We start from the raw sequence: 115,343 nt of genomic DNA on the forward strand, positions 1-115,343 counted from the left end.
GCCAATTATGAGATTGTACAGGCCCTGGCAGAAAGCGCCGGGAGACAGAATCAGAGATACCACGTGGGAGTGGTACAGAGCAAAGATTCCTTCTACGGGCAGCACAGCCCGGAGAAAAGTCCGGTAAGCTACGAACTGATCAATAAGTGGGAAGCCTGGAAACGTCTGGGCTGCCTGGCTTCGGAGATGGAATCGGCGGCGCTGTTCACCGTGGCGGCTTCTCTGGGAGTGCGCTGCGGCGCCATCTTTCTGACGGTGGCCAATCAGGAACGGGAAAAAGAAGGGCTGAACAATCCGGTGGTACACGATACGGATATGGCAATCAAAATCGCGGTGGGAGCCATTGAAGGTCTGATCGAAAAGGAGGAACGCCATGGATGAGAAAAAAGTTCTGTTAGAAAAGGCCAAAGAAGCCATGGGAAACGCCTATGCTCCCTATTCCAATTATCATGTGGGAGCCTGTGTGGCCCTGACAGACGGGACCTATATACCCGGTGCAAATATTGAGAATGCAGCCTACGGTTCCTGCATGTGCGGAGAGAGAAACGCTGTATATGGAGCTTATTCCCGGGGATACCGGAAGGAACAGATTCAGGCGCTGGCCATTGTCAGCGACGGGAAAAAGCTGGTAACCCCCTGCGGAGCCTGCAGGCAGGTGCTGGCGGAACTGTTAAATCCGGATACGCCTATTTATCTGGAGAGCCTGGAAGAGGGAATGGATACAACCATTCGGGAACTTCTTCCCTTTGCATTCGATACAGAAAGTCTGGAAAAAGAATAGAGAATTTTATACACCGGCTGAAGGGAAGACCTCCAGCCGGTTTTATGTAATAGGAAATCCAGGTTTTTGGGAAGATGTGAAAATTGTGTTAAAGGTCTGACAGCCCGAAAGTTTTTTAAAGTTCATTTAAGGTTAAAACTCTATAATAAATGGAAAAAACAGAAAGGACTTTGAAAAATGAAACAAAAATGGGCAGGAATCTTACTGGGAATGGCTATGAGCGCTTCTGTACTGGCCGGATGTTCCCAGAGCGACACTTCAGATAAAAATACAGAAACCAGTGAAGACACCATTTATGGAGAGATTACAGATATCAGCGAAGGCAGGATAACCATTGACGTGGGAACACGAAAAGAAATGGAGCAAAAAGAGGAAACAGAAGAAGGAGAAAGCAAAAATCCTCCGTCTATGCTGGAACTGACCGGAGAAACCATGGAAATTACAGTGACTGAAGAAACAGAATATAAAAAGCAGTCCATGGGCGGCGGTCCTCAGGGAATGGGCGGGACCCAGAAACCAGAAGGGGAAAAAGTGTCCGAAATGCCGGAGGGTGAGGAAGCCCCTGAAATGCCGGAGGGTGAGGAAGCCCCTGAAATGCCGGAAGATGGAGAAGCCCCTGAAATGCCGGAGGGTGAGGAAGCTCCTGAAATGCCAAAAAACGGAGAAATGCCGGAGGAGGAAGAAATCGCCCTGGAAGATCTGCAGGAGGGGGATACCATTGCAGTTACTTTAAATGAAGACAAAGAAGCAGAAGAGATTCAGATAATTTCCATGGGAATGGGCGGAGGCGGTCAGATGCCGGGAGGCGGCCAGGCCCAGGAGCCGGAGGAGTATGAAGCAGTTGACGAATATACAGAAGATACGGAAATAACAGGAGAAACGGCTGCGTCCACAGGAACTGATGAAAACGCCATTCACGTTTTGAATGGTGCAAAAACAACTTTTACCAATATGAAAATCACCAGAAATTCCCAGGACAGCCAGGGAGGGGATTCTTCCAGTTTCTATGGAGTAGGAGCAGCTTTACTGGTATCGGACGGAACTGCCTGTGTAAAAGACAGTACGGTGGATACAGACGCAGCCGGAGGCGCCGGGCTTTTCGCCTATAACAGCGGCTCTTTATATGTTTCAGATACCCAGATTACCACCTCCCAGGATACTTCCGGAGGCATTCATGCAGCCGGAGGCGGAAAGGTTTACGCCTGGGATCTGGACGTAGAAACAAACGGGGAATCCTCTGCCGCCATTCGCAGCGACCGGGGAGGAGGAACCATGGTAGTTGACGGCGGTTCCTATACCACCAATGGAACCGGTTCTCCTGCAGTTTACTGCACCGCAGATATTTCTGTCCATAATGGAGAGCTGACGGCAAACGGATCCGAAGCAGTTTGCCTGGAAGGACTGAATTCCCTGCGTCTGTTTGACTGCGATGTGACAGGAAATATGGCGGATTACGAAGGAAACGGCTGTACCTGGAATGTGATCTTATATCAGAGCATGTCCGGAGATTCCCAGGAGGGGAACGGCACCTTCCAGATGACAGGCGGCACCCTGACAGGAGAAAACGGAGGAATGTTCTATACCACCAATACAGAAAGCACCTTTGTTCTGAATGGAGTTTCTATCACCTATCCGGAAGAAAATGAGTTCTTCCTGCGCTGTACGGGAAACAGCAATGAACGGGGCTGGGGAGAGGCCGGAAATAATGGGGCGGACTGTCATTTTACCGGTATCGCCCAGGAAATGGAAGGAGATGTTATCTGGGATCAGATCAGTAAACTGGATTTTTATCTCACAGAAGGCAGCAGCTTAAAAGGGGCTGTGATTCAGGATAATACGGACGCCCCTGAAGCAGGAGAAGGGTATGCGAATCTGTATGTGGACAGCAGTTCCCAATGGGTGGTTACCGGTGACAGTACGGTCAGCAGTCTGCAAAATGCAGGAGAAATTGTGGATGAAAGCGGCAAACCAGTAACCATTATGGGGACAGATGGAACGGTCTACGTGGAAGGAACCAGCCAGTATACGGTTACAACAGACAGCTATGAAGGAAGCGTAGATTTGACGGAAGTTCAAAGTGCGGCCCAATGGGAGGAGTATCAGGCAGAGGAACCTTCTGAATTGGCATAGAGAGGAAGAGACAGGGTATGAAGAAGGGAAAAAGAGGATTCCGTTTAAGATGGAAGGGACTTACAGGGAAGAAGAAAGCGTTTCTTATTCTGCTGTTAGCGGCAGTGGCAGGAGCAGCAGGATTCGGAGGATGGATGCTGAAAAAAGGCAGACAGACGCTGCCCCGGATGGAAATGTCCGCCACTCAGGTGCAGGCAAAGAGAGAAACACTTTCCAACAGCATTGTGGGAACCGGAAATCTGGAGACAGATACGGGAGAATCAGTAAAGATTCCATCGGGAATTGTGATTGATGAAATTCAGGTGGAGGCAGGAGACTCTGTGAAAAAAGGCACCGTACTTGCAACGGTGGATCAGGCTTCTCTTTTGGGGACCATAGAAGAAATACAGACAGAGATCCAGTCTCTGGACAGCCAGATTCAGGAAAGTAAAGAAGAAACAGAAACAGAATCCGTTTCTGCCGAAGTAGGGGGAAGAATCAAGCGGATTTACATGGAAGAGGGAAGCGATTTAAAAGAGGTTATGATTGCCAATGGCGCAGTCATGCTCCTTTCCTGTGACGGGAAAATGGGGGTTACTCTGGAAACAGACGTCGCTATAGAAAAAGGAGATACAGTAACCGTAACCCTTTCCGGAGGAAATTCTGTAACCGGAACCATTGAGAGTGTAACCGGCACAAAGGTAACAGTCACCTGTACAGACAGCGGAGTAGGGATGGATGATACTGCCGCCGTGACGGCATCTGACGGAACCGTCCTTGGAACAGGCGCCACCTATATTCATCAGTCTCTTGCCCTTACAGCCACAGGAGGGACGGTGGAAGAGATCGCAGTATCGGAAGATCAGGCGGTGGAGGCGGGGGATACCCTGTATACACTGACCAGTGATTCGTTATCGGCTCAATACCAGGAGCAGATAGAACAGAGGGAAGCCCTGGCCCAGACCCTTCAGAAGCTGTTGGAAATCTCCGAAACAGGGACTATTACGTCTGAACAGGAAGGTACCATAGAAGAAATTTATATCTCTGATTCCCAGGAGGAAAGCACAGGGGGAAGCAGCAGTTCCGCCGCAGGAGGGACTGCCCAGGCCGCCGCCATGTCATATAAGCAAAACAATGTCTCCGGCAGTGGAAGTTCTTTGATGTTGTGCAGCGTTTCGAATATTACCGAAGACGGGGAGACAGAGGATTCAGAAGAAGAGATTACGGATACAAAGGAAGAAGAGACGAAACTGCAGTTCTCCCTTGTAAGCAGCGGTTTCAGCCAGGCGAATCAGGCTGTGCTGGAGACGCCGGCAACGGGAGGAACGCCCCAGACAACCGTAAATGCACAGGACGGAAGTTATACGGGAAAGGCAGAATGGGATCCCAAAGACAGCGTCTTTCAGGAAGATACTATCTATCAGGCTTCGGTAACTTTGTATGCAGGAGAGGGATTCTGCTTTGGAAGCGACAGCATTCAGGGAATTTCAACAGGGATTCTCTCAGGAATCTCTGTATCTGAAGATCGTCATACCCTGTATTTCCAGGTGACATATCCGGCAACAGATAAGGAAGAACAGAAAGAAACTCAAATGGAAAGCCAGGAAAAAGAGCAGGAAGAGGAAGAACAGGGTAACAGCAATCAGCCGGAAGAACAGAGTACGGATAATTTACAGAATACAGATACCGGACAGGAACAGCAGGCGGCGGAGACAGGGACACAAAATCAGGAAAGCCAGACGGTGCAGGATACCCAGGAGACAGAAAACAAAGCAGAGAGTACTTCCGGAGAGTATGATAATACAGAGATTACAGCGTTTACGATTGCTTCAGAAGAAACCATGATTTTATCTGTCAACGTAGATGAACTGGACATTAATTCCGTGGAGACAGGACAGAAGGCAGAGGTTACCATGGACGCCATTGAGGACGAAACCTTTGAGGGAACTGTGACTAAAGTGGGAAACACAGCCAGCGCCAGTTCCGGAGTGGCCAAATATACGGTGGAAATCCGCATCTCGAAGGAAGAGCAGATGAAGGCGGGGATGAATGCCTCTGCCACCATCGTGGTAGAGGAAAAAGAAAATGTGGTGACGATTCCTGTGGACGCCCTGCAGGAAAGAGGCAATGAAACCTTTGTCTATACCAAACAGGATGAAGAGGGAAATCTCACAGGAGAGCAAATGGTGACCACAGGTCTTTCAGACGGAGAAACTGTGGAGATTACGGAGGGACTGTCAGAAGGAGATACCGTTTATTATCAGAAACAGGGTCAGGATTTGGGAACCGACGGAGAAGAGATGCAGTTCCCACAGGATATGGGAGGAGAATTTCCTTCTATGGATGATATGCCCCAGGGAGGACCTCAGGGAGGCGGCGCCATGGGAGGCGGAAGCAGCCAGATGCCGGGCGGCTCAGGCCAGAGATAAAAGGCGGGAGGATACAGAATGTTTTTTCAATCATGCAAAATGGCCTGGTCGGCAATCGGGGCCAATAAAATGCGTACCTTTCTTACCATGCTGGGAATTATCATCGGTGTAGCCTCCTTGATTGTGCTGGTTTCCATCACGGAAGGAGCTACGACTTCTGTTTCAGAACAGATTTCAGACATTGGATCCAATTATTTAACGGTATCCGTCAGTGATGATAAAGAGAATCCCCTGCGGCTCAGTGAATTTACAAGTATGCTTCAGGATGATGCCTTTTCGGCATCCTCTCCTGCCGCCATGACAAGCGTAACGGCAAAAAGCGGCTATACAGACGAAACCATGAGGCTGACCGGGGTAACCGGAGGGTACTTTCAGATTATGGATTCTCAATTGGCGTACGGACGTTTTCTGAAACAGACAGATGTGGAGAATCATTCGTATGTGGTTGTGATAACTGCAGATACTGCCACGGAATTCTTCGGACATGAAAATGCGGCAGGAGAGACACTGACTCTGGACGGAAGAAAATTTCTGGTGGCAGGGGTGCTTTCCGGGGAAGATTCGGATACCCTTTCCTCCATGGGAGGAAGTCAGGGAGACAGCACAGAAAATACATCCGTTACCTTAGAAGGGTACATTCCCTATTCTACCATGACCAGAATTGCAGATAATGTGCTGGATATAACCCAGTTCTATGTTTCTTCCGCCGATGAGAATTCCATGGAAAAGGCAGAGCAGACTCTGGAAACCATACTTTTAGAGCGGTTTGAAAACGAGGAAGATGCGTTTTCCATTGTGGATCAGTCTCAGGTGATGGAGGCCATGGAGAATGTGGATCATACCATGTCCCTGATGCTGGGCGGAATTGCGGCTATCTCTCTGCTGGTGGGCGGAATCGGCATTATGAATATTATGATGGTATCCGTTACCGAGAGAACCCGGGAGATAGGAATACGAAAAGCCATTGGGGCAAAGCGGGGAAGTATTTTATCCCAGTTTCTCATTGAAGCGTTTCTGGTAAGTATCCTGGGATGCGCGGCAGGAATCGGAATCTCCTGGGTCATATTAAAGGCGGCGGAATTTTTTATGGACGGTTCCATGGAATTTCAGATGTCCATGGAGGTGGTGGGGATTGCCGTGGCTTTCTCCAGTGTAACCGGGATTTTATTTGGTTTATACCCTGCCAGCCTGGCAGCCGGAAAACGGCCCATAGATGCCCTGCGCCATACTACCTGATTTTATGTTATAATTAAGAAACAGTAAAAGAAGGAGGGAAGAGAAATGCGGCTTCTGCTGGCAGAAGATGAAAAGGAAATGGCCGATGCCCTGGAGGCAGTTTTAAAACATAACCGCTATTTAGTGGATACGGTTTCTAATGGAACCGACGCCTATGACTGGATAAGAAATACGGATTATGACGGAGTGATTCTGGATATTATGATGCCGCAGATGAGCGGACTGGAAGTACTGGAGCGCATCCGCAGGGAAGGGAATCCCGTTCCGGTGCTGCTTCTTACGGCGAAATCGGAGGTAGACGATAAGGTACAGGGACTGGATCTGGGAGCCGATGATTATCTGACAAAACCCTTTGCTATGAAGGAACTTCTGGCCAGAATCCGTGCCATGACCAGAAGAAAACCACAGATAACGGCTAATTTGCTGCAGATTGGAGAGCTTGTTTTAAACAGGGAGACCTTTCAGTTAGAGTATAAAAACAAATCCCTCTATCTGGGAAAGAAAGAATATCAGATGATGGAACTGTTTATGGAAAATCCGGGAATGTTCATTTCTCAGGAACAGATTTTCTCCAGGATCTGGGGATATAATTCGGAGACCAACAGTCAGGTGGTCTGGGTCAATATTTCTTATCTGCGAAAAAAGATTGCGGATCTGCAGGCGCCCTTTGTTATCAAAGCGCTGAGAGGAACCGGATACCGTCTGGAGGAACAGGAATATGGGACATAAACTGCAGAAACGGTTTATTTTTATAACTATGCTCTCTCTTCTGGCGGTACTGATACTGGTAGAGGGAACCATTAACGGAATGAATATCTATCAGAATATCCAGAAATCTGAGACATTGCTGAAGATGCTCTCAGATAACGAAGGAAAATTCCCGGAAGAAACGGGAAGGCCAAAGCAGGATGAGGAAAAGATGCAAAGAGAGGCAAGGGAGGAAGGGATGCCTCTGTTTCGTTTTTCTCCCTCCAGGGAGACTCCTTTTGAAACCAGATATTTTTCTGTGAAAGTGTCCCAGGAGGAATATCAGGCAGACGTAAGTCATATTGCTTCCGTTTCAGAAGAGGAAGCTGTAACCTACGTAAAAGAGTTGTTGGAGAAGGGAAAGACCACAGGGTATTATAAGACATACCGTTACCGGATAACAGAGACAGAAGAGGGATGTCTGGCCGTCTTTGTGGACTGTCGCAATGATTTGAATATGATTCGGAATTTTGCCTTTACATCAATTTTAGTGGGGATTCTGTGTATCCTTCTGGTGCTGGTTCTGGTTACAGCTCTTTCCGGAAAAGCGATTTATCCGGTGCTGGAAAGTATAGAGAAACAAAAGCAGTTTATAACAGATGCGGGACATGAGCTGAAGACTCCCCTGGCTATTATTTCGGCAGATGTGGAAGTGATAGAGATGAACGGAGGAGAGAATCAGTGGACGAAAAGTATTCATAATCAGACTGACAGGATGGGAAATCTGATAAAAAATCTGCTGACTCTCTCCAAATTGGAAGAAATGCAGGATGCAGCCGTGACGGAAGAATTTAACTATGGGCAGAAAGTTCTTCAGCTTATTCAGAACTTTGAGATTCTGATGGAAGGGAAAGAAATCCGGCTTCATACGATGATTGAAGATGAGCTGAAAGTAAAAGGAAACCCGGAAGAACTATGTCAGGCAGTATCCATTTTACTGGATAATGCAGTTAAGTATACGCCCCATTCAGGGGAAATTTATATTTCCCTGGGAAGAACAGGAAAGTATGCTTCTTTTCAGATTTATAATACCTGCGACAGGATTCCGGAAGGAGATCTGGACTGCCTGTTTGACCGTTTCTACCGGGGAGATTCTTCCCGTTCCAGGAAGACAGGGGGGTACGGAATCGGCTTATCTGTAGCCAGGGCGATTGTAAAAAAACATCATGGAACGATTGGCGCCAGTCGGGAAGAAGGCGGAATTCAGTTTCAGATGCAGATTCCGGCAAAACGGTAAAAGGAAGGGAAAATACGACCAATGAATAACACATTGGCCGTATTTTTTTGCGCAATTGGAAAAAAATGAAAGTATATGAAATTGTTATATAGTTATCAATTCTTACGAAGTGGTTTCGGAGAACGGGAATCTCGAAAGAATCTGGAACTATTTGAAACTGAAATTTTGGTGAATTGTATAAAATACACATTATAATCCTAGATATAACCATGAAAAATAGTCAATATGCACAACAAATATTGAAAACAGAGATTTTCAAAGATTATAATGGTAGTAGAAAGACGAAGGGGATCAAAGATGTTACTGGAAGATAGGAAAGAATACACACTTAAGTTACTGCAGAAAAAGTCTTCAGTTACAGTGTCTGAATTAAGTAAAATTTTTCAGGTGTCTGAGGTAAGTGTCCGTAAGATGCTGATGAAGATGGAGGAAGACGGCCAGGTGAAACGAACCTGGGGCGGAGCCGTAAGCGTAGACAGTTCTCTTCGGGAGTATTCTCATTCAGAGAAAATTCCCAAATATCTGAAAGAAAAAATATCCATTGCAAAAGCGGCCTACGAATGTATTAATGACGGAGACGCCATCATTTTAGACTCCGGAACTACCACATTACAGTTGGCAAGATTAATAAAAAAAGGACATAAAAGGAAAATTATGGTGACCACAAACGCTGTCAATATTGCCATGGAACTGGCAGATGCGCCGGACATATCCGTGGTTCTGATTGGAGGAGAATTCCGTCATAAAATCCTTTCCTGCGTAGGGAATTTTGCAGAAGATATGGTGAATCAAATGTTCTATGACAAAGGCTTTGTAAGCGGAAATCATCTGTCCATTGAGCATGGATTCACCACTCCCAATATGGGAGAAGCCAATTTAAAACGAAGGATTATGCAATCCTCCAAAGAGTCTTTTATTGTTATGGATCATTCCAAATTCGGCGATGATTCTCTGTGCCTGATTAGTCCCATTAAGGAAATTCAGGCCGTGATTACTGACTGGAGAGCGCCCCAGGGATTTCTGGAACAGCTCCGTATGCGGGATATAAGAGTTATCAGCGGGAATGAACCGTTAAATTACTGGAAGGAGACAATTTAAACAGGAATAGGATGAAAGTACCGGACATCTGAGAAGTTTTTACGCGCGCGGTTTTCAGACAGACGGTACTGCAGATAAAGCTAACAAAAAGTGAAGGAGGTATTCCATATGTTAAAGAAAAGAACGAAAAAGGCGATTGCCTGTATTATGGCGGTTTTGACAGTTGGTTCACTGGCAGGCTGCGGGCAGGGGGAGGAAAGTACGCAGAGTACATCAGATGCATCTGCAGATACAGGAGAATTCGACTGGAAGATGTGCGACGGACAGACCATTAATATTCTGTTTAACGAGCATCAGTATGTGACTCCCATTATTGAGAAACTGGGCGAATTTGAAGATCTGACAGGAATTAAAGTCAATCATACCACCATTCCGGAGTCTAATTATTTTGATAAGGTTTCCACCCTTCTGAATGCCAAATCCGATGAACTGGATATTTTTATGACCGGGCCGTATCAGATCTGGGAATACGCCAAGGCAGGATATATGGAGGACTTACAGCCTTATATTGATAATGCATCCAAGACATCGGAAGACTTTGATGTGGAAGATTTTTACCCTTCGATTTTAAACTCCGCCCGGTGGGACGGCGTAGAGGGACATGAGATGGGAGAAGGTTCCCTCTGGGGACTGCCCATGGGATTTGAATCTACCATTCTGGTGTACAATAAGCGGATTTTTGAAGAACATGGAATTGAAGAGCCTAAAACCCTGGAAGACGTATACGAAGCAGCAAAAGCGCTGCAGGGTCACAGCGGCGAGAACACCTATGGAATGGCTCTTCGGGGAGAACTGGGATGGGGAACCATCATTACTTCCTATGAGACTATCTATTCCATGTGGGGAGCAAAGGATTTTGAGATTCAGGACGGAAAGCTGGTTTCCTGCGTGAACAGTCCGGAAGCAGTGGAAATGACAGACTGGTATGTGAAACTGATTCAGGATGGAGGAAGTCCCACCTGGGCCAGCGCCACCTGGTCCTCCTGCGGAGGAGAGCTGGGAGCGGGAACAGCGGCAATGATGATTGACGCCACCAATAATGTATTCTCTCAGACCATTCCGGAAAATGCAGCCGAGGCGGAGAATCTGGTGACCATTCCCATTCCTCTTCCGGAAGGAAAAACAGAAGACGACAGGGTAGCGCAGCTTTACACCTGGTCCCTGGCTATGAACAGTGCATCTTCCCATAAGGATGCCGCCTGGCTGTTCCTTCAGTACTTCTCCGGAAAAGAGTACCAGAACGAGGCTTCCGTCAGCGCCAAGATTGTAAACACACCGAGACAGTCCAGCTTCGAACAGGATTCCTATCAGGAACTTCTGAAGAATTCTGTGGGATTTGTGGATACCTTTGAAGCGACTGTAGATACCACGAAAATGTTATACATACCGGAGAGCTATTTCTTTGAAGTATCCCAGACCTGGTGCCAGACGCTGCAGGATCTGGTAGAAGGTAAGTACAGTTCCACCCAGGAAGGCATGGATGATTTAAAAGAAAAGCTGGACGAAATTGTATCTCATGTAGACGTGTCATAAAGAAAGGACAAAAAGAATGGAGAGGGTAGTATGGAGAAACAGCAGAAAAAACCTTTATACCTGAAGCTTCGGCCCTGGCTGATTTTAGCTCCTACACTGATTGTGACATTAGGGATTTTATATCCCTTTTGTCAGGCAATCTTCTATTCCTTTACGAATTTTTCCCTGAAAAGCAGCGTATGGGAATTTGTGGGAATAAAAAACTGGGTGGAGATGCTAAAAAGCACAGATTTCTGGCATTCCCTCTGGGTGACGGTGAAATACACAGTGGCCACCGTGGGACTGGAGATGTTACTGGGACTTTTACTGGCGTTGGCATTAAACAGGAAAGACAATCTTTTCAGCAGGATATTGAAGGTGGTATTAATCTTTCCCCTGATGGTTTCGCCGGTAATCGCCACTTTATTGTTTAAACTGATGACCAATTCTTCTGTGGGAATCATTGAAAAATTTCTGAACTTATTTGGGGTGTATGCGTTTCCGTGGACGGCAGATTCCTCCACAGCCCTTTTTTCCGTAGTGCTGATTGACCTGTGGGTAAACACCCCCTTTGTGCTTCTTCTGGTGCTGGCAGGACTGCAGGGACTGCCAAAATCCCCCTATGAGTCGGCCATGATTGACGGGGGAACGGCCTGGTTTACCTTCAAAACCTTAACCCTGCCCCTGTTAAAACCAGTGCTGCTGATTGCACTGATCTTTCGCTTCTGTGCGGCAGTCCAGGAATTTTCCATTATTTATTCCACCACCAAAGGCGGCCCGGGAGATACCCTGATGAATCTGTCCCTGAGCGCGTACCAGGAGGCGTTTACCTATTCCAGCATCGGCACGGCAGTTCCGCGGATTCTGGTGCTGTGGCTGATTATTAACTTTGTCAGTAAGAAACTGGTATCCGCCTGGCTGAAGTCAAAATCCGCCAATGCCGGATAGAAAGGAGGGAGAATATGTATCAAAGAAAATCAAAATTTGAACGGACAGCAGGGATTGCAGGAACCATTCTTCTGGTGGTATATATGATTTTTTCCCTTTTTCCTCTGGTATGGATGGTAATCACTTCTTTTAAAAGTGATGTGGATATGTATAAGACCCTGTTTATTTTCAAACCTACCCTGGAAAACTTTAAAAACGTGCTCACCACGGGAAATTACGTAAAGGCCTTTACGGATAACTTCATTATCTGTGCCGGAGCAGTGCTGATTTCTGTGATTGTGGGAGTGCCGGCGGCGTACGCCCTGGCACGGTATCAGTTTAAGAAGAAGGAAAGCGTCGCTTTCACCATTTTGTCTTTTAAATTTGCGCCGGAAATATTAATTATCATTCCGTTATTTGCCATTTTCCAGACCCTGCATCTGTACGATACCTATCTGGGAATGATCTGGATTTATCAGTTTATCGGGCTGCCCCTTTTAATCTGGGTGCTGAGGGGATATTTTGAAGATATTCCGGTGGAAATGGAACGGGCGGCGGAACTGGACGGTTATAGCTGGTGGTCGGTGTTCTTTAAAATGCTGATCCCCCTGATTCGGCCGGGACTTGTGGCGGCGGCTCTGTTATCCTTTATCTTCTGCTGGAATAACTTTACCTTCGGACTGATGTTATGCGGATTCCATATCCAGACCATCACAGTATCGGCCCTCACCTATATTGCTACGGATACGGTTCATTATGGACAGATGGCCGTCGCTTCCCTGATTGCCATAGCGCCGGAAATCATTCTCTGTCTCTGTATTCAGAAGCATCTGGTGCGCGGCTTAAGCTTCGGCGCGGTGAAAGGATAGGTGAAGATATGGCAGGAATCAGATTAAAAGAGATTACGAAAACATACGGCAGTGTAAAAGCGCTGGATCAAATTTCCCTGGATATAAAAAACAATGAATTCTTCGTTATTTTCGGTCCCGCCGGCGCCGGGAAAACCTCTATTCTGAATGTAATTGCCGGAATTACGGATCCGGATGAAGGGGACGTTTATTTTGACGAAAAAAACATGAATTATGTGGAGCCGAAAGACAGGGATGTGGCTATGGTTTTCGAAAACTATGCCCTCTATCCTCATAAGACGGTCTATGAAAATATCGCCTCCAGTATGCGGACAAAAATGCACCGGCAGCCACAGGAAATCATCGATCAGAAGGTAAAAGAAGTGGCAGAACTTTTAAATATTACAGAGCTTCTGGAGAGACAGCCGGCTCAGGCCAGCAACGGGCAGCGGCAGAGAATCGCTCTGGGAAGAGCCCTCGTGCGAAATCCCAATGTATTTCTGATGGACGAGCCTCTGGCCCATCTGGATGCAAAACTCAGAAATTTTATGCGAAAAGAATTAAAAAGTATTCAGGAGAGACTGCATTCCACCACGGTTTATGTAACCCATGATTATACAGAGGCCATGAGTCTGGGCGACCGGATAGCCGTTGTAAATGAAGGGAAAATTGTACAGACCGGAACAGCGGGTGAGGTTTATGAATTTCCGGGAACGGAGTTTGTGGCAAAGCTGTTCGGAGACTGTGAGATTAACTTAATTCCCGGCCAGGTTGTACAGGAACAGGGGAAACTGTATCTGAAACTTCCCTGGGAAAACCACAGATGTCTTCTTCCGGAAGATGTGGCCCGGGTACTCAGAGAGAAAGAAGTAACCACAGTTGATCTGGGAGCCAGAAGTGCGGCCATTGAGTATTTCAGAACGCCCGAAGAGGGCTGTATACAGGGACAGATTTATACCAACGAACCACTGGGAAATAAGGTGGAACTGGTGGTTAAGGCAGAACAGGCGATGATTCGTTTTACAGTAAAAGTAGATGAAAAATTTCAGATTGATGAGAAAATATACCTTCGTTTTGATATGGAAAAATGCCTGTTTTTCCACAGTGATACGAAAGAATTTCTGACAAGACATCAGAGGCAAACGGTAAGAGGAGGAAGGGGAAATGGCAGAGCTTAGACTGAATCATGTTTATAAAATGTATGAAAATACAGCGAAAAAGAAGCGAAAAGCCGCTTCCTTAAAGCAGGGTAATTATGCGGTAAAGGATTTAAGTCTGGTGATTCCGGACGGGGAATTTATCGGCATCCTAGGTCCTTCCGGATGTGGGAAATCTACCACATTACGAATGATTGCAGGGCTGGAAGAGATTACAAAAGGAGAAATCCAAATCGGAGATCAGGACATCAGCAGACTGCATCCGAAGGACCGGGGAATCGGTCTGGCTTTTGAAGACTACGCCTTATATCCTCCCTTAAGTGTTTATGACAACATTGCATTCTGCCTGAAGGCCCATAAACTCCCCAAAGAAGAAGTAAGAAAGAGAGTTCTGGAAATCGCCGGGATTATGAAAGTAGAAACCCTCCTGGAAGAAAAGGTAAGCGCTTTAAGCGGCGGCCAGAAACAGAGAGTGAATATTGCCAGAGCCCTGGTCAGAAATCCGGATATTCTCCTGCTGGATGAACCCTTATCCCATCTGGACGGGAAGATGCGGCAGATCCTGCGGGGAGAGATTAAACGTCTTCACAAAATGATAGGATGTACCACCATTCTGGTTACCCACGATCAGATGGAAGCCATGTCCCTGGCAGATCGAATCGCCATAATGAAACTGGGTGTTTTACAACAGTACGGAACGCCGGAGGAAATCTATAATGATCCGGTAAACCTTTTCGTGGCAGACTTCATCGGTGAACCGCCTATGAATTTATTAACTGTGAGAGTCGGGAGAAAAGGGGAAACTCCGGTATTTGTACTGAAAAACCAGGAGACCATAAAGGTGCCCCGGAAGTTTTATCCGGTAATAAAAGACGGGGAAGAATATATCATAGGAATCCGTCCTACCAATATTGAAATTGTAAACGGGGAGACTTATGACGCCCTTCTGGAAGTGGATGTCTTTGAGAATCTGGGAGAAGAGAAAATTATCAGTATCCGGATTGAGGATACCTTTTTAACCATCGTTGCAGAAGATACAGAAGTGCTGGAAAAAGGGGATAAAATCCGGATTAAAATGAAAGAGGATCGGTTTTATCTGTTTGATAAAACCACAGGAATGCGTATCCGGGAACCGGAAAGGAGATAGAAAATGGGAAAAGTATATTCGAGAAGGGAAAGGGTGGAGACGGCTTTAAACCATAAAGAGCCGGATCGGTGTCCCTGTGATTTGACAATCTCGCCGCCGGCGTATCAGGAACTGTGCGACTATCTGGGAACGAAATTTGAGCCTTATTGGTGGGATGACTGCAACCATGCATTTCCCAGTGTGGAGGTTCTGGAAAAACTGAATGTGGATGTGATGCATTTTTCGGCGAACGCCTTTGTGCCTAAAAATTTTACCATTGACCAGGATGAATTCCGGGATCAGTGGGGTGTACAGAGAATTAAGATCTGGGATACCAGTACGGATTTCATGTACATTAACGGAAAGCCGCCCCTGGAAGGAATTGAGGATGTGGCAGATGTATACGCCTATGACTGGCCTGATCCGGAAGAGCTTTACGATCCGGAAATAGCCGTTCCCATGGTAAAAAGTCTGTATGAGGAAACGGACTTTGCCCTGACTTGTCAGTTCGGAGGTCATTTGTTTGAAATGGGCCAGTTTTTGCTGGGTTTTGAAGATTATCTGGCGTACCTGCATATGGAGCCGGAAATCGTGGAAGCCATTATGGATAAAACAAGGGAGATACAGATGCAGGTGGAAACCATGGTCATGCAGACCATCGGAAAATATCTGACCTACGTACGCCTTTGCGGAGAAGATGTGGGCACTCAGAACGGCCCGCTGATTCATCCGGACTATTATGCAAGAGTGGTAAAACCCCGCCATGCAGTGGAATGGAACCATGTAAAAAACGAATTTCATAAGGTAAATCCTCAGGGCAAATTATCCATCCATACCTGCGGCGGGGTCTACCCCTTTATCTCTCATTTTATTGAAGCGGGAGCTGATATGTTAAATCCCATTCAGCCTTCGGCGGCAGGGATGGATACAGAGAAAATGGGACGGGAATTCGGAGACAGACTCTGTTTTCACGGAGGGGTGGACAGTGTCCGGGTACTGGCCCAGGGAACACAGGAAGACGTGGAAAAAGAAGTGCAGAAAAGGATTCGGGATTTAGGACAGGGCGGAGGCTATATCTGTGCTCCCTCCCATAATATACAGGGCGGCGTTCCCATGGAAAACGTGCAGGCTATGTATGAGGCAGTGGCCAGATATGGCAAATATCCGCTTCTGTAAAGAAAGAAGGACAGCAGATGAAAGACAAAATTGTAATGGGATTTGATTTCGGAACCAATGGGGTAAAGGCTTTGGTATATAGCCGGAAAGAGAAAAAACTGCTGGTTTCCGCCTATAAAAGTTATCCGGTGCTGACGCCAGAGAAAAACTTTATGGAACAGGATCCCCGGAAATGGTGGGAAGCCTTTCGCTGGTGCGTGCGCGTCCTCTTACAGCAGGGAGGCTTTTCTAAAGAAGAGGTAAAAGTCATTTCCATAAGCAGCCACACACCTACGCTGACGCCTTTGGATGAAAAGGGAGTTCCTCTGTGCAACGGAGCCATCTGGTCAGACGGAAGGGCAGGGGAAGTCTGCCGGCGGTTACAAAAGGAGTACGCCCGGGAGATTCAAAAAAGGAATCCGGCCTGTATAAGACCTTATCATATTCTGCCCAAACTTCTTTGGTTCCGGGAGAACCGGCCCGAACTCTATAAAAAGACAAAAATGTTTGTGGACTGCAACAATTATATCAATTACCGTCTGACAGGAGTCTTTGCCCTGGATCGTTCCATGGCCGTAAATTACCATTTCTACAATGTACATACCAAAGAATGGGATGAGAAGCTGGCAGAAGAACTGGGGATAAATCTGGAACAGTTTCCCGCTCTTGTGGACTGCGGACAGGTAATCGGTCATCTGAGCAAAGAAGCGGCAGAAGAACTTTCCTTAGATGAAAAGACTGAGGTACTGGGCGGAGCCTCGGACACAGCAATGGCTATGGCGGGAATGGGAATCTTTACCCAGGATCGTCTGGCTTACTCCTGCGGAACAGGAAGCACGGTGATTATGCTGGCCAAAAATACAAAAGAGAACTGGTATGAAGCGGATCCTGCACTGCTGAGTCTGGGCTTTGTAAATAAGGATTATCTGATGAATATCGGAGTGATGTCCAATACGGGAGGAGCCTTTCAGTGGATGAAAGAAGCCGTCTGTGAGATGGACAGTCTGTGGGCAAAGACGTTAAAGAAAGATGTGTTTTCAATCATGAGTGATCATGTGACCGCGGCGCCTCTGGGAGCAGGCGGAATCGTTTTTCTTCCTTATCTGGCAGGGGAACTCTCCCCTCTTTATGAGCCGGACGCAAGGGGCGTCTTTTTCGGCCTGAATACAAAAACCACCAAACAGGAAATGCTGCGGGCAGTGATGGAGGGAACCTGTTATGCAGTGCTGCAGAATGTGGAGATTGTCTTAAAGGCAATGGGAAAGAAGAAGGAAGAGATGAAAGAGATTGTGGCTACAGGAGGGCCCTGTCACAGCAGTGCCTGGATGCAGATGTTAAGCGATATTCTGGGAATCCGTGTGCAGACCCAGGAGAAAGCGGAAGGAGCTGCCATCGGAGATGTGATCCTGGCTGCAGTTTCCGCAGGAATTTTCGAGAACATGGAAGAGGCGGCCCGGGAAATTATCGTACCGGGAGCATGCTATGAACCGGATGAAGAGAGGGGAAAGAAATACCGGATAAATTATCAGACCTATGTGGAACTGCAGAAGGTATTGCTTCCCTGTTTTAAAGAACATCAGCGGCGGTGGAGAGAAAACGATATGTAAGGGGAAGGAAAGGAGAAGGATATGAAAATAGTATGTATTGGCGATATATTGCTTCCTCCGGAAATGATGAAGGAAGGCATAAAAGGGTTTTCCAGATATACCCGGCAGAAATTCTTTTATTTCGGGCCTACCACAAAAGAGGATATGAGAATCTATATTAAAAATATGGAACTGACCGGCTCCAGGTGCGTCCCGGTTCCGCAGGAAATTATGGAGGAAATCAAAGATGCAGATGTGATACAGACCCATCAGTGTCCGATACCTTCAGAAGTTTTCCGGGAAGCAAAAAATCTGAAACTGCTCTTAACCAACCGGGGCGGAATTGAGAACATTGACTTGGAGGCCGCCACAGAGGCGGGAATTCCTGTGGTGGCCAATCCGGCTCACAATGCCAACGCAGTGGCGGAAATGACCATAGGACTGATGATTGCCGAGATGAGAAATATCGGACGCTGCCATGCAGCCATGACCAAGGAGAAGAAATGGAGAGAGAAATTCCCCAACAGCGGCAGCATTCATGAAATCAAGGGCAGAACCGTAGGTCTGATCGGATTTGGGACCATCGGTCATCTGGTGGCGGATCTTCTGCAGGCCTTCCATGTGAAGCTTCTGATTTATGATCCTTATGCAAGGGAAGAAGAAATACGGGAAAAACAGGGAACGCCGGTTTCTCTGGAAGAACTGCTTGGGGAGAGCGATATAGTCTCCATGCATGCCAGAGTTTCTGACACTTCCAGAGGTATGATGGGAGAAGAACAGTTTCGTATGATGAAGAAAACAGCTGTGTTTATCAATACGGCCCGTTCTCCGCTGATTGATATGAAAGCCCTGTACCGGGCATTAAAGGAAGGATGGATTATGGGGGCGGCCATTGATAATTATGATGTGGAACCGATTGAAGAAGATAATCCTCTTCTGACCCTGGATAATCTCACTTTTAGCTGTCACAAAAGCGGGGACACGGTAGAAGCTTTCGCAGACAGCCCGGCCATGGTTCTGGCTGAGGCAGAGAAATTCTTTCACGGAGAGAGACCGCGGTTCTTGATGAATCCGCAGGTTCTGGGAAAATAAGGGGGGAATGGAAGATGTTGCTGATGGGGCTGGATATAGGGACTCAGGGAGTTCGAGCAGTAGTTACTACAGAAAACGGGGATATTCTGGCCGCCCATTCTGTAGGATTTGAAATACTAAACTGCAGTCTGCGGGAAGGAGGATACGAACAGGAACCGGAGGTATGGTGGAGAGCAGCCTGTCGGGTTTTAAAAAGCTGTCAGCAGGAACTGGAAAAGAAACCGGGCACCGATACCAGGATTGCAGCCTTAAGTATTGACGGAACCTCTGCCACCGTACTGCCTCTGGATCATAAGAATCAGCCGCTTTCTCCGGCTCTTATGTATAACGACACCCGGGCAAAAGAAGAAGCAGAAAGAATCCGGCGGGCAGGAGCCGGTCTGGAGAAAAAGATGGGCTATCAGTTTCATCCCTCCTTTGCCCTTCCGAAAATCTTATGGATGAAAGAGCACCGTCCCCGGATTCATGAAAAAACGGCCCGGTACGTCCATCAGGCCGACTATCTCGTGGGAAAACTCTGCGGAATTTATCACGTGACCGATTATTCCAATGCATTAAAAACAGGATATGATCTGGTAGAAGAAAAATGGCCGGATTTTTTTACAGAACTGGGACTGGATACGGCGCTGTTTCCGGAAGTGCTTCCTCCGGGAAGGATTATAAAGAAAATAAGTCCGCAGACTGCAGAGGAGCTGGGACTGAATCCGGAAATGCTGATTGTCTCAGGGGCCACAGACGGATATACATCCGCTCTGGCCGCAGGAGCAGTAAAACCGGGAGACTGGGCTTCTATTATAGGAACCACGATGGTTTTAAAAGGAGTAACCCAAAAGCTGTTTCTTCCGCCCGGAGCAGGGACCTATTCCCATAAACTGCCTTCCGGCGCCTGGATGCTGGGCGGAGCGGCAAATATAGGCGGACGCTGTCTCAACGATGCTTTTCCCAAAGAGGAATTTGAAGAGAGAAATACCCATGTGAAAGAAGTCATTCCCACGGGAGTCATCAGTTATCCTCTCCATGGAAAGGGAGAACGGTTTCCCTTTGCTGACGATCAGGCAGAAGGTTTCCTTATGGGCGACATCCGGGATGAAAATGTGCATTATGCGGCTTTAATGGAAGGAGTGGCTTATGCGGAGCGTTTTGCCTTTGAACAGATGGAGGCTCTGGGGGCTGAGGTGGGAGGTACGGTCTATACCACAGGGGGAGTCTGCCGCAGTCAGGAGTGGCTGCAGATACGGGCCAGTGTTCTGAACCGGAATTTAAGAGTTCCAAGGATCGTAGACGCTGCCATGGGATGTGCCATGCTGGCGGCGGCGGGAACCTGTTACGATACTCTGGAAGAAGCTTCGGAACATATGATTCAGATTCGGCAGGAAGTGCCCCCGGTTCCCGGATTGATCCGAAAGTATGAAGAACTTTATCAGAAAGCAAAAGAGGAATACCAGAAGCGATTCCGGACAGGAGGGGGATTATGAGCATTTATAAAGAATGTGACATCCGGGGAATTTATCCGGAAGAAATCAGCGCCGAAGAGACCTATCACATCGGGCGGGCGCTGGGAACCAGATATGAAAATGCAGCCCTCTGTGTGGCCGGGGATGTGCGTATTTCCACAGAAGAATTAAAAGAGAGCCTGATTCAGGGCCTGCTGGACTCCGGAATTACTGTGATCGATGTGGGGATGATTGCCACGCCTATGTTTTACTTTGCCATTGAAGAGCTGGAAGTGGCAGGGGGAATCATGGTCACTGCCTCTCATAACCCTGCTCAGTACAACGGGCTGAAAATGATGTTTGGAAATATGCCGATTACCGACAGAGAGATTCAGGAAATCCAGAGACTGGTAAAGAGAAAGAAATTTGCAACAGGAAAGGGAGAGCGCATACGAAGAGAGATTAAAGAAAGCTATCGCCGCTTCCTGGAAGAAAGCTGCCCCAGAGGAAACTTAAAAATTGTTATGGACTGCTGTAATGGGGTGACCGGCCTGTATTATCCTCAAATTGCCAGACAGTTGGGATACCAGGTGGTAACTCTTTATCAGGAGCCCGACGGACGTTTCCCCAACCGGAATCCCAATCCCGCTCTTTATACCTGTCTGGGGGATCTCTGTGAGAAGGTCAGAGAAGAACATGCGGATCTGGGAGCCGCCTACGACGGGGACGGCGATCGGGTGGTCTTTGTGGACAATCAGGGAAGGGTTCTTCTAAGTGAAGAAAGCTTTGTCTTATACATTGAAGATGCCCTGAGCCGGCAGACGGGTTCTGTTGTTTACGATCAGAAAAGTATGAGTATTGTTCCCAGGACCGTGGAACGATGCAAAGGCAGAGCGATTATGGAAAAAAGCGGATACGGATTTATTAAAAAACGTTTTCTGGAGAATCATTCCCTTCTGGCAGGGGAAATCAGCGGGCACTTCTTCTTCGGGGAAATCGGACGGGATGACGGACTGTACGCAACCCTGAAAATGTGTGAGCTGCTTACACGAAAGAGGAAATCCCTGGCTCAGATGGCAGATGCCCTGCCTAAGTCCTGCGTATCTCCGGAAATCCGCATGTTTTGTCTCTATGAAACCCAGGATGCGCTCCTTAAAAAAGCCAGAAAATTTTCTGTGAAATATCCCATCGAAGAACTGGACGGGATTCGGGTAACCTTCCCCCACGGCTGGTTTTTAATCCGCAAGTCTGTGACAGAACAGGGGATTACCGTACGGATGGAAGGGGAAACCAGACAGGATCTGGAAACCATGAAACAGGAAATTCTGGAAGTGATTCCGGAACTGGGAGGACATGAATATTTCAAAAAAGGACAGAGAGAAGGCTGAGGAATTCATGAATGAAAAAAGAGCAGTAGAAGAACTGATTGCCATGTCAGTAAGGGTAGGAAACCGACCGGACTATGTACAGGCAGGGGGAGGCAACACCTCGGTAAAGACAGACGGAGGGTGGATGGCAGTAAAGGCGTCCGGATGCCGGCTGAAAGACATGTCAGAAAATTACGGCTATGTGGCGGTAAACGCAGAGAAAATAAAAGAGTACTGTCTGCAGGAACATGAGGGAGAAGACTGCAGTAAAAGGTGCATTGAAATTGCTTCGGAAACCAGAAGACAGATTTATGAAGAACCAAAGGCAAGGGCCTCTATTGAAGTGGGCTTTCATTCGGTTCTGGATACCTATGTCCTGCATCTTCATCCGGTCTATGTCAATGTTTTCCTGTGCGCCAGAGACGGAATGGAGAAAGTCCTGGATTTTGCCAGAGAAAAGAAGATTCCGGCGGCAGGGGTGAAGTATGTCATCCCCGGCTATGAGCTGACCAGAGAAATCCTGAAAGCCGGACAGGAGTATGCCCGGCAAAACGGCAGATTTCCTCAGGTGTATTTTTTGAAGAACCATGGAATTATCACAACCGCTGCTTCCAGAGAAGAGACGGAAGTCCTGATGGATCAGGTCAATGAAGGACTAAAAAGCGCTTTCGGACTGGAAGAGATGGCAATTCCTTCTGTCATCAAAGGGGAGAAGGGATATAAAAGCAGTCAGGACTGGCTGCTGAAACAGCTAAGGGACAGGGAACTGGTAAACCGGGTACGGTATCAGCCTATTTACCCGGATCAACTGGTTTATACAGAGAATGAACTTTCTCTGGATCCCAGTATGCCCGGCAAAATTACGATCACAGAAGAGGGCATATCTTACTGTGCCGGTGAAAAAGAAGCCATGGCTCTGGAAGAAACCATGACCGCCCTGTTTTATATCCACGATTCCATACGAAAACAGAATATGGAGCCGGATCTTCTGTCAGAAGAAGAATGCGCCCGGATTCTGGGATGGGAAAGTGAGAAGTACAGAAAAAAACTGATGAAGAATGGATAAAAGGCAGATATTGAGAATCTTCTTTCGCCGTGTTATACTGTGCCAAAAGAGGGAAGACAGGTAAGGGAGGACCTTTTTATGCACGGCAACTGGAAAAGGGAGAAGAAAGAAGAACTGGTATTTAACCGTCAGCAGGAAATTATACAGGCCTGTGAAAGATTGTATGCTGCTATGGAGTATGAGGAAATCAATATTAAAGAGATAGCAAAATCTACTTCCATATGCCGTTCCAGTATCTACAATTATTATAAAACAAAGGATGAAATCTTCCTGGATATACTGAGAAAAGAATATTTCTGCTGGCTGGAGGATTTAAAAGAGGAGATGAAAAGAGACAAAGAAGGCTCCAGAGAATCGTACTGCCGGATACTGGCGGAATCTGCAGCCCGCCATCCCCGGCTTTTGGAACTGATTTCTTTTCATTATGTAACCATAGAAAAAAACTGTTCTCTGGAAAAACTGACAGATTTTAAGAAAGGGATGCTGCCTTTCTGGAATGGAATCAGAGAGAGCCTCCGGGAATATTTTCCGGAGGCCCCTCAGGAGAAGAAAGAGCATTTTCTTTTGGTATTTCTTTCCCTGCTGCAGGGAATTTATACGATGACAAACCTGTCAGAAAAGCAGCTTGCCGCCATGAAGCAGGCAGACGGGGACTATGAGAACCCCCGGTTTGTCCCCAGTTTGCAGCAGGCTCTCTATACCTTAAGCAAAGAGCTGCTGTAAAAGGGGATTGGATTACAGTAATCGGCCAAGAACGTCGGTTACTTTTTTTACGGGAATGATTTCCAGTTTATCCTTTACTTCATCGGCCACATCTTCCAAATCTTCTGTGTTTTCATAAGGAATGAATACTCTGGAAATACCGGCTCTCTGGGCTGCCATCAATTTTTCCGGAAGGCCGCCGATGGGCATAACGTTTCCTCTCAGGGAAACTTCTCCGGTCATGGCGCAGTCCGGATCTGCCGGTTTATCAGTAAGCAGGGATGCCAGAGCCGTGACCAGGGTAATCCCGGCAGAGGGTCCGTCCTTGGGAACGGCTCCCGCCGGCACATGGATGTGGAGATCCTGGTTTTCCAGTTTCCGGGCTTCTTCCGGATAGAGAGATTTTACCAGGCTTAAGGCAATCTGAACCGATTCCTTCATAACGTCTCCTAATTGTCCTGTGATTAACAGGTTTCCTTTTCCTTTTGTCAGTTTGCTTTCAATAAACAGAATCTCTCCGCCGCCTCGGGTCCAGGCAAGGCCGGTAACCACTCCGGGCTGAGGATCCTGAAGTTTGTGTTCATGATTCATCTGTTTCCTTCCCAGATATTCGGAAAGGTTGTTTTCCGTAACGGTTAAGTCCCCATCTTCTTTTTTAACCAGTTTTACTGCGGCTGTCCGGCAAAGGGTATCCAGAAGCTTCTTCAGACTCCGGACGCCGGCTTCCATGGTATACTCGTCAATAATCTTATAGAGAGCCTCGTCTGTGAGAGCAAGCTTCTCTTTGGGAATTCCCATGGCAGTCAGGGCTTTGGGAAACAGATGCTTTCTGGCAATCTGGAATTTTTCCACAGCCGTGTAACCGGGGAAGGAAATGACTTCCATACGGTTTAACAGGGGCTCCGGTATGGTATCGGTGGTGTTGGCAGTACAGACAAACAGCACATTGGATAAATCATAGGGCACATTCATATAGTGGTCGGTAAAGGTATTGTTCTGTTCCGGGTCAAGAACTTCCAGCAGGGCGCTGGCCGGATCGCCGCCGTAGTCTTTCACCAGTTTATCCACTTCATCCAGCACCATTACCGGGTTAGAGACGCCGGAGCGTTTCATGCCTTCCATGATCCTTCCCGGCATGGCCCCTATGTAAGTTCTCCTGTGGCCGCGGATTTCCGCCTCGTCCCGGATGCCGCCCAGACTGATGCGGACATATTTTCGGCCCAGAGCTTTGGCGATGCTCTGTCCGATACTGGTTTTTCCCGTTCCGGGAGCACCCACAAACAGGAGAATGGAACCGTACTGTTTCTTATTCAGAGCCATAACTGCAAGCTGCTGGATGATTCGTTCTTTTACCTTTTTTAATCCATAGTGTTCCTCATCCAGGATGGCCTCTGCCTTTTCCAAATCAATGGGAGATACCCGGGGCGTCTTCCAGGAAAGGCTGGTTACAAAATCCAGATAATCGTAAAGAAGACCGTATTCATGGCTTTCTTTTCCTTCCTGGCGCATCCGGTTCAGAACTTTCTGGGCTTCCTTTTTCGCCTCTTTGTTCATTCCTGCTTTGGCTATTTTATTTTCGAACTTTCTGACGTCTGAGACGTTTTCCGGATGCATATCGTCCAGTTCTTTCTGCAGGTAGTCGATCTGTTTTTTCAGCGCTGCTTCCCGGTAGAGCTGCTCCTGATCATCCTTCTGGGCGCTTCTGGCCTCCTCGGAAACCTTGGCCACTTCAATAAATTCACTGATGGCTTCCCGGATCAGCTCATATCGTTTCTTCTTAGAATCTTCCGCTAAAATGGCATATTTGTCTTCGGCCATCAGGTTCAGGTAATCCGAAAGGGCACAGACTGTTTCGTTTATGTTTTTTCTCTGTAAAATGAAATTTCGTACCCAGAGGCCAAGCTGATAGGTCTGCACAAATTTCAGCAGAGCGTTTCGTATCTGACGGAATAACTCTTTCTCTTCTTCTTCCGTAAGATCTTTGATCTCAGGACGGATAGCGGCAGAGGCCAGGATCTGCCCGTCACTGATTTCTATATCTGAAATATCCACCCGGTCACAGGTGCGAATCTGCAGAGTCTCCCCATCGCTGCTGCCCTCAATTCTGGCAGAGACGCCGATGGGATGAAAATCTTCAATAGAAAGAGGTTCTTCCTTCTCCTGCTTTAGAAGCAGAAATAAAATATCTGTTCCTGTTTCCAGAGGTTCCGATTCATAACCCTGAAAAAAATCTTTTTTAAAGTAATAGGATACCTCTGGAAGCAACAGTAAATCGTATACTGGTCTAATAATCATAAAAATCCCTCCGTTATCAGCAGTCTATTCAGGTGAGTGCTAACTGCTGGTGAAAAAGATAGCGAATAAAAATAACTTTTTATTCGCCTTACTTGCTGTTAAGACACAGTATCAGTTTGGCACTGACACTGTGTCATTGAAAGAAATTTACCATAGAAAACGAAATCTGTCAATAGGTAAGAGAAAATTTACTTTTTATATAAAATCCGAATGGAATTTAATACACAGATCATGGCAACTCCTGTGTCTGCAAAGACAGCCATCCACATGGAAGCAAAGCCTGCAAGGCCAAGGAGCATTACCAGCCCTTTAACGACAAGGGCAAACACCACATTCTGCCAGGAAATCCGGCTGGTAGAGCGGGCGATAGAAAGAGACTGAGGAATAGCCTCCATGCTGGAAGTCATAAATACCACGTCGGCAGCTTCGATGGCTGCGTCCGCACCGCTTCCCATGGCAGCTCCCACATCCGCGCCGGCTAAAACAGGGGCGTCATTGATTCCGTCTCCCACAAACATAACAGGGCCGTGCTGACTGCGGATTTTTCTTAATTCCTCCAGTTTTTCTTCAGGCAGAAGTTTTGCGTGTACCTGGTCGATTCCGATGGACTGCGCTACGGCGTTGGCGCTGTTTGGGGCGTCGCCTGTAAGCATGGCGGTGACAATTCCCAGTTCTTTTATTTTCTCAATGGCGGAAGGAGCTTCTTTCTTTATGGTATCAGAAATGACCAGGTATCCCAGGAATCTGCCGTTTAAAGAGGCCAGGACTTCCGTGCCGTATTTTCCGCTTTGGTATCCGGCCAGGTCGATCTGATACTTATCCATTAGTTTCTGGTTTCCGCAGAGAAATTCTCCTTCCTGAACTTTTGCGCGGATGCCGTGACCGGCGATTTCCTCTATCCATTCCGGGTGGGGAACTTCCAGTTTTTTCTCTTTTGCGGCAGTTACAATGCTGCCGGCAATGGGATGTGTGGAATTCTGTTCACAGCCTGCACAAAGAGCCAGCAGAGAATCTTCGGAAACGTTCTTTTCTGCATGAACGCTCTGAAGCACAAAGTTTCCCTGAGTGATGGTTCCGGTTTTATCCATTACAACGGCAGACACGTTTCTCATAGCCTCCAGAGAAACTCCGCCTTTAAAAAGGATGCCCTTTTTGGAACCGGCTCCGATTCCCGAGAAGAAGGCCAGAGGAACGCTTAAAACCAGGGCGCAGGGACAACTGATAACCAGGAAGGTTAAAGCGGTATAAACCCATTTGGACCAGTCCCCGGTTATCAGGGAAGGAATCACTGCTGTGGCCACTGCCAGAATTACTACGAAGGGGGTATAAATCCGGGCAAATCTTGTAATAAAGCGGTCAATTTTCGGTTTGCTGGCGGCTGCGTTTTCTACAGAATCCAGAATTCGGGTTACCATGGATTCTTCCAGAACTTTTTCTACGCGGATTTTTATCAGTCCGGAGACATTGACGCAGCCGGAGATGACTTCGTCTTTGCAGCCGGCTTTTACCGGTACAGGTTCTCCCGTTACCGGAGAAGTATCGATCTGGGTTTCTCCCTGGGTGATGACACCGTCCAGAGGAATCCGGTCGCCGGGACGAACGATCAGAATATCTCCCTTACGGGCTTCCTGTGCAGGAATGGTTTTCGTCTGGTCGCCCACAGAAATCTGAACCACTTCCGGCCGCAGATCCACAGCGGCCATAATCTGGGAGCGGCTTTTCTCCACCGCCACATGTTCAAAGTATTCCCCGATGCGGTAAAACAGCATAACACCCACGGCTTCCGGATATTCTCTAATCGCAAATGCACCTAAGGTAGCAAGGCTCATCAGAAAGTTCTCATCGAATACCTGGCCGTTTTTCAGGTTCTTTAAAGCAGTCAGCAGGATGCGGCCGCCCAGGAGGAGATAACCGGCAATAAAAACCAGGAGAGCTGTCAGTTCCATATTCTGGTGGGAGAGGATTTCTCCGGTCAGGAATAAGACTGCTCCCATACCAAGTTCTAACAGGGATATGGTATTTTCTGAAAGTCTGTGGAAGTTGGAACCGGTTTTCATTTTCTTCTCTGCAGAATGTTCGTGTTCATGGGAATGCCCGCAGCCGCAGTTATGGTCATGGGAATGATGGACATGTTCGTGCTCGTGGACGTGCCCGCAGCCGCAGTCATGGTCATGGGAATGATGGACATGTTCGTGTTCAGGGGTGTGTCCGCAGCCACAGGACTCCCCGTGGGAATGGTGTTCCTGACCGTGCCCGTGAGAATGGCTGTGCGGGCGGGAATCCCGTTCCCGGATGATAATATCCGGTTCCAGTTCATGGGCAATTGCTGTAATCTGTGTAAGAAGCTGCTCCGGCTCTTTGGCTTTCAGCCGGAGCTGTTTGGTGGCAAAGGTAATGGTTGCTTCCTCAACGCCGGGGAGCTTTGCAATTTTGCTTTCTATTTTAGAAGCGCAGTTTGCACAACCCAGATTTTCAAGAATATAAACTTTTCTTTTCATATAAAGATACTCCTTTCATCGGAATATGGTACAGTTTTAATATGAACATATGAATGATTGTTCATATGTTTATGTTAGTATACTTTCGGAGGAATGTCAAGAGAAAATGAAAAAAGAGGAGGAGTTTTTCCGGTTGATTGACAAGTGGAAAAGGGGGCAGTATAATGTGAGCCAATAGTCAAGGAAAAAGAGGCGGACAGATGAAAAAGATACGGATTAAAAAGGAGAAAACCAGATTTCTTATCTGGTATTCCTGTATTTTTCTGGCAATTTGTGTTTTGGTCTTTTACTATTTTGCGATTAATGGAAAATCATTTGTGTGGAGTCATGACGGAGTTCCCCAGCATGTAAACTCCCTGGCCTATTACGGTCATTATTTACGGACTCTTCTGAAAAATCTGATATTTGAACACCGCGTTTCTCTGCCAATGTGGGATATGAACATCGGTTACGGCTCGGATATTTTAACAACCCTTCATTATTATGTAATCGGAGATCCCCTGGCGCTGCTGTCGGTTTTTGTACCGGTCAGCCAGACAGAACTGTTATATGAGCTGCTGATTGTGCTGCGCATTTATCTGGCAGGACTGGCTTTTGCCAGATTCTGTTCCTACCATAAGAATCAGGGAGCTGCCATATTATATGGTACGCTGATCTATGTATTTGCCGGGTGGACGATTTACGCGGTGGTGAAACATCCCTATTTTGCCAACCCCATGATTTATCTGCCCCTGCTTCTGATGGGGATTGATAAAGTTTACAAAAAAGAAAAGCCTCATTTATTTATAGGAATGGTTGCGGTTTCTGCTCTCAGCAATTTCTATTTCTTTTATATGCTGTGTATTTTTATGTTTCTGTATGCGGCTTTTCGTTACTTTATGCTAACAGGGCATTTTCGCATAAAGGAAATCGGTCTTTGGTTTCTTAAGTTTCTGGGATATTTTGTCATCGGATTATCCATTGCGGCGGTGATTTTTCTTCCGGTAGTTCTCTCCATGCTGGGAACCGATCGGTTCCAGGCGGAAAACTATGTGCCCCTTTTTTACGATCGGATTTATTACGAGAAGTATCTGGGATGTCTCATTGGGGAGAACATGATGCACTGGGGTGTGGCAGGATATTCGGCTGTTTCCATGGCAGGTGTTTTTGTATTATTTGCCAGGAAGAACCGGGATTCTTATTTGAAGGGCGGTTTTCTCCTTTTGAATCTGTTTTTGCTGATTCCTTTCGCAGGTCATATGTTAAACGGCTTTTCCTACGTGTCCAACCGGTGGATCTGGGCCTATGGGATGCTGATTTCCTATATTTTTGTGAAGATGTATCCGGAATTTTATAAGCTGACCATCAGAGAGAAGAAGAAAATTTTCCTGATGCTTGTCTGCTACTGCGTTCTGGCTCTTTTTGCTGAGTCGGCCAGAACCCAGAGGAATTTATGCGCCGTTTTGATTTTAGTTCTGTCCACCATGCTGATACTGTCTTTTGGACAAGTATTTACGAAAAAAGAATATCTGTGGGGTGCACTGGGGGTCTGTCTGCTGGCCGGTATCTATCTAAACGCCCACGATCAGTATTCTTATGAAAGAGAGTATCTGGAAGAATTCTCTGCCAGCGGAAAGAATCTGGAGAAACTGGCTTCCGGTGCGGATGAAGCAGTGCGTCTGACCCAAAATGCGGATACCTGTCGCTATGATCAGTTTGGGGCACTTCCTTACGCCAATACATCCATGCAGACGAAGACCAACAGTACGACTTATTACTTCAGTCTGTCCAATGGAAATATCAGTGAGTATTTCAATTCCCTTTATTTAAACACCCCCTGGGAATACCACTATGAAAATCTGGATGGAAGAACGATCCTGGATCGTCTGGCGGCGGTGAGATACTTCGTAGTAAAAGAGGGAGATGAGGCTTATCTTCCCTACGGGTACCGAAAAAAGAGCAGTACGGCCCAGAAAGGAAATCAGGTGTACAGTGCCTATGAGTGTCAGAATGCGCTTCCTCTGGGCTATACGTATGAAACTTCTGTTGAGCCAGAGAAATATGAGAAAATGGCGGCGCCGGAGAAGCAACAGGCTCTTTTGCAGTCAGTAGTGATGGAAGACAGCAGCCTTCCGGAAGGAAAACCTTCCTTTAACCATGAGGAAATTCCCTGGAAGGCCGTAAAAAGCCAGGGATGCTCCATTGAGGACAAAAAGATCCGGGTGGAGGAAGAAAATGCGGTTCTGGAAATTGTTTTTCAGGGGAAGGAAGACAGCGAAACATATCTGATGCTGGAAGACTGGGATTACGAGGCCCTTTCTCCCAGAGAACTGTACGATGATGAAGAATGGGAGAAACTCACCCGGTATGAACAGCAGAAAGTTCTCCATGAGACCAGCCTGTGGAGAGACTGGAAAGAGGGACAGAAGGCGGTAATGTCTGTACAGGCGGGAGAAATTCAGAAAGAAATCAGTGTTTTTACGGATTATTATAACGGATACAGCGGAAAACATAACTTCCTCTGTAACCTGGGGTATCAGGATGAGGGACTGACACGAATGACACTGACCTTTGAAAATACAGGAGTTTACAGTTTCCGCAAGTTGGAAGTCGTCTGTCAGCCCATGGAACAGGTGGATGCTTATACAGACGCATTAAAAAAAGATACCCTTCAGGAAATTCAGATAGGAACCAACGAAATAAAAGGAACGATTTCCCTGAATAAGAGGAAGGCTCTTCTGCTTGCCATCCCTTACAGCAGAGGCTGGACTGCTTACGTGGACGGAAAAGAAACCGAACTGAAAAAGGCCAACGGAATGTTCCTGGCTCTGGAGCTGGAGCCGGGAAAACACGAAATACATTTCACATACAGAACCCCGTATCTTTTGGCAGGAGCCTGCCTGAGCGCAGCCGGACTGGCAGCCTGGCTGTTCCTGATATTCTACAGGAAAGTCTATTGGACTGTTCTGACTAAGAAAAAAAGAGCAGGGGAAACAGCAGGAGGAAGAAAATGAAGTTATTGTCGGTGGTTCTGCCCGCCTATAATGAAGAACAAATGATTGAGGAGACCTGGAAGACACTGGAGAGGATTTTAAAGAAGGCAGAAATTCCCTTTGAACTGGTGTTTGTTAACGACGGGTCCTCTGACCATACCTGGGAGAAAATTGAGACAATAAGCAGAAGGGACAGCCAGGTGACGGGGGTTTGCTTCTCCCGCAATTTCGGCAAAGAGGCGGCGATTGTTGCCGGACTGGCCCATGCAAAAGGAGAGGCTGTGGCGGTAATGGACTGCGATCTGCAGCATCCGCCGGAGACTTTGATCCGGATGTATCAGTTGTGGATGCAGGGATACGAGGTAGTCGAAGGAGTAAAGAAAGACAGGGGAAAAGAAAGCTTTTTCCATAAGGAATGTGCCGGCTTTTTTTATCGGATTATGTCAAAAGCGGCCAAAGTAGATATGCGAAATGCCTCGGACTTTAAACTGCTGGATCAAAAAGCGGTGGAGAGTATTCTTCAGATGCCGGAGAAGAACCTGTTCTTTCGGGCGGCTTCTTCCTGGATTGGATACAAAACCATATCTGTGGAGTTTCAGGTGGAAGAAAGAAGGGCCGGAGAGTCCAAATGGTCTGCCAAATCACTGGTGGAATATGCCTTTACCAATATTGTGTCATTTACAACAGCTCCCATGCAGTTTGTAACAGTAACCGGACTTCTCTGTTTCTTCTTCTCCCTGATTTTAGGCGTCTATTCGCTGATTCAGTATTTCGGCGGGCATGCCGTGGCCGGGTATACCACCCTGTTGATTGTGCTGCTGCTGATTGGAAGCGCCATTATGATGAGCCTTGGCATTATCGGATATTATATTGCAAAAATTTACGAAGAGGTAAAGCAGCGGCCCAGATACATTGTATCGAAAATTATAAGAAAGAAAAAGGAGGATTCCGATGAAGGGAAAAATCAGAGATCTGTATGAGAATTCGATTATCCGTTATATTTTCTTCGGCGGCTGCACCACCCTTGTAAACGTACTGAGTTTTTACGTGCTGAGAACCTTTTTGCATCTGAGCTTAAATCCGGCAAATGTCACTTCCATTATTCTGGCTATTTTATTTGCCTATGTTGTAAATTCCCGTTATGTATTTCAGGATCCCTGCCAGAGTCTGCGGGACCATATCCTGCCCTTTGGCAAATTTATCAGTGCCAGATTACTGACGATGGTAATTGAGGTGGGAGGCGTATGGTTTTTGGTGGGAGTTTTACACTGGAAGGATATGATCGGTAAAATCGCAACCCAGATTCTTGTTATGGTATTAAACTATGTGTTCAGTAAAGTATTTGTCTTTACAACAGGAAAAAAGGGGCAGAAGTCCAATCCGTAAGAGCTGCTGACTTGCCCATCGTATTCTTTTTATGGTAAGATGTAGAAAGTATATATGAGCAGAAAAACAATAAGAAAGGCGGGGACTTTAAATGAAGCTTCAGGAAACACTGGATAAAATACAAAAACTGGATGAAAAGGCCATGCAGGCGGCTCAGAAACGCTGGGACAGCATTGCCAAACCCCTGCACAGTCTGGGAAAATTAGAAGAAATTCTCATACAGATTGCGGGGATAACAGGGAATCAGGAAATTGATATTCACAAAAAAGCTCTGGTTACCATGTGCGCGGATAATGGAGTTGTGGAGGAAGGCGTAACCCAGACCGGACAGGAAGTAACAGCCATTGTGGCGGAGAATTTCCTTTCCGGAGATGCGACTGCAGCGTTTTTATGCAGGAAATGTAAGGCGGATATTTATCCTTTTGATATTGGAATGGCAGTGGATACGAAAGTATGCAGAGACTATAAAATAGCCTACGGTACGAAAAATATGGCGAAAGAACCGGCCATGACTTATTCGGAAGCAGTGGCAGGTCTGGAGGCAGGAATTTCCATTGCAGAAAGAATGAAAGAACAGGGATATAAAATGTTAGCCATCGGAGAGATGGGAATTGGAAATACCACCACCAGCAGTGCAGTGGCCAGCGTATTGCTTTCCCGGCCTGTGGAACAGATGACGGGAAGAGGAGCCGGACTTAGCACAGCCGGACTTCAGAAAAAGATAGAAACCATTCAAAAGGCCATAGAGCTTCACCGGCCGGATCCCAAAGATGCCATAGATGTGCTGGCGAAAGTGGGCGGATTTGACATCTGTGCCATGGCAGGCGTCTGTCTGGGAGGCGCGGCGCTTAAGCTTCCGGTGGTAATGGACGGATTCATTTCCTGCGTGGCGGGACTCGCAGCAGTACATATGAAAGAAGAAGTCAGAGACTATCTGATTGCATCCCATGTCTCTAAAGAACCTGCCGCACATTTTATTCTGGAAAGTATGAAGAAAGATGCGTTCCTGCATGCAGATATGTGCCTGGGAGAAGGAACCGGAGCAGTTGCCGTATTTCCTGTTTTAGATTTGGCAGCCGGCGTTTATGCAGAGATGAGCACTTTCCAGGATATTTCTGTGGAACAGTATCAGGAATTAAAGTAGACGCCAGGAGATAAAAGAATGCTGATAGTAGTAACAGGAGGAAGCGGAAGCGGGAAATCCGCCTATGCAGAAGAACGAATCTGCCGGCTTTTTAAGGAGACAGAGAAACGGGGAGAACTGCTCTATATCGCCACCATGTTTCCCTATGATCAGGAGAGTTTTGCCCGGATCGAACGACATCAGAAAATGAGGGCGGGGAAAGGATTCCGTACAGTGGAATGTTACCGGGATCTGGCTTCTCTGGAAATACCTGAGGGAAGCTGTATCCTGCTGGAATGTATGTCCAACCTGGTGGCAAATGAGATGTTTCAGGAAAACGGAGCCAAAGAAAATACCGTATCCCAGGTGATAACCGGAGTGGAACACCTTCTGGAGCGGGCGGCTCATGTGTGCATTGTGACCAACGAGATCTTTTCCGAGGAGCTCCCCTACGCAGGGGATACCAGAAGGTATCAGGAATATCTGGGAGGGGTTAACTGCGCCCTTGGAAAAAGAGCAGATCAGGTAGTGGAAGTGGTATATGGGATCGGGATTTTCCAGAAAGGAGAACAGGATGAAGATTTTGTGGAACAGTTTTAAGATAGCTTTTTCCATGTATTCCAAAATTCCCATGCCCTATAGCGACTGGAAAAAGGAAAATATGCGGTATGCCATGGGATTTTTCCCTTTGATTGGGATTGTTACGGGAATAGGCGTGTATCTTTTGTCCTTTCTTTTCGAGAGAGTTTCAATTGCGCAGGGAAGTCTGTTTCGGGCCGCGGCCCTGACCGTACTGCCCATTCTCATTACAGGAGGAATTCATATGGATGGATTCCTGGACGTTTCAGACGCTATGAGCTCTTACCAGGAGAGAGAACGCCGGCTGGAGATTCTGAAGGATTCCCATGCGGGGGCGTTTGCCATTATCTGCGGTTTATGTTATTTGATTCTCTATTTCGGAGCTGTCAGTGTCATTACAACAGAGATGTTTCCGGTTGTGGGAATCGGTTTTGTTCTTGTACGGGCAAACAGCGGTTTATCCATTGTGACTTTTAAAATGGCGAAAAATACGGGGCTTGCCGCCTCTTTTTCCGACGCCGCGCAGAAACGGGTGATTCGGATCTGGATGCATGTTTACCAGATTATATGTGTGGCTTTCATGCTGTGGTACGACTGGATACCGGGGATTTGCTGCGCGGGAGCAGCGTTTCTGGTGTTCTTTTATTACCGGAGGCTGGCCTATAAAAATTTCGGAGGAATTAACGGCGATCTGGCCGGATGGTATGTGCAGATGAGCGAGCTGTGGATGATGCTGGCGGCAGCGATTTTAACGATTGTACGATAAGGAGAGAAAGACAGATGGAAATGATAATAGGCGGCGCTTTTCAGGGAAAGCTGGAATATGCCAGAAGGCAGTATCCCGGAAGGGAGTTTCTGGACGGAAAAGAGTGTTCCCTGGAAATGATCAAAGAGGCAGACGGGGTTTATGATTTCCAGGAGTGGATTCGAAAAGAAATGAAAGAGGAACTGGAAACAGGGAAATCTTTAAGAGAAAGCAAAGAACAGGTGCAGAAGAAGGCGCAGGAACTAATCCGGGAGAATCCGGATTTGATTATCATATCCAATGAAATCGGTTATGGGATTGTACCGCTGGATGCCTTTGACCGGGAGTTCCGGGAAGCCACAGGGAGAATCTGTACCTGTCTGGCAGAAAACGCTTCCAGGGTAATCCGTGTAATCATGGGAATCGGGACGGTGATAAAAGGTGATTAAGCTTTGGCTCATCCGGCATTCCATGACGGAAGGAAATAAGAAGAAACGGTATATCGGAACTACGGACGAACCCCTGTGCCGGGAGGGAAAAGAACTTCTGAAAGAAGGAATTTATCCCAGGCCGGATCTGATTTTTACCAGTCCCATGATTCGGTGTGTGCAGACGGCGGGAATCCTCTTTCCTAAATACGGTCTGCATATTATCGAGGAGCTGGCAGAATGCGATTTCGGCGAGTTTGAAAATAAAAATTATCTGGAACTGGAGGGAAATACCAATTATCAGAAATGGATAGACTCCGGAGGGCTTCTTCCTTTCCCCGGCGGGGAAAGCCGTGAGGAATTTAAAAGAAGAACCCTGTGGGGATTTCGAAAGGCTCTGAGTCTGTGTATGTTAGAGAAAGCGGCGTCTGCCGCCCTTGTTATCCACGGGGGCAGTATTATGAACATTATGGAGGCTTTCGGAACTCCTTCACGGGATTTTTACCAGTGGCATGTGAAAAACGGGTGTGGGTACGAAGTTCAGGTGGACGAAGCCCGCTGGCAGCAGGGAAAAGAAATCCTGACGGTTCTGGGTGAAATTCCAAAGAAAGCGGGGGATGGTTCATGAAAGTCCACCAGACAGATTTTTCCAGAGGCAGCGTATACAGAAATATTATGGAAGTGGCAGTTCCCATGATGATGGCCCAGATTCTGAATCTGCTGTATAATGTGGTGGATCGGATGTATATCGGCCGGATTCCGGGAACGGGCATGGTAGCTCTGACCGGGGTCGGCCTTTGTTTTCCCATTATTACTCTGATTACTGCCTTTTCCTATTTGTTTGGAAACGGAGGAGGACCTTTGTGCGCAATCGAGAGAGGCAAAGGGGATCAGAAAGAAGCGCAGATGCTTATGGGAAATACCTTTTTCATGCTGATTATAACAGGAATCTGCCTGACGGTTCTGGGTCTGGCTTTTTACCGGCCGGTTTTATATGCTTTCGGAGCCAGTGATCTGACCTTTCCCTATGCCCGGGGCTATATTCAGATCTATCTTCTGGGGACGGTTTTCGTAATGATTTCCCTGGGAATGAATCCTTTCATAAACAATCAGGGATTTGGGAATATAGGAATGCTGACAGTTCTGATCGGAGCTGTTTTGAATATTATATTAGACCCGATTTTTATTTTCGGTCTTTCTATGGGTGTTCAGGGGGCGGCTCTGGGAACTGTAATCTCCCAGATGTGTTCTGCTGTCTGGGTGCTGAAATTTCTTACGGGAAAGAAAGTCCCTCTGAAACTTACGGTTAAATCCATGAAAGTATCCCTGAGACGGGTGAAAAACATTGTCTCTCTGGGTTTTTCCGGCTTTATTATGGCATTTACCAACAGTCTGGTGCAGATTGTGTGCAACGCCACGTTGTCGGTATACGGGGGAGACTTATATGTGGGTGTTATGACGGTACTGAATTCTGTAAGGGAAATCTTTACCATGCCTGTTATGGGTCTGACCAACGGCGCGTCTCCGGTACTGAGCTTTAATTACGGGGAAGGCGCTTATAAAAGAGTGGAAAAAGGCATTGTATTTACTGCCGGGATCTGTTTTGTTTACACCCTTGCGGCCTGGGCTTTAATCGAAGTCTGCCCGGAATTTTTTATTCACATTTTCAACAGTGATCCCAGCCTGATTGAGGCCAGTGTTCCGGCTCTTCATATTTACTTTTTTGGTTTTTGTTTCATGGCTCTTCAGTTTTCCGGACAATGTGTATTTGTGGCTTTGGGAAAGGCCAGAAAAGCCACCTTTTTCTCCCTGTTCCGGAAGGTTGTGATTGTGGTGCCGCTGACCCTTTTCCTTCCGAAAATCGGAGGGCTTAAGATAGACGGGGTATTCTGGGCAGAGCCTGTCTCCAACCTGGTGGGCGGGGCTGCCTGTTTTCTGACCATGTTATTTACCGTATTGCCGGAATTAAGAAAGAAAAAATAGAGTTTACAGGAGGAGATTATGGCAACATTAAGAACTTTTCGGGCCCTGCGTCCGGCAAAGGAATATGCGCATCAGGTGGCTGCTCTGCCTTATGATGTACTAAGCAGTCAGGAAGCCAGAGAGGAGGCAAAGGGGAACCCTTTTTCCTTTCTCCATGTGGATAAGGCAGAGATTGATCTGGAGCCGTCTGTGGATTTGTACGATCCTGCCGTTTATGAAAAAGCAGCCGAAAATCTGAAAGAGATGGAAGAAAAAGGAATCCTGAAACAGGAGGAAAAACCTGCGTATTATCTCTATCAGTTAGAAAGAAAGGGCAGAATTCAGACAGGGATCGTAGGATGCGCCTCCATTGATGATTACAAAAACGGGATTGTAAAGAAACATGAGCTGACCCGGGTAGAAAAAGAGGAAGACCGGATTCGCCATGTGGATGCCTGCGACGCAAATACAGGCCCCATTTACCTGACCTGTCCGTACAGCGAGGAGCTTTTGCATCTGATGGAACAGTGGATGGGGGAGAATGCAGCAGAATACGATTTTACTGCACAGGACGGAGTGGCTCATCGGGTATGGGTCATTGACGATCCATCTGTCTGCCGGAAGATAGCAGAGGAATTTGCACAGATTCCGGCGCTGTATATCGCGGACGGCCATCACCGGGCGGCTTCTGCCGTAAAAGTGGGAGAAAAAAGAAGACAGGAAAATCCGGGATACACAGGAGAAGAAGAATTCAATTACTTTCTTTCTGTGGTATTTCCCTGTGAACAGCTTACCGTTCTTCCCTATAACCGTGTGGTAAAAGATTTAAACGGTCTGGAGGAAAAAGCCTTTCTGGGCAGTCTGAAATTTAATTTTGAGCTGATGTTTTTTCCGGGAATGGCCTGCAAGCCGGTGGAAAAACACTGCTTCGGCGTGTATACCAGGGGCCAGTGGTATCATCTGAAAGCCTATGAGGATGTTTATGAGAAAGAAGATCTGATTGGAAAGCTGGATGTGTCCATTTTGCAGAAGAAAGTGCTGGATCCCATACTGGGGATCAAAAATCCCAGAGAAGACAAACGGATATTATATGTAGGCGGAAACCAGTCCATGAAGGAACTGGAGAAACTGGCTGACGAGCAGGGGGGAGCGGCTTTTGTCTTATATCCCACCAGTGTGGAAGAGATTATGGAAGTCGCGGATGCAGGAAGGATTATGCCGCCTAAATCCACCTGGTTTGAACCGAAACTGCGAAGCGGCCTGTTTATTCACAAGCTTCAGGAACAGTAAAAAGTCGATAGAAAGCAGGAGAACGTATGGATGCCGAATTTTTGTTTACACAGTTTTTAGGGTTGTTAGGCGCAGCGCTGTATTTTCTTTCCTACCAGTGCAGAGATAACCGGAAACTTTATGTGATGCAGTTTTTTTCTTATATCTTTTATACCACGCACTTTTTAATATTGGGAGCAATGACAGGGGGGATCAGCTATTTGCTGAATCTGGCCAGATCTCTTTTTCTTGCCAGTAAATGGAAATTTGCACGAAGTAATAAAATGTGCATCATTCTCTGTTTTCTTCAGATAGTTGTTGCGGCTGTAACCTGGGCCGGCTGGATTTCCCTTCTTCCGATATGCGCAAATTTAGCGACGACAATTGGAGGATATACCCATAATGCACAGAAGATCAGAATTGCGACCATGTTTGTGAATTCTCCGTTGTGGATTGTCTATAATATCATCATTGGATCCTGGGCCGGGGTTCTGGATGAAGTGGCCAGTGAGATTTCGGCTATGATTTCCATTTACCGGTATGGCTGGAAAAATTTAGGCGAGATTCAGGATTAATTTATGATTTTTGTATGGAAAGAACACAAAATGTCCACATTTTATGGATAAAATAGGGAGAAAGGTAAAAAGGAAAAGAGGGGAAGACGGAGGTAATTATGACAAACGAGCAGTATTATGAGTTAATCCGGCCCTATCAGAATGCCAATCAGATTATGCTGACCAAGCTGGAAGTATTAAACGAAAATCTGTATCATAAGTCAGATAACGGGCCGATACATAATGTGCAGGATCGAATTAAAGATAAGAAGAGTATTGAGGGGAAACTGGCAAGGATTGGAAAGTCTGACAGCGTACAAAACGCGAAAGATTATCTGAAGGACATTGCAGGAATCCGGGTGATTTGTTATTTCCTGGATGATATTTATAATCTGGTGGATGCCCTGAAGCGTCATACGGATTTGATTTTAATTACAGAGAAAAATTATATTGAAAATCCCAAGCCTAACGGATACCGGAGTTATCACATGATTCTGGCGGTTCCGGTTTATTATCTGGATACCATGGAATATTTTCCGGTGGAGATTCAGCTTCGGACCATGGCCATGGATTTCTGGGCCAGCATGGAGCACCGGATCTGTTATAAAAAGACGCCGGAACACAGAGCCAAACTGGCCAGCGCCTTCTGTCAGTATGCAAAATTACTGGGAGATATTGAGAGCCAGTTTGAGGCCTACAATGAGACGGGGAAACTCCTCCAGGAAGTACATGATAAGGAACAGAAAGAATAGAATGGAAAAATTTGTCTGATTTGTCAGGGAAAGAAGATTTATTTAGATAAAAGATTGTAATAATTCACAAAATATTATATAATACTAAGGAATCCGAGTCCTGTAAAGAGGAATCAGGACCAGCCGATGACAGATCGGCGAGGGTATTGACCGCTTGAATCAATGCCTCCCGTGTTTGGAAAGGATGTCTGCAAAAATTAAGAGCGGAATGATTATTCAGGGAACTTTCTGTATCTTTTTGGAGGGTTTCAGCGGGTTTTTGCGCTTAAAAAGGACTTGGAGTCAAAACTTTATTCTACAATAGAGATTGGAAGCTCTTCATTATTGGCATTGGCCGGATAGTGAGGAACTTTATAAAGGTTGGCTCTGGTCGTTTAGTAAATTTTCCTGTTTAGGAAATCGTGTGATCATTCTGCCTGAGGGTTATCAGGGAACAGGATAGCAGGAGAGAAAGGAGTCGCCGGGAAGGCGGCTCTTTTTATGTAATAGGAAATTCTATCGGATTTCCTATTACATAAAAATATCATAGCGCTCCGCCAAGGAGGCACATGCTGCAATGTTAGGAGAAGAGAAAATGAGTGGAGAGTTTACGCATTTTAATAAAGACGGAAATGCAGTTATGGTAGATGTAACGGATAAAAGCAGGACAGTCCGGGTGGCCGTGGCAAGAGGGGAAATTTGTGTGGGTAAGGAAATTCTCGGGGCAGTGAAAGCACATCGTATAAAGAAAGGCGATGTGCTGGGGGTTGCGACTGTTGCAGGAATTATGGGAGCGAAACAGACTGCCTCGCTGATCCCCATGTGCCACCCGTTAAATATACAGAACTGCACCCTGGATTTTACAGTTAATGAAGAAAAAAGCTGTATTGAAGCAGTGTGTACAGCGAAAATAGAAGAAAAGACAGGAGTGGAAATGGAGGCTCTTACGGGAGTATCCGTGGCTCTTCTTACCATCTATGATATGTGTAAAGCCATAGATAAAAGAATGGAAATAAGAAATATCCATCTTGTGGAAAAGTCTGGTGGGAAAAGCGGGGACTTTAAATATGATTGACAGATATGGAAGAGAAATTGACTACATCCGGATTTCTGTTACGGATCGGTGTAATTTGCGATGTGTGTACTGTATGCCGGAAGAGGGAATATTACTTACCAGTCACCAGGAGATTCTCAGATTCCATGAAATTGTACATCTGGCCGGGATTTTCGCATCTGCAGGAATCCGGAAAATCAAACTGACCGGCGGAGAACCTCTGGTAAGACTGCAGATTGAGCAGTTGGTTAAGGAACTGAAAGGGACAGAGGGAATCGAACAGGTAACTCTGACCACTAATGGCACACTTCTGAGAGAAAAGGCCGAAGCACTGGTACAGGCAGGGATTGACGGAGTTAATATCAGTCTGAACAGTCTGGATCCGGAAGAGTACAGGCAGATAACGAGAAAAGAAGAACTGGACAAAGTATGGGAAGGATTTCAGGAGATGAGAAAATACCCGGAGGTACCGGTTAAAATCAATTGTGTCTCCATGGAGCAGTCTCCCTCCGGTATATGCCGGACAGCGGCCATAGCCCGTGATTATCCGGTACATGTTCGTTTTATAGAAATGATGCCCATAGGGCTGGGGGAAAGCTGCAAAGGACGTTCCGAAGAAGAGCTTCTGCAGATTCTGGAGAAAGAGTTCGGATCAGGAACGCCGATTACAGAAAAACTGGGAAACGGCCCCTGCCATTATGTACAGTTTGAAGGATTTCAGGGGAAAATCGGATTTATCAGCGCCATGAGCCATAAATTCTGTGACAGATGCAATCGGATACGTCTGACATCTCAGGGGTATCTGAAGACTTGTCTGCAGTATGACAGAGGGGTGGATTTAAGAGAACCTTTGCGGACAGGAGCCTCAGACCATATGCTGAGAGAGCTGATTTTACAGGCAGTTTCCCATAAGCCGGCAAGTCACGCTTTTACAGAGAAAGTTTCCAGGGAACGGGAAGAGAAATTTATGTCTCAGATCGGAGGATAAAATGAAAAGAAAAAAGGTAAGTATTATTGTTTCCAGCGACAGCGGATACCGGGGAGAGAGAGAAGATTTAAGCGGCCCGGTAATCCGGGAGATTATGGAAAAGGAAGGCTACGAAGTGGGGGATATTGAGATTTGCCCCGATGATTTGGATATACTGAAAGAAAGGCTCTGTGCCATTGCAGACAGGAAAGAAGCAGAACTGATACTGACAACAGGGGGGACGGGATTTTCGCCCAGAGACTGCATGCCGGAAGCCACAAAGGCGGTCTGTGAAAGAGAAGTACCGGGAATACCGGAAGCTATGCGGGCGTACAGCATGCAGTTTACGAAACGTGCCATGCTTTCCAGAGCCGCGGCAGGAATCAGAGGCACAACGCTGATTATTAACCTTCCGGGAAGTCCCAGGGCGGTTCGTGAATGTCTGGAGTATGTGGCGCCTTATCTGGAACATGGAATAGAAATTTTAACAGGGGAGGCTCAAAATTGCGCGAGATGACAGAGGAGAAAGTTGGAATTGTAAAAGCTGTCTGTATCAGTGACAGAAAGGGAGTTCAGAAGAAAAACGTGGGAAAGGCCAGGTTTCTGGAGAATTTCGGACTTGAAAACGACGCCCACGGAGGGAGCTGGCACCGTCAGGTGAGCCTGCTGTCTTACGAGGTGATAGAGGATTTCAAGGAAAAAGGAGCGCCCGTAGAAGATGGAGCTTTTGGAGAAAACCTGATTGTCACAGGATTTGACTTTAAAAACTGTCCCATAGGTACGAAGTTTTCCTGTAATTCCGTGATTTTAGAAATGACACAAATCGGGAAGACTTGCCATAAAGGATGTGAAATCCAGAAGATTATGGGAGACTGTATTATGCCCAGGGAAGGAGTCTTTGCACGGGTTCTGCAGGGCGGAGAGATTTCCGTGGGAGATAAGATGCGGATGATAGAGTAATCCGCTTTTCAAAATGAATTTCAGAACATAGTTCTGGGAGATAGAAGAAAGATTTAAGGGAGGAAGCGAAATGAAAAAACGAGTATTAGGAATCTTATTGGGAACTGTTCTGGCTTTCGGAATGCTGTCCGGCTGTGGAGGCAGCAATGAAACAGAGGAGCAGCCGGCTGCAGAGGAAACAGCAGAAGAGGCGACAGAGGAAGCAGCAGACACTGAGGAAGCAGAGGACACCCAACAGACAGAGACGACGGAGGAAGGGGAAGAAAAAGGCCAGTTAATGATGGCTACGACTACAAGTACTGCAGATACGGGCCTTTTAGATTATCTGGCTCCTATTTTCCTGGAAGATACAGGCTATGAGCTTTTATGGGATGCAGTGGGTACCGGCGAAGCTTTGAAGATGGGTGAAAACGGAGATGTGGACGTTGTTCTGGTTCATGCAAAAGCAAGCGAAGAAGAATTTGTGGCAAACGGCTACGGCGTGGAGCGTTTCCCTGTAATGTACAATGATTTTATTGTGGTTGGCCCCAGTGAACCCATTGCGGCAACGGAAGATATACAGGCTGTATTCAGCCAGATTCTGGAGGAACAGCTTCCCTTTGTATCCAGAGGAGATGATTCCGGTACAGATAAAAAGGAAAAACAGATTTGGGAAGCTCTAAGCCTGGATCCTACGGGCAACCCCAATTATCTGGAGTCAGGACAGGGAATGGGGGCTACTTTGACAATGTCTGATGAAAAACAGGCATATTGCCTTACAGACAGAGGAACTTATCTGAAAATGAAGAAGGATGCAGATGTAGCCTTAAATCTGGATATTGTATGTGAGGGCGATTCCAACTTACTGAACCAGTACGGAGTCATTGCAGTAAATCCGGAAAAATATCCGGAGGTAGATAATGAAGCGGCAAATGCGTTTATTGAATGGATCTGTTCAGACGAAATTCAGAAGCTGATTGGTGAATATGGAGTAGAAGAATATGGAGAAGCATTGTTTGTTCCCAATGCCGGAACGGATGCATAAATTTTAATTGGTACGATTCAATGCTGAAAACAATTATCAACGAAATTTTTTCAGATGTAGGAGTTTACGACGCCATTCGGGTTACTTTCCAAATGGCGTTAACTTCTACCTTTATTTCTACCGTTCTGGGAATTATTTCCGGACTTGCTCTGGAGAGATTTTCTTTTCCGGGTAAGAGACTGGTGATTCGTATTAACAGAACTTTAATGGGAGTCCCTCCGGTGGTTGTAGGGCTGATTGTCTACATGCTTACAATGCGGAGGGGGCCTTTGGGGAGTTTGGAGCTTCTGTTTACAGTGAAAGGGATGATACTGGCCCAGACAATCATTATCACACCTATTATATGCGGAATGGTTTATACTTATGGAAATAAAACAGCGCCTGAGGTTCGGACATTCGCAAAGACGATGGGAGCCGGCAGACTTCAGACAAATCTTCTTATTCTGAAAGAAATGAAACATGAAATTTATTTTGCCATTGTCAGCGGATTCGGCCGTTCCATCAGTGAGGTTGGAGCGGTTATGCTGGTTGGCGGGAATATTAAAGGGCATACCAGAACCATGACGACAGCAATTTCTCTGCTGAAAAGTCAGGGGATTTTTACGGAAGGTCTGACTTTGGGCGTGCTCCTGCTGATAATGGCGTTTCTTCTCCAGTGTCTGGCTGATTTTTTTCGGAAGGAATCAAAGGAATATGAAAATTATTGATTTAAAAAAAGAGATTGGGCAATTTCACTTACAGGTGGACTATTTAGAACTGGAAGAAGGATGCATCCACGGCTTTATCGGAGGAAACGGAAGCGGAAAAACAACCCTTCTGAAATTAATCATGGGGATCCTGTCTCCGGACAGCGGTTCTATTGATTATAACGGTCTGAATATGAAAGAAATTACCATGACCAGTCAGAGACCTTATCTGCTTCACGATTCCGTTTATGAAAACATTATCTATCCTTTGAAAATACGGGGAATTCGCCCGGAACCCGGGGAAATCGCAGAGTATCTGGAAAACTGCGGAATGGAAGGAAAAGAACGTCAGGCAGCCAGAAGCCTTTCCAGCGGAGAACAGCAAAAGGTGTCAATGATACGCGCCCTTTGTTTTCATCCGCGGCTGATTATGATTGATGAAACATTGTCCAACCTGGATCCGGACAGTGTGGATTTTTTTGAAAAGCAGATTCTAAAGATTCAGGAAAGGGAGAAAAACACCTGGATCCTAATCAGCCACAGACTGAGCGAGATTGCCAGGATCTGTGATCGGGTCCATGTTTTTCATAAAGGGAAAGTTGTAGAGAGCGGGCCGGCCGGAGAGGTATTGTTCCACTCGGAGGTTCCTGAGGTACAACGGTTTCTGAAAGGAGAACTGCTGATAGAAAAGGAAGTTGACAGGAGGAGAATCAGATGAAACTTCTGAAAGTAGACAGCCTGGAACAGGCAAGAAAAAAATTACTGCAGAACATCACCTGGGATATTAAAAAAACAGAAGTTATACCGGTAGAAAAGAGTTTTGGAAGGGTGCTCTCCGGCGATGTAAAGGCAGAAGCGCCGCTTCCCTCCTTTTTTCGTTCTACGGTTGACGGGTATGCAGTGAAGGCAGCAGATACACAGGGAGCGGGCGACGGGCTGCCGGTATTTCTGGATATTATTGAGGAGATCGAGATTGGAAAACCGGCAGAAAAACAAGTTGTCAGCGGAACCTGTTCCTATGTTCCTACCGGCGGAATGCTTCCGGCGGGAGCAGACGCAGTGGTGATGACAGAGTTCTGTGAACTTTTTGACCAGTCCTGTACGGCTGTTTATCAGGCAGTACCCTCCGGGAAAAATGTAGTGCAGATTGGCGAGGATGTTGAAAAGGGTGAAACTATTCTGCCCGCAGGAACCAGACTGGCATCTGCTCAGATAGGAGCTCTGGCGGGGAATGGAAAATGCAGCGCAGAAGTCTATAAACCTCTGAAAGTAACCATTCTTTCTACCGGAGATGAGCTGGTGGCTGCCGGGGAGAACCTGGAACAGGCAAAAGTATATGACATTAATACCCCGGCTCTGCAGCAGCTGGCTGTGGAAATTGGATTTGAAGTGGTAAGAACACAGGTGATTCCGGATCAGGAAGAGCTGTTGGAGAAAGCCATACGTACTGGTATGAGAGACAGTGATTTAGTTGCAGTTTCAGGAGGCAGTTCCCAGGGAAAAAAAGATATTACGGCAGAACTGATGGATCGTCTGGCAAGTCCGGGCGTATTTACACATGGACTTGCTCTGAAGCCCGGAAAGCCTACCATTTTAGCGGTGGATCAGCCGTCTGAGACAATTTTGATGGGACTGCCCGGGCACCCTGCAGCTGCGCTTATGGTGTTCCGGCTTCTGGCCAAATGGATGGAACACTGGAGAACGGGGATGGCAGACAGCTTTAAAATTCCGGCATTTATGAAATGTAATGTTCCGGCAGCGCCGGGGAAGGATACCTGTGTTATGGTGGAACTGAACCAGAGTGAAGACGGACAATATACAGCAAAGCCAGTTCTCGGAAAATCCGGACTGATGCGTACCCTTACCGGATCAGACGGTTACGTGAGGATTCCCATGGGAAAAGAAGGATTAAAAACCGGCGAACTGGTCTGGGTAGAACTTTTTTAAACGATGAGGTAGAGATGAAAAAACGAAATTTATATTTGAAAACTGTATCAGTGGAGGAAGCGCTGGAAAAATACAGGAAGGTTCTGGAGAAAACAGCAGAGAGGAAACGGGAGCGGATTCCGGTAACAGAAAGTCTGGGCAGGATAACGTATTCTGCTGTATATGCAAAGTACTGTTCGCCGTTGTTTAATTCTGCTGCTATGGATGGGATTGCAGTAATTACGGAAAGGACCAAAGGCGCTTCTGAAGTCAGGCCCATTGAGCTGACGGAGGGGGAGGATTATCAGGTTGTAGATACCGGAGATCCGGTGCATCCCCCCTACGATGGTGTTATTATGGCAGAAGATCTTCTGGAGACCGGGCGGGAAGACCGGGTCCGGATTGTAGAAGCGGTTTCTCCATGGCAGCATATCCGTCCCATTGGAGAAGACATTGTTGCCGGGGAGATGATACTGCCCGGTCATCATAAAATACGGGCCATTGACGTAGGCGTTCTGCTCTCTGCCGGGATTACGGAGATAGAAGTTGCCGCCCGTCCTTCTGTTGCGGTTTTTCCCACGGGAACAGAGATTATTGAGCCGGGAGAGACGCCCACAGAGGGGAGCATTATTGAATCAAACTCCCGTATGTTTGAAAATCTGGCGAAAGAACAGGGAGCCAGGGCAGAGCGTTTTCCGGTAATTCCCGATGATTATGAGAAAATTCGCCAAGCAGTGAAAGACGCGGTAAAAAAATACGATATGGTGATTATTAATGCCGGTTCCAGTGCAGGAACAGAAGATTACACGGTTCATGTACTCAGAGAACTGGGAGAAGTGGTGGTTCACGGAGTTGCAATAAAACCGGGAAAACCGGTGATTCTGGCAGTTGTAGAGAATTGTCCGGTCATCGGCCTGCCGGGTTATCCGGTGAGCGCATATATTGGATTTGAAAATTTTGTGACGCCGGTTCTTGCAATGATGGGGGATTATACCTGCAGAAAGAATCCGGTTATAGACGCTGTAATTTCCAAAAGGCTCGTCTCCAGTCTGAAACACAGAGAATATATTCGTGTAAAGGTAGGAAAGGTAGGAGATAAACTTGTGGCAGCGCCCCTGGCAAGAGGCGCAGGTGCCGCTATGTCTATGGTTCGTGCAGACGGCTTTTGTGTGATTCCTCAGAACAGTGAAGGAGTAGAGGCCGGAGAGACGGTGAAGGTGGAACTTTACCGGGAGCGTGAGGAAATTGAAAATACTCTGGTGGTAATCGGAAGCCATGATCTGATTTTAGATATGATAGCAGATTTCATGCCACAGACTCAAAGAGGCATGCATCTGTCAAGTACGCATGTGGGAAGTATGGGTGGTCTGATGGCCCTTAAGAGAAGAGAAGCCCATATCGCACCGATCCATCTTCTGGATGAAAATACCGGCATTTATAATCAGAGCTATCTGCAGAGAATATTCAAGGAACCTATGGTTTTAATCCGGGGAGTAGGACGTGTTCAGGGGCTGATGGTGAAGAAAGGGAATCCTGCAGGAGTCCGTCAGATTGAAGACTTAAAAAGATGTCGTTATGTGAATCGGCAAAGAGGAGCAGGGACAAGAATTCTGCTGGATTATTTATTAAAAAAAGAACAGATTTCTCCGGATGAGATTTCAGGCTACGAGTGTGAGGCCACAACACATATGGCGGTGGCAGCTCAGGTTGCAGGAGAGGGAGCCGATGCAGGAATGGGCGTTTTTTCGGCGGCAAAGGCAATGAATCTGGACTTTTTGCCAGTGGGAAAGGAATCTTATGATTTTGCAGTTTATGAAAAAGATCTGGAGCTCCCGCTGGTACAGTGTTTTATTAAGATACTGAAATCTGAAAAATTTCATGAGAAATTAAAGGAAATGGGAGGATACTCCTGGGAGGAAGCCGGTCAGATTGTAAGAATAGGCAATCATGTGTCCGAGTAAAGGAGGCTGCTGTGAAACAGGAGAAGAAAGAGGGAAAAATATCCGGAATACTGATTTATAAGAAAAAGGGAGAAACACCGGTTCCCTGTACGGTATGTGAATTATCCCGGAAAAAGGGAATTGACGGCGACTGGCACGGGAGCGACCCCGTCAGACAGATTTCAATTCTTCCCGCAGAAGTCAGAGAATCTCAAAAAGAAGGGTTCTGTCTGAAAAAATTCAAGGAAAATCTGCAGATAGAAGGACTGGATTTTTCACAGATTTCTCCGGGAACTTTATTAAAAGCGAAGGAAACCATACTGGAAGTTACCGGGGTTTTTAAGAAGTGTTATCCGGATCTCTGTGAACTGGCCAAAACAGGAGAAAATTGTCTTCTGCGGGAACAGGCAGTATTTGCTAAAGTTATAAAAGAAGGAAAACTCTATAAAGGAGAGATTATAAAAACTGATGTATTCCGGGAGTAAGTGGTAACATACAAATTATTGACAAAAAAATTGAAAAGTGGTATGCTAAACTGACAAAAACATGGATGATAACAAACAGTATGATGTGCAAAATTACATGTCTGCTTCTGTGGCATACCAGCCATTTGGGCAACGTTTACTTAAAAAGGTGAATGTTGCCTTTTTTAGCATCAAATAGAGGAGAGGGCAATGGACACAGGGAAATCGTATTCGCTGTTACTTCTTGCAGGCGGAAAAAGCCGGCGAATGGGGACGGATAAAGCAAGTCTTTTATATGGCGGGAAAACTTTTGCGGAACTGATTATTGAAAAAGCAGAAAGAATCGGGATCAGCCGGATTTTTATATCCGGATTTGATTTTGAAGGAAACAAAGGAAAAGTTGTATGGGATCAGTTTCCTGACCGGGGTCCTTTAGGAGGGATTCATGCCTGCATGAAAGAAATGGATACTCCCTTTTGTTTAATTCTTCCGGTTGATGTACCGGAACTTCCGGTGAATATTCTGGAGGGTCTTATGGACTATCACGAAAATCACAGAAGCGGACTGACGGCGAAACGGGAAATACCGTTATTATGGCAGCATGGTGACCGCAGAGAACCGCTGATTGGTATTTATCCGGTGATTATGGTAAAGAAGATAGAAGAAATGATTAAAGAAAGTGCACTTCCTGTATTCCGCGTTCTGGATCGGTGGGGGTATGAGTGCTATTTTCAGGACGTTTCAGAAGAGAGCATTATTAATGTAAACACACCGGAGCTGTATGAAAAACTGTTAAAGAAGAAATAGAACGGCGGTTTTAAAGAAATAAGGAATAAGGACAGGATATGGAAAAAGAAAAAATTCAGATATTAAGAATTGCAGGGAATGATATTCAGAGAAAAGAAGATGAGGTGGCTCTGGAGTACAGATATAACATTGAATTAAAAAACAACAGAAAAATTTCAGTAGCCTGTACCCCCACATATATGGAAGAGCTGGCTTTAGGACGAAGATTTTTACTTGGTGACCTGGAAATCGGGCATGAGGATGAGAAGGCAGAACCGGTAAAAAGCATTCAGTTAAAAGATATTTTCCGAATTGCCGGAGAGATGTTTGAGAGACCCGGCACACTTTTTCGGGATACGGGGTGTGCGCACAGTTGTGTACTTATTATGGAGGGGAATGTTCTTTGTTCTATGGAAGATATTGGAAGACATAATGCCCTGGACAAGGCTGTTGGCTATGCACTGAAGCATCAGATTCCCATACCGAAATGTGCAGTTTTCAGCAGTGGAAGAATATCGGAAGATTATCTGGAAAAAGTGGTTCAGGCAGGTTTCCCGGTGGTGCTGTCCAGAGCGGCTGTAACTGGCAGTGCAGTGGCTCTTGCCAAAGAAAAAGGGATAACAATGATAGGATTTATACGAAAAGGAACAGGAAATATCTATCATGTGGGAAGAGTGAAAATAGAGGAAAATAGTCTGGAGATTTAGATAATATAACGAAACAGATATAAATTGATTTTCAAATGGAAATATTATATGATATGTTTAAATACAGACGGGTTTTTAAAAAATGAAAAAGCAAACATATTCTGTTGGTGTGTTTGGTTTTAATAAGGAGGAGAGGTATGATAACACTAAAAATTAACAACCGGGTTGTCAGAGTCGAAGAGGGAAGCACAATCCTGCAGGCGGCAAAACAGGCAGGGATTTTCATCCCTACGTTTTGCTTTGACGAGCTGGAACGGATGCCGGCAAAGCATTGCAGCAATTGTACAGAGTACGGAGACTGCAAAATCTGTTCCTGTGAGGTGGAAGGGGAGGTTAGTCTTCTGACCGCCTGCAATACTCAGGCCCGGGACGGTATGGTAGTGTGGACAGAATCGGAAGAGGTTATAAAGGCCAGAACCCGGATATTAAACAGGATGATAGCCACACATCCCCTGGATTGTATGAACTGTAAAAAGCTGGGCGCCTGCAAACTGCAGAAATACTGTGAAATCTATGGTATAAAGGAAGCCCAGTATGAAATTCCCTATGAGCAGCGGGAAAAGGATATGTCCAATCGTTTCTATTATCAGGAACTGGATAAATGTATCCGCTGTGGAAAATGTGTGAGAACCTGCCGGGAGCTGGTGGGAGTTAACGCACTTGCAATGGCACAGAAAGGCGATATAGCCTATGTGGTTCCAAACGGCGGAAATACAATGGCGGAAACCGCCTGCGTATCCTGCGGAAACTGCGTATCTGTCTGTCCGGTGGGAGCCTTGATGCCTAAATCACTCCATGACTTCCGGGAGTGGGAAACCCATAAAGTACGGACAACATGTGCATACTGCGGTGTCGGATGTCAGATTGACTTTTCTGTTAAGGACGGCGTAATTGTGGATGCACAGCCGGCCAATGGTCCTTCGAACCAGGGACTGCTCTGTGTAAAAGGAAAGTTTGCCTATGAATTTATTAATCATGAAGATCGTCTGAAATATCCCATGATTCGTAAAAACGGAAAACTGGAAAGAGCTTCCTGGGAGGAAGCGCTGGATTTGGTGGCCGGCAAGATTCTGGAAGTAAAGGAGAATTACGGTCCCGACGCAATCGCCGGATTTTCTTCAGCGAGAACTGTAAATGAGGACAGTTATTTGTTCCAGAAATTTATCCGCGCTGCAGTGGGAACCAATAATGTGGATCACTGCGCGCGTCTCTGCCACAGCTCCACAGTTGCCGGACTGGCGGCAACTCTGGGGAGCGGGGCAATGACGAACTGTATTACAGAAATAAAAGAGGCGGATGTGATTTTTATTACTGGTTCTAATACCACAGAGACCCATCCGGTTATGGGAATGTATGTGCGCCAGGCTCATCGTATGGGCAAAAAAATAATTGTGGCAGATCCGGTGCGTATCCCACTGGCCGAGATCGCCGATATTTATCTGCAGATTAACCCGGGAACCAGCGTAGCTTTAAGTAACGGAATGCTGCATGTGATTTTCGAAGAAGGGCTGGAAGATAAAGAATATATTGAAAAATACACAGAAGGAATTGAAGAATTAAGAGAAATCGTAAAATCATATACTCCTGAAAAAACAGCGGAAATCTGTGGAGTTGACAAGGAGCTGATTATTCAGGCCGCAAGACTGTATGCAGGCACACACAAATCCTATATCGCTTATGCCATGGGAATTACGCAGCATGTGAATGGAACCGACAATGTATCCAGTCTGAGCAATCTGGCCCTTGTGACAGGAAATATTGGTAAAAAAGCCAGCGGTGTGAATCCGCTGCGCGGACAGAACAACGTACAGGGAGCCTGTGACATGGGAGCGCTGCCCACGGATTATCCGGCCTATCAGAAGGTATTTAATCCGGAAGTACAGGAAAAATTTGAAAAAGCCTGGGGCGTAAAACTCAGCCCGGTGAAAGGCTATACAGTTACAGAGACAATTCCGGCAATACTCGAAGATAAAGTAAAACTGCTGTACATAATGGGAGAAAACCCAATGGTTTCCGATCCGGATTCCAATCATGTAAAACATGCCCTTGAGAAAGCATTCGTTGTAGTACAGGATATTTTTCCAAATGAAACGACAGAGTATGCAGATGTAGTATTTCCGTCAAAAGCATTTGCAGAGAAGGACGGAACTTTTACAAATACGGAACGGCGGGTACAGAGAATACGGAAAGCAGCCAGTGTAAAGGGAGAATGCAGAGACGACTGGTGGACGATTATGGAGGTTATGAACCGTATAGGTTATGATTGTCATTATGACACTGTGGAAGATGTCTTTAATGAAATGAGAACGGTAACGCCTTCGTATTCAGGTATTACCTATGAGAGAATAGAAAAAGAAGGAATTCAGTGGCCCTGTCCTGCAGAAGATCACCCGGGTACACCGATTCTGCACGTAAACGGACCGGGAAGAGGTCTCGGACTGCTGAAAGCTCTGGAGTGGATACCGTCGCCGGATACCTGTAATCCGGAATATCCGCTGGTACTGACATCCTGCCGTATTCTTTATCACTACCACACCAGAACACAGACAGACAAGACACCGGGAATTCATTTTACGGCGCCCAGAAACTGGATCGAAATCGATCAAAGCGATGCCGAAAATCTGAAAATCCAGGAAGGAGAGTGGGTGAAGGTATCTTCTCCGAGAGGCTCCATATATGTAGAAGCACGCATTGTAGATACACTGAGACCGGGGGTAACCTGGATGCCATTCCACTATGCAGGAGGAGCAAATGTTCTGTCTGACTCAGAACATCTGGATCCGGTCAGCAAAATTCCGGGATTTAAACAGATTGGTATTAAAATAGAAAAAGTAGATGACAAAAAAGCCAGAGAGTTAATGGAAGAAGCGCGCAGCAGAGAAATTGAACACTACGATAAAAACGACCCGATTAGCAGTGCATACAGGGAGTATACTGCAGAAAAGCTTACAGATTCTGTCCAGATACAGTAACTGTGGTTAATAAGTGATAGATGTTAAGAAAGGAATAGAATGCTATGTATGAAGTATACGGAGGAATGCTGAAAGAAGATATTGTCTGTACAATTGACGGGAAGAGAGTAGTCTGTCCGCCGGAGTCTTCAATTTTGGATGCCGCCAGATCTGCAGGGATTGAAATTCCTACTTTGTGTTATCTGAAAGGGCTGACTCCCACCGGAGCATGCGGGATTTGTGCAGTAGAAATTGAAGAAGAAGGGGAAAGAATCATTCGTCGCGCCTGCCGTGTCCGGGCAAAAGATGGTATGGTGATTTATACCAGCACACCGGCTGTGGATGCGTACAGAAGAGAACGATTAATGGAAATTTTAGACAGACATCCCAATGACTGTCTGACCTGTCAGAAAACAGGCGGAAATTGTCAGCTTCAAAATGTTTCCTATCTGTTTGGAATCAATCCGGCGAACCGACATGTGTCCGGAAGAGGAAAGGACGATTCCAGTCCGGCTATGATACGGGACATGGATAAATGTATTGCATGCGGACGGTGTGTGACAGTCTGTGAAGAAGTTCAGAAGATTGGCATTTACGAGATGAAATGTAATGAGAAAACAGGAGAACGTTACGTAAATACCAAAAAGGATGTAAATCTGTCAGCTACAGAATGTATTAATTGCGGTCAGTGCGTAAAAGTCTGTCCGGTTGCCGCGCTGACGGAAAAGGACAGTGTACATAAGGCTATAGCCGCTTTGGACGATCCCAATACAACGGTTGTATGGCAGATGGCTCCTGCAATTCAAAACACACTGGGGGAAGAATTCGGTCTTTCCCCGGGTACAGATGTCACGAAAAAAATCGCAGCAGCTATGAAACAACTGGGAGGGTATGCGTTTACCACGGACTTCAGTGCTGATGTGACAATTATGGAAGAAGGAACAGAGTTTATCCAGCGAGTGACAAAAGGCGGCGTGCTGCCAATGATGACGTCCTGCTGTCCGGGCTGGGTGAAATATATGGAATATAACTATCCCGATCAGCTGGAACATCTTTCCAGCTGCAAATCCCCCCAGCAGATGTTCGGGGCTCTGGTGAAAAATTATCTGCCGGAGAAAATTGGTGTACCTGCTGAAAAGATTTGTCAGATTTCGATTATGCCCTGTGTGGCGAAAAAGTTTGAACGTGACAGGACAGAAATGGAAAGTGAAAAGGGACGGGATGTGGATATTGTACTGACTACCAGGGAAGCGGCAAAATTATTTAAACTTCGCGGTATCAGCCTCGCAGATATTCAGGAAGAAGAATTCGATGACTTTATGGGAGAAGGATCGGGTGCCGGACGTATTTTCGGAACAACCGGAGGCGTTATGGAGGCAGCTCTTCGTACAGTGGTCTGGAAGCTGACCGGCGGAAAAATCGATCAGATTGATTATCAGGAAGTCAGAGGATATAAAGGGCTGAAAGAAGCGTCTGTGGTGATTGGAGATCTGGAAGTAAAGGTTGCCATTGTAAATGGGATTGGAAATGTAAAGCCTGTTATGGAGGAGGTTCGTTTAGGAAAATCCCCCTATCATTTTATTGAAGTTATGGCCTGTCCCGGCGGCTGTCTCAATGGCGGAGGAGCGCCGCTGACAGTTTCTCCGGATATGGTTGCAAAGAGAAAAGATAAAATGTATGAAAGTGATAAAAAAAGCCAAATTCGGAGATCCCATGAAAATAAAGAAGTTCAAAAGCTTTACGAAGAGTACCTGAAAGAACCCTGTGGTCATATTTCCCATCACCTGCTGCATACAACCTATACGGATCGCAGCGGGGAAGTAAAATAGGAAAGGCAAGGTGTATATATGGCTTTCGTTATAACGAACCGCTGCGTAAAGTGCGGCGCCTGTGAATCGGAGTGTCCGAATAAGGCGATAGTGGAAGAAGAAAAAAAGTTCAGTATCAACTACAGAAAATGCCTGGAATGCGGAAACTGTATTGACGTCTGTCCCAATAAGGCGATAGATGAAATGTAAGTTCCGAAAACAAAAAAGCCTCTAAACAGATGATTTTATCTGTTTGGAGGCTTTTTTCAAAAGCAGTATTTACAAATCAATAGAAATATGGGTCTCCTGCATGTTGTGCTTTTTGGCGTATCCGGTAAGGATTAGTGTAAGTGCGCCGTCTCCGGTTACGTTGCAGGCTGTTCCGAAGCTGTCCTGCAAAGCGAAGATGGTCAGCATCAAAGCTGTTCCCGCTTCATCAAATCCCAGAACTCCGGTAATAATTCCCAGGGAAGCCATAACTGTTCCCCCCGGCACTCCCGGAGCGCCGATGGCGAAGATTCCCAGAAGCACACAGAATAAAATCATGGTTCCGAGGCTTGGAAGGGATCCGTAGAGAATCTTGGAGATCGTCATACAGAAAAAGACTTCGGTTAATACAGAACCGCACAGATGAATATTGGCAAATAAAGGAATACCGAAATCCACCATGTCTTTCCGTAAAGGTTTTGCTTTTTCTGCACACTGAAGGGCTACTGCCAGGGTAGCGGCCGAGGACATGGTTCCGACGGCTGTTAAATAGGCAGGGCCGTAATGGCGGACAACTTCCAGAGGATTCTGGTGGGAATACATACCTGCCAGAAAATACAGAAGAGTCATCCAGATATAATGTCCTACCAGGACAATGAGAATGACCTGAAGGAAAATAGGAAGCTGCTTCGTTATGGAACCCTCATAGGCCAGGGAACAGAAAGTTACACCGATAAAAAACGGAAGAATCGGAATAATAACTTTCGATACAATGGATAAAACAATCTTCTGGAATTCATCCAGAATGCCGGTAATTAGCCGGGACTTATTCCAGGTGGCGGCAAGACCGATTAAAACCGAGAAAACAAGGGCGCTCATCACGGACATAATCTGGGGAATTTCCAGTTCAAAAACCACTTCCGGAAGGGTCTTCAGTCCTTCCACATCGGTTACGATGGACAAATGGGGAATCAGGCCGTAGCCGGCTCCCATGGAGAATAAAGCAGCACCGAGAGAAGAAGCGTATGCCAGAAGAATGGCAATTCCCAGCATCCGGGAAGCATTGTTTCCCAGTTTCGTAATGGACGGGGCAATAAAGCCGATGATAATCAGCGGCACACAGAAATTAATGAGCTGTCCCAGAACGTATTTTAAGGTAACAACTACATTGAGAATTCCGGCAGTTACCCCGGAGCCGTCGGTGGCATTTAAAGCAAGACCTATCAGGATGCCCAGAACAACGCCAACCAACAGTTTGAATGGCAAACTTTTAAAAAATTTCATAGAATAAAATCTCCCTCCTACTGTATAAAAAATCGTTCTTTTTTAATTTATACAGATAAATACAGAAATATTATAACGGCTTTAGAAAAAAAGCACAACCATATACTTATTTTTTTAGAAGTATTGTTATTTTTGTTCAAAAATGGTATGCTTATTTCATCCATACCCCAAAGATTCGTCTGAGGGGAAAGGGCCGTAAACAAGATTGAAGAGTCGTATTGCGCCCGTTTTGGATACGGGCGCTTTTTATATCCTGCGATATAAAAAAGCGTACCGCGCAGAAAATGATTAAAGGAGGAATGCGGGTGGAAACAAGAATCGCGGTTATGGGAATTATTGTGGAAGACAAGGAGTCAGTAGGAGAGCTGAATGCCCTTCTCCATCAGTATGGAGAATATGTGGTGGGAAGAATGGGCGTACCCTACCGTTCCAGAAACATTTCAGTAATCAGCGTTGTTCTGGACGCGCCAAATGAAGTCATAAGCAGTCTGTCCGGAAAAATAGGAATGCTGAAGGGAATTTCCATTAAGACCGTATATTCTAAGATGCCGGAATAAAATTGTATGGAAAAAAACTGGAAGATGCTGGCAGATAAGCTGGCTAAAAACCATAATCTGGAAGCAGAAGAGCTTCTCTGGCTCTATCTGAACCGGAACAAAGAAAGAAATCAGTATCTGTATGAAACAGCCAGGAAGGTCAGGGAAGAAATTTACGGAAAAGAGATTTACATACGCGGGCTGATTGAGATTAGTAATTACTGCAGGAACGACTGCTATTACTGTGGAATCCGCAGAAGCAACCAGAAGGTCCGCCGATACCGACTCAGTGAATCTCAGATCTTAGACTGCTGCAGAAAAGGATACGCTCTGGGATTTTACACCTTTGTTCTCCAGGGAGGAGAAGACGGATATTATACTGATGAACGTCTGGCGAAAATTATATCTTCCATAAAGCGGGAATTTCCCGACTGTGCTGTGACCCTTTCGCTGGGAGAGCGATCCCGGGAGAGTTATCAGAGGCTTTATGACGCGGGGGCGGACAGATACCTGCTTCGCCATGAAACGGCGGACTGCAGGCATTACCGGAAGCTGCATCCGAAGGAATTATCTCTGGAACACCGGATGCAGTGTCTGGAAGAGTTAAAGGAAATCGGCTATCAGACAGGGGCAGGATTTATGGTGGGTTCTCCCGGGCAGACGCCGGAATGCCTGATTAAGGATTTCTGTTATTTAAAGAAACTGGCGCCGGAAATGGTAGGGATTGGCCCTTTCCTTTCCCATAAGGATACGCCGTTTCGGGACTGTGAGAACGGGACGCTGGAAGATACCCTGTTCTGTCTGGCAGTGGTGCGCCTTTTACTTCCGCAGGTACTGCTTCCTGCTACGACAGCCCTGGGGACAGTAGATCCCACAGGAAGGAAAAAAGGAATCCTGGCGGGAGCAAATGTGGTGATGCCCAATCTGTCGCCCCAGTCGGTGCGGGAAGACTATCTGCTGTACGATCACAAGGCGTCAACAGGAGTGGAGTCTGCAGAAGGACTGAAGGAACTGGAAAAAGAGATGGAATCCGTGGGCTTTCAGGTGGTAAAAGCCAGAGGAGACTGGAAACAAAAATAAAATGAAAGAGATGGGTGAAAAAATTGTACAATGTAAATTCAACAAAAGCAGAAGAGTTTATTGATGATCAGGAGATCTTAGATACCCTGGAATATGCAAAAAAGAATAAAAACAATAAGGAACTGATTGCCTCATTGATTGAGCGGTCCAAAGACTGTAAAGGTCTGACCCACAGAGAAGCAGCCGTCCTGCTGGAATGTGAAGACGAAGAACTGATTGAGAAAATGTATAAGACAGCCAAGGAGATTAAGCAGAAATTTTACGGGAACCGGATTGTAATGTTTGCTCCGTTGTATCTGTCTAATTACTGTATCAACGGATGTGTTTACTGTCCCTACCATGCAGTGAACAAACATATCCGCAGGAAAAAACTGACCCAGGAGGAAATCCGTCAGGAGGTAATCGCCCTGCAGGATATGGGACATAAACGTCTGGCCCTGGAGACAGGAGAAGACCCCAAAAACAATCCCATTGAATATGTCCTGGAGAGTATTAAAACCATTTACAGCATCAAACATAAGAACGGGGCAATCCGCCGCGTAAATGTAAACATTGCTGCCACAACGGTAGAAAATTACAGGAAATTAAAAGAAGCAGGCATAGGTACCTATATCCTGTTCCAGGAAACTTACAACAAAAAGAGTTATGAAGAACTGCATCCCACCGGTCCCAAGAGCGACTATGCTTATCACACAGAAGCCATGGACAGAGCCATGGAAGGCGGCATTGACGACGTAGGCTGCGGCGTTCTGTTCGGACTGGATATGTATAAATACGATTTTGTGGGACTTTTAATGCATGCGGAACATCTGGAGGCACGTTTCGGGGTAGGCCCTCATACCATCAGTGTTCCCCGTATCTGTCCTGCAGATGACATTGACACGGCAGACTTTTCCAATGCAGTGCCGGATGATATTTTCCAGAAGATTGTGGCAGTTATCAGGATTGCAGTGCCTTATACAGGAATGATTATTTCCACCAGAGAATCCCCCAAATGCAGAGAGAAAGTTCTGGATTTGGGAATTTCTCAGATTAGCGGAGGCTCCAGAACGTCTGTGGGCGGCTATGTGGAAGAAGAGGAGATCGAAGAAAATTCCGCTCAGTTTGACGTCAGTGACAGAAGAACTCTGGATCAGGTGGTAAACTGGCTGCTGGAACTGGGATACATCCCCAGCTTCTGTACTGCCTGCTATCGGGAAGGCAGAACGGGGGACCGGTTTATGCAGCTGGTAAAATCAGGACAGATTGCAAACTGCTGCCAGCCTAATGCCCTGATGACTTTAAAGGAGTATCTGGAAGATTATGCCTGTCCGGATACGAAAGAAAAGGGACTTAAGGTGATTGAGGAAGAACTGAAACACATTACCAGAGAGAAAACCAGAGAAATCTGTATACAGAGATTAAAAGAAATTGAACAGGGAAGCCGGGATTTCCGGTTCTAGAAAGGAAAAAGAGCCTTCCGGGTGTGAAAACCGGAAGGCTCTCATTATTATTTCGGATAGACCAGACGATCGGCCGGAATGTGATACAGCACTTCATCCAGATATTTCTTAGCCAGGTATTTGGCCATATTCAGATTCATATCCAGGTAGTTTCCGCAGTCTTTGGCAGAAGCTCCGGGAATCTCTCCTTCAAAGTCCCGGATAAACTCAAAAGTTTCAATCATCAGAGGCACAATATCAGAAGACTCATAGTCTCCCTGGAGGAGCAGATAGTTCCCGGTACGGCATCCCATAGGTCCCCAGTAAATCATTTTCGGCCCGAAGGTCTTGTGGTTTCTGAGAAACGTGGCTGCCAGATGCTCCATGGCATGTAATTCGGCCGTATTCATAACCGGTTCTTCATTGGGAGAAGTCATACGAATATCAAAGGTGGTAATGACAGTATCACCCACGGGATCCTTGCGGGATACATACACGCCTGGCTGAAGCTTTATATGGTCAATGGTGAAACTGGTTATCTTTTCCATGAAAAACACTCCTTTTATACAATTTCCTTTATTTTAACAGAGAATGAATCCGGTGGCAATAAAGGAATGGGGATAAAATCATCTGTGCTCATAGACAAGATCTGTAATTCCGTTATAGCTTTGTGTTTTTATAAGGGAGAGTTTTTGTTCTACGGGAAATTCCTGAAACAATCGGATGCCTTTTCCAAGCAGAGTGGGGATGACAGATATGGAATACCGGTCAATCTGTCCCGTCGGCATAAGCTGGCTTATGAGATTTGCCCCGCCGCAAATCCAGATATTTTTTCCGTCTTCTTCTTTTAGTTTTTTCAGGAGACTGGCGGGATTCTCCTTCGTAAAGCGAATTTCCTCTGTAGATTCCTGCGGATGATGGGTAAATACATAGGTTGTCATCCCTTCGTAAATCCATTCACCGGGAGAAAGTTCGGTGACGATCTGATGATAGGTATTCCATCCCATGAAAATAGTGTCCACGCCTTTTATAAAATCTGTATATGTGTCCATATCATCCCGGGAGCTGTCCTGTCCGTTCAGCCACTGGATTTTGCCGTTTGGGTCTGCGATATAACCATCCAGACTCATTGCAATAAATAAAACCGATTTCCTCATTTTTATCCCTCCATATTTATTTTACAGTATAGAAAATGACTGTTTACCTGTAGTCTTTGCTGGTTGTAATGATTTTTACACATAATTCTTATTTTTTCAATTCAGTGTTATTATGGCATGGACGTACAGATGGCGTAAACAGTTGACTTCCTAAAGTTGCAGTGATACACTAAAACACGATAAAAAGAGTCAGACAGTTGGAGGAGAAGATTATGATAGATGGAAAGAAAGTACTTTTCAGCGGAATGCAGGCCACAGGAAATCTCACCCTGGGAAATTATCTGGGGGCTTTAAAAAACTGGGTAACTCTCTGTGACGAATACCAGTGTTTTTACAGCGTGGTAGATATGCATTCCATTACTGTAAGGCAGGATCCGGCCGCTTTGAGAAAACGCGCCAGAAATCTGCTGACCTTATATATTGCAGCAGGACTGGATCCGGAGAAGAACTGTATTTATTATCAGTCCCACGTTTCCGGACATGCAGAGCTGGCATGGATTCTGAATTGCTATACGTATATGGGCGAACTGAACCGGATGACCCAGTTTAAAGACAAGGCGTCCAAACATGCAGATAATATCAATGCCGGACTGTTTACGTATCCGGTTTTAATGGCGGCTGATATTCTGCTGTATCAGGCAGATGTGGTGCCGGTGGGAATCGATCAGATGCAGCATCTGGAATTAACCAGAAATGTGGCAGAACGGTTTAACAATATTTATGGAGATGTTTTCACGGTTCCGGAAGCCTATATCGGAAAAGTGGGAGCCAAGATCATGAGCCTTCAGGAGCCCACAAAGAAGATGTCCAAATCAGACGAAAATCCCAACGGAAGTATTTATCTGATGGACGATCCGGATACAATTATGAGAAAATGCAAACGGGCCGTAACCGATTCGGAAGCCTGCATCTGCTACCGGGATGAACAGCCGGGAGTGAAGAATCTGATTGATATTTACAGTGCATGTACGGGCAAAACACCGGATGAGACCGTGAAGGAATTTGACGGGAAAGGCTACGGAGAGTTTAAAATGGCCGTAGGAGAAGCGGTGGTAGGAGTATTAAAACCTCTTCAGGATGAATTCTACCGTCTGCAGAAGGACAAGGCATATCTGGATTCCATTATCAAAGAGAATGCAGAAAAAGCCAATTACTATGCAACGAAAACTCTGCGCAAGGTACAGAGAAAAGTTGGATTCCCGGACAGAATCCGGTAAGAAAAGATGGAATATTTATCCTTTGGAATCCGCATGACGGTGCCCATGTTCCTGGTGATGGCCGTGGGCGGATTCCTGTTTCACAGAGGCGTGGTATCGGAGGATTATGCAAAGCGGACCAATCAGGTAGTCTTTCAGACGGCTCTTCCGGCCATGCTGTTTCAGGATATAGCCGAAACAGATCCCCAAAGCCTAATGGATGGAAAGCTGATTCTGGCGGGGCTTCTGGGAACCCTGCTGGTATTTCTCATAAGCTGGGGGCTGGCAGAAAAGACTATCGGTATCCCGGGGAAGGTGGGAGCTTTCGTCCACGGATCTTACAGAGGAAATTTTGTTTACATCGGCCTTCCTCTGATTATGAATATTCTGGGAAGGGATACCCTGACCTGCGCACCATCGGTAATTGCTACAGTCCTTCCGGCTTATAACATTTTTGCGGTCTTTATTCTGACCATAAAAAATAAAAATGCACAGAAGGTACAGGTGGGAAAGATTGCCCTGGAGATTTTGAAAAATCCTATGATTCTTGCTATTCTGGCAGGTCTGCCCTTTAGTATCTGGCAGATTTCTCTTCCGTATGTACTGGATCAGGCAGTTGGTTATCTGGGAGATCTGGCCATGCCTTTGGCGCTGCTGCTTATCGGAATGAATATCCATGTAAAAAATCTGAAATCCCATTGGAAGATAACGGCCATGGCCTGTGTCTGTAAGCTGGTGCTTTCTCCGGCGGTGGGTCTGTGTCTGGGATGGCTTTTGGGCGTTTCCAATGAGGCGATGGTGACCTTATTTGTACTGTTTTCCGTACCTTCTGCGGCCAATTCCTATATTATGACCAGAAGCATGAACGGAGACGGGGAGCTGGCGTCCAGTATCGTTGCCGGAACCACTCTGGTATCGGTTATCACCCTTGCGGTTGGGATTTCTGTTTTGAAAATGGTTCAAATTGCATAATTTTTTGTTATTTTTTAGTTGACTTTTTAGAAAAGAGGGTGTATCCTTAGTTCATCAGTTTAATACGGAAAACCGTAGAAGCGGAGATAACGGTAGTACATGCGCCCACAGAGAGTCCGGGGAGGTGAGAGCCGGACGGAAATGCAGATTATCAAATGGACCGCAGAGGGCACAGTGAAAGGCCAAAAGCCGAGTATTCTGTGACGTGAGGCATACGTTAGTTGCCGGAGATATGTCAGTATCTTGCAGAGCGTGTGGGAAAACCCATAAATCAAGGTGGCACCGCGGGAAATATGAGCACCCGTCCTTGACAGAAGTAGATTCTTCTGTCAAGGACTTTTTTTATGTAATAGGAAATTCCGTCGGATTTCCTATTACATAAAAATCGCTCCGCGCAGAAAAATTTCAGAGCCAGGAGGTAGTCAGTATGTATCCGACGTTAGAAGAAGTAGAAAAAATTGCAGCAAATGGAGACTATGGACGAATACCGGTCTGCATAAAATTATATGCGGACAGTTATACGCCGGTGGAAGTAATGAGGATTTTAAAGGCCGCCAGCCGACATTGCTATCTTCTGGAAAGCGCCGAAAACAACCAGAAATGGGGACGTTTTTCTTTCCTGGGGTATCAGCCCACCATGGAAATTATCTGTACCAATGGTAATTTAAGAATCTGTCGGGGCGAAGAAGGAGAAGGCCCTCAGGTGCAGACAGAAGAGACACGTAATCCCCAGAAGACCGTAAGAGAAATCCTGAAATCCTGTAAAAGCCCGAAAATTCCGGATATGCCGCCCTTTACAGGCGGGCTGGTCGGCTATTTTTCTTATGACTATATTAAATATGCGGAGCCCAGACTGAAGCTGGAATCCATGGAAAATGCAGATTTCCGGGATATGGATTTGATGCTGTTTGATAAAGTAATTGTATTCGACCATTATAAACAGAAGCTGATTCTGATTGCAGGTGTTGAGACAAAGAACCTGAAAGAGTCTTATGAAAAGGCCGGACGGGAACTGGAGAAGATGAAAACCCTTTTGAAAGAAGGCAGAAAGGCTGTATTTCCTCCTCTGAAGCTGGAGGAAGAATTAACGCCGGAATTTCCGGAAGAAGATTACTGTGAAATGGTAAGAAAAGCCTGCCGCTATATCCGTGAAGGAGACATTTTCCAGGTGGTGCTTTCGGATCCTCTGACAGCGAAAGCGAAAGGGAGCCTGTTTGATACCTACCGGGTATTAAGGTGCACCAATCCATCTCCCTATATGTTCTATTTTTCCAGCGATGACGTGGAGATTGCAGGAGCCTCTCCTGAAACTCTGGTGAAACTGGAAGACGGAGTGCTTCATACCTTTCCTCTGGCGGGAACCAGACCCCGGGGAAAAACAGAAGCGGAAGATCAGAAACTGATGGAAGAACTGCTGAAAGATGAGAAAGAACTTTCCGAACATAATATGCTGGTGGATTTAGGACGAAACGATATAGGAAAGATCAGTGAACTGGGAAGCGTGCAGGTGGAAGAGTATTTAAATATCCATAAATATTCTCACGTAATGCATATCGGTTCTACAGTAAAAGGAAAGCTTCATCCCAGGAAAGATGCTCTCGATGCAGTGGATGCGATTTTACCGGCAGGAACTCTCTCCGGAGCTCCCAAATTAAGAGCCTGCGAAATCATTCAGGAACTGGAAGGCAGACAGAGAGGAATTTACGGCGGAGCCATCGGGTATCTGGATTTCACCGGAAACCTGGATTTATGCATTGCCATCCGTCTGGCCTATAAGAAAAACGGAAAGGTCTGCGTCCAGTCAGGAGCTGGAATCGTAGCGGACAGCGTGCCGGAAACAGAGTTTCAGGAATGCTGCAATAAGGCCAGGGCAGTGGTTGCAGCCATGGAAACAGCACAGGAGGGATTGGAATGATTTTATTAATTGATAATTACGACAGTTTTTCTTATAATCTGTTCCAGTTAATCGGGCAGTTTCAGCCGGATATAAAGGTTATCCGAAATGACGTAACCACCATAGAAGAAATCCAGGAGATGAATCCGGAGGCCATTGTAATTTCTCCCGGGCCGGGACGGCCGGAGAATGCAGGAATCTGCATTTCGGTGATTCAGAAATTCGCAGGCCGGATTCCCATTCTGGGTGTCTGCCTGGGACACCAGGCCATATGCAAAGCTTTTGGGGGAGAAGTGGGATATGCCTCCCACCTGATGCATGGAAAGCAGTCACGCCTGAAAATAGCAGAAGAGAGTCCTTTATTTCAGGGCTTGACAGAGCCGGTGGATGTGGCCCGTTACCATTCCCTGGCAGCAGAGAAAAACCGTCTTCCTGCCTGCCTGAAGATAACGGCACAAACAGAGGACGGGGAGATTATGGCGGTGGAACACAGAGAATATCCTGTTTACGGACTGCAGTTTCACCCGGAATCGGTGATGACGCCTCAGGGCGCAGTTTTTATAAAGAATTTCATTGACAGAATAAAGAAATAGGAGGCAGCGATTATGATTCAGGAAGCAATTAAAAAATTATCGGGAAAAGAAAACCTTACTTACGAAGAAGCCGAGCAGGTGATGAATGAAATCATGAGCGGAGAGACCACACCGGTACAGATGTCTGCCTATTTGACGGCTCTTTCCATAAAGGGAGAAACCATAGATGAAATTACCGCCTCAGCGGCAGGAATGAGAAATCACTGTATCAAACTTCTTCACAACATGGATGTACTGGAAATTGTGGGGACGGGAGGAGACGGCGCCAATTCTTTCAATATTTCCACAACTTCCGCTCTGGTAATAGCGGCAGCCGGCGTGCCGGTGGCAAAACACGGAAACCGGGCGGCGTCTTCCAAATGCGGAGCCGCAGACGTACTGGAGGCCCTGGGAGTGAAAATCACGCTGACACCGGAGAAAAGCGCCGAACTTTTAAAGAAAATCGGAATCTGTTTCCTGTTTGCCCAGAACTATCACATTGCCATGAAATACGTGGCTCCAGTGAGAAAGGAGCTGGGAATCCGGACAGTTTTCAATATTCTGGGGCCTCTTTCCAATCCGGCCGGAGCGAATATGGAACTGATGGGAGTTTATGAAGAGGCCTTGGTGGAACCTCTGGCACAGGTTATGATGAAACTGGGAGTAAAGAGAGGCATGGTGGTTTACGGACAGGATAAGTTAGATGAGATTTCCATGAGCGCCCCCACCTCTGTATGTGAGATAAAAGACGGATGGTTCCAGTCTTATACCATTTCTCCGGAAGATTTCGGTTATCCCCGGTGTGATAAAGAAGAATTAAAGGGAGGAACTCCTCAGGAAAATGCCAAAATAACCAGAGACATACTGGAAGGGAGAGAAAAAGGACCCAAACGTCAGGCAGTATGTTTGAATGCGGGAGCGGCTCTCTATATTACAGGAAAAGCAGACTCTATGAAAGAAGGAGTGCGTCTGGCAGAAGAACTGATTGACAGTCAGGCAGCGCTTAAGAAACTGGAAGCCTTTATCAGTGAAAGCAATCAGTAAGAGGAAACGTTATGAATATTTTAGAAGAAATTGCAGAAAAAACCAGGGAAAGAATCCGCCTGGAAAAACAGAAAATTCCACTGGAAGAAGTCCAAAAACTTGCAGAAGCCAGAGCGGGGAACCGGGAATTTCCCTTTGAAAAAGCCATGAGAAAACCGGGGATGTCTTTCATCTGTGAAGTGAAAAAAGCCTCCCCTTCCAAAGGGGTAATAGCAGAAGATTTCCCGTATACAGAGATTGCAAAGGAGTATGAGCAGGCAGGGGCGTCAGCCATCTCCTGTCTGACAGAACCCTATTATTTTCAGGGAAAGGATTCTTATCTGGAAGAGATTGTAGAAACGGTATCCATCCCTGTTCTGCGGAAAGATTTTACCATAGACGAATATATGATTTATCAGGCAAAAGCCATGGGAGCCAGCGCAGTCCTTCTGATTTGCGCCATCCTGGATGACGGAGAATTAAAAGCCTACGGACAGCTTGCAAAAGAGCTGGGACTGTCCGCACTGACAGAGGCTCATACGGAAGAGGAAATACACAGGGCCCTTCAGGCAGACGCCGGAATCATAGGGGTAAATAACCGGGATTTAAAGACCTTTCAGGTAGATGTCAGAAACGGACTGAAACTGAGGGATCTGGTGCCGGAAGATCGGATTTTTATCTCTGAGAGCGGAATCAGAGGGCCGGAAGAAATCGCCCTTCTGTATGAAAAGAAAACCGACGGAGTCTTAATCGGAGAAACTTTTATGAAAGCGGCGGATAAAAAGAAGATGCTGGAAAATCTGCAGCAGAACCTGCCGGGAGGAAACGTATGAGTAAGATTAAAATCTGCGGGCTGAGCCGCCCGGAGGACGTGGCCTTTGTCAATGAGGCAAAACCAGACTATGCCGGTTTCGTTATTCAGGTTCCCAAAAGCATCCGAAACGTATCCGTGCAGACTCTGTACCGGCTGCGAAAACAGTTAAGGGAAGAGATTCCGGCGGTGGGAGTATTTGTAGACGCGCCTCTGGATCTGGTTGTAAATCTGTGTCGGAATAAGATCCTGTCTTATGTACAGCTTCACGGCCAGGAGAACGGGGAATATATCAAACGCCTGAAAGAACAGACGGAAGTGCCGGTGATTCAGGCATTCTCCATCAGCAGCCGGGAAGACGTTCAAAAGGCGGCTGCAAGTCAGGCAGATTACCCTCTTTTGGATCACGGAAGGGGAGGAACCGGGGAAAGCTTCGACTGGTCTTTGATTTCCCATATGGAACGGCCGTATTTTCTGGCAGGAGGTCTGACCTCGAAAAATGTGGGAGAAACCATTGAAACCCTTCATCCCTTTGCCGTGGATATGAGCAGTTCCGTGGAGACAGACGGTAAAAAAGATTATGAAAAAATTATGGCGGCAGTGGCCGCAGTAAGGAGTGCAGACAGATGACGAAAGGAAGATTTGGGGTACACGGCGGGCAGTATATGCCGGAAACACTGATGAATGCAGTGATAGAGCTGGAAGAGGCCTATGAAAAATATAAAAAGGACGAAACATTTCAAAAGGAACTGACTACCCTGCTGAATGAATATGCAGGACGGCCGTCCCGTCTGTATTATGCAAAACGAATGACAGAAGACTTAAAAGGAGCAAAAATCTACCTGAAAAGGGAAGATTTAAACCATACGGGAGCCCATAAGATTAATAACGTATTAGGACAGGTGCTCCTGGCGAAAAAAATGGGAAAGACCAGGGTAATTGCAGAGACAGGAGCAGGACAGCACGGGGTGGCCACAGCCACGGCAGCAGCCCTGATGGATATGGAATGCGAAGTCTTTATGGGAGAGGAAGATACGAAGAGGCAGGCGTTAAATGTGTATAAAATGCGGCTTCTGGGAGCAAAGGTCCATCCGGTTGCCAGCGGTACCGGGACACTGAAAGATGCGGTTTCAGAAACCATGAGAGAGTGGACCAGCCGGATAGAAGACACCCATTATGTTCTGGGATCCTGCATGGGTCCCCACCCATTTCCAACGATTGTACGGGATTTCCAGGCAGTCATTTCAAAGGAAATCAAAGAACAGATTCTGGAAGCGGAAGGGCGGCTTCCCGATGCAGTACTGGCATGTGTGGGAGGAGGCTCCAACGCAATCGGAGCGTTTTATCACTTTATTGAAGAGGAAAATGTGCGTCTGATAGGGTGTGAAGCTGCAGGACGGGGTGTGGATACCTTCGAGACGGCGGCTACCATTGCCACCGGACGTCTGGGAATTTTCCACGGAATGAAATCTTATTTCTGCCAGGATTCTTACGGACAGATTGCACCGGTCTATTCTATTTCAGCCGGTCTGGATTATCCGGGAATCGGACCGGAACACGCATATCTGCATGATATAGGAAGGGCAGAATACGTGGCCATTACCGATGAAGAAGCAGTGGAAGCCTTTGAATACTTATCCAGAACAGAAGGAATTATTCCCGCCATCGAAAGCGCCCATGCCATTGCCCAGGCAAAGAAAATGGCGGCGCAGATGAGGCCGGATCAGATACTGGTGATTAATATTTCCGGACGGGGAGACAAGGACTGTGCAGCCATTGCCCGTTACAGAGGGGAGGATATTTATGAGTAGAATAACAGACGCATTTCAGGGGGGAAAGGCTTTCATACCGTTTATTACCTGCGGAGATCCCTCTCTGGAGATTACAGAACAGCTGGTATATGCCATGGAAGAAGCAGGAGCAGATCTGATAGAACTGGGGATTCCTTTTTCTGATCCCACAGCCGAAGGTCCGGTGATTCAGGAGGCCAATATGAGATCCTTAAGTCAGGGGACAACTACCGATAAAATCTTTGATATGGTGGAGCGAATCCGTGAAAAAACCAGGATTCCCATGGTGTTTATGACTTATGCCAACGTAGTATTTTCCTATGGGACAGAGAAGTTTCTGGATCGGGCTTCTAAAGCCGGAATGGACGGACTGATTCTGCCGGATGTGCCCTTTGAAGAAAAGGAAGAGTTTGAAGCGCCGTGTCAGGAGAGGGGAATGGAACTGATTTCCTTAATCGCCCCCACCTCCCATGAACGGATTAAAGAAATTGCCGGAAAAGCAGGAGGTTTTATTTACTGTGTTTCTTCCCTCGGTGTAACCGGAGTAAGAAGCAAAATCACCACGGACGTGGGCGCCATGGTGCAACTGGTAAAAGAGACAAAGGAGATTCCCTGTGCTGTCGGCTTTGGAATTTCCACGCCGGAGCAGGCAGAGGAAATGGCGAAAAAAGCAGACGGCGTCATCGTAGGAAGCGCTATTGTAAAATTATGTAAGGAGTACAAAGAGGCCTGCGTTCCTTATGTGAAAGAATATGTAAAAAGCATGAAAGAAGCAGTCAGCCGATAAAATTCCGAATATCGCTTTTGCAATCCATATATCTGTGCTAAAATGAAAAAAGCATAAAACGATGAAAGCAGAAGGAAAGAGGAGAAAAGGAATGAAGGTAGTTGTAGCAATTGATTCATTTAAAGGAAGCCTGTCCTCCATGGAGGCAGGAATGGCCATGAAAGAAGGGATTTTAAAGGCAGATCCACAGGCAGATGTGGTGGTAAAACCTCTGGCTGACGGAGGGGAAGGTACTACAGAAGCCTTTGTGGAAGGAATGAACGGCACTTGGATTGAGACGGAAGTAACAGGCCCCATGGGAGAGAAGGTAACAGCCGCTTACGGATACCTGGAGGAGTCTCAGACTGCGGTGATGGAGATGGCCCAGGCTGCCGGAATCACCATGGTAACCGAAGAGACAAGAAATGTAAAAAAGGCCACCACCTATGGGGTGGGAGAGATGATAAAAGACGCCATCCAGAGAGGCTGCCGGAAATTTCTGATCGGAATCGGCGGAAGCGCCACCAATGACTGCGGCATCGGTATGCTGGCAGCTCTGGGAGTGAAATTCTATGATAAAGACGGAAATCCGGCCGGTATTGACTGTGAAGCAGCAGGTAAAATTGTCCGGATAGAGACACAGGAGATGCTTCCCCAGTTGAAAGAATGTGAATTCCAGGTGGCCTGCGACGTGACCAATCCCCTTTGCGGAACCAACGGAGCGACCTATATCTATGGCCCCCAGAAAGGGGTAAAACCGGAAATGCTGGAAGAGCTGGACGGCTGGCACAGAAATTTTGCTTTAAAAACCAAAAAGGATCTGGGATGCGATTATGCTGAAACTCCGGGGGCAGGAGCAGCCGGAGGACTGGGATTTGCTCTGTTAAGCTATCTCAATGCAAATCTGGAATCCGGGATTTCCCTGGTGATTGATGCGGTTGGTCTTAAGGAGGCAGTGAAAGACGCCGACTTCGTGGTAACCGGAGAGGGACGTCTGGATCATCAGACTGCCATGGGAAAAGTTCCTGTGGGAGTGGCGAAGATGGCGAAAACGTATGGGGCGAAAGTTGTTGCAGTAGCCGGATCCGTAACAAAGGATGCCAAAGCCTGCAACCAGGAAGGAATTGACGCTTACTTCCCCATTTTGCCGGGAATACTCACATTACAGGAAGCCATGGAAAAGGATAACGCAAAGCAGAACATGCAGAATACGGGAGAACAGATTTTCCGTCTGATTTGTGCATGCAGAGGAAAAGAAGCGTAAATACATGAAGAAAGTCATTTTTCATATTGATGTGAACTCCGCCTTTCTTTCCTGGGAAGCGGCAAACCGTCTGAAAGAAAACCCACAGGGGGAAGATCTGCGGCTGCTTACGGCGGCCGTGGGAGGGGATCAGCAGAAACGCCATGGAATCATTCTGGCAAAGTCCATTTCTGCAAAGAAGTTCGGGGTGCGTACCGGAGAGAGCATTCTGGAGGCACGGAAAAAATGTCCTCACCTGCTTCTGGTACCGGCCAACTATCCCCTGTACCGGGAATATTCTCAGGCATTTCAGAAGATTCTGAGAGAATATACGCCGGATGTGGAACCTTTTTCCATTGACGAGGCGTTCATGGATATGACAGGCACCCAGCTTCTGTTCGGAGAACCCCTGCAGGCGGCAGAGACGATCCGCAGACGAATGAAAAAAGAACTGGGCTTTACCGTAAATATCGGAATATCCAGCAACAAACTATTGGCAAAAATGGCTTCGGATTTTGAGAAACCGGATAAAATACATACCCTTTTTCCAGAGGAAATCCAGGAAAAAATGTGGCACCTTCCTGTAGATCAGCTATTCTTTGTGGGCAGGGCCACCGCCGGAAAACTCCATCAAATGGGAATTGAAACTATCGGAGATCTGGCGAAGACCGAGAAAAGCCTGTTAAAGAAACTTCTGAAAAAGCAGGGAGAGACGATCTGGAATTTTGCCAATGGAATTGATTTTTCTGTGGTTCAGTCTCAGCCGGTATCCAATAAAGGATACGGAAACAGCACTACCATGAGCTTCGACGTTACAGATGCGGACACAGCAAAAACGGTTCTTCTGGCCCTGTCGGAGACTGTGGGAACACGGCTGAGAGAGCACCAGGTTCTGGCAGAAGCCATCAGTGTGGAAATTAAGGATACCAGACTGAAAAGTCTGTCTCATCAGTGCACCCTGGACTGCCCCACAGATATAACCAACGAAATCTACCAGACCGCCGGCAGATTATTTGAGGAAGCCTGGAACGGCAGTCCCATCCGCCTGCTGGGGGTGAGCGCCATTCGTGTGACCAGCAGTCGAAACAGCCGTCAGCTTGGTCTTTTCGATACCCAGGACTATGAAAAGTGGGAGAAACTGGATGATGCCATTGATAAAATAAGAGGCAAATACGGGAAAGATTCTATCCAGAGGGCGGCATTTTTAAATAAAAAGAATATCGATCACATGTATGGAAAGCGTCTGAAATTTCAATTTACCGACGGAGAAAAAGAAGATTCAGACAAGTAGAAAACTCCGGTATAGAAAGGGAATTTCTGGGACATGCTAAGAAAAAAGGAGTTGGGGCATATGAACGGCAACGCAGAACTTTTAAACTTTGTATACCAGAATTCCCAGATGGGAATTGAGACTCTGCCGAAATTGCTGGAAACAGTAGAAGGGGGAGAGGAACTGAAAACCCATATGAAAAAGCAGTTAGAAGGCTATGAGAAATTTCATGAAGAAGCGAAAAACATGCTCAATGAAAACGGATATGACGAAAAGGGGATCGGGGCCTTTGAGAAGCTTCGGACCTATCTGATGATGAATCTTCAGACGCTGACAGACAAGACGGCTTCCCACATTGCAGAGATGCTTTTTATCGGCAGCAATATGGGGATTGTAGACGCCATAAAGAATACGCGGAAATATCAGGGAGCGGAGAAACAGATACTGAATCTGATGGATCGGCTGCGTATTTTCGAGGAAGAAAATGCCAGGAAACTGAAAGCCTTTATATAAACAACAGCAGGAGACTGTTTCAGAGAATTCTGATGCAGTCTCTTTTTCATGTAATAGGATTAAGGTGTCAAAAGTCCCTCTTTTTTCTATACTTGGCAAAATACACAAAATATCCTTCCGCGCGAAGCGCACAAAAACACTCATTCCAGAAGGAAAACGCTCTGCTGTGAATGCGGCCAGATGTGTATGGAATTTGACTGCCTGTGGCAGTATCCGTTACTTTTTCAAAAAATCAGTTGGCGTGACCGCCAAAACTGTGGAACCGGCAAAATCCTTAATATTTCTTGTAAGTATATAACTTGCGCCATTCCGTTCCGCCACGGCATCCACAACGGCATCTTCAAAGTCTGGCATGGAGCGCATGAGCGCGGTATGGATATCCACACTCTGTACGTCCGCAAAAGTGACGATCTGGGAAAGCTGTTCGATCCGTTCCTTTGCCTTTTGCGCGGACTGGAATGCCTTGCGGAGCATATAGAAAATATCCGTAGCGGCAGAGGCGGAGATCAGACATTCCGTATCCGCTTCAATGGCCTTGCGGAGTGCCTGGTAGGAGTCTGCGAAAAATGGTTCCCGTTTCTGGACAATATCCAGAATGACATTGGTATCAATCAGTATTCTCATTGTCTGGACAACCGCTCCTCTCGTATGGTATTTTCATCTATTGCCTTCTCCTGAGGAACACTCCCTACGAGGTCGTCCAGAAGCGCCAGCTTATTGACAGCGGGGCTTGTAAGGCGGGCAATGTTTTTTCCGTTCTTGGTAATAAAAATATCCTGGGATGCTGCCATTTCCAGATATTTTCCGAGATTGGTTTTAAATTCCGTTGCAGTAACGATCATATGAATCCCTCCTTGTTCGGGGTGTGCTTTGTATATTATTATTATACAAAAATTGGACGAAAATATCAATATAAAATCGTGCGATATAAAACGTTCGATAAAGATAGAGGCATGTTTGAAAGAAAAGTAAAAATACACAAAAAATCTTTACGTTTTTCATGCATCATGGTATAGTATAACTAAATAAATCCCAAAAAGGAAATTGGCCTTTAGTTATTGGGGAGAGGAAACAGGAGAAAGGAACGAGAGAAAATGGAGAATTATTATCAACCGGAGATTGAATGCGCATCTGCAGAGCAGATTCGCGCATGGCAGAACGAGCGTCTGGTAAAACAGGTGAAACATGTCTATGACAACGTGCCTTATTACAGGAAGAAAATGGTGGAAAAAGGAGTAGAGCCAGGGGATGTGAAATCCATTGATGATTTATACAAACTTCCTTTTTTAACCAAAGATGATTTAAGAGAAGCCTATCCTTACGGACTGCTGGCGAAACCATTGGAAGACTGTGTAAGAATCCAGTCCACCAGTGGAACCACAGGCAGACGTGTGGTTGCTTTCTATACCCAAAACGACATTGATTTGTGGGACGAGTGCTGTGCCAGAGCTATTGTGGCAGCGGGAGGCACCAACAAAGATGTGGTTCATGTATGCTACGGCTATGGATTATTTACAGGAGGACCTGGATTAAATGGAGGTTCCCATAAGGTGGGCTCCCTGACACTTCCCATGTCATCCGGAAATACAGAAAGACAGATTCAGTTCATGACGGATCTGGGTTCTACAATTTTATGCTGTACTCCTTCTTATGCGGCTTATCTGGCAGAAAGCATTATTGAGCGGGGATTGCAGGGAAGTATTAAGCTGAAAGCCGGAATCTTCGGCGCAGAGGCGTGGACAGAAGAGATGCGTCATGATATAGAAGAAAAACTGGGAATTAAGGCTTATGACATCTACGGACTGACGGAGATTTCCGGTCCGGGAGTTTCCTTCGAGTGCAGTGAACAGACAGGTATGCACATTAATGAGGATCATTTCATCGCTGAAATTATTGACCCGGTTACAGAAGAGGTTCTTCCGGAAGGTTCAAAAGGCGAACTGGTATTTACCAGTATTACAAAAGAGGCATTCCCTCTGCTGAGATACCGTACCAGAGACATCACCGTTCTTTCCAGAGAAAAATGTTCCTGCGGACGTACCCATGTAAAAATGAAAAAACCAATGGGAAGAAGCGACGATATGCTGATTGTGAAAGGTGTCAACGTATTCCCGTCTCAGATTGAAATGGTACTGATGAATAAAGGCTATCCGGCAAATTACCAGATCATCGTGGATCGTGTTCACAACAGCGATACCATCGAAGTACAGGTAGAAATGACTCCGGAAATGTTCTCCGATAACGTGGGCGAGATTACCGGACGTGAGAAAGAACTGGTAGGAGCTTTAAAGGCAATGCTTGGTATCTATGCGAAGGTAAAATTAGTAGCGCCTAAGACAATCCAGAGAAGTGAAGGAAAGGCCGTACGAGTAATCGACAAACGTAATTTATATAAATAAGGAGATGAGAAAAATGACAGTAAAGCAGATTTCCGTATTCCTGGAGAATAAACCGGGAAAACTGGCAGAATTTACCGATATTCTTACTGATAACCAGATCGATATGAGAGCCTTGTCTTTAGCAGAAACAGAGGACTTCGGAATTCTGAGAATCATTGTGGATGATGTATACAAAACCTCCACCGTATTAAAAGAAGCCGGATATGTATTTTCCATTACGAAAGTTCTGGCAGTAGAGATTCCGGATACTCCGGGCGGACTTGGAAATGTTATTCATATTATCGGTGACAGCGGTGTAAATATTGAATATATGTATGCCTTTACAACGAAGAAACAGGGAATCGCCTTTATGATTTTCCGTGTTCACAATAATGAAAAGGCATTGGAAGTACTGCTGAAGAACGGATACCATACCGTATGTCAGGAAGAATTAAAAGAACTGTAAAAGGAAAACTTGACAAAGTCTGTAAACAAGAGTAAATTAAAGTCATAATTTAATAGGAACAGGGGGGCTGGCGAAGGCCGGCTGAGATTAAACCCGTAATTCGGTTTTGACCCTTTAAACCTGATCTGGGTAATGCCAGCGTAGGGATGAACACAGGATTTTTATAGAAATTTATAAGAAGATTAAAAAGCTCCTGCAGGGATTCCCTGCAGGAGTTTTTTGTATCATAAGAATGCTGTTTCCTATGATACAAAAACGCTTTGCGCACAATGCGCCTGATTCATTCTATGGGAAGGAGAAATTAAAAAGTGAGAGAATACTGTACACAGATGGAGGCGGCGAAAAAAGGAATTATAACACCGGAGATGGAAACGGTTGCCGCAAAAGAGAACATGGAAGTGGAAATTTTAAGGGAAAAGGTGGCTAAGGGAGAAGTAGTAATTCCCTGCAATATTATGCATACTTCCATTTCACCGGAAGGAGTCGGCTCTGGTCTGCGGACGAAAATCAATGTAAATCTGGGAATTTCCGGAGACTGCAAAGATTATGAAGTGGAAATGCAGAAAGTGGATATGGCCATTCGTTTCGGGGCGGAATCCATTATGGATTTAAGTAATTACGGAAAGACCAATGTCTTTCGTACAGAGTTAATCAAACGTTCCCCGGCCATGATAGGAACCGTGCCTATGTATGATGCCATCGGCTATCTGGAGAAAGATCTGCTGGAAATTTCCGCCCAGGATTTCCTGAAAGTAGTAGAAGCCCATGCCAAAGAGGGCGTAGATTTTATGACCATCCATGCGGGAATTAACCGCAGAACCATTGAAGCTTTCAAAAGAGATAAGAGAACCATGAATATTGTTTCCAGAGGAGGCTCTCTGTTATTTGCCTGGATGGAAATGACAGGAAATGAGAATCCCTTCTATGAGTACTTTGATGACGTACTGGAAATTTTAAGAAAATATGATGTAACCATCAGTATCGGAGATGCTCTGCGTCCGGGATGTATTGACGACAGTTCCGATGCAGGACAGATTTGTGAATTAATTGAAATCGGCGCTCTTACCAAAAGAGCCTGGGAGAAAGATGTTCAGGTCATGGTAGAAGGCCCGGGACATATGGCTATGAACGAGATTGAAGCCAATATGAAAATGGAGAAACGCCTCTGCCATAACGCTCCCTTCTATGTATTAGGACCCATTGTAACAGATATTGCACCAGGGTATGACCACATTACTTCTGCAATCGGAGGCGCCATCGCAGCCGCCAGCGGAGCCGACTTCCTGTGTTATGTAACGCCTGCAGAACATCTGCGTCTGCCGGACGTAAATGATGTAAAAGAGGGAATTATCGCTACGAAAATAGCCGCCCATGCAGCAGATATTGCCAAAGGAATCAAAGGGGCAAGAGACGTGGATAACCGGATGGCCAAGGCCCGTCATAAAGTGGAGTGGGATGAGATGTTCGCCATTGCCATGGACGAGGAAAAAGCCCGCCGCTATTATGAGAGCACACCGCCAAAGGATCGCCATACCTGCTCCATGTGCGGAAAAATGTGCGCAGTACGTACAACAAATATGATTCTGGAAGGAAAGAAAGTAGAATTCTGTACAGAAAAATAGAAATAAGGAGACTCGAAAATGAGAGTAAACGGAAAAGAAGAAACACAGGGCGCCGGGCTGACACTGGAGGAGTATTTAAAGACAAAAGGTTATGAATCCAACCGGGTGGCAGTGGAATTAAACGGGGAAATCGTTCCCCGCAGCCATTTTTCCGAAACCGTTTTACGTCAGGAAGATGCCCTGGAGATTGTAAGCTTCGTGGGCGGAGGCTGAGAAATGAAGATTACAGAAGAGATGTACCGGCAGGCTTTGGAACAAAGGCACGGAAAAGAGCAGCAGAAGATTCTGGAGGGCAGCACGGTGGGAGTGGCAGGCCTGGGCGGCCTGGGCTCTCATATTGCAGTCATGCTGGCCCGGATGGGCGTGGGAAACTTAGTGCTGGCGGATTTTGATACCGTGGATTTGACCAACATTCACAGACAGCAGTATACCCTGGATGATGTGGGAAAGAAAAAGACAGAGGCTATTCTGGGGTATTTAAAAAAGGTAAACCCTTACATAAATTACCGGATCTTTGACGGAAAAATCACCGGAGAAAACGCCGGAGAAATTTATGCAGACTGTCAGATCGTATGCGAAGCCTTTGATCAGCCCCAGGCCAAAGCCATGCTGATAGAAACGTTACTGGAACGAATGCCGAAGCTGTATCTGGTTACCGGAAGCGGAATGGCGGGAATCGGTTCCGCCAATACCATGGAAACTTCCCGCCCTTTTCAGAGACTTTATGTGTGCGGGGATAAGGTATCCGAGGTGGGGGAAGAGGAAGGATTATTTTCCCCGCGGGTAACTCTGTGCGCCGCCCAGGAAGCTTTAATGACTGTTCGTTTAATTTTAGGAATTACAGAGCCGTAAAAGACAAGATAGGAGATGCAGACATGAAAGATACATGGAAACTTGGAGAACATGAATTTACATCCAGATTTATATTAGGTTCCGGGAAGTATTCCCTTCCGCTGATTCAGGCGGCAGTGGAAGATGCCGGAGCGCAGATGGTGACCCTGGCTCTTCGCAGGGCCCAGGCCAATACGGAAAATATTTTAGACTATATCCCGGAGGGGGTAACGCTGCTTCCTAATACTTCCGGCGCCAGAAATGCAGAAGAAGCCGTGAGAATCGCCCGTCTTTCCAGAGCATGCGGATGCGGGGATTTCGTAAAGGTAGAGATTATGCGGGATACCAAATATCTTCTTCCGGATAACTATGAAACGGCAAAAGCTACGGAAATTCTGGCGAAAGAAGGCTTCCTGGTAATGCCGTATATGTTCCCGGATTTAAATGCGGCAAGAGATTTACAGAATGCAGGCGCAGTTTCTGTGATGCCTCTGGGAGCGCCCATCGGATCCAACAAAGGACTGTGCAGCAAAGAATTTATTCAGATTTTAATCGATGAAATTGATCTGCCCATTATTGTAGATGCAGGGATCGGAAAACCCTCCCAGGCATGTGAGGCTATGGAAATGGGAGCCGCCGCAGTAATGGCAAATACAGCAATTGCCACAGCCGGAGATATTCCTGCCATGGCAAGAGCTTTTAAACAGGCAATTGAAGCAGGACGTACCGCCTATTTATCAGGACTGGGACGGGTAATGGAGAAAGGAGCTTCTGCCTCTTCTCCGTTGACGGGATTTCTGGAAGCGTAGGAGGACGGTCAGATGATTACACAAAAAACAAATCACATGGAATATCAGGAGAACATGGAAATCGTGGATTCCGCCATTATGGATCAGGTCTTAAGCGCCAGAGAAAGCTTTGATCCGGAGGCTTATACAGAAGAAGATGTAAAAAGAGCCCTTCAAAAAGATGTTCTCCACCCGGAAGATTTCGCCGCTCTCCTTTCTGTGGCAGCCTCTTCCCATTTAGAAGAAATGGCCAGAAGGGCACAGGAAGAAACCAGAAAACATTTCGGCAACTCCGTGGCGATGTTTACTCCCCTTTATATTGCCAACTATTGTGAAAATTACTGTATTTACTGTGGCTTTAACTGCCATAATAAGATCCACAGAGCGAAATTAAACGCAGAGGAAATCGAAAGAGAGATGCAGGCCATTGCGGCTACCGGTCTGGAGGAAATCCTCCTTCTGACCGGGGAAAGCCCGAAAATGTCAGATGTCAGCTACATCGGAGAGGCCTGTAAAATTGCAAAGAAGTACTTCAAGGTAATCGGACTGGAAGTCTATCCTATGGACAGTAAAGATTATGCTTACCTTCATTCCTGCGGGGCAGACTTCGTGACGGTATTCCAGGAAACCTACAATCCGGATAAATATAAAGACCTGCATCTGGGAGGAAGAAAACGGATTTTCCCCTATCGTCTGAATACCCAGGAAAGAGCTCTGAAAGGAGGAATTCGCGGCGTGGGATTTGCCGCCCTGCTGGGTCTGGATGATTTCCGCAGAGATGCCTTTGCCACAGGTATGCATGCATATCTGGTGCAGAGAAAGTATCCCCAGGGAGAGATTGCGTTTTCCTGTCCAAGGCTCCGTCCTATAATTAACAACGAGGAAATCAATCCCAGAGATGTCCACGAACCACAGCTTCTGCAGGTTATCTGTGCGTACCGGCTCTTTATGCCTTATGCGGGAATTACCATTTCCAGCCGGGAAGGAAGCCGTTTTAGGGATCAGATTATTACCATTGCAGCTACCAAGATTTCAGCAGGCGTAGATGTGGGAATCGGCGGTCATTCCGAAAAAGAGGCCAAAGGAGACGAGCAGTTCGAGATCGAAGACGGCCGTACCGTAGAAGAAATCCGGGAAATGATTGTCCGTCAGGGTATGCAGCCGGTCATGAGTGATTATATCTATGTATAGAGAAAAGAAATTTCAGATTCTCTGTGTGACCAGCCGCAGGCTGTGCAGAGGCTCCTTCCCGGAGCAGATTCGCCGTGTGGCCCGAAGCGGTGTGGATGGGATCATCCTGCGGGAGAAAGATCTCACAGAAGAGGAATACGCCTCCATGGCAAAAGAGGTGTCCGAAATCTGTATGCAGGAGCAGGTTCCCTGTATTTACCACCATTTCACAGAGACAGCGAAAGAGCAGAAGGCCGGGTACCTGCAGTTGTCCATGCCGGATTTCCGGAAAAATTTCCGTCTGAAAGAGGCGTTTCCCTGCCTGAAAAAGATGGGCGTATCCATACACAGCCTTGAGGAAGCAAAAGAGGCCGAGAGCCTGGGGGCAGATTATCTGGTTGCCGGGCATATCTTTCAGACAGACTGCAAACGGGGTCTTCCGGGAAGGGGAACCGGATTTCTAAAAGAGATTTGTAAAGAAGTAAAAATCCCGGTGTATGGAATCGGCGGAATTACTCCGGAAAATGTTTCTCTCATAAGAGAAAGCGGGGCCAAAGGCGCCTGCATTATGAGCGGATTTATGAAAGAAAGTTTCTGTCCTCCTCAGGATTATTTGTCTGCTTCGCTTGTATGAAAACACGGGCATGTGTTAAGATAGAGACAGAGAAAAATATGGTCGAAAACAGGCAAAAGGAGGAGCAGCATGGGGCAGGAAAAGAAACAGACAGAACGTAAGATGTGGGCTGCAGTCTATCGGGGGAAAGGGAAGATTTCCCTGGAAGAACGGAAGATGCCGAAACTGTTAAAGCCCACAGACGCCATTATTAATGTAACATTAACCACCATTTGTTCCAGTGATATCCACATTCTGAAGGGAGCTGTGCCAAAAGCCAGAGAAGGTGTGATACTGGGTCATGAATTTGTGGGAAAAGTAATAGAGACCGGATCCCAGGTGAAGAAATTCAAACCTGGGGATCGGGTGGCAGTAAATGTGGAGACTTTTTGCGGAGAATGCGAATTCTGCAAAGAGGGCCATGTGAATAACTGTACGGACAGCGAAGGAGGCTGGGCGCTGGGATGTCGGATTGACGGAGGTCAGGCAGAATTTGTACGAATTCCCTATGCAGATCAGGGCTTAACGAAAATACCGGATACCGTTACCGATGAACAGGCCCTTTTTACCGGAGATCTGCTCTCTACCGGATATTGGGCCGCTCAGCTTGGAGAACTGAAACCGGCGGATACGGTTCTTGTCATAGGAGCGGGGCCTGCGGGGATCTGTACCATGCTGGCAGCCAGACTTTACAGTCCTTATAAAATCATAGCGGTGGATCTGGACGAAGAACGCCTGGAGCTGGTAAAGGAACAGGGGCTTGCAGACGTGACATTTTCAGCCAGAACCCAGGAACTGGAAAAAAAGATTCTGGAAGAAACCGGCGGATATGGGGCAGACGTGGTCTTTGAGGCGGCAGGAAGCAGCGATACTTTCCGGCTGGCCTATGAAACGGCCCGTCCCAATGGGATTGTCTGTATCATTGCCATGTACGAAGAAGATCAGGTACTGCCCCTTCCGCAGATGTATGGAAAGAATCTGATCTTTAAAACCGGAGGAGTGGATGCCTGCTGCTGCGGGGAAATTATGAAGCTGATTGAAGCAGGTAAATTAAATGCAGAATTTATGATTACCCACCGGACAACCTTAAGCCAGATTGAGGGCGCCTACGAAATCTTCGGGAAAAAACAGGATAACATTCTGAAATGGGCAATTAAAGTATAAAAAAGAAGCACCGGGAAGGAATTCAGAAGAAAACCTTCCCGGTGCTTTTATGTAATGAAATTTATTAGTTTTCCGCAGCGGCTACTGCCTGGTTTTCTGCTTCCTCTGTTTCCAGCTGAGATGTACAGTGAGGACAGCGGGTTGCTTCAATTGCAATTTCACTTTTGCAGAAAGGACATACCTTTGTGGTAGGAGCAGCGGGTTCTTCTTTCTTGCGTCCCAGATCCATCAGCTTATTGACTGCTTTTAACAGGCAGAACAGAACAAGCGCCATAATGAAGAAATTAAATAAAGAAGAGACGAAGGAAGACGCGAAACCTGCCACATCCTGAAGAGTGTAGGTCTTTCCGCCGGTTACAAAATTCAGAATCGGGTTAATAAAGTTATCGGTCAGAGAGGTGACAATTCCGGAGAAAGCGCCTCCAATAAGAACACCGACGGCCATATCCATCATGTTTCCACGCAGGGCAAATGCCTTAAATTCTTCAATAAACTTTTTCATTTTCTCTTTTCCTTTCGTAAAATACTCCAAGGACTAAAATAACACAATTTTTTCAAAAAGAAAAGCAAAAATTACATTTTCTGCTAAAATTTCTGCCAGGTATCTTTCCGGAAAAGCAGAAGCAGAGGGAAGATTTCCAGTCGGCCGGCCAGCATATCAAAGGTAAGAACCAGAGTAGACCAGTCAGAGAAACCGGAAAAGTTTGAAGAAGGTCCCACAAGTTCCAGTCCGGGCCCGATATTATTGAACGTAGCCGCCACAGCCGTAAAGTTGGTAATCAAATCCAGTTCATCCGGAGACAATGCCAGGATGGAAAAGGAAAAGATTAACAGATAGCTGATAATAAATACGTTGGTGGAACGCACCACTTCATGTTCCACCATCTTTCCATCCATTTTAATCTTCTTTATACTTTTGGGATGGAGATACTGCTTCAGTTCCTTATTAACTGTTTTTAATAAAATTACAAAACGGGAGACTTTAATTCCTCCGCCGGTACTTCCGGCACAGGCTCCCACAAACATCAGCATAACCAGAATCGTCCGGGAACATTCCGGCCACAGATTAAAGTCAGTAGTCGCATAACCGGTAGTGGTTATAATCGAAGCCACCTGGAAAGCGGACTGCTGAAGGGCGGTGAAGAAACTGCCGAACAAATGAGTGATATTGAAAGCAATAATGAGTATCGCTGCTCCAATAATACCCAGATACGCACGAAGCTCTGTACTTTTCAGAGCCTGCAGCGGTTTTTTCATCAGAATCAGGAAATAAACATTAAAGTTTACTCCGAATAAAATCATAAATACAGTAACTACCACCTGGAGATAGGTGGAATATCCAGCCATACTGTCATTCTTAATTCCGAAACCTCCGGTACCGGCAGTGCCGAACATGGTAGTCAGGGAATCAAATAAAGGCATTCCTCCCGCCAGCAGGAGAATCAGCTCCACAATACTCATGCCAAGGTAAATCAGATAGAGAATCTTAGCGGTGGATTTTACTTTGGGAACCAGCCGGCTTACGGAAGGGCCGGGGCTTTCCGCCTTCATGAGGCTCATGTGAGAGCCGCCGCTCATGGGAAGTAAGGTAAGGAGAAAGACAATAACTCCCATACCTCCAATCCAGTGTGTAAAACTTCTCCAGAATAAAATACTCTTGGGAACCGTCTCCACTTCAGTCAGAATACTGGCGCCTGTGGTGGTAAAGCCGGAAACGGTTTCAAATAAAGCATCTACAGGGTTGGTAATAACGCCGCTGAACAGGAAAGGAAGACCTCCCATAATACTCATAATTATCCAGCACAGCGCTACCGTTATAAAACCGTCTCTGGTGAAAAACGTTTTATTTTCGGGCTTCTTCCGAGTCAGCGGAAGACCAATCAGAAGACACACGCCCATAGTAATAAGGAAAGCTTTAACAGATGACTCCCTGTAAATAAGTCCTGTAATGCAGGGAAGGATCATAAAAGCAGCCTCTATATTTAAAAGCCATCCGATAATATAAGCAATCATGGAATAATTCATAATCAATCATTCCTCCTACTTTTCCAGAATATCCCGAATATCATGAAGCCCTTTCCGGGTAGTGACAACAATTACCGTGTCCCCTATCTGAATGGTATCATGGCCTCTGGGAATTGAAAATTTTCCGTGGCGTGTAATGCCGCCAATCAGAAGATTTTTCTTCAGATGCATCTCCATCAGAGGAACATTTACCACTGGAGATTCCTCACGGATGGAGAATTCCAGGGCCTCGGCCTGGTTATCCAGAATGTGATACAGAGTCTCCACATTACAGCCGATGGTATTCTGCATGGCGCGGGCGTAGCTGACAATGTAGTCTGCCATAATGTATTTGGGATAAATCACACTTCCAATATCCAGTTTCTCAATAATATGATCAAAAGAAATTTTTGTGACTTTGGTAATGAGTTTTCCTTTTGTATGTTCTTTAGCAAACAATGACAGCAGGATATTTTCCTCGTCCAGATTCGTCAGGGTAATAAAGGATTCTGTACAGGGCAGTCCTTCCTCCATTAAAAGGTCCCGGTTGGTTCCGTCTCCATTTATGATGGTGGCAGAGGGGAGAAGTTCGCTGAGCTGTTCGCAGCGTTCCACATTCTGCTCCACAATCCGTACCTTAATCTTCATGGCAATTAAAATCTTCGCCAGATAATAGGCAATCGTACCGCCTCCCACAATCATCGCATTATGTACCTGGTGGGTTTCAAATCCGATTTTGCGGAAAAATTCTGACGCATTTCTGGGAGAACCCAGGATGGTAATATAATCATTGTCCTGTAAAATAAAGTCGCCGTCCGGAATGGAAATCGTCTCACCTCTTTCCACCGCACAGACCAGAATATCGCATTTTACCTTTTCCAGAAGAGACGAAATGGAAATACCGTCTAATGCAAATTCCGAAGAAAGACGGAACCGTAAAAGTTCCACACGGCCCTTGGAAAACGTATCAATATTAATAGCAGAAGGAAAGCGGAGAAGCCGTGAGATTTCCACTGCAGCAGTAAGCTCCGGATTAATAATCATAGAGATTCCCAGCCGTTCCTTTATAAAATCAATTTCATTGTTGTAAATCGGATTTCTCACTCTGGCGATGGTATTGCAGTCTCCTGCTTTCTTGGCAATTACACAGCAAAGGAGATTCAGTTCATCTGATTCTGTCACAGCAATTAAAAGATCCGTATCTTTGATTCCGCCCTCCAGTAAAGTACTGATGCTGGCTCCGTTCCCCCAGAGTTTAATGGCATCCAGATCGTCAGGAATTTCCTGAATCTTTTTCAGAGAGGAATCAATCAGCACCAGATCATGTTGTTCAGAACCAAGACGTTCGGCCAGGGTAAGTCCTACTTTACCGCAGCCAACAATAATGATTTTCATAGTTGCCTCCAATATTCTATTAAGATTATAGCGTCAGTACACACTGACGCTAAGGCCATTATAGCACCACTGGATTGAATTGCAATCGAAAAATGGAAATTTTTCAGAAAACTTATTCTTATGCACACACCCGGAGATTTATGACATAAAATAAAATGAAACTGATGCCTGAACAGGCAGGAGCGTTTGTAGAAAGGAATTGTTTTATGGACAGATGTCAGATGAATCGAATGGGCAGCTATTCTAATAGAAATAATGTCTGTACCAATCAGGGGCAGACAGGAAGGAGCCGGGATAAGACCATATATCATCACGTGGACCAGATGCCTCCGGCAATGGCATATGTGCCGTTTCAGAACATGACAGAGACCTTTGATTTATGTTATGCCCTGAAAGTAGGAACCATATTCCCGCAGCTTTGCAAGCCGTTTTGCGGAAGGAGGTGCCGGTAATATGATGAGGGGGAACTTTACTCCTGTTACGGGAAAAGACAGAATGATGCAGAAAATCAATGAGGTGAGTTTCGCAGTAAACGATATTCATCTCTATCTGGATACCCATCCCTGTGATGAAAAGGCGATGGAATTTTTCCGGGAAAATGTAAGAATGCGAAAAGAAGCTCTTTCAGAATATGCACGGATGTACGGCCCGCTGACCATTGACACAGCAGACGACTGTGCAAGCAGAAGCTGGCAGTGGATACAGCAGCCGTTTCCATGGGAAAAAGAAGGGGGATGTCGTTAATGTGGAATTATGAAAAAAGATTACAGTATCCGGTGAATATTAAAACCCCGAATGCTAAACTGGCCCAGTTCATCATGAGCCAGTATGGCGGTCCGGACGGAGAGATTGGAGCTTCCATGCGCTACCTGTCCCAGCGGTTTACCATGCCCAACCGTACGGCAATGGGGGTATTAAACGATATAGGAAGATTTTTTACAATATGACGATTTTACCATAAAGGGACAAAGAATCTACATATATATTAAAAAAGAATACCGCCGGAGAGTATGAAAATGGAAGAAAAAAAAGAAAAAATAAAAGAAGAGAACAGGGAAGAGTTTTACAGACATCTGAAAAAAGGAATCTGCAGGGAGCTTTATGCCGGAGGGTTCCTGACGAAAGAACAGATTTTTGAAATCCTGGGGGAATCCCTGTGAAAGTAGCCGCCTATTGCAGAGTTTCGACGGATCAGGAGGATCAGAAGAATTCTCTGAAAAATCAGAAAAAGTATTTTCAGGAATATATTTCCCGGGAAACAGGGTGGGAATTCACCCGGATTTACTATGATGAGGGAATCAGCGGAACGCAGACCCGCAGGAGAAAAGGCTTTTTAGAGATGATAAAAGAGGGGCAGGAGGGAACGTTCCAATTGGTATTAACCAAGGAGGTAAGCCGTTTTGCCAGAAATACGGTGGACGCTCTGTTTTATACCAGGAAACTGAAAGAGTGGGGAATCGGAGTGCTTTTTACTCTGGATCATATTGATACCAGAGAACAGGATGGGGAACTTCGCCTGACTCTTATGGCAGGAATCGCTCAGGAAGAGAGCCGGAAAATATCCCAGAGAGTGAAATGGGGACAGAAAAGGAGTATGGAACAGGGAGTTGTTTTCGGGAGGGAACTGCTGGGGTATGAGCTGGAAAAGGGACGCCTGCGGATAAAAGAAGAGGAGGCAGAGATTGTCCGGGAGATTTTCTGCAAATACACCATAGAGGGAAAAGGAACGGGACGGATTGCCCGGGAGCTGGAGGAGGAAGGGTATTCCTCCAAAAGAGGAGCAGGATGGTCAGCAGGCGTCATTGCCAGAATATTGGATAATGAAAAATATGTAGGGGACTTATGTCAGGGAAAAACCATGACTCCCGATTACCTGACTCATGTAAAAAAGAAGAATCAGGGAGAAGAACCCCTGGTATACCTGAAAGAGCACCATCCCGGAATTATCAGCCGCAGTCTGTGGGAACAGACCGGTCAGGAACGGGAAAGACGACGCAGAAACAGCGCCCGGGGAGAAAAGTACAGCGCCCGCTACTGGTGCAGTGGGAAAATTTACTGTGGAAACTGCGGAAACAGTTATGTGAGCCGGAAAAAGAAGTATGCAAACGGAACCGTCTATCACGGATGGCGGTGTGGATGTCAGGTTACAGGGGCGTCTTCCTGTAAAAACCCTTCTGTGAATGAAAAGACATTAAAAGAGGCAGTGTGGTACTGTCTGCATGAACTTGCCCCGCCCAAAGAAAAACTGACAAAAGACATCCTGGAACCAATAGAGGGGACCAGGGAAGGACAGAGGAAACAGAGCCAGGGAAACCATCGGAAGGAAACGATACGGGTTTTGCAGGAGAAAAAACGAAGAACCATTGATTTGGCTCTGGAGGGGATTATCTCTGCAGAAGAGTTAAGGCAGCAGCGCCAGTGGTATGAACAGCAGATAGAGCAGGTTTACAGGCAGGAAAGGAGCAGGAACCAGGAAACGAAAAAAGAAATACGGGAAGAAAAGCTGAAGGAGATCCTTGATTTCCGGAAGGAGTATGAGTTGCTTTACGGAGAGATTCTGGAGAAAGTCACCGTATTCCCCGACCGGATATTACAGATTCAGTTTTGGGGGTTGGAAGCCAGGACGCTGAAAATAGGGCCTCCTAAGAGAAACGGAGAAACAAAGGTGGAAATACAGGAGAATTTTTGTTATAGTGGAAAGAAAGATGCGGACAGGAAAGTGGAAAGAACCTATGAATCCAAAAGAGAAAAATCCGGGGCGGGAAGAGCTGGAACTGATTTTAGATAATTTTTCCCGGGCGACCAAACTCAGCCTTGCAGCAGTCAACACCTATGGAGAACCCTTTCTTACCAGTACCAGCTATCAGGAGAATTCGTTCTGTCGGTATGTGAAGAAGACCGAAAACGGCAGAGCCAAATGTGAGAAAAGTTACTGCAAAGCATGTAAGCAGGCTTTGCAGTGGAAGGAACCCTATTATTTCATGTGCCATGCAGGTCTGATTATGTGGGCTCTTCCCCTTGTGGTGGAAGAGACGCTGATCGGAGCGGTGATGTGCGGTCAGGTTTTATTCTGGGAACCGGATGAGATGTTTTTCAGGCAGCTTGAACGCAGCTTTACAGCGGAGGAAATTCAGAAACTGAGGACGCTGGCCAAAGATATAAAAGTAATATCTCCATCCGAAAGCGATTCGGCGGCGAAACTTCTGTTTATGGCCGTTCATTATCTCAGCAAGAATGCAGACGCCTCCCTGAAAGAGCAGAAAAAGCGGATGGAATGGAGAAATGCTTTAATCAGCCGTATCCAAATGAGAAAGGAAAAATTTCAGGATGCGGAATTTGATTTGTCCGTTTATATTAAAAGAGAACGGCGGTATCTTCAGTATGTCCGGATGGGGAATAAAGAGAAAATTCAGGAAATGCTGCCGCTGCTTTTTACTGATATGGAGATTCTAAGCGACTATGAAAGAGAAAAAATCCGGTTCTGGCTGTCAGATTTTGCCGCTTTATCTTCCAGGGCCATTATAGAAGCAGGCGCAGACTGTGAAATGGTATTCCGGATTATGGATCAGTATAAGACAGAGCTGAAACGGATGAATACCATCGAAGAGCTGATTGAATACACCTATAAAACCCTTTGCCGCCTTTTTGAGTATATTTATCTGACAAACAAAGACGATTACATCAGCGTATTGAAAGAAGTGCGAAAATATATAGACATTCATTACAGTGAAAAGCTTTCCATAGAGGAAATTGCAAAAGAGGTTTATCTGAGCCCCTCTTATTTATGTACGCTGTTTAAAAAGAACGCGGGAAATACGATCCACGATTATATTCTGCGGGTACGGATTGAAAAATCTATTGAGTTTATGCAGGATCGGAGTCTGAGTTTGAAGGACATAATGAAAAAGTGCGGGTTCAAAAGCCAGAGCTATTATACCAAAGCCTTTCGGGAGATGATAGGAGTCACCCCGGGGCAATACCGCAATAAATTTTTGTAGGGATGAACGCGTATGGATATATATGAAGAAATCAGAAGAAATTTATTAAGAGGAGATACGCAGTACGTTGTGAAACTGGTACAGAAAGCAGTGGCGCTGAGGTATCCTCCAGAGTCAATTTTAAAGGACGGACTGATCCTGGGAGTAGATACCCTGGCTTATAAATTCCGAAACTGTGAAGTGTCTGTTCCGGAATCCCTTATGGTAGCCAGAACGCTGAACGCAGGGATTGAAACGCTGAAACCTTATCTGGAAAAAGCCGGGAAGAAACAGCATGTGGCAGTTCTGGGCACAGTAGAGGGAGACTTTCACGATATTGGAAAAAACCTGGTACGTATCTATTTATCTACTTTGAATATCCAGGTTGTGGATCTGGGAATGGATGTGGGAAAGGAAGAGTTCATTGAGGCTGTGAAAAAGTATGATGCAGAGCTTCTTATGATGTCGGCACTTCTGCCTACCACCATCGGGGAAATGAAAACAGTAATCGAAGAACTGAAGGACCAGGGTCTCAGAAATAAAGTAGTGGTTTTCGTGGGAGGTATGCCGGTAACCAAAGAATACGCCCAGGAAATTGGGGCGGATTATTATACCCGGGATGCGATTGAGCTTCGTGACTTGTTAAATACCAGCCTGAATAAAATTCTGAGAGAAAAATTGAACAAAAAATAGAAATATACAGCAATCATGAAAAAACCTGTTTTATGCTAGAATGACAGTATCAAAGAAAGATACGTATCAAAAGCAGAAACGGGTTTTTACTATTTTAAAAGATAAAAAAGGGAGGTATTTTCATGAGACCAAGTCTGAAATATTTAAGCGATCAGGAAGTAAAAAGAGTACATGAGAAAGCTTTGGAAATGCTGGAAGATCTGGGGATGAAATTTGAGGGGCAGGAAGCAAGAGATTACTTTGAAAAAGCGGGTGCAAACGTAGAGGGAGATATTGTAAAGATTCCAAGAAAGATTATCGAAGACGGGCTGAAGACTGTGCCCAAAAGAGAGGAATTTACGTTATACGGAAGAACTCCAGACAAAGATATTCACTTAAAAGACAGTGTTCCCACTCTGGCGGCTATGACCATGGCAACTAATGTGCTGGATCCCTGGAGCGGAGAGAGACGCAAAGCTACAGATCGGGATCTGGAACTGCTTACAAGAGTGATGGAAAGACTGGATACCGTTTCCATGGCAAGCGCACTGATTACTCCTCAGGACGTTCCCATGCAGTCTTCGGACTGGTATACCTGGGCCACTTCCATCAAGAATACAACGAAACACATCACAGGAGGTGCTGTGGGAAAAGAGGGCGTCCGGGACGCTATCCGGATGGCCAGCCTTGCCATAGGAAGCGAAGAAGAATTTTACAAACGTCCCTTTATATCCTTCTGGGTACTGACCATGCCGCCCCTTCGTGTGGATGAGAACACATCCAATGTCCTAATGGAAGCAGCAGTGCATAAAGTGCCGTCAGTAATCAGTTCCGGAGGAATCCTGGGAATGACTTCACCCATGTCAGTGGAAAGCGCGCTGGTACATACCCATGCGGAAACTCTGGCGTGTATTGCACTGTCACAGCTGGTAAATCCGGGAGCTCCGGTTATCTACTCCAGTTATGTAAGAAGTATGGATATGAAGACGATGTGTATTAATATGTCCTCTCCGGAAAGTATTATTATGAAATGCGGCATGGCTCAGTTAGGAGATTATATAGGACTTCCAACCAAGATGCCGGCGAACTTAAGAGACGGTAAACTGCTGGATGCCCAGGCCGGATTTGAAACAGGAATGGGAGGACTGGCAGGAGCCTATACCTGTGATTTCATCGTGGCCATGCAGTTGGATATGGACATTATGGTAGATTATGCAGATCTGATTTATTCAGATGAATGTATGAAGATTCTCCAGAGAATGGTAAGACCTCTGGATTTCAGCGATGAGACACTGGCTTATGACAATATGGAAGAAGTAGGACCGGGAAATACTTTCCTGGAGACAGATCATACTTTTGATCATTATCGGGATGAAATCTGGATGCCGCAGGTGATGGAGAGAGGAACTTACGAAAACTGGGAGGCAAAAGGAAAGAAAGATATTCGCCAGGTATGTCTGGAAAAAGTACAGAAAATTCTTAAAGAAGTGGAAAATGAGGAACTTTTGCCAAAAGAGGTACGGGACGCTATTGATGAAATTGCGGCAGGATCAGAAGAAAAAGCGAAAAATATCAAACGGTAACAGTTTGTGTGAAAACAGATCGAACGGGAAGAAAGCGGGGGATGAATCTTATGAAGGCGAAAGGAAAGACCAGCGGAATCATTGCAATGGCAGTTGTAGTAACTATTTACGGTGTTTCTTATATTTCCAGAGAAGTCATCAGCAAGTATCTGGAAACCATTGTCATTCTGGGAATCCAGATGACCATTATGGCGATTTTATTTACCGTATATAATCTGGTGAAGGGCAACAGTATGAAACTGAAGAAAAAGGACATCCCTTACATTATAGCCTCCGGGCTTTTCGGGACAACCTTTTACCATGGACTGACGATTTTAAGTATTACCTCCATTGGAGCTACGGTATCTTCCCTTCTTTTCGGATTTGCAGCAGTTTTTGCACTGATTGTGGAGATTCTTCTGTTTCACAGGAAAAAGACGAAACTGGGGATTCTTAGTATTGTAATTTCTCTGGTAGGAGTTTATATTCTGATGGGTGTGAAATTCAGCGATTTGGCATCTACCAATTTCAAAGGATATGCCTTATGCCTGCTTAGCATTATTTCCTGGGTGGTGTACTGTTTTCTGACCGATAAGATTTCAGAAGGATACGAAAAAACAGTGCTGTTAAATTATCAGGCTTTTGTGGGAGCGATTACCACCCTTCCGTTTATTCTGCTGTATCCGGTACAGATCGATGTACTGGCGAAACCGGAAGTATTCATGAATTTAATTATTCTGGGGATCTTTAACTCCACATTTGCTTATTTCCTGAATATTTATGCCATTAAAAAGATAGGAGTTACCCTGTCTAACCTTATGCTGGATTTCCTGCCGGTAGTGACCATTCTTATATCGCTGATTTTATATAGGACGATTCCTACCTGGAATCAGATTGTCGGCGGTATTATCATTCTTATCTCGGTTTTCCTTCTGGACAAAGATCAGAGAAATGTGGAGGCAGAAGCTGCATAGGAAGGTGTCATTTATACAGCGATACAGGTAGAGAAGCCTCAGAAATGGAGCATTCTGAGGCTTCAGCTTTTTTTCGCCCGGCGTGCAGCAAATTTGCCGGTGGCAGATTTGTCGTAGACGCTTCAATAGTCCCTTTCACACTCTTTGCCATTGCGAACTGCCATTTATATGGCAGCATATTCAGATACACATCTATATGGTTTTTATCGTTGACTACCATTTTATCAAGTAGCTGCGTGTAGTAGTCATCTTCATATTGAACACCGCTTATAAGCTCCTCGATAGCTTTCTGTATATCCTCTGACAGCTCTCGCTGTTTGTTTATCATATCCTGTTGTTTTTCAATACCGTCCGCCATAGATTTCAGTTGTTCAATTTCTTCATCATATTTTGCTCGCAGGGCGGTAAACTCACTTTTGTCAATATCACCGCTTGTGTAAAGCTCAATCAGCCCTGTCCGCTTTTTCTTTGCTTCTTCAATTTTGACCGCTAAAGCATTCGTGTTTGTTCCCGTTATATCCATAGAAATAACAGCTTCAATAGTCTTAGTTAAATTGGAGATGATTTTCTGGCGGTTCATTTTAAGCTCTTTACAGACAAGATACATCAAATAAATAGCATCTTCATTTCGGATACTCTCACCAGAGCAGCCCACTTGATTTCCCGCCTTATCTATATGAGGTCTGCCGTGTTTTGCTCCCTCAAAGCAACGCCAAGCCTTATATTGGCTTCCGTCTTTTCGGGTCTTGTATCTGGCAACATAGCTTGCTCCGCACCTGCCGCATTTGATTTTACCAGAGAAGGGATAGCGGTTTGAGTGCTTTGCTTTGCCCTCCTGCGATAAAGATTTTTCGTCTAATATGCGGTTGGCTTTCTCAAACAATTCACGGGAAATAATCGGCTCGTGATGGTCTTTGATAATTACAAATTCCTCTTGTCCTCTGTTGTATTTCTTTTCGTGAGAAAGAAAGTCTGGTGTGTAAGTTTTCTTTTGTACCAAATCGCCGCAGTATTTTTCATTGCGGATCACTCGGAGAATAACGGTATTCTGCCATTCTTTCACGCGCATCGGACGTATGCCTTCCTCACGAAGTTCACGGGCGATGACGTGTGTTCCTTTGCCCTCATTTACAAACTTGTGGAAGATAAGGCGTACAATCTTAGCCCCCTCCTCATTGATATACATTTTACCTCCACGGACATCATAGCCGAGCATACTCCGTCCAAATACAACGCCTTGCTCCATCTGGCGTTTCTGCCCCCACTTTACACGCTCGGAAGTCCTGCGGCTTTCTTCCTGTGCAATAGAGGACATAATGGCAAGCCGAAGCTCTGCATCGCCGTCCATTGTGTTAATGCCGTCATTCATAAAGATAACGGCGACACCGTGTTTTCTGAGGTCACGGGTATAATAAATGCTGTCAAGGGTATTTCTGGCAAAACGGGAGATTTCCTTTGTGATAATCAAATCAAAATCGCCGTTCTTGGCACACGCAATCATACGGTTAAATTGTTTTCTCTTTTTTGTGTTCGTACCAGAGATGCCCTCGTCCGCAAATATTTCATAAAGCTCCCAATCGGGATGATGTTCAATATATTGCTTAAAATATCGCTGCTGACTTTCAAAGGAATTGGCTTGGTCATCGCTGTCCGTGGAAACACGGCAGTATGCAGCGACCTTTCTTTTCTTATCAAGTTTTTTTCTTTCTTGGTTTAGCATCTCGTATTTCTCTAACATATTCCTGCTCCTTTCCTTGTTTATGTCGAATGTGTAAATTTTAAAATCATACATTCGGATATGTATTCGTAATCCGCTTTGCTACTTACTCATGAACGCAAGTCACTCTGTGCCTTGCGTTCAAGTTCCTCTATACAGCGTCCACTTTGTGAATGGGTCAATAGTTGCCTTTTCTCCAAAGACAGAAGTATTGACTTTTGAACATTCAAGAGAAACGCTGCGTGTTCCTGCTCATTCAGTTCTGGAGCAGGTTCGCCAACATAAACAAATTCTCGATGCTTCAGTAGCCAACACCTCCCTCGTTATCAATGTATGACCTACTGCCTGTACAGTATTACGAGAGGGTATCAACGGATACCATAAAACGCCTGTCAAAAGTACCGATGTACTCTTGCAGGCGTTGTTTGTCGAGTGTTCTAATCTGCTCAAGCAATATGAGGGAATAGGATAATCTATCCAATTAGCGTTCATTTCTTTCCTCTCTTTGTCGGGAACAAAAAATTTCGATAGCTTTACTGAAAAAGGCAGCTAAATCTCCATTTCCAAACCGATTTATAAAATCAGAAAATCTCAAATCCGTAACATACATTTTCCCCAAAGAAGAGAGTATCTGTTTATCACATTGATAAAAATGTTCTGTAATATAAAGTTGCCATTCCCGTACTATATTTTGAACCTCTGGACAGTCTGGCGATTTGTTTTCATATGTCGCTAACCTTTCAAAAATATTCTGTGCCATAGAGAAAAATGCTTGCATTTGCTCATTTTGAATTTCTTGAGCTTTTGAGGAAAAGATTGCCGCATACTCTTTGAAACTTTCAGTATCTCCCCACTTTTCCAAAACCTCTTTTTGAAATTGAGATTGCAGCTCCATTACTTTCGAGTTAGAAAATGCTGAAAACGAGATTTCTTTTGCTCCATTGATTTCAGCCTTTACAAGTGCTATTAGACCGTCTATGCGTTCTCTCTGAACTTCTAAAATACTTAAATGCTTTTCTAATGCTTCTGTCCGATTATAATGAGGGGAATTGAGCAATTTTTTAATTTCTTTCAATGCAAAACCGACCTCACGAAAAAACAAAACTTCCTGCAACCGGCACAAATCCTTATCAGTATACAAACGATACTTCGCTTCCGTTACAATCGAAGGTTTCAAAAGTCCAATTTCATCATAATAGTGAAGCGTCCTTGCTGTTATGCCTGTTAAATTGACTACCTCGTGAACTGTCAACGGTTTTTCATTCATTCCAAAAATCCTCCACTGCACTTAATATTTCGTTTGCAGGTAATAAAGTTGCTTCTACTATACTTTTTCCTGTTTTCTGCAAATAATATTTTACTAAATGATAGCCACAAGCATATCCCGCACAATATGGCAATCCAACAGGGGAATAATTTTGTAAAGCAGCCATTTCATCGCCATATAAATAAGCATTGAGGTTTTCAAGCCCCTGTACGTCCAGTCCATCATAGATAATTGGTTTGATATATTTTTTCAGCGTTTCCATATCAGTTTTCTTAATCCACGGTCCCGCCTTATCTTCTCCATACAAATATGTGGCAAAGTTTTCTGCAAGCCCCTCACTGATCATCATTTCTCCGAGCGTAATATCATTTCTCCATTTAATAAACTGGAAACGCACATTATGATTTGTTTCATGTGCAAGCGCAACTGGAAGATGCTCTAATGTGTAATCATTAGGAATAAGCCAAGAAAAAATATATCCTGGAATACCGCCATCTCCGCAATAGCCCTCATTCATTGAGGTATAAGGACTTTCCTCATTTGCCAACAGGATAGTAAACAAATATTCCTGAACAGGTAACTCAATCCCTGCGTCTGAAAAACACTTCAACGATTTTTCGACTGATTGTTTACATTCATACCAAAGCCTATCTGAAGATATACGTTCAATATTATCTCGTTGAGTTTCATCCACTTTTGTTGGCGTAATATGACCAAGCATCCCACTCGCCATTATCACATCATACCCATTTGGCGTAGCTGCTTTCATCGGTACACAATAGCAAGCCCATTTTTTCTCAAAAGGCATCATCAATTCATAACGATAAATGTCATCTTTCTTGTCTAATGGCGCTTTCATAATCTTGGCGTAAATACCGTCTGAACGAATAAAATTTACATTCATATTACTTCATCCTTTTTTTTCTACATCATACACTATGACGTAACGTGAAAGTCAATAGGATGAGTAAATATATTTGAGCGATGAGCGATAAGTTTATCTCTCACAAGTTCATCGGCTCTGCTTTAGTGTCAAAATTCCATAATATCACCTTAACTCCATACTTGTATTGTACAATCCCATACATTTTGCCACTCATCCTCATTCACAATCGCCTCAAATACCGGCTCAAGGAATTTTTGTATCTCATCAATCACAACAGCAAACTCAAGCGTACCATCCTTGATATTCTTCAAGAAATACTTCCACCGTTTCTGCATATCTTCATCTTCGGCAAGTGCCACAACCCGTTTGAAACTATCTCTGTCATAGGGCGTTCCACGCCGCTCTAATGTTCTCGTGATTGCCGTCTGCAATTTCGCACCATCAAAGTCGAAAGTTCTTGCAAGATAGTAAATGTCGTAAAAGTCCTTCATCCGTCCTGTCAGCTCAAATCGTTGCAGGATAGCATCAAACTTTTCAGCAATCGTACTTTCGAGAGAGTAGGTCATAATGACGGGAGCTTCAAAGTCTGGAAGCTGCGTATTGATTTTGCGTTCCTCGGCTCGTGGAACAATGACATCGCCGACACCAATATCTACATTAAACGGAACACGAACATTTTTTATCTGAGCGATAATCTGGGTACTGATACCGTGGTACTTTCTCTGCGGAGAGATTTCCTCAAACCCCTTCGCTTTCATAGAAATATAATCATTGCCCGTAGGTGTATTGAGAATACGAGCGATAAGATCTTTCACATCATCAAGAGAATTGGATGCTGACCGCAGGAGAAAATCCACATCAATCGTAGCTCGGCTCTCAAAATTGGTAAGCGTGTAAATGAACAGTCCGCCTTTGAGAATAAGATTATCCTCATACCCAGACTTTGAAAGCTTCCGCAGGAATTCCTCCTGCACAAAGAGCTGTAAGCATTGCTGATAGCTGATACCAGACGCCTTTGCCTTATTTCTAAGTTTTGCAAGAACAGAAGCTGCTATATCTGCCATTACAACCACACTCCAATCATTTCTTTTACTCGTTTTTGTACACGCAATACTTTTGCGTATTCCATAAGGTTTGGTATATTCTTTTTTGGGTCTTTTACATACCCTTGTATTGCCTTGTTGAAAATTTCCTTATCCATTTTGTTCATATTCCGCAGTACATCACAGATGGTACGATCACGGTCATAGATACGAACATCGACAAAATCAATTTTCCCTGTCGTCTCTCCGAGGGTAACTAAAGCAGGCTCGACCCGATATGCTTTTATAAACGGGTAATCAATATTGGTACGGTTTCTTGAAGTATTCTTATTAATTGTAATATTCCATTCGGCAGGGTTGCGGTCACTGTAACCGTAGTAAAACAGCGCCGTTTCCATACAAAGGACAGCATCGGGAAAAAGGCGATTGATTAAAATTACTTCTGAATCGCCGTAACCCTCTACCCAATGATAGTAGCCTCGTTTTACTTTTTCTACCACACCTGCTTCAAGCATTCTTTGAATATCTCTATAAAACAGCTTTTCGGCGTTAAGCTGTGCAGTTGTCATAATATAATTGTAACTAGAAAAAACTTTACGCAAAAAACGAATGTCTTTTTCATCAAGCATAATTCCACTCCTGTACTAAACTGAGCACAAATCGTTCAACGATTGTGTGCTTTACTGCATTATACGCAATTACCAATAAAAAATCAACCGTAGTAAACCAAACAACTTTAAATGTTTCGGTTGTGTGGTTTACTACAAAATTTTAGCCTGCCTGTCCGCATATTCCTCAATATGGCACATTTCTGAGGCTTCTGTAGGTACAGAGGAACTTGCACATCTGGAGATGGTATCCACGATTGTGCATCAGCTTACCAGGGATTTAAGTATGGAAGAGATTGAAAAATCCGGATTCGGCAATTATTATATTGACCATACAGTGGCAATCTGGCCCCAGGCAGCAGGAGGCGTTCCTTTTAACGCCTGTGAATTCCAGTCAAAGGGAGATCCTATTACGGATTTGCATGAGGATCTGGCTGCAGATGGTGCAATCATATAAGAACAACTTTTGATTAAAAGTTCCAGTGAATTTCAATCGGAACGTCCCTTGTTCCCGGAATACGCTTGCCGACAGATATATAGTCAATCAGTATTTCCACGATTTCACGGGTAAGGTGTTCCAAGTTGGAATATTGTTCGATAATTTGACGGCGGTTATCGCCCACCGCGATTTTTTCTTCGATTTCGGCTAACTGCTTTTCTCCGTCAGCAATCACACGTTCCAGTCTGTCGCGCTCCGTGGTAAAGTCTTTTGACATTTCCACATAATCGCTTTCAGATATTAAGCCCTTGACCTTATCCATGTAAAGCTCCCGGATACCTTTTGAAAACTCTGCAACCTTTTTCTCATAGACGGCTATATCAGAGAGCAGGCGTTTTTTCTGTCCCTGCAAGTTATCGCAAAATTCGATATTCTGTTCTAACTCGTCCTTATCAAGATACTCGGCTGCCAGTTTGTTAATCTCGTCGATAACCATTCTTTCCAGTTTATCAACAGAGATAAAGGAACCGATACAAGCGTCCTTTGCCACATGGCGGTTAGAGCATTGTAGATAGTGCTTATCATGGTTTTTAGAAGAACGCATAGTGTAACCGCAGTTTGCACAACGGGCTTTTCTTGCAAATAAACCGATTGTACCTACATCAAAGGGCTTTGCCCTCTGTGCGATTAACGCCTGCACCTTATCCCATAACTCCCTGTCAATAATCGGCTCATGCGTTCCCTCAACGATATACCACTCACTTTTTGGACGGGGCTTATTCTGCTTTGTTTTATAAGAAATGCTTCCATACTTGCCCTGTACCATGTTGCCGATATAGATTTCATTTATCAGCATATCGGAAATAGCAAAGTATTTCCAGAGGGTACTGTTTTTCGTTTTCGGCTGTTTATAGCGCAAGCCGTGTAGACGCTTATATTCTGTTGGATTTGGTATGCCCCTGTCATTGAGCATACGGGCGATTGCAGTTTTTCCGTAACCTTGTGAAAATAAGGTAAAAACTTCACGGACAACGGCTGCAGCTTCTTCGTCGATTATCAAATGTCCTTTTTGGTCTGGGTCTTTCTTGTACCCGTAAAGAGCAAATGCACCGATATGAAAACCGTTTTTCCGTCTGTTCGTCAAGACGCTGCGGATATTTTCAGACATATCCTCCAGGTACCATTCATTGACAAGCCCGTTAATCTGTCGGGACTTCTTATTTCCCTTGTTCGCAGTATCCGCGTTGTCAACAATACTGATGAAACGAATACCCCATATTGGAAATAAACCGTGAATGTATTTTTCCACTAATTCAAGTTCACGGGTAAACCGTGATTGCGTCTTGCAGAGGATAATATCAAATCTGTGTTGTTCCGCGTCTTTCAGCAGGCGGTTAAATTCCGGTCTCCGTCTATCAGAACCGGTATAGTCGTCGTCGCTGTAAATGTTGTAAAGTTCCCACCCCTGTTCCATAGCGTATTGCAGCAGCATAGCCTTTTGATTCTGAATGCTGTTGCTGTCGTCGGTTTCAAATTGCTTGTTTCTATCTTCTTCGGATAAGCGGCAATAGATAGCTACTTTCATATTCATATCTCCTTAGAGATAGTAACAAGCTGCTTTCTACATAGATTATACCATGCAGAAAACAGCTTGTCATTGCTATTTCGTAAGGCGTACCGCCTTATTTTTTTCTATTCTATTTATCATTTCAATCCACTTTTTTGTGAATTGAGCTTTTGAAGTCGTGCTTTCGCCGCTTTTGAAAACACTCCTGCAAAGTATCTGGTTTTTATCAGTATTTGCCATGATTAGCCCCCTTTCCAAGATTGGCTAATACACTATATGAATAGCGGCAAGTCCACTATTACAACATACAAAAGGGGCTTATCGGACGGCTGTTAGCATAGCTCCACGGGACTTGCACCCCTCCGGCGGTCTGCCGAAGCTCTACCCGTTGCCTGCGACGCTTTGAACGCTCGGACTACGGCGGTAAAGGAGTATCATTGTACCGATATATGGATTACGGCGGCAGAGTTGCTACGTCTGCTTTGGAACGCTGATATTTCCCGCTCGGTTTGTCCCTCCTTTCGTCGTCGCGTATCAGCCCAACGGCTCCCCATATATCGAATGTATCCGATTTGCCCTATACTGCGCCGCCGTTATCTTGCGCCGCTTTCTTTGTCAAGGAACAAGGGGCTGTCCTTAAGTGCCGTAAAACGGAAAAGGGGGTTAAAAGACGCTTTACAGCAAGACCTAATTATTCAGCCCGGAATGTGAGGATAGCCCTCATAAGCCTTGCTTGTAGCCGTTCCCGAATATCCTCATCAACGCCGTAATAGATGTTGCCGCGCTCATCGTAGAGTTTCCGCATGGAAAGGCTCGCTATGTATCCGCTGAAATGCTGCAAGACCATTTTCATTGCGTCTGGGTCGCCTTTGCTCGCCGCAACAATGACGGGATAGGGAACAAGGGCGATTTCCGGGTAGTCGGGTTGTTTACCATTCGTTCCATTCATCAGCATGTTCCTCCAAATATTTCTTTAACAGTTCAAAAGAAGTTGCCCGTCTGTACTGTATTGTGCTACGCGACGTATTGAACATTTTTCCGATTTCAACGTCGCTCATACCCTCGAAATAGTACAGCAGGATAGCGGTTCTCTTTTCCTCCGGCAAAGTACGGATTGCTTCAAGCAGCAGCTTAGGAGTTATCTCTTTACCTGCCATTTGATAACGCGGCTCGGCTTCGTCCTCTTGAAAATACTTGTCAAAAGTGTAAAGCTGCCGTTCCTCATGTAAGGCTAGGTCACAAAAAGAAACTTCCCGTTTTCTGCGTCGCCGGATTTCGTCGTGGGCGTTGCACGCTTCATTGTGCAGTACCCGTTTACAGAATTTTTGAAAGGCACATTGCTTTTGAAATTCTACGCGATTAGGTTCCATGTTCTCACCCCCTTTCTGCCGAAAGGCGGTAGTACCTCCCCTTTTCGCGTGATAATACAGACGACTTTTTCAAACGCCGGACGGAAGCAAAAATTTCTTTGAAAAAATCTCTGAAAAATGCAAAATGCGCCTATCTGCAAGACGCAGATAGACGCAAGGGAAACATAAGAGGTATTCAGATGATGTGATTGTTCATCTTTATAGCCGGAATACCCCGTTGTAGGGGATAGGCTTTTTTTGATAATTGTGGAAATGTCGATTTATGTCGGAAAGTTGTTAAGTGCATGGCGACTACCTCCTAAACCGCCATGTCCTTACATGGTAGAGGGTCGTCGCAGATTATAGACAAAAAGAAACGGCGGCTCTGATAATCAAAGCCGCCGTAATAGGATAGACGCGTGAAAATATCTCTGCTCTGCGACGGCTTTTTTTCTTTTGCCGTCGTCGGCAGATAGTTCATATCTTATTTGTTTTTTAAAGGGATAAATCTTTTTTTCTAAATTCCAATAACCCAATTAGCAAACAGATGATAGATAATACCCATAATATTATCATATTGAAAATAGACATCATATTTCCATTTACAAGCTGCTGTGGATTAAATAAACTTAACGGGTTACAATACACTAAAATTTTTGCATTGTCATATACCTGTGATAACATTTGCATAATTATAAATATTGTAATCAATCCGCCGCCTAACCCTATGGAATATTTTATTTCGCTAAAAATGCAAGTGAACATAAAACAAAATGCTGCAATAAATATCTGTAATGCCAATAACCCAAAATTCAAGAGTAAGAATTTAGGAATATCCAATTCTCCGCTGAATAAAACAGCACAACACAAAATCATCAGAATTGTGTTAAATAAAATTAGAACAACCAAGCCTAACATTAGATTTAACCATTGTGTCATTGCAATTTTTATTCGGCTATGTTTCGTGTTTAAAAGATAAGATAATGAACCATTTTCTACATATTTTGCAAGAAGCCGATAACACATGGTAATGCTGAAAATAAATGGTGTAACTATAAGAACAAATTTATACAGATATGTAATAATAAAATCTATTAAAGTTGTTCCTATATTTTGCATACCAAAAGCCGCGAAAACTGTTGGCATGCTTGCTTCTAATGTTTTTAGACTATCTTTTAATGTAGGGTCGTACATTGCAACTAAAGTAATAGCATACATGGCGATAATACTAAAAAACACAACATGAAGTTTTACATTAGACTTAAGCTCTTTCTTCATCAATGAATATATCATTTTTATCACCCCTATAATATTGTTGGAAAATTTCTTCTATGGTCTGATTTCTAACTAATATATCTTTCACATTATATTGACCTAACTCACCCAATAATTTATTTACGTTTCCACATAACAGAAAAGAAACTTTATTCTGTGTGCATATACTATCAGGATACAATCTCGCAAAGGCAGACGCATATTCTGTGTTTGAAAATGTAATCGTATAATGTTTCTGACGGTTGTTCCTCAAATCTTCAATATTTTGGCTTGTAACTAAACGCCCGCCTTTAATCATCAAAACTCTATCACATACGTTCTCTATTTCCTCAAATATATGAGAGGACATGAATATAGTTTTGCCTTTGAGCTTTTCTTTTTTCAGAAGCTCAATAAATTTATTTTGCATGATTGGGTCAAGTCCGCTTGTTGGTTCATCTAATATCAATACAGACGGATTTTGCATAAAAGCAATAATCAGTCCTAATTTTTGTTTTGTTCCTTTAGACATTTTCTTTATTTTTATGCTTGTATCAAGTTCAAAATAATCTACAAGATAGTTAAGTCTGTCTTTTGGGACATTTCCCTTTATTTGTGCCATAAATTGAATAAAAGCATTACCGGTCATATTATTGTCCAAGAAAGAAATTTCTCCTGGTAAATAGCCTACATTTTCTTGAATATAAGCTGCGTCATAAAAACTGTTTCGATTAAAAATTTTTGATATTCCCTGTTGTGGGCGGATAAACCCCATTAAGTGTCTTATGGTAGTTGTTTTTCCTGCACCATTTGAGCCTAAAAAACCAACAACCTCGCCTTGCAGGACTTCAAAATTCAAATTAAAAATTCCTCTGTGATTGCCATATTCTTTGGTTAAATTTTGAACTTCTATTATATTCATAGATATTCCTCCTTGTAGCTGATTTTCTTAAACATGGTTTTCCATTTTTCAAATTCAACAATTATCTCGTCGAATATAATAGGTTGATTATAGCGTCGCTTTTCGGATAAAAACCCCTCAGATAGCCAAATGAACATTTTATAAATGTATTTAGGGTCTATATCTTCCTTAAAACATGAGAAGTCAATATTTTTAAAATATGTATTGAAACTGTCATTGAAAGTCTTTTCCATATAGTCATTTATAGTATCTGCTATTGTTTCATCTTGAAAAAGGACAGCTCGTAATAAGAAATCATACATATATGGATATTCTTCCATTATTTTTAATTTTTCTTTTATTCCAAAATCTAACATATCAAAAAAATCTGTTATGCTTTCTATTTCGTTTATATCAACTGACTGAACGGACACTTTGTTACAGAAATCATATAAATAAAGATAAAAATTCTTTTTATTTTTAAAATAGTAAAAAAGCAATCCTTTTGATATTCCTGCTTTCAACGCAATTTCATCTGTATTTGCCTTTTTATATCCATGTTGTCCAAAACATTCTAAGCCCGCATTTATAATTCGCAGCTTTTTTTCTGATGAAAGTGTATTAAATTTTTCATCTATTTCCATGTCATATCCTCCTTTTGACTATTTTAGTCAATTTTCATTGTACTACGTTGACTATTTTTTACAACCCCCTCTATACAAAAAATTATTTGCGCCTATGCAGAACGTATATGCTCTATTTATGTCCATACTATGATGTGTGTAATCATATCTCGAAAGAGAGATGAAATATACAATGTAGTTGGGTGAAATAATTATGAAGCAGAACAAAGAAAAGTTTGATTTCAAGGCTTTCGGACAGGCTATCAAAGCGGCAAGAAAAGCAAAGGGAATATCCCGCAATCAGTTAGCGGATAAACTGAACATTGCGCCGCGATATATTGCGTCCATTGAGAATAGCGGGCAACACCCAAGTTTGCAGATTTTGTATGAGCTTGTAACCCTACTTGACGTATCGGTAGACCAGTTCTTTTTCCCAGAACGGGAACAGGAAAAATCTACCCGCCGCCGTCAGCTCGATACCATGCTCGACGGTATGAGCGAAAAGGATTTAAAAATCCTGTCTGCTACTGCAAAAGGGATTGAGGAAGCCAACAATGAAACAACGGGGGAATAAAGTTCCCTCGTTTCTTCATAGAAAAAGTATTTTGTAACGTCGCAGTTTGCGGCGTTTTTCTTTTGTCCTGCTTTGGCAAAATCAGATTTTCCATGTAGTAGGGATAAAGGGAGAAAGTTTCTTAGCAAGCATAGGAAAGGGGTACCCTTTCCGTATTTTCGCCCTCCTGCGTTGCCGCGCGTAGGTCAAAAATTGCTTGTTGGGAAGTGTCCCAAACCCTCTAAAAAACGGAAAGGAGCGTGAACGCATGGACGGCAGGAAACGGACAGTGCAAATCAAATTCAGAGTAACAGAGGAAGAACGGGCGTTGATTGAGCAGAAAATGAAGCTCGTCCCCACCCGGAACATGGAAGCCTATCTTCGGAAAATGGCAATCGACGGGTACATCATTCAGATAGACCACGCCGACATAAAAGCCATGACAGCGGAGATACAGAAAATCGGTGTCAACATCAACCAGATAGCGCGGCGCGTCAACGCCACGGGCAGCGTCTACCAAGAGGACATAGAGGAAATAAAGGGGGTGCTTGCGGAGATATGGCGGTTACAAAGATTAAGCCTATTAAAAGCACGTTGAAAAAAGCCCTTGACTATATCCAGAACCCGGACAAGACGGACGGGAAAATGCTTGTGTCCTCCTTTGGCTGCTCGCCGGAAACGGCAGACATTGAATTTGAATTTACCATAGCGCAGGCGTTAGAACGTGGAAATAACCTCGCCCACCATTTGATACAGTCCTTTGAGCCGGGGGAAGTGGATTACCAGAAAGCCCATGAAATCGGGAAACAGCTTGCCGACGCGGTAACAAAAAGGAAATATGCATACGTCCTTACTACGCATATAGACAAGGGACACGTTCATAACCACATCATTTTCTGTGCTGTTAATTTCGTAGACTACCACAAGTATAATTCCAATAAGCGCAGCTATTACGGCATACGGAATATGAGCGACAGGCTGTGCCGGGAAAATGGCTTGTCCGTCGTCGCTCCGCAAAAGGGCAGCAAGGGAAAGAGCTATGCGGAATATATCGCAGAGAAAACCGGAAACAGTTGGAAAGGCAAGCTGAAAATCGCCGTGGACGCGCTTATCCCCCAAGTGTCCAGTTTTGAAGAATTGCTTTCCCGACTGCAAGCGGCAGGCTATGAGATAAAGCCGGGGAAATACGTTTCCTGCCGCGCTCCGGGACAGGAACGGTTTACCCGCTTGAAAACCCTCGGCGCAGATTATACAGAGGAAGCCATAAGGGAACGGATAGAGGGCAGGCGTACCAAAGCCGCCAAAGCTCCAAAGCGGGAAACAGGCGTGTCCCTGCTTATCGACATTGAGAACAGTATCAAGGCGGCGCAGAGCCGGGGCTATGAACAGTGGGCGAAAATCCACAATCTGAAGCAGGCGGCAAAGACGCTCAATTTCCTTACGGAACACCAGATAAGCCAGTATGAGGATTTAACCGCAAAGATAGAGGAAGTCCAGACAGAAAGTGAAAAGGCAGGCGACGCGCTAAAGGAAATGGAAAAGCGGCTTGCAGATATGGCGGTGCTTATCAAGAATGTTTTCACGTTCCAAAAGACAAAGCCTGCCTATGATACCTACCGGAAAGCAAGGAACAAAGACCGATACCGGGCAGCCCATGAGGGGACTGTCATTCTCCATGAAGCAGCGGCAAAGGCATTAAAGGCGACGGGCATTTCCAAGCTGCCGAACCTTGCAGCCCTGCAAGCGGAATATGAAAAGCTGCAAGAGCAGAAAGAAGCCCTCCGCGCCGACTATGGGAAGCTGAAAAAACAGGTCAAGGAATACGACGTTATCAGGCAGAACATAGACACCATTTTGCGGCAGCCAAAGGAGCCGGAACGGGACAGGGAAACAGAGCGCGGATAGGCAGTAGATTTGTTCATGGAAATATGATATAGTAATTCCACCAGATATGAATTAAAAGTACAGTTTTTGAAATATTGATTGAGGTAGAAATATGTTGAGAGAAACGAAAAAAGTGGATATTGATATGATTTCTGAAATAGTAAATGATAACTGGAAAAGAATATATAAAGGCTATGTCAATCCACAATTATTAAACGATAGAGGGTGTGAAAAGCGGACTTGCGAATTAAAAGCAGATTTCATTTCGGGGCGATTAGCGGAATATGTTTGGGAAGAACAAAATCAAGTAGTCGCAATGCTTTCTTTTGGAGATACGGAAGATACTGATAAAAAAGGGGCATTTGAAATCTGGCGTATTTATGTCGCACTGGATTTTCAAGGGAAAGGGATAGGCGATTCATTACTCACTTTTGCAGAACAGAAAGCAAAGGAACTGGGTTACAAAGAAATCATTATTTGGGCGTTTAAGGAGAATGTTCACGCATTATCATTTTATCAGAAGCATGGTTATATTCTGGACAAAGAAGAATATTTATCAGAACCATATTTAGCTATGGGTGTGCGTCTTTGTAAAAAAGTATGAATTTGTTAGGGGAAAATAAAATGATGATGTTCCTCTGATGAAGTAGTCGCTTTGAAATTTTAATTTTTTGCGGGGATTTAGCAGAATTGCAGTCAGATAAGGACAGACAATCAGAATAAAGACAGGAGCGTTGAATATGACAAATCAGAAAATGCCCGATTATTATACCATACACGCCGCCGTTGCCGGGGAAGCGTGGGCGGTCGCAAAGGTCGTAGAGTGTTATCAAGAGGAAATCGACAGACAAGCGACGGTAAGGAAACGTCAGCCGGACGGAACGGTAAAAGAGGTAATCGACGAAGATATGCGCCAGCATATCGCAATGAAGCTGATAGAAGCCCTCCCCACATTCCCACTTGAAGAATTAGAGAAGCAAGGCCGGAAATAGGCAAAAAAAGAACGGAGCGCGGAAAGCCAGTATAAGGCTAACCGCGCCTCGCGTCTGTGTGGGTGCTGCTATGGTTTTGTTACGCAGTAGAAACCCATTTTTGAGGAAAAAGGTAATCGGTATCGGCTGCGCTGTTTTCCTGCCCAGAGAGCCGCATAAATCAAAGCTATTTTTGCCCTTACTGCGTAACAAGGGCGCGGCGTTTCCTCATGCGCTCCGCTGCCTGCCGGTTCGTGATACGCTTCCGGCAGTCCGGGCAGTATTTGACGTTATTTGACTTTGAAGCAAAGAACGCGCCGCACTCGGTACACTTCTTCCTGTCCTCGGTCTGGTAAAGCTCCGCATAGAGCAGCTTGTCGCCGGGAAGTACGGCGATACGGAACCACTTGCAGAGCAGGGAATAGGAAATGAGCTGCGGGCAGACACATTCCTCCCCGTCGTCAAGCAAGATACAGTGTCCGTTATCGAAGTTGCAGCACTCCCGTTTTACAAGGGCATTGACTTTCCGGCTTTGCGGCGGCGTGAGCCGCTTGACCGCGCTCATGCTTCATCAGCGGCATAGACGGCAAGCTCCGCATATTCCGTTTCCGTCAGCGCGTCCACTTTGGAAAGGGTGCGCTTTGCAAGCTCCCGCATATCCGCGTCCATGTAGGGCAGCGCAGCGTTCATGTTCTCCCTAAGCTGCTCCCGGCTCCCCTCATGGTAAATGCTCAAAAGGTTCATTTCTTCCACGGTAAACTGTGTCATGCTCATACCTCCATTTCTTTCTGTCTGGTCTTTGCTGTCTTTTTCGGGGCGGTTTTCTCTTTGCCTGCGGCAAGCTGCGCCCGGACAGAGGGGCGTATCTTGCGAACATCTTTGCTCCTGTCCTCGCCTTTGTCAATCAGCGCATAGGTTCCGAAACGGTCTTTGCTTTTGGAAAAGGCAAGGGTCTTATAGGGCAGCATGGAAAACAGGCGGTCAGCGTCCTTTTCTGTGGCAAGCCGGACAAAATACGGGGACAGCTCCACCATGAAATGGGTCTTATCCGGGCTGTTCGGCTCCTGCAAAGACTTCATTTTCTCCACCACGCGGCGGGCTTCCCGTTCTATCCGGTTATCGTGCAGCATGGTTATATGGGCTTTGAAATCCCCCGGACGCAGCTTTTCCCGGCTGCGCTGTTCCTCCATGAGTACGCCCCGCAGGGCTTCCGGGTCGTTTGGCTGCGCTTCAAAGCATTCAAACTTCCCAAGCTGCGGGTCGGGGTTGCCGTCAAAATACTGTCCGGCGGGCTGTTTCCGTTCCCCATGCTCATAAATCAGCGCGTAATTGTCGGCGGGGACAGACTTTTCTACCACGCGCCGGAAGTGCTGCCCGTAATCAAGCTCGTAAAGGTTCCCTTTGAGCTTCCCGTCCTCTTTCCCGGTCAGCTCCACCAGATAGGCAAGGACAATATCGCGGGTCTGCTCCCCGTAAAACCGCCATGTGTTGTGCTGCCTTGTGTCCTTTAGGAACACGTCGCGCTCCCGGACGCAGCAAGTCCCGGACGGGCGGGAAAACCAGAGGATTTTCCTGTCCTCTGCGCCGGGTCTTGCCGCCGCTTCCTGCAAAATCCGTTTGTCTATGTCAAAATCGTCTTGATAAAATGCGGTGTTCTGCCGCATGATAGCGTCAAGGGACGCGATAACGTCCACGTTCTCAAACTTATTCAATGGTTCAGCTCCTTTCCAATTCCTGTGACTTCTGCTTTGCGGGTTTCTTCTGCGCCGCCCGTTCCTTATCAGCTTTGAGCTGCGCCCGGATAGAGGGTTTCTTTTCCGGCTTCGCCGCCTTGCCGCGCTCCTTATCCGCTTTGACCGCATTAGCCAGGTCAACAAGGGAAATGGTTTCCCCTGCTTTAACTTTCGCTTCCAGTTCGTCAACGGTAGGGGTATTGTTTATCCGTCCGTCAATCATGTTATAGTTTTGCTCGGTGGTCTGCTCGGCAGCTTTTAAAGGGTTTTCCCGTTGTGCCTGTTCAGCGGCAACGGCAAACGCCCGCGTCCCGTTCCCCATAATCAGATATTTCCCGTCGTCCGATTGATGATGAACGCCATAACCCACCGCTTCCATTTGCTCCCGGCTCATGCCCGTTACATAGAAAGTTCCGCGCGGTGTCCGGATTTTCTCGCCTGTTTCCAATTCGTCCGGGGTAAGCTGCGGCTGCTTCTCCTGCAAAAACTCCGGTACCTGCTTAAAGTCCCCTCGGTCTACATAGTGGGCGGTGTCCTTCCCGTCCTGATGAAGTACGACGACATCAGAAATAGAAAGGCTGTGTCCTTTGAAATCTTTCGGGTGGTCGATATTGAACCGGGTAAAAATGTCGTCAAGGGACGTTCCCGGCGTAAGGGGCGCGGTATAGACAAGCTCATAATTCGCTCGGTCAACAACAAGCCCCGCCGCCTGCAGGCGGTCGTAAGGCTCAAAGCGGTAGTCCCGTGTTTCGTCCCCGTCCTTTAACTGGTAAATGGAAAATGTGTCGTCCCGCCCGTTTTCCGGCTGCTCCTGTGCCTTTGCGTACAGTTCCTTTACCTGTCCCTCGGTCAGCTCCCCGGCATTTAACTGTCCCAGAAGCTCCCGGCATTTCTCCGGTGTCCCCCGGAAAAGCACTTCGCCCATTTTTGCCCGCCCGTTCTCCTGTGTGACATAGGCTTGCAGCAGGTAGGCGTTTTCCTCCCTGTCGCTGTATGGGTTGCGGCGTACCCGGTAAATGGTTTCGGGGGCAAAGGCGGCTTTCTCCTGCGCGGCAGCTTCCGGCTGCTCAGGGGTGCTTCCTTCATGCTGCGGCTGTGCCTTTTCTTTCTCCTGTGCCTTTTGAAGCTCTGCAAAATGCCCGTCAATGGCGTTTATCATTTCGGCGGCAGTATTGCGGATTGTTTCAAGGGAACCCCTAAGCTCTGCAAGCTCCTTCCCGCCGCTCCACCCGGCGACATACCCAAAAGAATAGTCCGACGTATCAAGCCCGTAGTGTTGACAGACGGTATAGGCGACGCTTTCCGCTTCCACCTCACGGGTGCGGCGGTCAACACGGGGCTTTTGTTCCTCTTTCGGGGCGTTAAGGTCTATGTCGTGGAGTTTCGCATGGGCGATTTCATGGATAGCGGTTTTAAGGGTCTGCAAGTCGCTCATGCCCTCGTCAATGGCAATCCGCTTTTCCTCCAAGTGGTAATAGCCGTGTGCGCCGCCCTCGATTTTCTCAAAGCCGACAGGGACAGGGGAAGCCTGTTCCAGTGCTGCGAAAAAGTCCTTGAAGCGGTCAACGTCCCCGGTCAGCTCGTCCACGGCTATATCCGGCAGCTCCCGCCCCTCGGTCTGGGACACATCAAAGACGGATACCACCTTGTAGGCGGGTACCTTGATTTCCTTTTCTTCGGTAACGGGCTTCCCGTCCTTCCCGATAACAGGCTTCCCGGTCTGCGGGTCGGTTTTCTCTACTTCCTGCTTTACTGTAAACGGCGACGGGGCTATGATTTTGATTCCCTTTTCGCCTTTCATCACGTTCCGTCCAAAGTTATTTTTCCATGAGGAAAAGCCTGCCACAAGGGAAGCGTCGGGCTTCTGCATGGCGATAAGCAGCGTATTGTTAAAGCTGTAATTGTGGAATTTCGACATGACGCGCAGATATTCTTTGTAACGCTCGCTTTCAAACAGTTCCGTTATTCCCTGCTCCAGACGGTCGGTAATCTCTTTGAGCTTGTCGGCGGGTTTCTCGGACGTAAGGACAATGGGGATAACCGGGCGCGGCTCCTGCGCCTGCTCTTTTGGCTGCGCTGTGGTCTGCCCTGCGGGGGCAGCGTCCATTTCCACCTTTTCCGGGTCTGGGCGTTCCGGCTCCGGCGGGGCAGGCGTTACCCGGTATTCCTCCGGTACGTCCCGCCCGTCATACCACCTTGTAAACGTGTTCTGGTTGTTGTAGATATAGCCCTGCTCGGTAAACCTTCCCCCGTCATTGATAGCCGCGTCCCGCCCGTATTCCTCATACATGAAATATTTTTTGGCTTCCTCCGGCAGCTCCGGTTCTTCCAGTTCATCAACAAGGTAATGCCCGTAATCTTCTTCATTGTGGACGGACGGGTAAATCCAGTAGCAGTCAAGGTTCTGTGCAAGGTTGATAAGTTCCTCTACACTGGAAGCGTGGTCGTCAAGGGCGATAGCCGCCGCAAATTTCTCCCGGTCGTCGTCAAACTGCATTTCTAAGAGCTTTCCTAAATAGTTCAGCTCGTCCGGGTGTTCGTGTTCGCCTAACTTCGCCGCCAGTCCAGGGATAGGGGACTGAAATTCGGTAAAGTGCCATTCCTCATAATTCTTAAAATCAATGCCGATACGGTCAAAGACTTCCTTCATGTGTCCGGCAGTAGTGGGGAATGTTACCCATTCCCCGGCGGGTCTGCCCTCGGTGTATGCGCCAAGGTTGGAGAGGTACCCGCTTAAAATCGGTTCGTCCATTCGTTCACTCCTTTCGTTCTCAATCATGCGGTGCATAAGCTCGTAGTCCTCAACGCTCATGCTGCCGTCATATACATAAGGGTCAAAATCTTCCCCGTCCCGGAACGGCTTTTCGGAAAAGGGAAGCCCTGCGGCGCGGGCGGCTGCCCGTCCTTTCTCGATTTCCTCCGGGGATAGGCGGTCGCTGTACTCCGTGATAAACCCGGTAATGCCGTTCATGCGGTGTTCGTAGTGGTAACGGATAGAGGTCGTCAGCTCGTCAAGGGTCATGTCCTCGCTCAAATATCCGTTCAGCACGATAGCGGCGGGGTCCGCCGCTTCAATTTCCCGCAGCCGCCATTCGTCCTCCGGGGAGAGGGTTGCGCCCATATCAAGGTAGAACGCTTCGCTGTGCCATGACCGCCCCTCTTTCCAGAACGCCACCCATGCGTTACCGCCTTGTAATTCTTCCTGCTGTTCTTTTATCGCGTCGCGCAAACTTGCCATGTATAACCTCCTTTCGCAAGTGGCAGCGCGGAAGCTGCCGTTTTCCGGTTTCACTCCCTACTACTACGGAGCTGCCGCGCTTTTTGCCAAAGTATTTTTATTTTTTCAGAAGGTTTGGGACACTTCCCAACAAGCAAAAATCCCCGTCGTTCCCGGTAAGGGACAGCGGGGATTTTACGGAAAGGGTACCCCTTTCCTATGCTTGCTGCGTTACTTTCGTTTCTTCGGAAGCTCCACCCGGTAATTGACATACTTCCCGCCCGTATCAGCCAAAAGGACGGTTCCCTCATAGGTCTTGCCTGTTTTCGGGGAATAGAGCTTTTTCACGGCTGCCTTGCCGTCCTTTAAGAGCGCGGCGGCGATTTTCGGGGAAAAGGTTACTTTCCTTTCCTCAAAGAAACGGTCGTTCTTCCACATGGTAAAGGCACATTCCCGGCTGCTGCAATAATAGTTCTTTTTCCCCTCGTAAACCGGGGAGCCGCAGCGGGGGCATTTGCCAAGCTCGGCGCGTTCCGGCTTGAACAGGTCTTTTTTCTCGTCGGAAAGGAAGGGATAGGATTTCACAAGCCCCTTTGCCATTTCCTCGATACCGCCCATAAATGCGTCCGGGTCTGCTTTTCCCTTTGCTATCTGGGTCAGGTTGTTTTCCCATTCTGCGGTCAGCTTCGGGGAAGTGAGGGCTTCCGGCAGGACGCATACAAGGTTGATACCGTCCTTTGTGGGGATAAGCTGCTTTCCCTTGCGCTCCACAAAACCGCCCTTGACTAACTTTTCAATGACGGCAGCGCGGGTCGCAGGCGTTCCAAGCCCCCGGCGTTCCGCGTCCGGGTCGATTTCCTCATTCCCGGCGCGTTCCATAGCGGAGAGCAGGGACGCTTCATTGTGTGGCTTCGGCGGCGTGGTGTCATGCTCCGTTACCTTTGCCGTGGGGCTGTCAAAGGTCTGCCCCTCGCTAAAGGTGAGCGTACCGGGGAGAAGCCCGCTTTCCTCGCCGTCCTCCGGGTCTGGTTTTGTTTTGAGGGTTGCCCGGTAGCTTCGTTCCAAGCCTTTCCACCCGTCGGAAAGTACCGTCCTTGCCTTTGCGGTAAAGGTCTGTCCGGCACATTCAAAAACCGCCGTGACCGCTTCAAAGGTGTGCGGTTCGGCGGCAGCCATGAAAAGCCTTGCCCCGGCAAGGGTAAGGATATTCCGTTCCGTTTCCGGCAGCCCGGAAAGTTCGGTTTTTGCAAGCTCCATAGTGGGAATGATTGCGTGGTGGTCGGACACTTTTTTGCTGTTTAAGAGCCGGGACACTTCCGGCGTGAGGGCAACGCCCTCCATAAAGGGGAGCTTCCCGCATAACATTGTGAGGATACCCACCGCCGTGTCGCCCATATCGTCGGTCAGAAATGCGCTGTCCGTCCTCGGATATGTAAGGAGCCGTTTTTCATAGAGGGCTTGTGCAAGGTCAAGGGTCTGCTTTGCGGTATATCCGAAAATCCGGTTCGCTTCCCGCTGTAAGGAAGTGAGGTCAAAGAGCTTCGGCGGGGCTGCGGTTTTCTGTTCTTTCACGACAGAAGCGCACACGGCCTGCGAAGCTTCGCAGGCTGTTTTCAGTTCCCGCGCTTCATCAGCGGCGGGGAGCCGAACGCTCACGGCTTCCGCGCCGGGGAGCATAAGTCGCACATGGTAGTATTTTTCTTTCTTGAAGGTGGTAATGGCAGCGTCCCGGTCAACAAGCATTTTTAAGGTCGGGGTCTGGACGCGCCCCACGTTCAAGGTGTGGTTATAAAGGCAGGAGAAAAGGCGGGTGGCGTTGATACCGATAATCCAGTCAGCCTTTGCCCTGCAAAGGGCAGAAGCAAAGAGGGGGTCATAGTCCCGCCCGTCCTTCAAGTGGGAAAAGCCGTCCCGGATAGCTTCGTCCTCCATTGAGGAAATCCAAAGGCGGCGCATGGGCTTTTTACACCCGGCAACTTCATAGACGAAACGGAAAATCAATTCCCCCTCGCGCCCTGCGTCGCAGGCGTTGACGACTTCGGAAACGTCCTCCCGGTGCATAAGGTCTTTGAGGGTGTCAAACTGCGTTTTCTTATCGGCGGCAACAGTATATTTCCATTCCTGCGGCAGAATGGGTAAGCTGTCATAGCTCCATTTTTGGTACTGTTCCCCGTAAGCGGCAGCTTCCGCAAGCCCTACCAAATGACCGACACACCATGAAACAAGGTAGCTGTTCCCCTCGATAAAGCCGTCCTTTTTCTCCTTTGCGCCAAGGACAGCGGCGATAGACTGCGCCACACTGGGCTTTTCAGCGATTACTAACTTCATTAAATACCTCCTTTATTATTTTGCGATGAAATGTTAAAATTGAAATAAAAAAAATATAGGGGGAGATTCTCACGAAAATAAAAAATACTTTTAATTACGCGCTCTTTTTTACTGTCCTTTTGCTTGCCTTAATCAATTCATTTCAAACAACAGAGTATATATCAAATATTGCTAAATCAGCTATTTTGCCTCTATTTTTGATAAGTGTTTTAGATTTCCTTAACAAAAT

General features: G+C 45.9%; 112 protein-coding genes, 2 pseudogenes and 2 riboswitches (1 of these 116 only partly in view). Of the genes and pseudogenes, 86 read left to right on the forward strand and 28 right to left on the reverse strand.

Features of this window, described 5'->3' with window-relative positions; all coding sequences use genetic code 11:
- The 20 genes from udp to B5F53_RS00655 all read left to right on the forward strand — a co-directional run.
- Positions 1–381, forward strand: the 3' end of a protein-coding gene (gene udp, locus B5F53_RS00560; RefSeq protein WP_087218174.1) for a uridine phosphorylase. It extends 396 nt beyond the left edge of the window; 381 of the gene's 777 nt are visible here — the last part of the coding sequence; its start codon lies beyond the left edge, outside the window; the stop codon is at positions 379–381.
- Positions 374–781 carry a cytidine deaminase gene (cdd, locus tag B5F53_RS00565; protein WP_087218178.1) on the forward strand — a complete coding sequence of 136 codons (408 nt, stop codon included), beginning with the start codon at positions 374–376 and terminating at the stop codon, positions 779–781. The genes udp and cdd overlap by 8 nt, the downstream gene beginning before the upstream one ends.
- Positions 782–958: 177 nt before the next feature.
- Positions 959–2,911 (forward strand): hypothetical protein, encoded by a 1,953-nt coding sequence (locus B5F53_RS00570; protein ID WP_087218181.1) that lies wholly within the window; start codon positions 959–961, stop codon positions 2,909–2,911.
- A gap of 17 nt (positions 2,912–2,928) precedes the next feature.
- Positions 2,929–5,319 (forward strand): HlyD family efflux transporter periplasmic adaptor subunit, encoded by a 2,391-nt coding sequence (locus tag B5F53_RS00575; protein WP_087218184.1) that lies wholly within the window; start codon positions 2,929–2,931, stop codon positions 5,317–5,319.
- An 18-nt stretch (positions 5,320–5,337) separates the two neighbouring features.
- Complete coding sequence (locus B5F53_RS00580) at positions 5,338–6,555, forward strand: ABC transporter permease (RefSeq protein WP_087218188.1); 1,218 nt, start codon at positions 5,338–5,340, stop codon at positions 6,553–6,555.
- Between the two features lie 45 nt (positions 6,556–6,600).
- Positions 6,601–7,284, forward strand: coding sequence for a response regulator transcription factor (locus B5F53_RS00585; RefSeq protein ID WP_087218191.1), 684 nt, complete (start codon positions 6,601–6,603; stop codon positions 7,282–7,284).
- On the forward strand, positions 7,274–8,539 hold the full coding sequence (locus B5F53_RS00590) for a sensor histidine kinase (RefSeq protein WP_087218194.1): 1,266 nt from the start codon (positions 7,274–7,276) through the stop codon (positions 8,537–8,539). The genes B5F53_RS00585 and B5F53_RS00590 overlap by 11 nt, the downstream gene beginning before the upstream one ends.
- 297 nt (positions 8,540–8,836) lie before the next feature.
- Complete coding sequence (locus tag B5F53_RS00595) at positions 8,837–9,637, forward strand: DeoR/GlpR family DNA-binding transcription regulator (RefSeq protein ID WP_087218197.1); 801 nt, start codon at positions 8,837–8,839, stop codon at positions 9,635–9,637.
- Positions 9,638–9,745: 108 nt separating this feature from the next.
- A complete protein-coding gene (locus tag B5F53_RS00600) occupies positions 9,746–11,170 on the forward strand; it encodes an ABC transporter substrate-binding protein (protein WP_087218199.1) in 1,425 nt (474 codons plus the stop codon).
- Positions 11,171–11,200: 30 nt separating this feature from the next.
- Positions 11,201–12,097, forward strand: a complete 897-nt coding sequence (locus B5F53_RS00605; RefSeq protein ID WP_087218202.1) for a carbohydrate ABC transporter permease — start codon at positions 11,201–11,203, stop codon at positions 12,095–12,097.
- A gap of 14 nt (positions 12,098–12,111) precedes the next feature.
- Positions 12,112–12,945, forward strand: a complete 834-nt coding sequence (locus tag B5F53_RS00610; RefSeq protein WP_087218205.1) for a carbohydrate ABC transporter permease — start codon at positions 12,112–12,114, stop codon at positions 12,943–12,945.
- A gap of 8 nt (positions 12,946–12,953) precedes the next feature.
- Entirely contained in the window at positions 12,954–14,102 is a 1,149-nt protein-coding gene (locus tag B5F53_RS00615; protein ID WP_087218207.1) for an ABC transporter ATP-binding protein, read from the forward strand.
- On the forward strand, positions 14,089–15,228 hold the full coding sequence (locus tag B5F53_RS00620; protein ID WP_087218210.1) for an ABC transporter ATP-binding protein: 1,140 nt from the start codon (positions 14,089–14,091) through the stop codon (positions 15,226–15,228). Before B5F53_RS00615 ends, B5F53_RS00620 begins: the two co-directional genes overlap by 14 nt.
- 3 nt (positions 15,229–15,231) lie before the next feature.
- Positions 15,232–16,383 (forward strand): uroporphyrinogen decarboxylase family protein, encoded by a 1,152-nt coding sequence (locus tag B5F53_RS00625; RefSeq protein ID WP_087218213.1) that lies wholly within the window; start codon positions 15,232–15,234, stop codon positions 16,381–16,383.
- A gap of 17 nt (positions 16,384–16,400) precedes the next feature.
- Positions 16,401–17,969: a xylulokinase gene (locus B5F53_RS00630; RefSeq protein WP_087218216.1), complete on the forward strand. Its 1,569-nt coding sequence runs from the start codon at positions 16,401–16,403 to the stop codon at positions 17,967–17,969.
- 21 nt (positions 17,970–17,990) lie between these two features.
- Positions 17,991–19,040 carry a 2-hydroxyacid dehydrogenase gene (locus tag B5F53_RS00635; protein ID WP_087218219.1) on the forward strand — a complete coding sequence of 350 codons (1,050 nt, stop codon included), beginning with the start codon at positions 17,991–17,993 and terminating at the stop codon, positions 19,038–19,040.
- 14 nt (positions 19,041–19,054) lie between these two features.
- Positions 19,055–20,515 carry an FGGY-family carbohydrate kinase gene (locus B5F53_RS00640; RefSeq protein WP_087218222.1) on the forward strand — a complete coding sequence of 487 codons (1,461 nt, stop codon included), beginning with the start codon at positions 19,055–19,057 and terminating at the stop codon, positions 20,513–20,515.
- Positions 20,512–21,861, forward strand: coding sequence for a phosphomannomutase/phosphoglucomutase (locus B5F53_RS00645; protein WP_087218225.1), 1,350 nt, complete (start codon positions 20,512–20,514; stop codon positions 21,859–21,861). The genes B5F53_RS00640 and B5F53_RS00645 overlap by 4 nt, the downstream gene beginning before the upstream one ends.
- Positions 21,862–21,868: 7 nt before the next feature.
- A complete protein-coding gene (locus B5F53_RS00650; protein WP_162610503.1) occupies positions 21,869–22,906 on the forward strand; it encodes a class II aldolase/adducin family protein in 1,038 nt (345 codons plus the stop codon).
- A gap of 78 nt (positions 22,907–22,984) precedes the next feature.
- The gene (locus B5F53_RS00655; RefSeq protein ID WP_087218231.1) at positions 22,985–23,629 is read left to right on the forward strand and encodes a TetR family transcriptional regulator; all 645 of its coding nucleotides are present in this window, start codon (positions 22,985–22,987) and stop codon (positions 23,627–23,629) included.
- A gap of 12 nt (positions 23,630–23,641) precedes the next feature.
- Here the strand turns inward: B5F53_RS00655 and lon are convergent, their stop codons facing one another.
- Positions 23,642–25,903, reverse strand: coding sequence for an endopeptidase La (gene lon / locus B5F53_RS00660; protein WP_087218234.1), 2,262 nt, complete (start codon positions 25,901–25,903; stop codon positions 23,642–23,644).
- Positions 25,904–26,091: 188 nt separating this feature from the next.
- Complete coding sequence (locus tag B5F53_RS00665; RefSeq protein WP_087218237.1) at positions 26,092–28,401, reverse strand: heavy metal translocating P-type ATPase; 2,310 nt, start codon at positions 28,399–28,401, stop codon at positions 26,092–26,094.
- Between the two features lie 200 nt (positions 28,402–28,601).
- Between B5F53_RS00665 and B5F53_RS00670 the strand changes: the two genes are divergently transcribed.
- The 27 genes from B5F53_RS00670 to B5F53_RS00800 all read left to right on the forward strand — a co-directional run bounded on the left by B5F53_RS00670 (position 28,602) and on the right by B5F53_RS00800 (position 55,633).
- Complete coding sequence (locus tag B5F53_RS00670) at positions 28,602–31,394, forward strand: YfhO family protein (protein WP_087218240.1); 2,793 nt, start codon at positions 28,602–28,604, stop codon at positions 31,392–31,394.
- Entirely contained in the window at positions 31,391–32,353 is a 963-nt protein-coding gene (locus tag B5F53_RS00675) for a glycosyltransferase family 2 protein (RefSeq protein WP_087218243.1), read from the forward strand. The genes B5F53_RS00670 and B5F53_RS00675 overlap by 4 nt, the downstream gene beginning before the upstream one ends.
- Positions 32,325–32,759: a GtrA family protein gene (locus B5F53_RS00680; RefSeq protein WP_087218245.1), complete on the forward strand. Its 435-nt coding sequence runs from the start codon at positions 32,325–32,327 to the stop codon at positions 32,757–32,759. The genes B5F53_RS00675 and B5F53_RS00680 overlap by 29 nt, the downstream gene beginning before the upstream one ends.
- A gap of 91 nt (positions 32,760–32,850) precedes the next feature.
- The gene (cobT, locus tag B5F53_RS00685; RefSeq protein WP_087218247.1) at positions 32,851–33,903 is read left to right on the forward strand and encodes a nicotinate-nucleotide--dimethylbenzimidazole phosphoribosyltransferase; all 1,053 of its coding nucleotides are present in this window, start codon (positions 32,851–32,853) and stop codon (positions 33,901–33,903) included.
- Between the two features lie 18 nt (positions 33,904–33,921).
- Complete coding sequence (locus B5F53_RS00690; protein ID WP_087218250.1) at positions 33,922–34,482, forward strand: bifunctional adenosylcobinamide kinase/adenosylcobinamide-phosphate guanylyltransferase; 561 nt, start codon at positions 33,922–33,924, stop codon at positions 34,480–34,482.
- On the forward strand, positions 34,457–35,227 hold the full coding sequence (locus B5F53_RS00695) for an adenosylcobinamide-GDP ribazoletransferase (RefSeq protein ID WP_087218253.1): 771 nt from the start codon (positions 34,457–34,459) through the stop codon (positions 35,225–35,227). The genes B5F53_RS00690 and B5F53_RS00695 overlap by 26 nt, the downstream gene beginning before the upstream one ends.
- Positions 35,228–35,241: 14 nt before the next feature.
- On the forward strand, positions 35,242–35,655 hold the full coding sequence (locus B5F53_RS00700; RefSeq protein ID WP_087218256.1) for a bifunctional adenosylcobinamide kinase/adenosylcobinamide-phosphate guanylyltransferase: 414 nt from the start codon (positions 35,242–35,244) through the stop codon (positions 35,653–35,655).
- Positions 35,648–36,262, forward strand: a complete 615-nt coding sequence (locus B5F53_RS00705) for a histidine phosphatase family protein (RefSeq protein ID WP_087218259.1) — start codon at positions 35,648–35,650, stop codon at positions 36,260–36,262. Before B5F53_RS00700 ends, B5F53_RS00705 begins: the two co-directional genes overlap by 8 nt.
- A complete protein-coding gene (locus tag B5F53_RS00710) occupies positions 36,259–37,617 on the forward strand; it encodes an MATE family efflux transporter (protein WP_087218262.1) in 1,359 nt (452 codons plus the stop codon). The genes B5F53_RS00705 and B5F53_RS00710 overlap by 4 nt, the downstream gene beginning before the upstream one ends.
- Before the next feature lie 18 nt (positions 37,618–37,635).
- Positions 37,636–38,886, forward strand: a complete 1,251-nt coding sequence (locus tag B5F53_RS00715) for a DUF1015 domain-containing protein (RefSeq protein ID WP_087218265.1) — start codon at positions 37,636–37,638, stop codon at positions 38,884–38,886.
- A gap of 26 nt (positions 38,887–38,912) precedes the next feature.
- Positions 38,913–39,440, forward strand: a complete 528-nt coding sequence (locus B5F53_RS00720; RefSeq protein WP_087218269.1) for a YgjV family protein — start codon at positions 38,913–38,915, stop codon at positions 39,438–39,440.
- Positions 39,441–39,538: 98 nt separating this feature from the next.
- Positions 39,539–40,171, forward strand: a complete 633-nt coding sequence (locus tag B5F53_RS00725) for a GTP pyrophosphokinase (RefSeq protein WP_087218272.1) — start codon at positions 39,539–39,541, stop codon at positions 40,169–40,171.
- Between the two features lie 79 nt (positions 40,172–40,250).
- Positions 40,251–40,373: riboswitch (molybdenum cofactor riboswitch) on the forward strand.
- 372 nt (positions 40,374–40,745) lie between these two features.
- Entirely contained in the window at positions 40,746–41,225 is a 480-nt protein-coding gene (gene moaC, locus B5F53_RS00730; protein WP_087219035.1) for a cyclic pyranopterin monophosphate synthase MoaC, read from the forward strand.
- The gene (gene moaA, locus B5F53_RS00735) at positions 41,218–42,192 is read left to right on the forward strand and encodes a GTP 3',8-cyclase MoaA (protein ID WP_087218275.1); all 975 of its coding nucleotides are present in this window, start codon (positions 41,218–41,220) and stop codon (positions 42,190–42,192) included. The genes moaC and moaA overlap by 8 nt, the downstream gene beginning before the upstream one ends.
- A gap of 1 nt (position 42,193) precedes the next feature.
- On the forward strand, positions 42,194–42,688 hold the full coding sequence (locus B5F53_RS00740; RefSeq protein WP_087218277.1) for a MogA/MoaB family molybdenum cofactor biosynthesis protein: 495 nt from the start codon (positions 42,194–42,196) through the stop codon (positions 42,686–42,688).
- On the forward strand, positions 42,685–43,131 hold the full coding sequence (locus tag B5F53_RS00745) for an MOSC domain-containing protein (RefSeq protein WP_087218280.1): 447 nt from the start codon (positions 42,685–42,687) through the stop codon (positions 43,129–43,131). The genes B5F53_RS00740 and B5F53_RS00745 overlap by 4 nt, the downstream gene beginning before the upstream one ends.
- 70 nt (positions 43,132–43,201) lie before the next feature.
- The gene (locus tag B5F53_RS00750) at positions 43,202–44,155 is read left to right on the forward strand and encodes a substrate-binding domain-containing protein (RefSeq protein WP_087218283.1); all 954 of its coding nucleotides are present in this window, start codon (positions 43,202–43,204) and stop codon (positions 44,153–44,155) included.
- Between the two features lie 20 nt (positions 44,156–44,175).
- Positions 44,176–44,862: an ABC transporter permease gene (locus B5F53_RS00755; protein ID WP_087218286.1), complete on the forward strand. Its 687-nt coding sequence runs from the start codon at positions 44,176–44,178 to the stop codon at positions 44,860–44,862.
- The gene (locus tag B5F53_RS00760; RefSeq protein ID WP_087218289.1) at positions 44,849–45,559 is read left to right on the forward strand and encodes an ATP-binding cassette domain-containing protein; all 711 of its coding nucleotides are present in this window, start codon (positions 44,849–44,851) and stop codon (positions 45,557–45,559) included. Before B5F53_RS00755 ends, B5F53_RS00760 begins: the two co-directional genes overlap by 14 nt.
- The gene (locus tag B5F53_RS00765) at positions 45,556–46,788 is read left to right on the forward strand and encodes a molybdopterin molybdotransferase MoeA (RefSeq protein WP_087218292.1); all 1,233 of its coding nucleotides are present in this window, start codon (positions 45,556–45,558) and stop codon (positions 46,786–46,788) included. The genes B5F53_RS00760 and B5F53_RS00765 overlap by 4 nt, the downstream gene beginning before the upstream one ends.
- A gap of 14 nt (positions 46,789–46,802) precedes the next feature.
- Positions 46,803–48,728: a molybdopterin biosynthesis protein gene (locus tag B5F53_RS00770; protein WP_087218295.1), complete on the forward strand. Its 1,926-nt coding sequence runs from the start codon at positions 46,803–46,805 to the stop codon at positions 48,726–48,728.
- An 11-nt stretch (positions 48,729–48,739) separates the two neighbouring features.
- Positions 48,740–49,192, forward strand: coding sequence for a hypothetical protein (locus B5F53_RS00775; RefSeq protein ID WP_087218300.1), 453 nt, complete (start codon positions 48,740–48,742; stop codon positions 49,190–49,192).
- Positions 49,193–49,381: 189 nt separating this feature from the next.
- Positions 49,382–49,978 carry a molybdenum cofactor guanylyltransferase gene (mobA, locus tag B5F53_RS00780; RefSeq protein ID WP_087218303.1) on the forward strand — a complete coding sequence of 199 codons (597 nt, stop codon included), beginning with the start codon at positions 49,382–49,384 and terminating at the stop codon, positions 49,976–49,978.
- 38 nt (positions 49,979–50,016) lie between these two features.
- Positions 50,017–50,664 (forward strand): formate dehydrogenase accessory sulfurtransferase FdhD, encoded by a 648-nt coding sequence (locus B5F53_RS00785; RefSeq protein WP_087218306.1) that lies wholly within the window; start codon positions 50,017–50,019, stop codon positions 50,662–50,664.
- Between the two features lie 137 nt (positions 50,665–50,801).
- The gene (gene fdhF, locus B5F53_RS00790; protein ID WP_087218309.1) at positions 50,802–53,636 is read left to right on the forward strand and encodes a formate dehydrogenase subunit alpha; all 2,835 of its coding nucleotides are present in this window, start codon (positions 50,802–50,804) and stop codon (positions 53,634–53,636) included.
- Positions 53,637–53,680: 44 nt separating this feature from the next.
- Positions 53,681–55,444 (forward strand): 2Fe-2S iron-sulfur cluster binding domain-containing protein, encoded by a 1,764-nt coding sequence (locus B5F53_RS00795; RefSeq protein WP_242970196.1) that lies wholly within the window; start codon positions 53,681–53,683, stop codon positions 55,442–55,444.
- A gap of 18 nt (positions 55,445–55,462) precedes the next feature.
- Complete coding sequence (locus B5F53_RS00800; protein ID WP_087218312.1) at positions 55,463–55,633, forward strand: DUF362 domain-containing protein; 171 nt, start codon at positions 55,463–55,465, stop codon at positions 55,631–55,633.
- A gap of 69 nt (positions 55,634–55,702) precedes the next feature.
- On the opposite strand, the gene B5F53_RS00805 is transcribed toward B5F53_RS00800, so the two are convergent.
- A complete protein-coding gene (locus B5F53_RS00805) occupies positions 55,703–56,914 on the reverse strand; it encodes a dicarboxylate/amino acid:cation symporter (RefSeq protein WP_087218315.1) in 1,212 nt (403 codons plus the stop codon).
- Between the two features lie 299 nt (positions 56,915–57,213).
- On the opposite strand from B5F53_RS00805, the gene B5F53_RS00810 reads away from it, so the two are divergent.
- Genes B5F53_RS00810 through hydG form a run of 3 tightly spaced genes read left to right on the forward strand, consistent with a single transcriptional unit; the run spans position 57,214 to position 59,972 of the window.
- Positions 57,214–57,471, forward strand: coding sequence for a TM1266 family iron-only hydrogenase system putative regulator (locus B5F53_RS00810; RefSeq protein WP_442856274.1), 258 nt, complete (start codon positions 57,214–57,216; stop codon positions 57,469–57,471).
- A 6-nt stretch (positions 57,472–57,477) separates the two neighbouring features.
- Positions 57,478–58,530, forward strand: a complete 1,053-nt coding sequence (gene hydE / locus B5F53_RS00815; RefSeq protein WP_087218321.1) for a [FeFe] hydrogenase H-cluster radical SAM maturase HydE — start codon at positions 57,478–57,480, stop codon at positions 58,528–58,530.
- 23 nt (positions 58,531–58,553) lie between these two features.
- Positions 58,554–59,972 (forward strand): [FeFe] hydrogenase H-cluster radical SAM maturase HydG, encoded by a 1,419-nt coding sequence (gene hydG / locus B5F53_RS00820; RefSeq protein WP_087219041.1) that lies wholly within the window; start codon positions 58,554–58,556, stop codon positions 59,970–59,972.
- 47 nt (positions 59,973–60,019) lie between these two features.
- Here the strand turns inward: hydG and B5F53_RS00825 are convergent, their stop codons facing one another.
- The gene (locus tag B5F53_RS00825) at positions 60,020–60,499 is read right to left on the reverse strand and encodes an S-ribosylhomocysteine lyase (RefSeq protein ID WP_087218324.1); all 480 of its coding nucleotides are present in this window, start codon (positions 60,497–60,499) and stop codon (positions 60,020–60,022) included.
- 78 nt (positions 60,500–60,577) lie between these two features.
- Positions 60,578–61,108, reverse strand: a complete 531-nt coding sequence (locus tag B5F53_RS00830; RefSeq protein ID WP_087218327.1) for a dihydrofolate reductase family protein — start codon at positions 61,106–61,108, stop codon at positions 60,578–60,580.
- Positions 61,109–61,320: 212 nt separating this feature from the next.
- Here B5F53_RS00830 and trpS point away from each other — a divergent pair, with 212 nt between their 5' ends.
- The 12 genes from trpS to B5F53_RS00890 all read left to right on the forward strand — a co-directional run bounded on the left by trpS (position 61,321) and on the right by B5F53_RS00890 (position 73,158).
- Entirely contained in the window at positions 61,321–62,325 is a 1,005-nt protein-coding gene (trpS, locus tag B5F53_RS00835) for a tryptophan--tRNA ligase (RefSeq protein WP_087218330.1), read from the forward strand.
- A gap of 6 nt (positions 62,326–62,331) precedes the next feature.
- A complete protein-coding gene (locus B5F53_RS00840) occupies positions 62,332–63,276 on the forward strand; it encodes an AEC family transporter (RefSeq protein WP_087218333.1) in 945 nt (314 codons plus the stop codon).
- Between the two features lie 427 nt (positions 63,277–63,703).
- A complete protein-coding gene (gene trpE / locus B5F53_RS00845) occupies positions 63,704–65,191 on the forward strand; it encodes an anthranilate synthase component I (RefSeq protein WP_087218336.1) in 1,488 nt (495 codons plus the stop codon).
- Entirely contained in the window at positions 65,188–65,763 is a 576-nt protein-coding gene (locus tag B5F53_RS00850; protein WP_087218339.1) for an anthranilate synthase component II, read from the forward strand. Before trpE ends, B5F53_RS00850 begins: the two co-directional genes overlap by 4 nt.
- A gap of 12 nt (positions 65,764–65,775) precedes the next feature.
- Complete coding sequence (trpD, locus tag B5F53_RS00855) at positions 65,776–66,786, forward strand: anthranilate phosphoribosyltransferase (RefSeq protein ID WP_087218342.1); 1,011 nt, start codon at positions 65,776–65,778, stop codon at positions 66,784–66,786.
- An 11-nt stretch (positions 66,787–66,797) separates the two neighbouring features.
- Complete coding sequence (gene trpC / locus B5F53_RS00860; protein WP_087218345.1) at positions 66,798–67,598, forward strand: indole-3-glycerol phosphate synthase TrpC; 801 nt, start codon at positions 66,798–66,800, stop codon at positions 67,596–67,598.
- On the forward strand, positions 67,595–68,206 hold the full coding sequence (locus B5F53_RS00865; protein ID WP_087218348.1) for a phosphoribosylanthranilate isomerase: 612 nt from the start codon (positions 67,595–67,597) through the stop codon (positions 68,204–68,206). Before trpC ends, B5F53_RS00865 begins: the two co-directional genes overlap by 4 nt.
- Positions 68,203–69,387 carry a tryptophan synthase subunit beta gene (trpB, locus tag B5F53_RS00870; RefSeq protein ID WP_087218351.1) on the forward strand — a complete coding sequence of 395 codons (1,185 nt, stop codon included), beginning with the start codon at positions 68,203–68,205 and terminating at the stop codon, positions 69,385–69,387. The genes B5F53_RS00865 and trpB overlap by 4 nt, the downstream gene beginning before the upstream one ends.
- Positions 69,380–70,153 (forward strand): tryptophan synthase subunit alpha, encoded by a 774-nt coding sequence (gene trpA, locus B5F53_RS00875; protein WP_087218354.1) that lies wholly within the window; start codon positions 69,380–69,382, stop codon positions 70,151–70,153. Before trpB ends, trpA begins: the two co-directional genes overlap by 8 nt.
- Before the next feature lie 91 nt (positions 70,154–70,244).
- Positions 70,245–71,396, forward strand: a complete 1,152-nt coding sequence (locus B5F53_RS00880; RefSeq protein WP_087218357.1) for a glycerate kinase family protein — start codon at positions 70,245–70,247, stop codon at positions 71,394–71,396.
- A gap of 4 nt (positions 71,397–71,400) precedes the next feature.
- The gene (locus B5F53_RS00885) at positions 71,401–72,666 is read left to right on the forward strand and encodes a DNA polymerase Y family protein (RefSeq protein WP_087218360.1); all 1,266 of its coding nucleotides are present in this window, start codon (positions 71,401–71,403) and stop codon (positions 72,664–72,666) included.
- Between the two features lie 60 nt (positions 72,667–72,726).
- The gene (locus tag B5F53_RS00890) at positions 72,727–73,158 is read left to right on the forward strand and encodes a hypothetical protein (RefSeq protein ID WP_087218363.1); all 432 of its coding nucleotides are present in this window, start codon (positions 72,727–72,729) and stop codon (positions 73,156–73,158) included.
- Between the two features lie 216 nt (positions 73,159–73,374).
- On the opposite strand, the gene B5F53_RS00895 is transcribed toward B5F53_RS00890, so the two are convergent.
- Complete coding sequence (locus B5F53_RS00895; protein WP_087218365.1) at positions 73,375–73,782, reverse strand: PIN domain-containing protein; 408 nt, start codon at positions 73,780–73,782, stop codon at positions 73,375–73,377.
- Entirely contained in the window at positions 73,779–74,000 is a 222-nt protein-coding gene (locus tag B5F53_RS00900) for a type II toxin-antitoxin system Phd/YefM family antitoxin (protein ID WP_087218368.1), read from the reverse strand. Before B5F53_RS00900 ends, B5F53_RS00895 begins: the two co-directional genes overlap by 4 nt.
- Before the next feature lie 252 nt (positions 74,001–74,252).
- Between B5F53_RS00900 and B5F53_RS00905 the strand changes: the two genes are divergently transcribed.
- The 9 genes from B5F53_RS00905 to B5F53_RS00945 all read left to right on the forward strand — a co-directional run bounded on the left by B5F53_RS00905 (position 74,253) and on the right by B5F53_RS00945 (position 82,190).
- Positions 74,253–75,557, forward strand: coding sequence for a phenylacetate--CoA ligase family protein (locus tag B5F53_RS00905; RefSeq protein WP_087218371.1), 1,305 nt, complete (start codon positions 74,253–74,255; stop codon positions 75,555–75,557).
- 13 nt (positions 75,558–75,570) lie between these two features.
- Complete coding sequence (locus tag B5F53_RS00910) at positions 75,571–76,002, forward strand: ACT domain-containing protein (protein WP_087218373.1); 432 nt, start codon at positions 75,571–75,573, stop codon at positions 76,000–76,002.
- 50 nt (positions 76,003–76,052) lie between these two features.
- A riboswitch (TPP riboswitch) is annotated at positions 76,053–76,167 on the forward strand.
- Positions 76,168–76,310: 143 nt separating this feature from the next.
- Positions 76,311–77,624 (forward strand): phosphomethylpyrimidine synthase ThiC, encoded by a 1,314-nt coding sequence (gene thiC / locus B5F53_RS00915; RefSeq protein ID WP_330396117.1) that lies wholly within the window; start codon positions 76,311–76,313, stop codon positions 77,622–77,624.
- A gap of 18 nt (positions 77,625–77,642) precedes the next feature.
- On the forward strand, positions 77,643–77,837 hold the full coding sequence (gene thiS, locus B5F53_RS00920; RefSeq protein WP_087218376.1) for a sulfur carrier protein ThiS: 195 nt from the start codon (positions 77,643–77,645) through the stop codon (positions 77,835–77,837).
- A 3-nt stretch (positions 77,838–77,840) separates the two neighbouring features.
- Positions 77,841–78,476 carry a sulfur carrier protein ThiS adenylyltransferase ThiF gene (gene thiF / locus B5F53_RS00925; protein WP_087218379.1) on the forward strand — a complete coding sequence of 212 codons (636 nt, stop codon included), beginning with the start codon at positions 77,841–77,843 and terminating at the stop codon, positions 78,474–78,476.
- Positions 78,477–78,499: 23 nt separating this feature from the next.
- Positions 78,500–79,264, forward strand: a complete 765-nt coding sequence (locus B5F53_RS00930) for a thiazole synthase (RefSeq protein ID WP_087218382.1) — start codon at positions 78,500–78,502, stop codon at positions 79,262–79,264.
- Between the two features lie 12 nt (positions 79,265–79,276).
- On the forward strand, positions 79,277–80,434 hold the full coding sequence (thiH, locus tag B5F53_RS00935) for a 2-iminoacetate synthase ThiH (RefSeq protein ID WP_087218385.1): 1,158 nt from the start codon (positions 79,277–79,279) through the stop codon (positions 80,432–80,434).
- Entirely contained in the window at positions 80,427–81,047 is a 621-nt protein-coding gene (locus B5F53_RS00940) for a thiamine phosphate synthase (RefSeq protein ID WP_087218389.1), read from the forward strand. Before thiH ends, B5F53_RS00940 begins: the two co-directional genes overlap by 8 nt.
- Positions 81,048–81,149: 102 nt before the next feature.
- Positions 81,150–82,190 (forward strand): alcohol dehydrogenase, encoded by a 1,041-nt coding sequence (locus B5F53_RS00945; RefSeq protein ID WP_087219048.1) that lies wholly within the window; start codon positions 81,150–81,152, stop codon positions 82,188–82,190.
- Between the two features lie 64 nt (positions 82,191–82,254).
- On the opposite strand, the gene mscL is transcribed toward B5F53_RS00945, so the two are convergent.
- The 3 genes from mscL to trkA form a co-directional block, all read right to left on the reverse strand.
- On the reverse strand, positions 82,255–82,692 hold the full coding sequence (mscL, locus tag B5F53_RS00950) for a large conductance mechanosensitive channel protein MscL (protein ID WP_087218392.1): 438 nt from the start codon (positions 82,690–82,692) through the stop codon (positions 82,255–82,257).
- Positions 82,693–82,775: 83 nt separating this feature from the next.
- Positions 82,776–84,215 carry a TrkH family potassium uptake protein gene (locus B5F53_RS00955; protein WP_087218395.1) on the reverse strand — a complete coding sequence of 480 codons (1,440 nt, stop codon included), beginning with the start codon at positions 84,213–84,215 and terminating at the stop codon, positions 82,776–82,778.
- Between the two features lie 15 nt (positions 84,216–84,230).
- A complete protein-coding gene (gene trkA, locus B5F53_RS00960) occupies positions 84,231–85,589 on the reverse strand; it encodes a Trk system potassium transporter TrkA (RefSeq protein ID WP_087218398.1) in 1,359 nt (452 codons plus the stop codon).
- Positions 85,590–85,795: 206 nt separating this feature from the next.
- Here trkA and B5F53_RS20620 point away from each other — a divergent pair, with 206 nt between their 5' ends.
- The 9 genes and pseudogenes from B5F53_RS20620 to B5F53_RS01000 all read left to right on the forward strand — a co-directional run bounded on the left by B5F53_RS20620 (position 85,796) and on the right by B5F53_RS01000 (position 92,774).
- Positions 85,796–86,041 (forward strand): spore coat associated protein CotJA, encoded by a 246-nt coding sequence (locus tag B5F53_RS20620; RefSeq protein WP_330396118.1) that lies wholly within the window; start codon positions 85,796–85,798, stop codon positions 86,039–86,041.
- Position 86,042: 1 nt separating this feature from the next.
- Positions 86,043–86,333 carry a spore coat protein CotJB gene (locus B5F53_RS00970; RefSeq protein ID WP_242970198.1) on the forward strand — a complete coding sequence of 97 codons (291 nt, stop codon included), beginning with the start codon at positions 86,043–86,045 and terminating at the stop codon, positions 86,331–86,333.
- Positions 86,333–86,518 (forward strand): annotated as a pseudogene (locus B5F53_RS00975) (manganese catalase family protein); the annotation flags it as partial. The gene B5F53_RS00970 and the pseudogene B5F53_RS00975, both read left to right, overlap by 1 nt.
- Before the next feature lie 87 nt (positions 86,519–86,605).
- Positions 86,606–86,749, forward strand: a complete 144-nt coding sequence (locus B5F53_RS19780; RefSeq protein ID WP_162610504.1) for a hypothetical protein — start codon at positions 86,606–86,608, stop codon at positions 86,747–86,749.
- Complete coding sequence (locus tag B5F53_RS00980; protein WP_087218407.1) at positions 86,746–88,377, forward strand: recombinase family protein; 1,632 nt, start codon at positions 86,746–86,748, stop codon at positions 88,375–88,377. Before B5F53_RS19780 ends, B5F53_RS00980 begins: the two co-directional genes overlap by 4 nt.
- Positions 88,322–89,587, forward strand: coding sequence for a PocR ligand-binding domain-containing protein (locus B5F53_RS00985; RefSeq protein ID WP_162610505.1), 1,266 nt, complete (start codon positions 88,322–88,324; stop codon positions 89,585–89,587). Before B5F53_RS00980 ends, B5F53_RS00985 begins: the two co-directional genes overlap by 56 nt.
- A gap of 12 nt (positions 89,588–89,599) precedes the next feature.
- Complete coding sequence (locus B5F53_RS00990; protein WP_087218413.1) at positions 89,600–90,259, forward strand: cobalamin B12-binding domain-containing protein; 660 nt, start codon at positions 89,600–89,602, stop codon at positions 90,257–90,259.
- Between the two features lie 122 nt (positions 90,260–90,381).
- The gene (locus B5F53_RS00995) at positions 90,382–91,821 is read left to right on the forward strand and encodes a trimethylamine methyltransferase family protein (protein ID WP_087218416.1); all 1,440 of its coding nucleotides are present in this window, start codon (positions 90,382–90,384) and stop codon (positions 91,819–91,821) included.
- A 50-nt stretch (positions 91,822–91,871) separates the two neighbouring features.
- Complete coding sequence (locus B5F53_RS01000; protein WP_087219054.1) at positions 91,872–92,774, forward strand: DMT family transporter; 903 nt, start codon at positions 91,872–91,874, stop codon at positions 92,772–92,774.
- A gap of 7 nt (positions 92,775–92,781) precedes the next feature.
- On the opposite strand, the gene B5F53_RS01005 is transcribed toward B5F53_RS01000, so the two are convergent.
- The 6 genes from B5F53_RS01005 to B5F53_RS01030 all read right to left on the reverse strand — a co-directional run bounded on the left by B5F53_RS01005 (position 92,782) and on the right by B5F53_RS01030 (position 98,316).
- Entirely contained in the window at positions 92,782–94,512 is a 1,731-nt protein-coding gene (locus B5F53_RS01005; RefSeq protein ID WP_087218419.1) for a recombinase family protein, read from the reverse strand.
- 334 nt (positions 94,513–94,846) lie between these two features.
- Positions 94,847–94,972: a type II toxin-antitoxin system PemK/MazF family toxin gene (locus B5F53_RS01010; protein WP_087218422.1), complete on the reverse strand. Its 126-nt coding sequence runs from the start codon at positions 94,970–94,972 to the stop codon at positions 94,847–94,849.
- A complete protein-coding gene (locus tag B5F53_RS01015) occupies positions 94,973–95,758 on the reverse strand; it encodes a MerR family transcriptional regulator (RefSeq protein ID WP_087218425.1) in 786 nt (261 codons plus the stop codon).
- Complete coding sequence (locus tag B5F53_RS01020; protein ID WP_087218428.1) at positions 95,751–96,662, reverse strand: DUF2268 domain-containing protein; 912 nt, start codon at positions 96,660–96,662, stop codon at positions 95,751–95,753. The genes B5F53_RS01015 and B5F53_RS01020 overlap by 8 nt, the downstream gene beginning before the upstream one ends.
- Before the next feature lie 149 nt (positions 96,663–96,811).
- A complete protein-coding gene (locus B5F53_RS01025; RefSeq protein WP_087218431.1) occupies positions 96,812–97,708 on the reverse strand; it encodes a nucleotidyl transferase AbiEii/AbiGii toxin family protein in 897 nt (298 codons plus the stop codon).
- Positions 97,708–98,316: a type IV toxin-antitoxin system AbiEi family antitoxin domain-containing protein gene (locus B5F53_RS01030; protein ID WP_087218434.1), complete on the reverse strand. Its 609-nt coding sequence runs from the start codon at positions 98,314–98,316 to the stop codon at positions 97,708–97,710. The genes B5F53_RS01025 and B5F53_RS01030 overlap by 1 nt, the downstream gene beginning before the upstream one ends.
- 139 nt (positions 98,317–98,455) lie before the next feature.
- Between B5F53_RS01030 and B5F53_RS01035 the strand changes: the two are divergent.
- Positions 98,456–98,737: pseudogene (locus B5F53_RS01035) on the forward strand (manganese catalase family protein); the annotation flags it as partial.
- 28 nt (positions 98,738–98,765) lie between these two features.
- On the opposite strand, the gene B5F53_RS01040 reads toward B5F53_RS01035, so the two are convergent.
- The 7 genes from B5F53_RS01040 to B5F53_RS01070 form a co-directional block, all read right to left on the reverse strand.
- A complete protein-coding gene (locus tag B5F53_RS01040) occupies positions 98,766–100,319 on the reverse strand; it encodes a recombinase family protein (protein ID WP_330396119.1) in 1,554 nt (517 codons plus the stop codon).
- A 75-nt stretch (positions 100,320–100,394) separates the two neighbouring features.
- A complete protein-coding gene (locus B5F53_RS20045) occupies positions 100,395–100,541 on the reverse strand; it encodes a hypothetical protein (RefSeq protein ID WP_204246886.1) in 147 nt (48 codons plus the stop codon).
- Between the two features lie 451 nt (positions 100,542–100,992).
- Positions 100,993–101,250 (reverse strand): helix-turn-helix domain-containing protein, encoded by a 258-nt coding sequence (locus B5F53_RS01050; protein ID WP_087218444.1) that lies wholly within the window; start codon positions 101,248–101,250, stop codon positions 100,993–100,995.
- Positions 101,231–101,671 (reverse strand): RNA polymerase sigma factor, encoded by a 441-nt coding sequence (locus B5F53_RS01055; protein ID WP_087218447.1) that lies wholly within the window; start codon positions 101,669–101,671, stop codon positions 101,231–101,233. Before B5F53_RS01055 ends, B5F53_RS01050 begins: the two co-directional genes overlap by 20 nt.
- Positions 101,672–102,145: 474 nt before the next feature.
- On the reverse strand, positions 102,146–102,943 hold the full coding sequence (locus B5F53_RS01060) for an ABC transporter permease subunit (protein ID WP_087218449.1): 798 nt from the start codon (positions 102,941–102,943) through the stop codon (positions 102,146–102,148).
- Complete coding sequence (locus tag B5F53_RS01065; protein WP_087218452.1) at positions 102,912–103,826, reverse strand: ABC transporter ATP-binding protein; 915 nt, start codon at positions 103,824–103,826, stop codon at positions 102,912–102,914. Before B5F53_RS01065 ends, B5F53_RS01060 begins: the two co-directional genes overlap by 32 nt.
- Entirely contained in the window at positions 103,823–104,449 is a 627-nt protein-coding gene (locus tag B5F53_RS01070; RefSeq protein ID WP_087218455.1) for a TetR/AcrR family transcriptional regulator, read from the reverse strand. The genes B5F53_RS01065 and B5F53_RS01070 overlap by 4 nt, the downstream gene beginning before the upstream one ends.
- Positions 104,450–104,642: 193 nt before the next feature.
- On the opposite strand from B5F53_RS01070, the gene B5F53_RS01075 reads away from it, so the two are divergent.
- The 5 genes from B5F53_RS01075 (at position 104,643) to B5F53_RS01095 (ending at position 107,857) form a co-directional block, all read left to right on the forward strand.
- Entirely contained in the window at positions 104,643–105,002 is a 360-nt protein-coding gene (locus tag B5F53_RS01075) for a helix-turn-helix transcriptional regulator (RefSeq protein WP_015529199.1), read from the forward strand.
- A gap of 247 nt (positions 105,003–105,249) precedes the next feature.
- The gene (locus B5F53_RS01080) at positions 105,250–105,579 is read left to right on the forward strand and encodes a plasmid mobilization protein (RefSeq protein ID WP_015573964.1); all 330 of its coding nucleotides are present in this window, start codon (positions 105,250–105,252) and stop codon (positions 105,577–105,579) included.
- Positions 105,540–106,886 carry a relaxase/mobilization nuclease domain-containing protein gene (locus B5F53_RS01085; protein WP_087218458.1) on the forward strand — a complete coding sequence of 449 codons (1,347 nt, stop codon included), beginning with the start codon at positions 105,540–105,542 and terminating at the stop codon, positions 106,884–106,886. Before B5F53_RS01080 ends, B5F53_RS01085 begins: the two co-directional genes overlap by 40 nt.
- Positions 106,887–106,977: 91 nt before the next feature.
- Positions 106,978–107,469, forward strand: a complete 492-nt coding sequence (locus B5F53_RS01090) for a GNAT family N-acetyltransferase (protein WP_087218460.1) — start codon at positions 106,978–106,980, stop codon at positions 107,467–107,469.
- A 136-nt stretch (positions 107,470–107,605) separates the two neighbouring features.
- Positions 107,606–107,857 carry a helix-turn-helix domain-containing protein gene (locus B5F53_RS01095; protein WP_087218462.1) on the forward strand — a complete coding sequence of 84 codons (252 nt, stop codon included), beginning with the start codon at positions 107,606–107,608 and terminating at the stop codon, positions 107,855–107,857.
- Positions 107,858–108,035: 178 nt separating this feature from the next.
- Here B5F53_RS01095 and B5F53_RS01100 read toward each other — a convergent pair whose 3' ends face one another.
- The 5 genes from B5F53_RS01100 to B5F53_RS01120 form a co-directional block, all read right to left on the reverse strand.
- The gene (locus tag B5F53_RS01100) at positions 108,036–108,401 is read right to left on the reverse strand and encodes a cysteine-rich VLP domain-containing protein (RefSeq protein ID WP_087218465.1); all 366 of its coding nucleotides are present in this window, start codon (positions 108,399–108,401) and stop codon (positions 108,036–108,038) included.
- Entirely contained in the window at positions 108,398–108,610 is a 213-nt protein-coding gene (locus B5F53_RS01105) for a transposon-transfer assisting family protein (RefSeq protein ID WP_442856275.1), read from the reverse strand. The genes B5F53_RS01100 and B5F53_RS01105 overlap by 4 nt, the downstream gene beginning before the upstream one ends.
- Positions 108,607–109,500, reverse strand: a complete 894-nt coding sequence (locus tag B5F53_RS01110; RefSeq protein ID WP_087219061.1) for a hypothetical protein — start codon at positions 109,498–109,500, stop codon at positions 108,607–108,609. Before B5F53_RS01110 ends, B5F53_RS01105 begins: the two co-directional genes overlap by 4 nt.
- A gap of 52 nt (positions 109,501–109,552) precedes the next feature.
- A complete protein-coding gene (locus B5F53_RS01115) occupies positions 109,553–112,807 on the reverse strand; it encodes an antirestriction protein ArdA (RefSeq protein ID WP_087218468.1) in 3,255 nt (1,084 codons plus the stop codon).
- A 210-nt stretch (positions 112,808–113,017) separates the two neighbouring features.
- Entirely contained in the window at positions 113,018–115,114 is a 2,097-nt protein-coding gene (locus B5F53_RS01120) for a DNA topoisomerase 3 (protein ID WP_087218471.1), read from the reverse strand.
- Positions 115,115–115,343: the final 229 nt, after the last annotated feature.

It is taken from the genome of Blautia sp. An249 (assembly GCF_002159835.1).
In the GTDB taxonomy this organism is placed as follows: domain Bacteria; phylum Bacillota; class Clostridia; order Lachnospirales; family Lachnospiraceae; genus Blautia_A; species Blautia_A avistercoris.

Bases quoted from the DNA above. Each gene is read 5' to 3' on its own strand.
- cdd (WP_087218178.1), top strand. From the start codon at position 374: ATGGATGAGAAAAAAGTTCTGTTAGAAAAGGCCAAAGAAGCCATGGGA.
- B5F53_RS00570 (WP_087218181.1), top strand. From the start codon at position 959: ATGAAACAAAAATGGGCAGGAATCTTACTGGGAATGGCTATGAGCGCT.
- B5F53_RS00575 (WP_087218184.1), top strand. From the start codon at position 2,929: ATGAAGAAGGGAAAAAGAGGATTCCGTTTAAGATGGAAGGGACTTACA.
- B5F53_RS00580 (WP_087218188.1), top strand. From the start codon at position 5,338: ATGTTTTTTCAATCATGCAAAATGGCCTGGTCGGCAATCGGGGCCAAT.
- B5F53_RS00585 (WP_087218191.1), top strand. From the start codon at position 6,601: ATGCGGCTTCTGCTGGCAGAAGATGAAAAGGAAATGGCCGATGCCCTG.
- B5F53_RS00590 (WP_087218194.1), top strand. From the start codon at position 7,274: ATGGGACATAAACTGCAGAAACGGTTTATTTTTATAACTATGCTCTCT.
- B5F53_RS00595 (WP_087218197.1), top strand. From the start codon at position 8,837: ATGTTACTGGAAGATAGGAAAGAATACACACTTAAGTTACTGCAGAAA.
- B5F53_RS00600 (WP_087218199.1), top strand. From the start codon at position 9,746: ATGTTAAAGAAAAGAACGAAAAAGGCGATTGCCTGTATTATGGCGGTT.
- B5F53_RS00605 (WP_087218202.1), top strand. From the start codon at position 11,201: ATGGAGAAACAGCAGAAAAAACCTTTATACCTGAAGCTTCGGCCCTGG.
- B5F53_RS00610 (WP_087218205.1), top strand. From the start codon at position 12,112: ATGTATCAAAGAAAATCAAAATTTGAACGGACAGCAGGGATTGCAGGA.
- B5F53_RS00615 (WP_087218207.1), top strand. From the start codon at position 12,954: ATGGCAGGAATCAGATTAAAAGAGATTACGAAAACATACGGCAGTGTA.
- B5F53_RS00620 (WP_087218210.1), top strand. From the start codon at position 14,089: ATGGCAGAGCTTAGACTGAATCATGTTTATAAAATGTATGAAAATACA.
- B5F53_RS00625 (WP_087218213.1), top strand. From the start codon at position 15,232: ATGGGAAAAGTATATTCGAGAAGGGAAAGGGTGGAGACGGCTTTAAAC.
- B5F53_RS00630 (WP_087218216.1), top strand. From the start codon at position 16,401: ATGAAAGACAAAATTGTAATGGGATTTGATTTCGGAACCAATGGGGTA.
- B5F53_RS00635 (WP_087218219.1), top strand. From the start codon at position 17,991: ATGAAAATAGTATGTATTGGCGATATATTGCTTCCTCCGGAAATGATG.
- B5F53_RS00640 (WP_087218222.1), top strand. From the start codon at position 19,055: ATGTTGCTGATGGGGCTGGATATAGGGACTCAGGGAGTTCGAGCAGTA.
- B5F53_RS00645 (WP_087218225.1), top strand. From the start codon at position 20,512: ATGAGCATTTATAAAGAATGTGACATCCGGGGAATTTATCCGGAAGAA.
- B5F53_RS00650 (WP_162610503.1), top strand. From the start codon at position 21,869: ATGAATGAAAAAAGAGCAGTAGAAGAACTGATTGCCATGTCAGTAAGG.
- B5F53_RS00655 (WP_087218231.1), top strand. From the start codon at position 22,985: ATGCACGGCAACTGGAAAAGGGAGAAGAAAGAAGAACTGGTATTTAAC.
- lon (WP_087218234.1), bottom strand. From the start codon at position 25,903: ATGATTATTAGACCAGTATACGATTTACTGTTGCTTCCAGAGGTATCC.
- B5F53_RS00665 (WP_087218237.1), bottom strand. From the start codon at position 28,401: ATGAAAAGAAAAGTTTATATTCTTGAAAATCTGGGTTGTGCAAACTGC.
- B5F53_RS00670 (WP_087218240.1), top strand. From the start codon at position 28,602: ATGAAAAAGATACGGATTAAAAAGGAGAAAACCAGATTTCTTATCTGG.
- B5F53_RS00675 (WP_087218243.1), top strand. From the start codon at position 31,391: ATGAAGTTATTGTCGGTGGTTCTGCCCGCCTATAATGAAGAACAAATG.
- B5F53_RS00680 (WP_087218245.1), top strand. From the start codon at position 32,325: ATGAAGGGAAAAATCAGAGATCTGTATGAGAATTCGATTATCCGTTAT.
- cobT (WP_087218247.1), top strand. From the start codon at position 32,851: ATGAAGCTTCAGGAAACACTGGATAAAATACAAAAACTGGATGAAAAG.
- B5F53_RS00690 (WP_087218250.1), top strand. From the start codon at position 33,922: ATGCTGATAGTAGTAACAGGAGGAAGCGGAAGCGGGAAATCCGCCTAT.
- B5F53_RS00695 (WP_087218253.1), top strand. From the start codon at position 34,457: ATGAAGATTTTGTGGAACAGTTTTAAGATAGCTTTTTCCATGTATTCC.
- B5F53_RS00700 (WP_087218256.1), top strand. From the start codon at position 35,242: ATGGAAATGATAATAGGCGGCGCTTTTCAGGGAAAGCTGGAATATGCC.
- B5F53_RS00710 (WP_087218262.1), top strand. From the start codon at position 36,259: ATGAAAGTCCACCAGACAGATTTTTCCAGAGGCAGCGTATACAGAAAT.
- B5F53_RS00715 (WP_087218265.1), top strand. From the start codon at position 37,636: ATGGCAACATTAAGAACTTTTCGGGCCCTGCGTCCGGCAAAGGAATAT.
- B5F53_RS00720 (WP_087218269.1), top strand. From the start codon at position 38,913: ATGGATGCCGAATTTTTGTTTACACAGTTTTTAGGGTTGTTAGGCGCA.
- B5F53_RS00725 (WP_087218272.1), top strand. From the start codon at position 39,539: ATGACAAACGAGCAGTATTATGAGTTAATCCGGCCCTATCAGAATGCC.
- moaC (WP_087219035.1), top strand. From the start codon at position 40,746: ATGAGTGGAGAGTTTACGCATTTTAATAAAGACGGAAATGCAGTTATG.
- moaA (WP_087218275.1), top strand. From the start codon at position 41,218: ATGATTGACAGATATGGAAGAGAAATTGACTACATCCGGATTTCTGTT.
- B5F53_RS00740 (WP_087218277.1), top strand. From the start codon at position 42,194: ATGAAAAGAAAAAAGGTAAGTATTATTGTTTCCAGCGACAGCGGATAC.
- B5F53_RS00745 (WP_087218280.1), top strand. From the start codon at position 42,685: ATGACAGAGGAGAAAGTTGGAATTGTAAAAGCTGTCTGTATCAGTGAC.
- B5F53_RS00750 (WP_087218283.1), top strand. From the start codon at position 43,202: ATGAAAAAACGAGTATTAGGAATCTTATTGGGAACTGTTCTGGCTTTC.
- B5F53_RS00755 (WP_087218286.1), top strand. From the start codon at position 44,176: ATGCTGAAAACAATTATCAACGAAATTTTTTCAGATGTAGGAGTTTAC.
- B5F53_RS00760 (WP_087218289.1), top strand. From the start codon at position 44,849: ATGAAAATTATTGATTTAAAAAAAGAGATTGGGCAATTTCACTTACAG.
- B5F53_RS00765 (WP_087218292.1), top strand. From the start codon at position 45,556: ATGAAACTTCTGAAAGTAGACAGCCTGGAACAGGCAAGAAAAAAATTA.
- B5F53_RS00770 (WP_087218295.1), top strand. From the start codon at position 46,803: ATGAAAAAACGAAATTTATATTTGAAAACTGTATCAGTGGAGGAAGCG.
- mobA (WP_087218303.1), top strand. From the start codon at position 49,382: ATGGACACAGGGAAATCGTATTCGCTGTTACTTCTTGCAGGCGGAAAA.
- B5F53_RS00785 (WP_087218306.1), top strand. From the start codon at position 50,017: ATGGAAAAAGAAAAAATTCAGATATTAAGAATTGCAGGGAATGATATT.
- fdhF (WP_087218309.1), top strand. From the start codon at position 50,802: ATGATAACACTAAAAATTAACAACCGGGTTGTCAGAGTCGAAGAGGGA.
- B5F53_RS00795 (WP_242970196.1), top strand. From the start codon at position 53,681: ATGTATGAAGTATACGGAGGAATGCTGAAAGAAGATATTGTCTGTACA.
- B5F53_RS00800 (WP_087218312.1), top strand. From the start codon at position 55,463: ATGGCTTTCGTTATAACGAACCGCTGCGTAAAGTGCGGCGCCTGTGAA.
- B5F53_RS00805 (WP_087218315.1), bottom strand. From the start codon at position 56,914: ATGAAATTTTTTAAAAGTTTGCCATTCAAACTGTTGGTTGGCGTTGTT.
- B5F53_RS00810 (WP_442856274.1), top strand. From the start codon at position 57,214: ATGCGGGTGGAAACAAGAATCGCGGTTATGGGAATTATTGTGGAAGAC.
- hydE (WP_087218321.1), top strand. From the start codon at position 57,478: ATGGAAAAAAACTGGAAGATGCTGGCAGATAAGCTGGCTAAAAACCAT.
- B5F53_RS00825 (WP_087218324.1), bottom strand. From the start codon at position 60,499: ATGGAAAAGATAACCAGTTTCACCATTGACCATATAAAGCTTCAGCCA.
- B5F53_RS00830 (WP_087218327.1), bottom strand. From the start codon at position 61,108: ATGAGGAAATCGGTTTTATTTATTGCAATGAGTCTGGATGGTTATATC.
- trpS (WP_087218330.1), top strand. From the start codon at position 61,321: ATGATAGATGGAAAGAAAGTACTTTTCAGCGGAATGCAGGCCACAGGA.
- B5F53_RS00840 (WP_087218333.1), top strand. From the start codon at position 62,332: ATGGAATATTTATCCTTTGGAATCCGCATGACGGTGCCCATGTTCCTG.
- trpE (WP_087218336.1), top strand. From the start codon at position 63,704: ATGTATCCGACGTTAGAAGAAGTAGAAAAAATTGCAGCAAATGGAGAC.
- B5F53_RS00850 (WP_087218339.1), top strand. From the start codon at position 65,188: ATGATTTTATTAATTGATAATTACGACAGTTTTTCTTATAATCTGTTC.
- trpD (WP_087218342.1), top strand. From the start codon at position 65,776: ATGATTCAGGAAGCAATTAAAAAATTATCGGGAAAAGAAAACCTTACT.
- trpC (WP_087218345.1), top strand. From the start codon at position 66,798: ATGAATATTTTAGAAGAAATTGCAGAAAAAACCAGGGAAAGAATCCGC.
- B5F53_RS00865 (WP_087218348.1), top strand. From the start codon at position 67,595: ATGAGTAAGATTAAAATCTGCGGGCTGAGCCGCCCGGAGGACGTGGCC.
- trpB (WP_087218351.1), top strand. From the start codon at position 68,203: ATGACGAAAGGAAGATTTGGGGTACACGGCGGGCAGTATATGCCGGAA.
- trpA (WP_087218354.1), top strand. From the start codon at position 69,380: ATGAGTAGAATAACAGACGCATTTCAGGGGGGAAAGGCTTTCATACCG.
- B5F53_RS00880 (WP_087218357.1), top strand. From the start codon at position 70,245: ATGAAGGTAGTTGTAGCAATTGATTCATTTAAAGGAAGCCTGTCCTCC.
- B5F53_RS00885 (WP_087218360.1), top strand. From the start codon at position 71,401: ATGAAGAAAGTCATTTTTCATATTGATGTGAACTCCGCCTTTCTTTCC.
- B5F53_RS00890 (WP_087218363.1), top strand. From the start codon at position 72,727: ATGAACGGCAACGCAGAACTTTTAAACTTTGTATACCAGAATTCCCAG.
- B5F53_RS00895 (WP_087218365.1), bottom strand. From the start codon at position 73,782: ATGAGAATACTGATTGATACCAATGTCATTCTGGATATTGTCCAGAAA.
- B5F53_RS00900 (WP_087218368.1), bottom strand. From the start codon at position 74,000: ATGATCGTTACTGCAACGGAATTTAAAACCAATCTCGGAAAATATCTG.
- B5F53_RS00905 (WP_087218371.1), top strand. From the start codon at position 74,253: ATGGAGAATTATTATCAACCGGAGATTGAATGCGCATCTGCAGAGCAG.
- B5F53_RS00910 (WP_087218373.1), top strand. From the start codon at position 75,571: ATGACAGTAAAGCAGATTTCCGTATTCCTGGAGAATAAACCGGGAAAA.
- thiS (WP_087218376.1), top strand. From the start codon at position 77,643: ATGAGAGTAAACGGAAAAGAAGAAACACAGGGCGCCGGGCTGACACTG.
- thiF (WP_087218379.1), top strand. From the start codon at position 77,841: ATGAAGATTACAGAAGAGATGTACCGGCAGGCTTTGGAACAAAGGCAC.
- B5F53_RS00930 (WP_087218382.1), top strand. From the start codon at position 78,500: ATGAAAGATACATGGAAACTTGGAGAACATGAATTTACATCCAGATTT.
- thiH (WP_087218385.1), top strand. From the start codon at position 79,277: ATGATTACACAAAAAACAAATCACATGGAATATCAGGAGAACATGGAA.
- B5F53_RS00940 (WP_087218389.1), top strand. From the start codon at position 80,427: ATGTATAGAGAAAAGAAATTTCAGATTCTCTGTGTGACCAGCCGCAGG.
- B5F53_RS00945 (WP_087219048.1), top strand. From the start codon at position 81,150: ATGTGGGCTGCAGTCTATCGGGGGAAAGGGAAGATTTCCCTGGAAGAA.
- mscL (WP_087218392.1), bottom strand. From the start codon at position 82,692: ATGAAAAAGTTTATTGAAGAATTTAAGGCATTTGCCCTGCGTGGAAAC.
- B5F53_RS00955 (WP_087218395.1), bottom strand. From the start codon at position 84,215: ATGAATTATTCCATGATTGCTTATATTATCGGATGGCTTTTAAATATA.
- trkA (WP_087218398.1), bottom strand. From the start codon at position 85,589: ATGAAAATCATTATTGTTGGCTGCGGTAAAGTAGGACTTACCCTGGCC.
- B5F53_RS20620 (WP_330396118.1), top strand. From the start codon at position 85,796: ATGGACAGATGTCAGATGAATCGAATGGGCAGCTATTCTAATAGAAAT.
- B5F53_RS00970 (WP_242970198.1), top strand. From the start codon at position 86,043: ATGATGAGGGGGAACTTTACTCCTGTTACGGGAAAAGACAGAATGATG.
- B5F53_RS19780 (WP_162610504.1), top strand. From the start codon at position 86,606: ATGGAAGAAAAAAAAGAAAAAATAAAAGAAGAGAACAGGGAAGAGTTT.
- B5F53_RS00985 (WP_162610505.1), top strand. From the start codon at position 88,322: ATGAATCCAAAAGAGAAAAATCCGGGGCGGGAAGAGCTGGAACTGATT.
- B5F53_RS00990 (WP_087218413.1), top strand. From the start codon at position 89,600: ATGGATATATATGAAGAAATCAGAAGAAATTTATTAAGAGGAGATACG.
- B5F53_RS00995 (WP_087218416.1), top strand. From the start codon at position 90,382: ATGAGACCAAGTCTGAAATATTTAAGCGATCAGGAAGTAAAAAGAGTA.
- B5F53_RS01000 (WP_087219054.1), top strand. From the start codon at position 91,872: ATGAAGGCGAAAGGAAAGACCAGCGGAATCATTGCAATGGCAGTTGTA.
- B5F53_RS01005 (WP_087218419.1), bottom strand. From the start codon at position 94,512: ATGTTAGAGAAATACGAGATGCTAAACCAAGAAAGAAAAAAACTTGAT.
- B5F53_RS01015 (WP_087218425.1), bottom strand. From the start codon at position 95,758: ATGAATGAAAAACCGTTGACAGTTCACGAGGTAGTCAATTTAACAGGC.
- B5F53_RS01020 (WP_087218428.1), bottom strand. From the start codon at position 96,662: ATGAATGTAAATTTTATTCGTTCAGACGGTATTTACGCCAAGATTATG.
- B5F53_RS01025 (WP_087218431.1), bottom strand. From the start codon at position 97,708: ATGGCAGATATAGCAGCTTCTGTTCTTGCAAAACTTAGAAATAAGGCA.
- B5F53_RS01030 (WP_087218434.1), bottom strand. From the start codon at position 98,316: ATGCTTGATGAAAAAGACATTCGTTTTTTGCGTAAAGTTTTTTCTAGT.
- B5F53_RS01040 (WP_330396119.1), bottom strand. From the start codon at position 100,319: ATGAAAGTAGCTATCTATTGCCGCTTATCCGAAGAAGATAGAAACAAG.
- B5F53_RS20045 (WP_204246886.1), bottom strand. From the start codon at position 100,541: ATGGCAAATACTGATAAAAACCAGATACTTTGCAGGAGTGTTTTCAAA.
- B5F53_RS01050 (WP_087218444.1), bottom strand. From the start codon at position 101,250: ATGAATGGAACGAATGGTAAACAACCCGACTACCCGGAAATCGCCCTT.
- B5F53_RS01055 (WP_087218447.1), bottom strand. From the start codon at position 101,671: ATGGAACCTAATCGCGTAGAATTTCAAAAGCAATGTGCCTTTCAAAAA.
- B5F53_RS01060 (WP_087218449.1), bottom strand. From the start codon at position 102,943: ATGATATATTCATTGATGAAGAAAGAGCTTAAGTCTAATGTAAAACTT.
- B5F53_RS01065 (WP_087218452.1), bottom strand. From the start codon at position 103,826: ATGAATATAATAGAAGTTCAAAATTTAACCAAAGAATATGGCAATCAC.
- B5F53_RS01070 (WP_087218455.1), bottom strand. From the start codon at position 104,449: ATGGAAATAGATGAAAAATTTAATACACTTTCATCAGAAAAAAAGCTG.
- B5F53_RS01075 (WP_015529199.1), top strand. From the start codon at position 104,643: ATGAAGCAGAACAAAGAAAAGTTTGATTTCAAGGCTTTCGGACAGGCT.
- B5F53_RS01080 (WP_015573964.1), top strand. From the start codon at position 105,250: ATGGACGGCAGGAAACGGACAGTGCAAATCAAATTCAGAGTAACAGAG.
- B5F53_RS01085 (WP_087218458.1), top strand. From the start codon at position 105,540: ATGGCGGTTACAAAGATTAAGCCTATTAAAAGCACGTTGAAAAAAGCC.
- B5F53_RS01090 (WP_087218460.1), top strand. From the start codon at position 106,978: ATGTTGAGAGAAACGAAAAAAGTGGATATTGATATGATTTCTGAAATA.
- B5F53_RS01095 (WP_087218462.1), top strand. From the start codon at position 107,606: ATGACAAATCAGAAAATGCCCGATTATTATACCATACACGCCGCCGTT.
- B5F53_RS01100 (WP_087218465.1), bottom strand. From the start codon at position 108,401: ATGAGCGCGGTCAAGCGGCTCACGCCGCCGCAAAGCCGGAAAGTCAAT.
- B5F53_RS01105 (WP_442856275.1), bottom strand. From the start codon at position 108,610: ATGAGCATGACACAGTTTACCGTGGAAGAAATGAACCTTTTGAGCATT.
- B5F53_RS01110 (WP_087219061.1), bottom strand. From the start codon at position 109,500: ATGCGGCAGAACACCGCATTTTATCAAGACGATTTTGACATAGACAAA.
- B5F53_RS01115 (WP_087218468.1), bottom strand. From the start codon at position 112,807: ATGGCAAGTTTGCGCGACGCGATAAAAGAACAGCAGGAAGAATTACAA.
- B5F53_RS01120 (WP_087218471.1), bottom strand. From the start codon at position 115,114: ATGAAGTTAGTAATCGCTGAAAAGCCCAGTGTGGCGCAGTCTATCGCC.